Here is a 113,529-nt window from a genome sequence, read left to right as displayed (position 1 = left end):
CCGCCACGCGCCGTCAGAAAGAGCACAGGGACCTGTTTACCGGCATCTCGAAGGGCACGCACGATGCGCCAGCCATCGACATCCGGCAGCATGACATCCAAGACCACCAGATCGTATGTCTCGCCCATGGCCAGGTGGTGTCCGTCCAATCCGTTGCGCGCCAGGTCCACCACGAACCCTGCCTCCATGAGACCTTGGCGGACGTAATCCGCAGTCTTGTTCTCGTCTTCGACGACCAGCAACTTCATCGCATGCCCCATGAATCGCTGCGGCGTAAGGAATTTGTCCGCTCACGATGATTCATCCATTTGATTCTGGTCAGCAATTTACCGGCCGCCACCTTCCACGAACATGACGCGACCATTACATAAATGTAATTCAAGGGTCATTCGCTGGAAAGTGCCCAACCCATAGCATAACCTGCATTGCGTCGAACTGTGCCGCCCAGGACGGGGGCACTGAGAACGACTTTCAAGTCATCTTTGGAGGATTTCAGGCCATGCCGCCTCGTTCGCCCTTTCATATCGCCCACCCCCTGGGCCTGTCTCGCCGGCGTTTTGTTCAGGGGCTGGCCGCTGGCGGCGTCCTGGCCGGCCTGTCCACGCCAGCGCTCAGGGCATTCGCCCAGCAGGGCTCCGCTACGCGCGGTGCCGCTCCGGTGCTGAAGGGCACCGAGTTCGACTTGGTGATCGCCGAATCGCCCGTGAACTTCACGGGCAAGCCAGGCGTGGCTACGACCATCAACGGCTCGCTGCCGGCACCGACATTGCGTTGGCGCGAGGGCGACACCGTCACCATCCGCGTGACCAACAAGCTGCGTGAATCCACATCCATCCACTGGCACGGGATCATCCTGCCGTATCAGATGGATGGAGTGCCGGGCATCAGCTTCAATGGCATCGCTCCCGGCGAGACCTTCACGTACCGCTTCAAGGTTCAGCAAAGCGGCTCCTACTGGTACCACTCGCACTCCGGCTTCCAGGAACTCACGGGCATGTACGGGGCGATCATCATCGACCCCGCTGGCGCCGAGACCATCCGCGCCGACCGTGACCACGTGCTGCTGTTCTCGGATTGGACCGACGAAGACCCGATGCGGGTGTTCACCAAGCTCAAGTCCCAAAGCGACTACTACAACTACAACCAACCTACCGTCTTCGACTTCTTCCGGGACGCCTCGCGCGACGGCATGGCCGCTGCGATCGACAAGCGCAAGATGTGGAACGAGATGCGGATGAACCCGACGGATCTCGCCGATCTGTCTGCCGCCACGCTGACCTATCTGGCAAACGGCGTCACCCCCGCCGGGAATTGGACGGCGCTGTTCCGACCGGGTGAGCGCGTGCGGCTGCGCATGGTCAACGGTGCGGGCAACACCTTCTACGACGTACGCATTCCCGGACTGAAACTCACGGTGGTGCACGTCGATGGTGTTGACGTGGAGCCGGTGACCGTCGATGAGTTCCGATTCGGTCCGGGCGAAACCGTCGACGTGATCGTCCAGCCACGGGATGACGCTTACACGATCTTCGCTCAGGCGATGGACCGGACAGGCTACGCGCGGGCCACGCTGGCCGTGCGTGAAGGTCTTCAAGCTCCCGTGCCTGCCCTCGATCCGGTCGAATGGCTGACCATGAACGACATGATGGGCGGCATGATGGGGGGCATGGACCATGGCGGGTCCGGCCAGGCCATGGAGATGACCGGGATGACGGGCATGACGGGGATGACGGGGATGACTGGGATGGGCTCGGGTTCGATGTCCGGGATGGATCATGGGGCGATGGCTGGCATGAACCACGGCGCCATGAACCACGGTGGCATGGCGATGGATCACAGCCAACACGCCGCGGCTGCGGGGGGACTGGCCGTGCCCAGCACTACTGCTCGCCACGCTCGCACCGAGTATGGCGCCAGCACGGACATGCGCGTTGACATGGCGCGCACCAACCTCGATGACCCCGGCATTGGACTGCGCAACAACGGTCGGCGCGTGTTGACCCTCGCGGATCTGCATACCCCGTCGGGGCCGCTGGACAAGAGAGGCCCTGGCCGGGAGGTCGAATTGCACCTTACGGGCAACATGGAACGCTACGCATGGTCCCTGGACGGGCTGGAGTTCGGAAAGTCCACGCCGGTGCACTTCAAACACGGCGAGCGGCTGCGGGTCATTTTGCACAACGACACGATGATGACCCATCCCATGCACCTGCACGGCATGTGGAGCGAGCTGGAAAGCCCCGACGGTCGCTTCCTTGCGCGCCGCCACACCCTGCCGGTACAACCGGCACAACGCATCAGCTTCCTTGTGACAGCCGACGCGCTCGGCCGCTGGGCTTGGCACTGCCACCTGATGTTCCACATGGATGCCGGCATGTTCCGCGAAGTCGTGGTGTCTTGAACCCAGCGCACAAGGAAGACCAAGAATGTCCAAAGCACTCCCCACTCGCGCACTGGCCACGACGCTCCTGGCGCTGGTAAGCGTCGCCGCCCAGGCACAAGCACAGAACGACCATGCAGCGCACGGCCAGGCCGACACCCAGACAGCCGTGCCATCCACTCGGTCCGCACCTCCTGCCGCCGCCGACCCGCACGCGGGTCACACGGCGCCGGCGAGCGACACGGCTGCGGCCCCGGCCATGGATCACGGCAACATGCAGATGCAGGGCGGGTCGGCGCCTCCTGACGCCCGCGATCCGCATGGCTACTCCAATGGCCTGACATTGGGATCGGGCGACTACGCCGTACCCGGTGTGCCGCGGCTGATGCTGGCCGACGAACACAGGTTCTTCTCGTTGCGCGGCGAAACCCTGGAACGCCGCTTCACGCGCAAAGGGGACGATTCCACGGCCTACGACCTCCAGGCTTGGTATGGGACGACCTACAACAAGGCCGTCGTGAAGGCCGAAGGCGATATCGCCAAAGGAAAGCTCGAAGAATCGCGTACCGAGCTTCTCTGGGGGCACGCCGTCGCACCGTACTGGGACACCCAGCTCGGCGTTCGGGTGGATAACGGAGAAGGCCCGAGCCGTCAATGGTTGGCTTTCGGCATCCAGGGCCTCGCCCCCTACTGGTTCGAGCTGGAGGCGACGGGCTACGTGGGAAGTGGCGGACGTACGGCGCTGCGTGTCGAAGGCAGCTACGAGCTGCTGCTGACCCAGCGACTGATTCTGGAGCCTCGTGCCGAATTGCAGTTCTATGGCAAGGACGACCCGGAACGCGGTATCGGCAAGGGCTTGGCCGAAGCGTCTGCTGGCTTGCGCCTGCGCTATGAATTCAGTCGCCAGTTCGCTCCCTACATCGGCGTGGAACGGGCGGGCAGCTTCGGACGCACAGCGGACTATGTGCGTGCCGAAGGTGGCCGCGCGCAGCAGACGCGCTGGGTGGCTGGCGTGCGATTCTGGTTCTAGAACCTTGTGGGTTTGATCATCTGATGAGAGGCAATCTATGAACATGCACTACGACAGAAGCCAGGGCAAAGTGCCGAGACGCCAAGCATTGATCGCTGGCTTGTTGGTGATGGCACTCGCAGGACCGAGCCTGGCGCAGAGCCGACCGATCGCCAAGGTGTGGAAGGACCCGAGATGCGGTTGCTGCAAGGACTGGGTCTCACACCTGCAAGGCGCAGGCTTCGATGTGCAGGTTCTTGACACCGGGAACACGGCAGCGCGCACGCGGCTGGGCATCCCGCAGAAGTACGGTTCGTGCCACACGGCGCAGATCGGCGGCTATGCCATCGAGGGTCATGTGCCTGCCTCGGACATTCAACGCTTGCTGCGCGAAGCCCCGCAGGCCATCGGCCTCGCGGCGCCAGGCATGCCGGTCGGTTCGCCCGGCATGGATGGTCCGGCCTATGTTGGACGCAAGGACGCCTACGACGTGCTGCTGATCGGGAAAAACGGTAGTAGCACGGTCTATCAGTCGCATCTCTGACCATCCATCAACTCTTTTCCGTGGAGATATGCCATGCAGCATCAGCACACACAGACCCCCAGCGATCGTCCCCGGTTCTGGCGATCGCGCTACGGCGTGGCGTTCCTCATCATCGCCGCTGTCGCCGCGTATTTCCTGCTCAAGGAGCACACGGCACATGTTGCCGGCTATCTCCCCTTCCTGCTGCTGGCGGCTTGTCCGCTGATGCACCTGTTCATGCACCGTGGTCACGGCCACGGAGGACACGATCATGCCGCGCGTCAGGGTGAGGAAGGTGCCGCAGCCTCCAAGGAGCAGAAGCAATGAGTCGAGGCACTCGCACCGTGCGAGCACGCGACGCCGCGCTTGTCTCCTTGCGCGCCTGCGGCCTGCTGCGATCACCAGACACCAACAGTTAACGGCGGAGGGCACTTGTCACTATGAATTCACCCAGCAAGTCTTCAGGACATGAGCACGCAGGCATGGCGGCGGGTGCCACAACGTCCGGCCCGCATACCCACCACCATCACGCCAGCCATGCTGGAAGTGACGACGCGGGCGGGTCCTCAAGCCACACGCAGCCCGATGCCGCGACGCGAGATCCGGTGTGTGGCATGGCGGTCACGGCGGCGTCGGAGCACCGCTCCACGCACTTGGGGAACACGTACTTGTTTTGCAGCACCGGATGCAAGGCCAAATTCGACGCCGATCCGGCGCGATATGCCAGCGGTGACGCGGGCATAGGCACAGGCAGCGGCCATGCACCGCATCACCATGCCAGCACCGCAGTTTCACCGGCCCCGGCGGCATCGCCAACCGCGCCCGGAACCATCTACACCTGCCCGATGCACCCGGAGATCCGCCAGGATCATCCGGGAACCTGCCCCAAGTGCGGGATGACGCTTGAGCCTCTGCTGCCCGACCTCGATGACGACAACCCGGAGTTGCGTGACTTCTCGCGTCGCTTCTGGTGGACCTTGCCGCTGACGCTCGTGGTCCTGGCGCTGGCGATGCTGGGCGAGCGGCTGCACCTGATGGACATGGCTACACAGAGCTGGGTCGAGTTGGTGCTGTCGTTGCCGATCGTGCTGTGGGCCGGCTGGCCCTTCTTCTCCCGCGGCTGGCTGTCCGTGGTCAACCGCAGCCCGAACATGTGGACACTGATCGGCCTGGGAACGGGTGCGGCATTCATCTACAGCGTTGTGGCAACCGTTGCGCCGGAAGTGTTTCCAGCTTCCTTCATGTCCATGGGACGGGTCGGCGTGTATTTCGAGGCCGCCGCCGTCATCATCTCGCTGACACTGCTCGGCCAGGTGCTGGAACTCAAAGCCCGCTCCCAGACTTCGGCGGCCATCAAGTCGCTGCTGGGGCTGGCGCCCAAGACCGCACGGCGCATCAATGCGGACGGCAGCGAGGAAGACGTGCCGCTCAGCCATGTGCACGTCGGCGACCTGCTGCGCATCCGACCCGGCGAGAAGGTGCCGGTGGATGGCATCGTGCACGAGGGCAGCAGCTCGATTGACGAATCCATGCTGACCGGCGAACCGCTGCCCGTCAGCAAGCGCGCGGGCGACAAGGTCATCGGGGCCACACTCAACACCAGCGGCGCGCTGGTCATGCGTTCGGAGCGGATCGGCTCGGACACCGTTCTGTCGCAAATCGTCCAGATGGTCGCCCAGGCGCAGCGTTCCAAGGCGCCGATGCAACGCATGGCCGATGTCGTGGCCGGCTACTTCGTGATGGCCGTCGTCGCCATTGCGGTCACGACGCTCGTTGTATGGGGATTCTTCGGGCCGCAGCCCACCTGGGTCTATGGACTGATTAATGCGGTGGCCGTCCTGATCATCGCCTGCCCGTGCGCGCTGGGTCTGGCCACGCCGATGTCGATCATGGTCGCAACGGGCCGTGGCGCCACACAGGGGGTGCTTTTCCGCGATGCCGCGGCGATCGAGAATCTTCGCAAGGTCGATACCCTCGTCATCGACAAGACAGGAACCCTGACCGAGGGCCGACCTGCTTTCGATCAGGTCGTCGCAGCACCCGGCTTTACGAACGATGAGGTGCTGCGTCTTGCGGCCAGCCTGGACCAGGGTAGTGAACACCCCCTGGCCGACGCCATCGTGCAGGCCGCGCGTGCCCAGGGCCTCCAACTCGTGAAGCCTCAGACCTTTGAATCGGGAACCGGCATCGGCGTGCGCGGGAAGGTTGAGCACCGGCAACTGGCGTTGGGCAACACAGTGCTGATGGAACAGTCTGGCGTGTCGGTGGAACCGCTCGTACCCCAGGCCGAAGCTCTGCGCGGCGAAGGGGCCAGCGTCATGTACTTGGCTGTGGACGGGCAGCTCGCGGGCTTGCTCGCCGTATCCGATCCGGTCAAGGGCAGCACCCCCGAGGCCCTGGCCGCGTTGAAGGCTGCGGGCCTGCGGGTCATCATGGCCACCGGGGACGGGCAGACCACCGCCAAATCCGTCGGTGCGCGCCTAGGCATCGACGAGGTGCATGGTGAGGTCAAGCCGGCGGACAAGCTCATGTTGATCGAGCGGCTGCAGAAAGAAGGCCGCATCGTCGCCATGGCCGGAGACGGCATCAACGACGCGCCGGCCTTGGCGAAGGCAGACGTGGGTATTGCCATGGGAACCGGAACCGACGTGGCGATGAACAGCGCCCAAGTCACGCTGGTCAAGGGCGACCTGCGTGGCATCGCTGTCGCTCGCACGCTCTCGGTGAGTACCGTGGGCAACATGAAGCAGAACCTCATGTTCGCCTTCCTCTACAACGCGCTGGGCATCCCCATCGCCGCCGGGGTTCTCTATCCCCTCACGGGCTGGCTGCTGTCGCCGCTGATCGCAGCATTGGCGATGAGCCTGAGTTCGGCGTCGGTCGTTGGCAACGCCTTGCGCCTGAGAGCGAGCCGACTGTGACCGGATCTTCTTTCTGAACCTACAGGAGCCTGCTATCGCCCAGCGAACCGCATTTTTCGTTCCACGCCGTTACGAAGGTGCAAGCCTTATCTCGGCATTTCGTTCTTAAACCACCCTCACACATCAAGGTAGGAATCTCTATGACCCGTTCACATTTCATCGCCAAGCTCGTCGCGCCGATCGCTGCTGGCCTGTTCGCCACCGCCGCATTCGCGCATCCTTCGCTGGTGTCTTCAACGCCGGCCGACAAGTCGCAGGTTTCCGCGCCAGCCACCATCGAGCTGAAGTTCTCCGAAACGCTGGTGCCGCAGTTCTCCGCCGCGAGCCTTGTCATGACGGGCATGCCGGGAATGGCGAGCCATGGCCCGATGAAGATCAACGCCAGCGTCGCGGGTGCCGGCGACGGCAAGACCATGGTCATCACACCGGCACAAGCGCTCCAGCCGGGCGACTATCGCGTCGAATGGCGTGCCGTCTCCTCGGACACGCATCCGATCACGGGTAACGTCACCTTCAAGGTGAAGTAAGCCCATGGCCGGGGATTGGTTGACCATCGTCCTGCGCCTGGCGCTTTATCTTGATCTGGCGGCGGCGTTTGGCGTCGCCATGTTCGGTCTCTATGCTTTGGGCAACGACGAGCGATCCTCGACGATCTCGCGCCGCTATCGCGTACTCATTGGCGCATCCGCTGCCATCGGCATTGCCCTGTCGATGTGGGGCATGACGGTCATGGCCAAGGCCATGTCCGGCGCCCAAAGCTACGCGGAGTTGTCAACGCACGTTTTCGACATGCTCATTACGGGCACGCATATGGGCATCGCCTGGTGCATTCGCATCCTGGCGCTGTTGGTGTGTGTGCTCGTCGCAATGTTGAAATTGAACGCTACCTTGCGATTTGCAGTGATGGCGCTCTCCACCGGCGTGGCGCTGGCGACCCTTGCGTGGGCAGGCCACGGTGCGATGGACGACGGCGTTCGCGGCTACATCCATCTTGCGTCGGATATCACGCACCTCTGGGCAGCGGGCGCTTGGGTGGGCGCATTGGTGGCGTTCTTGATGCTGGCATCCCACAAGCGGGATGTCGCGCAAGACCCGGTAGCGGTCCTCAGTCGGACGTCGAATGGCTTTGCTCGCATAGGTACAGCGATCGTGGCCGCACTCGTCGTGAGTGGAATTCTCAATTACCTGTTGATCGCCGGACCATCGTTTGATCCGCTCATCTCGACGCTGTATGGCCGGCTGCTGATGGTAAAGCTCTTGCTTTTCGCAGGCATGCTGGCGTTGGCTGCTGCCAATCGGTATCGGTTGAGTCCGAGCCTGGAGGCAGCTTTGAAGGCAGGCAATCGCGCGCAGGCAGTCATCAAGCTTCGGCAGAGTCTGTTCACGGAGGCGACCTTGGCCGTCTTGGTTCTGGCGAGCGTTGCGTGGCTCGGCATCTTGTCTCCCACTAGGACCTAGTCCTTCATGGGCGTCAGATGGGGTCGCAGCCACGCTTCTCGATAAGAGGAGATGAAATGGTTTTGGACGACTTGAGCCAGGAGGCGGCCTATGGAACTGCGACATCTTCGTTGCTTCGTAGTCCTCGCTGAGGAACTGCATTTCACGCGGGCCGCCGAGCGCTTGCATATCGAGCAACCCCCGCTATCTCGGGCCATCAAAGAGCTTGAAGACGAGCTTGGGGTGGTCCTTTTCGACCGGAACCGCCGAGGAACAGAACTGACGGCCGCAGGTGCCACATTCTTGCAAGACGTTCGCAGGCTGTTCACCGTGCTGGAACAGGCACGGGAGAATGCCAAGGCCGTCGGGGCGGGCTTGCGAGGAAGCATTCGCATCGCGGTATCTGACGGAGCGATCGATCCTCGACTAGCGGCGTTTCTCGCCCGTTGCCGTGCAGAGGAACCGGAGATCGAAATCCGCCTCTGCGAACTTCCTTTGGCCGAGCAGTTGCGCGGCCTGCGATCGGGCGACTTCACAATCGGGTTCGCGCACACGGCCGATGTCGGTGAGGGCATCGTTGCCGAACCGCTCTGGCAAGACCCGCTGGTGATTGCTGTGCCGGCCCGACATGCACTGCTCGCCCACAAAGAGGTTCCACTTCACGAACTCGGCGGGCATCCGCTTGTCTTGTGCGACCCACACGCATGCGAGGGCTATTGCCGCGAACTTGGGCGCCTTCTGCAGGTGGTGGAGCACAAGCTGAACGTCGTGGAAGAAGTGTCCTCGCTGGACATGATGCTCACCTTGGTTGGTGCCGGCTACGGCGTCGGCTTCATGACGGCGACCAAGATTCCGGTTTCTCAGCGGCCGGATGTAGTCATCCGTCCCTTGGCAATGGATTCCGCCGTCATCACCACCTACCTCCTTCGGCCGGACAACAGCAATATGTCGGCTTCGCTGGAGCGGTTTATCGTTCGCCTACGTGACTCCGCGGGCGGCTGACAAAGCCTCGCTGGCGGATATCCTCTCAAGGATCGGTTTCGGCACGCAGATTGCGTTCGGTCGCCGCCATCAGCTCAGCCGCACCTATCCCGAGCGCCGTAGCAATTTTCAGTATGAGGGGAAGCGTGGGCACGTGCTCACCACGCTCGATCTTGCCCATGTGCGAGCGCGAAATGCTTGCCCGAGATGCGAACTCGTCTTGCGCGATTCCTTGTGCAACGCGCGCAGCGCGCACGGCCTGTCCGAAAGCTGTTGCCGCCGCGGATTCATACGTTGTTGTGCCAGAAGGACGGCCTGGCTGAATGGTTGATTTCTGCATTAGCAGAAGCGTCAAACAATCCGCCAAAATTAACCACGTTAAAGATAACGGCGTTAAACTTCACTCTTGACTACGACGCAGGTTCGCCTTCTTGGCCAGAACCCTTTTTGGGGGCTCTCATGCATGATGCCACCAGCCAGTCTTCTCATCTCAAGCTCGCCATAGCACCTGGCGTGCCGTCCTCATGCTTCTCCACGTTGCTCGCCCTGCAGCGCGCGGAAGAGCCGAACATCACCATCGCGTTTTTTGAGACATCAAGTGACGACCTGGTGACGGGCCTTGATGATGGCCGCTACGACGCCGGGATGTCGCTTCGGAACGTGAGTGCTTCATCCCTGAAAAGCCAACCGCTGTGGATCGAGAATATCGCTGTTGCCATGCCATTGCGGTCCCCCTTGCTTGCCCAGACGAAGCTCACGATCGCCGAGCTTCTGGACTACCCCGTGTTTCGCTGGCCAGCAGAAAGCTGCTCACTGCTGGATCAGCGGCTTTCATCCCTCCCGCCGTTGAGCCAGCAGAGCATCCAGCACGTGACCTCTTTCGAGATGTTGGCGCTATGGGTCGGCGCTGGCTATGGTGTCGGGCTCACTGCGCAATCGCGCATCGAGCGCGCTGATGCGTGGGGGATCACCGCGCGGCCGCTGGCCGAGGGGCCCTATGAGGTCGTGACATACCTGCAGCGGCCCAACGGACGATCCAATGCTGTTTACGAGCGGTTCGAGCGCAGAGCGATGCAGGTTGCCCGAAGTGGCGCATGACAAGGGCGGGCGAGGCAAATCCCATCAGCACACCGTCCTGAACCGGCTGCGGTATTCGGCCGGTGTGGTATCCAGCTTCCTGCGGAACGCACGATTGAGCGTATCGGTAGTGTTGAAGCCGCAGGCCGCGGCGATGCGCTCCAGCGGGTCGTCCGTGGTTTCCAGCCGGTTGCGTGCCATCTCCACGCGCACCGATTCGATGTAAGCGGCCGGTGTCATGTTCAGTTCCGTCTTGAAGATGCGGGTCAGTTGCCGGTCGCTGACGTGCGCCTGCTCGGCTAGTTGCGCGATGGTGACGGGCTCGCCGATGTGGCGCATGACGTAGTGGCGTAGCGCATCCATGCGCCGAGTTGTCGAGGTCGGCTCCAGCGAGGCGCTGAACTGGCTTTGTCCACTGGGGCGTTTGAGGAACATGACGAGCTGGCGCGCCACGCGCAGCGCCAGCCGCTCGCCGAAGTCGTCGGCGACCAAGGCGAGCGCCAGGTCCAGGCACGCTGTCAGCCCGGCGCCGGTCCAGACGTTGCGGTCGCGGATGAAGATCGGGTCGGCGTCCACCTTGACCGCCGGGTGCTCCTCGGCGAGCTGCTGCGCGGTGGACCAATGGGTGGTGGCTCGCCTGCCGTCAAGCAGGCCGGCCGCGGCCAGCACGTGCGCACCCACGCAGACGGACGCAATGCGGAGGGTGTGGATCGCGAGGGCCTTCACCCGCGCGGCGATCGATGGCGCCACGACGGCGCGCACGCGGCGCTGTGCATCGACCTCGACCGCGCCGGGGACCACGAGGGTGTCGATCCTGCGGCGGGTTAAGTCGTCGAACGTCGCATCGGGCAACACGCGCACGCCAGCCGAGGTGGTGACCGGCGCGAGCGTCTCGGCCGCCAGCACCACCTGGTAGCCCGTGGGCTCGTCCATCTCGCGCTGAAGCAGCGAGAACACCTCCGCCGGGCCGGTTACGTCCAGCAGATCGACGTGCTCGAACAACACGATGACGATGAGGCGCTTGATGGTGGCCATGCGGGGTTCCCTTGGAAATAGCGGAGGGCAATGTCGGAATTTGCATGTTAGACGACATTGCGGACATTCCGTGGCGTTCCTAGTATGTGAAGACGGTCATTCCAATGGCCCGGAATGGTCAATTCACATTTCAAGGAAGCACAGTCATGAATCCCTCGACCACTCTGCGCCAGCTCAACGGACTGGACGCCAAGCCCGCTACGCTGGCTCATTCCACCCTGATTCTGGTGGACTACCAGAACACCTACACGCGCGGCGTCATGGAACTGGCCGGCTGGCTGGCAGCACTGGCAACAGCGTCCGACCTGCTCGTCCGGGCGCGCGCAGCCGGTGCCAAGATCATTCACGTCGTCCACGATGGCGGCAAGGGCTCACCCTACGACCTCGCCACCGAGATCGGGCAGATCCATCCCGCCGTCGCACCGTTGGCGGATGAGCCCGTTGTCGTTAAGACGGCGCCCAATGCCTTCGTCAACACCGACTTGGGCGAACGCCTGGATGCGGCCGGAAACAAGCAGGTCATCGTCATCGGGTTCATGACCCACATGTGCGTCACCTTCACCGCCGAGGGTGCATTCCTGCGCGGCAATGAGCCGACCGTCGTGGCCGATGCTTGCGCGACGCGGCCGATCCGCACGGACGCAGTGGATGTGACAGCCGAAACGCTGCACGAGGCCGCGCTGGCAACAATTGCCGACCTCTATGCGATCGTGGTGCGCTCGGGCGCGTCGTTGCAGTAAGGCGAATGCAGCGGCCAGCGACAGGGAGCATGCCGCTGGCCGCCGCACCGTCGAACCTCGGATTACACCGTCTCAAACACCGCAGCGCTGTCCACCAGCCGACGAACGCTCTGCTGCACCTCCTCGGGGATGGGCCTCGGCGGCAGGCCAGCCTCCGGCACACCTGTCTGCTGGCGGGCCCCTGCGATAACGCGGACGACCATGCCCAGATTGCCCGGGGTCACGATGTCGATGGCGGCGCGATCCCCCAGGTCCGGGTGTGGCTGGGTCAGCATGCGATACAGCTCCCACGAATCTGCCTGCGGACGTTGGTTCATGAGCACCTGGGCCAGCTTGTGCTTGAGCGGCACCAGTTGCCAGTCGGGGACACGCTGCCCCCGGTTACCCAGACTGATGGAGAGCAGCTTGCCGGCCTTCAATTCGCGGTTGATCTGGTCCTTGGACTTTCCGGCCAGCTTGCCGAACAGGGGCACCGGCAGGCTGCTCGGCGACTCGTAGATGGCCAGCATTTCCTCGCGCTCGCGCTGGATGGCGGACACTTCGGGCTCCGGCGCGTGCGTCGGAGGTGGCGGCACCTGCGACAACCGTTGGAAGGTGATGCCCCCGTCGTTCGGCGTCACGACGATGGGGGTAGCCACCACCGGCGGAACGGGTGTCGTAGAGGAAGCTGCAACGATGGCGTCAGACTTGTCCTCCTCCGCCATCGCCGGCACGCCTCCGATGTGGATAGTGAGGTGTGCGCTGGCCGCTTCGACTTGGCCCTGTTCGAGCAGGTCGAGACGGTCGGCCCAGTCCTGCATCATTCGGCGGCGCGGCTCCACGTACTTGGCGTGGTTGTAGGCCGAACTCACCTTGTTCGGATCGGAGTGCGAAAGCTGGGCGTCCACCCAAATCTTCGGGTAGCCGATCTCGTTTAGCGCCGTCGAGATGGTTCCGCGAATACCGTGGCCGGTCAGTTGGTCCTCGTAGCCTATCCGTTTCAAGGCGGCGTTGAGGGTGTTCTCGCTGATGCGCTTCTTGAGTTCGCTGCGGTGCGTCAGCAGGTGGCACTGGGCGGGCCGCATCACCCCTAGCAGGTAGCGCACGATCTCGATGGCCTGAAGGGACAGCGGCACGATGTAGGGTGGTACGTCCTGCGGGCGCTTGCCGGCCTTACGCATTTCGTCCTGAAGCTGCTTGACGATCTGCGGAGGAATGATCCACAGGCCGCGGTCGAGGTCGAACTGATCCGGGGTCGCCAGCCGCAGTTCGCCGGTGCGCACGCCGGTCAAGAACAGCAGGCGGATACCGAGCTGGGTTTGCCAGCCGCGCGGGTTGTAGAGCCTGAGCTTTTGGAGGAACTCGGGAAGCTCAGGCAGATGCAGGTAGGGGTTATGGGTCACCGCGGGCTTGGGCTCGGCCACCACGTCCAGGTCTGTGGCCGGATTGGCCTCCATTCCCTCGACGATAACCAGCGCGTAGCGGAACAACTGCCCCAGCCAGGTACGGACCTTTTCGGCGGTGGTGAAGGCTTCGCGCTTTTCAATCCTCGCCAGGACGCCGAGGAGCTGCGGCCTGCGAATGTCGTAGATCGACATCTGCTTGAGGCTGGGCAGCACGTCTTTGCCGAAGATCCGCTTGATCTGCGACAGCGTGCTGTTCCTGCCTTCCTTGAGTTCCTTGGCGCGGTGCTCGACCCAGGCATCGAAGACGGCCTTGAACGTGTAGTCCGAAGCCAGCTTGACCGCGTGTCGCTTCTGCTTGCGATCGGTGTGAGGGTTGATGCCTTGGGCCAGAAGTGCCCGAGCTTCGTCGCGCAGGGTACGGGCTTCGCGCAGGCCGATCTCGGGGTAGTTGCCCAAGGAGATGCGTTTTTGCTTGCCGAGCCAGTAGTAGCGCAGGTGCCACGACTTGCCGCCGGTCGGGGCGACCACCAGGCCGAGGCCATCGGTGTCGGGGATGCTGTAGGTTTTCTTGGCGGCCTTGGCTTGCCGCACGGTCAGATCAGAGAGTGCCATCATCAAACTCCTAAGTCGTGAGACTTAGGCTCAATGCTGCTGGTCATCCCGATCCAACCCCAGCAACAACCCGGAACCGGCACCACCCGCATTCTTTGGCCTTGTTTTTGGCCTCAAAAACGCTGGCTGTCGGTGGATTTCCGTGGCTTTTGCTGGAATGAAAAAAGGAGCCGAAGCTCCTCTTTTCAACGACTTACAGACGCCAGTGGAAGTCTGTAGATCATAAATTGGAGCGGGAAACGAGACTCGAACTCGCGACCCCGACCTTGGCAAGGTCGTGCTCTACCAACTGAGCTATTCCCGCAAATGGCGTCCCCTAGGGGACTCGAACCCCTGTTACCGCCGTGAAAGGGCGGTGTCCTAGGCCACTAGACGAAGGGGACACGCTACTGAAACACATGGTGTGTATTTCAGTGCCCAGAGGCCTCATCCGAAGACTTGGTCCTGGTTTCACTCAGTGCCGCCCGAGAGCAACACTGCTTAAAAATTGGAGCGGGAAACGAGACTCGAACTCGCGACCCCGACCTTGGCAAGGTCGTGCTCTACCAACTGAGCTATTCCCGCATTGGCGTCCCCTAGGGGACTCGAACCCCTGTTACCGCCGTGAAAGGGCGGTGTCCTAGGCCACTAGACGAAGGGGACACACGTACAACATTCACTCCCTACCGCGTTTCGCTGTGTGCTTTACGCTGTAAGTGGCGCGCATTCTATGGATGGATTGAAAGGTCGTCAACCCCCAAGGATAAATTTATTTAAATCAATGACTTCGCCCCCGTTTTGCGGCCTGCGAGGGCACTTTGCCCGCCCGCACCTTGACGCCTATATTCTGGCGCATGACAAGACGCTATAGTCCACCCTGACGAGTGATGGCAATATGAAAGCCACCCAGTCAGCGCTCACCTATATAGATAGCAAGGGAGCCTGAGAAGAAAGAACTACGCGGCATCTGGTCGATCAGACCTATCCGCCTGATGGTCCAGTCACTACACTCTCCTGTAAACCCTTTAAAGAGGTCACACCGGTGACACCACTCATGATCACCCTGCTGGTAATAGCCGGGATCGCAATACTGATCGCCATTGGCTACATGAACCATGTGGTGGAAAACAACAAGCTGGAAAAACAGCGCACCGAGATCGAACTCAACGATCGCCTGCGCCGTTGCGGTGAAATCACCGAGACGTTTCCTGGCCAGCTCATGACCCCGGCACTCAAGTTGCTGATGACCCGCCTTGAACTGAACGTCAATCAGCGCCTGTTGAACCTCAATAAGACCAACGCCGCGCTCAAGGCCCGTATTACTGAGCTGAATGCGCTGGTTGGCCAGGGCGAATCGATACCGGTTAACAACCCGCCCGCACCGATCCAGACCGAAGCCAAGGCCAAGGATGTACGCTTCCTCCTCGAAGCCCTGCATGGCCAGGTTACCCGCGCCGCCCAGGATGGTTTCCTGCCAGCCAACGAAGCCAAGCACTGGATCAGGGAAATTCGCCACATCCTGGTGTTGCTGCACATCGAGTTTTTCAACAATCTCGGCCAGCATGCGCTGCAACAAGGCCAGCCGGGCCAGGCACGCCTGGCTTTCGAGCGTGGCGTGCAGTACCTGCGTAAGCAGCCGGAGCCGGTACTCTACAGCGCCCAACTGCAAATGCTCGAATCCCAGCTGGCCCGCGCCAACTCCACCGTGCTGACCAACAGCAAGCCGGCCGAAGACGAGGTCAATGAATTGACCGAAGGCTTGAAAGTGGTGGACGCCGACGCCGAGTGGAAAAAGAAAGTCATTTACGACTGATCCCCTCCTCCGTCTCTGGCGAACCCGGGTTCGCCAGATGCCATCACTTTGCATCTATCCCCCCGCCTACGACTAGCGTAAAGAAGTGCCCCTCACTCCGTGAAGAAAGGGGCCTGCTATGCCTGTCGCCGTGATTGATGGACAACCGCTGCATTACATCGACCAGGGCTGCGGCCCGGCTGTCCTGCTGGGCTCGAGTTACCTGTGGGATCGCACTATGTGGGCGCCGCAGGTCGAGGCGCTGTCGCAAAAGTACCGCGTGATCGTGCCTGAGCTGTGGGGCCATGGCGAATCGGGCCAACTGCCCCCGCGCACCCAATCTCTTGAGGACCTGGCGCGTCAGTCCCTGGCCCTGCTGGACCAGTTGGATACCCCCAGCGTAAACCTGGTGGGTCTGTCGGTCGGCGGCATGTGGGGCGCGCGCCTGGCGTTGCTCGCGCCTGAGCGCGTAAACAGCCTGGTGCTGATGGATACGTACCTGGGCGCCGAGCCCGAGGCCACGCGTCAGTACTATTTCTCACTGTTCAAGATGATTGAAGAAGCCGGCGCTATCCCTGAGCCGCTGCTGGATGTGATCGCACCGATTTTCTTCCGCGCCGAAATTGACCGCGAGTCGGCGTTGTATCAGAACTTTCGCCAGTCCCTGCGAGACTTCCCCCGGGAACGCCTGCTGGACAGCATTGTGCCTCTGGGCCGGCTGATCTTCAGTCGCAAGGATGTGCTCGCGCAGCTGCCGCGCCTGGACCGCGACACCACCTTGGTAATGTGCGGCCAGCAGGACAAGCCCCGGCCACCGACAGAATCGGCAGAAATGGCCGAGCTGATCGGTTGCAGCCTGATCCTGATTCCGGACGCGGGGCATATCTCTTCGCGGGAAAACCCGGACTTCGTCAATGAAGCCCTGCTGACGTTTCTGGCCAACCACGCTTAATTGCCCGCGCCTTTGGTCGCCGTCAGCGCGGCGATCAGAGGCGGAAGTGCCCCACCATACCCTTGAGTTCGGCGCCCAACTGCGCCAGCTCGATACTCGACGCGGCGTTCTCCTGCATGCTCAACGCCGACTGATCGGCGCTGGCTCGGATACTGGTGACACTGCGGTTGATCTCTTCGGCCACCGAGCTTTGCTCCTCAGCGGCGGCGGCAATCTGCTGATTCATCTGCTGGATCAGCGACACCGCTGACGCAATGCTGCCCAGAGCACTTTCGGTTTCCAGCGCATCGCTGACCGCCAGCTTCACCAGTTCACCACTCTGTTGAATCTGCTGCACCGACGTTTGTGCGGCGCTGCGCAAGGTGCCGACCAGCCGTTCGATCTCTTCAGTCGATTGTTGCGTACGCTTGGCCAGCGCTCGCACTTCATCGGCCACGACGGCAAAACCGCGGCCCTGTTCGCCGGCTCGTGCGGCTTCAATGGCGGCGTTCAGCGCCAGCAGGTTGGTCTGCTCGGCAACACTTTTGATCACGCTCAACACCGTACCGATATGCTGGATTTCCGCACTCAGGCTTTCGATGCTGGCACTGGCGCCTGTGCTGGACGTGGCCAACAGCTCGATGCGCTGCAAACTCTGACGCACCACCTGCTGGCCGCTGTCGACTTTCTCGTCGGCGGTCTGTGCGGCCTGCGCCGCTTCTTCGGCGTTGCGAGCCACATCGTGCACAGTGGCAGTCATCTGGTTCATGGCGGTGGCGACCTGCTCGGTCTCTTCCTTCTGGCTGCTCACCTCGACATTGGTCTGCTCGGTCACGCTGGACAGCGAATGCGCGGAGCTGGCCAATTGCTCGATACCGGCCTGCAACCCGCTGACCATATGGCTTAAACCATTACCCATCTGCTGCATGGCCTGCATCAACTGGCCGATTTCATCGCGCCGGTTGACCTCCATCCGACCGCTTAAATCGCCATCGGCAATCCGCTGAGCCACGGAGATCACACTGCGCAGGGGCGCAACGATCAAGCGGGTAATCAGCCAAGATGCAATCAAGCCCACCAGCAGGGCCAGTGCCGACGAGCCGATTATCAGCAACGCGCTTTTCTTCAATTGCGCCTGCATCGACTGATCTTCGGCGTTATAGGCCTGGTTGACCCGACTGACCACCTGCTGCGCTCGATCATGCAATTGTGTGTAAACCAGTTTTTCCTGAGCCAGCAGGTCCGTGTATTCGCCGAGTTTTTCGCCGAAGGCGGCAATATGTCCCGACACCTCGCCAAGTACGGTCTGGTAGCCCGCATCCTTGACTGAGGTTTTCAACTGCTCTACCTGCGACAGGGCCTGCTCGGCCTGCTCGATCTTGCCTTGCTCGGTATTGTCTTCGTCAACCTTACGGCTCTGATTCAGACGCACATGGGCTTCGTTCATGGCTTGCAGCATCAAGCGCGACACCTGGCTAACCTGACCGGCCTGCTCGATAAATTCGGCGCCCTCCTTGCCCTGGCTTTCCTTGAGCCCATAGGCACCGTCGTCCGCCAGACCGGCCTGCAACACATCAAGGTTGTTGGCCACACTGGACACGGACCAACTGGCCATTTCCAGGGCCAGGTCCTTGGTCTGGGTCAGTTCGACAAACTCATCGAAAGCCTTGCGATAGGCGGCAAGGGTCTGCTCGACATCGGTCATGGCTGGCACATTGGCAGCGGATTGGGTTTTGAGGCTGGCCGCCTCAGCGGCCAGGGCATCGACGGCCTCATGCAGCGCGTCGACCGCCTTGGGGTCGGCGTGCAAAGCGTAGTCCTGTTCGATCAAGCGCACCTTGAGCAAGCCGCTGTTGAGCGAGGACATGGCCTTGAGCCCTTCGAACCGGTGCCCGACGGTTTGCAGGGACCATACGCCGATGGCCGCCACTACCGCCGTCAACAGCAGCACCAAGGTGAAACCCAAGCCCAGTTTTTTCGCCATACCCAGGTTGGCGAAACGTCGTTGCACGGCCGAAATCATTGCACTTGATCCTCTTGCAATGGCAGATGCCATCAAGCCCGGTAGACAAGCAGCAGATTGGCAACGACAGGGGCCTCAACACAAGACACTGACGCCGGAATAATGGCAAAAAGCTACACGCCCGTCGTTTTCAGAATGGTCGAGGTCGATCTAGCGGGCCCCACGGCACGCATCAGCGCCAAAGCCCGTTGATCTGAAGCATAGGCCACATTGATGCGCAGCCACTCACTGTATTCGCCGGTTGGGTTGAAAAGTGAGCCCGGCGAGAGCAAAACACCGAGCCGGCGGGCAAATGCCTGTACCCGCGAGAAGGCATTCGCCCCCGGTCGCGCCCATAGGAACATGCCGCCGGCGGGCACGGTGAACACCTCCCACTCTTCGTCTTCCAGCACCTGTAAGGTAGCGGCCATCTCGGTGCTCAGCCGCTTGCGCAAGCGCTGCACCCATTTGCGATAGGTGCCGTTGGCCAGCAGCGTGCTGACCACCGCCTCGGCAAACCGCGAGGTGCCGAAACCGGTGGATGTCTTGAGGGTGGCCAGCCGAGCGATAAGACTTGCCTCCGCGCTGAGGTAGCCAACGCGCAAAGCACTGCTCAAGGTCTTGGAAAAACTGGCGACGTAAATCACCCGACCTTCATGGGGCAACGCCGCGAGCCGGGTGCAGGTGGCGTGCTGCAGGTCGCCGTAGACATCCTCCTCAATGATCAGGAAGTCATCGCGACGGGCCAGCTCCAGTAGCCGCTCGGCCACGACACGGCACAGGCTGGAGCCAGTCGGGTTGTGATACAGGCTGTGAGTGAACAAGCATTTTGGACGATGGCGCTGCAGCAGCGCTTCTAGCGCCGGGATGTCCGGCCCGCTAGGTGTGCGCGGCACTTCCAGTAGGTGCACACCATGGAACGCCAGCTGCCGGTAAAGATTGCCGTATCCCGGGGTTTCCACCACCACGCAGTCACCGGCGCGCAGTAACACACGGATCAGCAAATCCACGGCATGACTGGCGCCACCAGTGGTGAGAATGCAATCAAGACGAGTGTCGATATGGAGGTGCGTCAGGCGCTTGAGCAGTTGTTCACGCAACACGGGCAAGCCCAATGGCGTGCTGTAATTGAACAGCCCGGCGGTGTCGGTGCGGCTGACTTCGCGAATCGCGTAACTGATGTCATCGCTTTCATGCCAGGCCTCCGGCAGCCAGCCGCAGCCTAGCTTCAACTCGCCCAAGGGGCTATCGGCAAAATCGCCCCAGTCGCGCTCGGCGCCTTCATACCATTGGCACTCATGGGCCACAGGCGGCTCAGCCACCATAAAGCCGGCGCCGTGCCTGTGGGCCAGCAATCCTTGGGCGACCATGCGCTCTAAAGCTTCGATCACGCTGGACTGACTAAGCAGGTTATCGAGGGCCAACCGCCGCACGGACGGCAAGCGAGTGCCGGGGCTCACCTCGTTCTTGCGAATCCATTGCGTCACTGCACTGACGATTTGCTGCACTACCGGTACAAGGGCTTGTCGATCGATCCCTAAATCCATGCGCCACTCACTTCAACTGTTTGTTTTCAACCCAACGAGTTAAGCACAGAAGCGCGTGATGACCGGTCGCCAAGATTTATTAAAGTATTGATTTTATTGAGTTATTTACCTTGTGATACATATTCGATCGCGGCGTTTGGCCAGCTCCGGAAACGCCCCACATCCCTCCCAGACCTTTTCGAATGGGGCGTCACACCGCGTCCTAAATCGCCGTTGCCCCCCCGTCCACCGCCAATGCCTGGCCGGTGGTGAACGCTGCGCCATCGCTGCACAGGTACAGCACCGCGCTGGCGATTTCCTCGACCTTGCCGATACGCCCCACCGGGTGCATGGCGGCGGCGAAATCGGCCTTGCGCGGGTCGGCTTCATAGGCGCGCCGAAACATATCGGTGTCGATCACCGCCGGGCATACGGCATTGACGCGGATTTTCTTTTTCGCATATTCGATGGCCGCCGACTTGGTGAGGCCGATCACCGCATGCTTGGACGCGGCATATATGCTCATCTTCGGCGCCGCCCCCAGGCCCGCCACCGAAGCGGTGTTGACGATGGCACCGCCGCCCTTGGCCAGCAGCAGCGGCAACTGGTGCTTCATGCACAGCCACACGCCTTTGACGTTGACGCCCATGATGGCATCGAACTCGTCCAGGCTGCCGTCGGCAAGTTTGCCCTTTTCGATCTCGATACCGGCGTTATTGAAGGCGTAGTCCAGACGCCCATACGCCGCCAGGGTCTGCGCCATCAATTGCTGCACCTCGGCTTCCTGAGTCACGTCGCAGCGCACGAACAACGCCTCGCCACCGGCCTGACGGATCAGCGTCACCGTCCCTTCGCCGCCGGCCACATCCAGGTCGGCCACCACCACTTTCAAACCTTCGGCGGCGAACGCCAGGGCAGTAGCGCGGCCGATACCCGCAGCGGCGCCGGTGACCAGGGCGACCTGGCCGGAAAACGTCATGCTCATGGAGGGATGTCCTATGGAGGAAATATACGTGGCGGGAGTCTAGCCAAGGTCATGATGCACACGTCAGCACTATCAAAAGGCCGGTTGGCGCTGCATGAGCGGCAGTGATAAGGCGACTGGGCCTACCATCAGCGCGGCCTATCGACGAGCATTCGCACCTCTCGCCGACCTTGCTCCCAGGCCCGCCAGGGTCTATCACTGAGCATTCATTTCTAACGAGTCCCTGCCATGACCGCCCAGACCAATCGCCAATTCCTGCTCGCCAAACGCCCGGTCGGCGCCGCTACGCGGGATACTTTCACGTACCAGGAAGTCCCAGTGGGCACCCCCAAGGACGGTGAAGTACTGGTGCGTAACGAATACCTGTCCCTCGACCCGGCCATGCGCGGCTGGATGAATGAGGGCAAGTCCTACATCCCACCGGTCGGCATCGGCGAAGTAATGCGCGCGCTGGGCGTGGGCAAAGTGATTGCGTCCAACAACCCCAAGTTTGCAGTCGGCGATTACGTGAACGGCGCCCTGGGGGTGCAGGATTATTTCCTCGGCGAGCCGCGGGGTTTCTATAAGGTCGACCCAACGTTGGCGCCATTGCCGCGTTACCTGTCCGCCCTGGGCATGACCGGCATGACCGCCTACTTCGCCTTGCTGGAGACTGGCGCGCCAAAGGCCGGTGAGACGGTGGTGATCTCCGGTGCCGCCGGCGCCGTGGGCAGCATTGCCGGTCAGATCGCCAAACTCAAAGGCTGCCGCGTGGTGGGCATTGCCGGCGGTGCCGACAAATGTGCATTCCTAGTGGATGAGCTGGGCTTCGATGCGGCCATCGATTACAAGAACGAAGACGTACCCGCCGCCCTCAAGCGCGAATGCCCCAAAGGTGTGGATGTATATTTCGATAACGTTGGCGGCGATATTCTCGACGCGGTGCTCAGCCGCCTGGCCCTCAAGGCTCGGGTCGTGATTTGCGGCGCAATCAGCCAGTACAACAACAAGGAAGCGGTCAAAGGCCCGGCCAATTATCTGTCACTGTTGGTCAATCGCGCGCGGATGGAAGGCTTCGTGGTCATGGATCATGCCGCGAACTTCGCCGCCGCTGGGCAGGAAATGGCCGGCTGGATGGCGCAAGGCAAGCTCAAAAGCAAGGAAGATATCGTCGAGGGGCTGGAGACGTTCCCGGAAACCCTGATGAAACTGTTCAACGGTGAGAACTTTGGCAAGTTGGTGTTGAAGGTCTAAGCGCCAAAAAAAACGCCTGCATCCGTCGGTTCAGGGTGCAGGCGTTCTCGTCAGTGGCTCGCGCTCGACGTGATCAGGCGATCTCGGCAACTACTGCCGCCAGCGCCTTGGCCGGATCCGCCGCTTGGCTGATCGGACGGCCGATCACCAGGTAGTCGGAGCCGGCGTCCAGTGCCTGGCGCGGGGTCAGGATGCGGCGCTGGTCGTCCTGAGCACTGCCCGCCGGGCGAATGCCGGGGGTAACCAGTTGCAGCGACGGGTGCGCGGCCTTCAGCGCCTGGGCTTCCAGCGCCGAGCACACCAGACCGTCGAGGCCGGCTTTCTGCGCCAGGGCCGCCAGGCGCAGTACCTGCTCCTGAGGCTCGATATCCAGGCCGATCGCGGCCAGGTCTTCGCGCTCCATGCTGGTCAGCACGGTCACACCGATCAACAGCGGCTTGGGGCCGCTGCGCTGTTCCAGTACTTCGCGGCAAGCGCTCATCATGCGCAGGCCGCCGGAGCAATGCACGTTGACCATCCACACGCCCATTTCCGCAGCCGCCTTGACGGCCATGGCGGTGGTGTTGGGGATATCGTGGAATTTCAGGTCGAGGAACACCTCGAAGCCTTTGTCACGCAGGGTGCCGACGATGTCCGCGGCGCAGCTGGTGAACAGTTCCTTGCCGACCTTGACCCGGCAGAGCCTTGGGTCCAACTGGTCAGCCAGCTTCAGTGCGGCGTCACGGGTGGGGTAATCCAGGGCGACGATGATAGGAGTCTGGCAGGCGGACATTGGAATGGGCTCTCAGGCAAGTCGAAATCGGCGCGGATTGTAGCGCAAGCGACGCCGTTGCGGGATCCGATGATCGGTAAATACTGACCAAGCGCGCGCAGGCGGGCATTTCGCGCATATATTTCAAAGCCGATACATTCACGACACGCCCCCTACACGCCCCGCCGCTAGCCTCGCTCGCACGACCCACCGACCAGCACTACCAGCCATGGGGCTGGGCGCCTATGCTGACCGCAATCACCTGGCAGATGACCGCACTATGCAAACTCCTTGCGCCCCTGTGAACGACGAGCAAAAAGGCCCGGCCAGCGCCGACGACAAGCGCTGGACGACCCGCGCACTGGTGGTCGACGACGATGTGCCGATCCGCGAACTGCTGATCGACTACCTGGCTCGCTTCAGTATTCTGGCCACCGGAGTCAACGATGGCGCCGAGATGCGCCAGGCCATGCACGCCGAGACTTTCGACGTGGTGGTGCTCGATCTAATGTTGCCGGGCGAGGATGGCCTGTCGCTGTGCCGCTGGCTGCGGGCCGAGTCGGATATTCCGATCCTGATGCTCACCGCGCGCTGCGAACCCACCGACCGCATCATCGGCCTGGAACTGGGGGCCGATGACTACATGTCCAAACCCTTCGAGCCCCGCGAGCTGGTGGCGCGCATCCAGACCATCCTGCGCCGCGTGCGCGACGATCGCAGCGAGCAGCGCGCCAATATCCGCTTCGACACCTGGCGCCTGAACAGCGTGCTGCGCCAGCTGGTGGCCGACAACGGCCTGGTAGTGCCGCTGTCCAATGCCGAATTTCGCCTGCTCTGGGTATTTATCGAACGCCCGCGCCGGGTGCTGAGCCGCGAGCAATTGCTGGATGCCGCGCGCGGGCGTTCCATCGAAGCATTCGATCGCAGCATCGACCTGCTGGTCTCGCGCCTGCGGCAAAAACTCGGGGATGACCCCAAGGCACCGCAGTTGATCAAGACCGTGCGCGGCGAAGGCTACCTGTTCGACGCACGGGACATCGGCTGATGCGCGGCACCTTCAACACGCTGTTTGGGCGGCTGTTCGGCGTGTTGCTGGTGGCCATTGTGCTGGCCCATGGGCTGGCGTTTTTCTGGTTTCACCACTACGGCCCGCCCCCGCCGCCGCCCGAGGAGACCTTTATCGAGCAGTCGGACGGTACGATGAAACCCTTGCCCAAGCATCAACGACCCTGGTTCGGCGGCCCGGTGGTGCCCCTGACGTTTCAATTTATCTCGCTGATCATTGCTGCCTGGTATGGCGCCAAGCTGCTCAGCCGGCCGATACAGCGCCTGAGCGAAGCCGCCGAACGCTTGAGCCTGGACCTCGATAGCCCGCCGCTCAACGAATCCGGCCCGCTAGAAGCGCAACAGGCCGCATCGACCTTCAACCTGATGCAACGGCGCATTCGCGAGCAGGTCAGCCAACGCGCACGCATGCTCGGCGCGGTGTCCCATGACCTGCGCACGCCGTTGTCGCGCCTCAAGTTGCGCCTGGAGCAGATCGAAGACACCCGCCTCCAGGGCCAGATGCGCCAGGACCTGGACGACATGATCGGCATGCTGGACGCGACGTTGAGTTACCTGCACGAACAACGCACCAGCGAAACCCGACACTGGCTGGACGTGCAGGCGCTGGTGGAATCCCTGAGCGAAAACGCCCAGGACCAAGGCTGCGACGTGCAGTTTGCCGGCACCTGCGCACCGCTGCAGGTGCAACCCATGGCCTTGCGTTCGTGCCTGAACAATCTGATCGACAACGCCCTGCGGTACGCCGGCACGGCGCGTATCGAACTGACCGACAACCGTGAAGCGCTGGTGATCCGGGTAATCGACCACGGCCCCGGGATTGCGGCGGACAAGCGCGAGGCGGTGTTCGAGCCGTTTTTTCGACTGGAGGGCTCGCGCAACCGCAACTCCGGCGGCGTCGGCCTGGGCATGACGATTGCCAAGGAAGCCGTTGAACGCCTCGGCGGCCGCCTGTGCCTGGAAGAAACCCCAGGCGGCGGCTTGACCGCGGTGATGCGCTTGCCCAGGGCTTAAAGAGCCTGGTCGTCCCGACGGCCCTGGGCGTGAGTTGCGCTCCAATCCATCAACAGGCTGTAGGCCACTGCGAGCAAGGTCGGGCCGATAAACAAGCCGATAAAGCCAAAGGCAATCAAGCCGCCGAACACCCCTAGCAGCACGATCACCAGCGGCAGGTTGCCGCCACGGCTGATCAGGTAGGGTTTGAGCACGTTGTCCACGCCACTGATGATGAAGGTGCCCCACACGCCAAGGAATATCGCGTAGGTGTAATCGCCCTTCCAGGCCAGCCACGCCGTGGCCGGGATCCACACCAGCGGCGGGCCCATGGGAATCAGGCTGAGCATAAAGGTGACGATGCCCAGCACCAGCGCCCCTGGCACACCGGCAATAATGAACCCCACCAACGCCAACACGGCCTGGGCCGCAGCCGTGCCGATCACGCCGTTGACCACCCGTTGCACGGTTCCGGCCACCAGTTCGATGTAGTAACCGGCGCGGTCGCCGATCAAGCGTTCCAGCAAACGATGGACGAACATCGCCAAACGCGGCCCGTCGCGGTAGAAAAAGAACACGAAGACCAGGCTCAGGGTGAGTTCCAGAATGCCCCCGCCGATCTGCGCGCTACGCGCCAGCAGCCAGTTGCCCACCTGCCCCAGGTACGGTTTGAGGCTGACCATCAACGCAGCGCCCTGCTGATCGATGCTGTCCCACATCGCCGCCAATCGCTCGCCTACTAATGGGATCGCGCCCAGCCACGTCGGCGCCTCGGGCAGGCCATCGACCTGAATATCCTTGATCAACGCCACGGCATCACGCACATGGTCGGCCAGGTTAAACCCCAGCCATACCAGCGGCACCGCCACCAACAGCATCCAACCCAAGGTCAGGATCGCGGCGGCCAGGGACTCGCGCCCACCCAGCCAGCGCGTGAGCAACACCATCAGCGGCCAACTGGCAAATGCCAGCACCGCGCCCCAGAACAGCGCCGACCAGAACGGCGCCAACACCCAGAAACTGGCACCGAACAGCACCAGCAGCAGGATTTGCACCAGCAGGCGATCGTTATTGAGCATGGGGAATCTCTGAAAAAAGGAGGCTTTAGGAAGAAAGATTAGGCGAACGGCGCAGGCCCGTTCGCCAGGTGGCGATCAGCGTATCAGATGCAGGTGCAGACCTTGGGTTTCACCGTTGCCGCTCTCCATACGCGCCGCGCGCACGCCCTGCTCGATCAGCGCCTGACGCCAGGCTTCGGCATTCGGGCCGCTGAGGCTGACGCGCAGGGTGGTATCCAGGTTCAGGCCACGGGAAATGAGGGTCAGCCACGTGGCGTCCGGCTCACCGCTCAATGCGGGGAAGTCCAGCTCGCCGGTGCTTTTGAGCTCACGCAACAGTGTGGCCGAGGTGGGTAACAGGTCGCCCAGCGGCGTCGCGGCGTCCAATTGCTCGACGTGCAAGTAGGCGCGACGATTACCGCGGGTGATGCCGTACAGGGCGACCAGCGAATTGGCCTGGGGCTCGGCCAGACGCACTAGCAGGTATTCCTGCTGACTATCGGCGCCCACCAGCTTGGCGTTGCCGAAAATCTCGTTGGCCCACAGGCTGCTTTCACCACAGTCCCGAGCCTTGCACCAGAACAGCAGTTGCGCGCCCTGGGCCTGCAACGCCTCGCGCGTGGCGGTGAACGCCGCACTGGAGCTGTGGTCGGCGGGCAGTTCATAGGTAATGGCGGTGGTCTGGCCCCGCGCGAGGGCCTGGCCTTCGTAACGCAGTTGGCCGCTGATCTTGCGGATCGCGCCCAGGGGGTAGATGCGTTCTTTTTCTTCGGCGGGGCGATAATCGACAATCTGCGCGTCGACCTGACGGGCCACGGCGGGCAGGTCCTGGCTGCCCGGCACGTCGGCGGCGAACACCAACGGGCTGAATACGCATAACCCCAGAGCACGAATAGATCGGTTGCGCACGCTCATCGGATTGGTGAGCCCGGACCGAGGGTAAGCGTCGCGGTACTAAGATCGGTGTTGAATATGTGCATGGTTGACTCCCGTTCAATCCGCCCAGCCTCGGCAGTTGACCGCGCCAAGTCAAGGCGCGGAGAAGAACCGATTGAAACAGTCTGCAACAAGGACCGCGCCAGGCTCATCATTCAGGTGTAAATGATGGCCACCAGGCAGCGTGGTTACCGTAAAGGGTAGCTGGGAAAGCAATTCGGGATGTTTCGATAGCATGCCGTCGGCAGCGACCACCAATTGCGTAGGGCAGTCAACTCGCCGTATGAAGGCCATCGCCTGCTCATCGGTCAGGCGCATTGGCGAAGCCAGGGTCAAGCGACTGTCCGTGCGCCAGGTGTAACCGCCAGGCACCGGCATCAAACCGCGCTGGGCCAGCAGTTCAGCGGCCTCGCGGCTGACGGCCACCAAGCCTTTCATGCGCGCCTCGACCGCGCGCTCCAGCGTGCCGTACACCGGTTTACGTTTGCCCTGCAGGTTCAATTGCGCCTGCAATGCCATGCCCAGCCGCTCGGCCGCATTTTCGCCCGGCGCAGTGGGTGGAATCACACCGTCAATCAACCCCAGATGGGTCACACGCGCGGGTAAGGCCCCGGCCAGCACCATGGACACAATGGCGCCGAGGGAATGTCCCAGCAGTGCAAAACGTTTCCACCCCAGTTGCTCGGCCACTTGCAGCACGTCGAACACGTAATCCCACAAGGCATAGCCGGCGCCCACCGGGCGGTGCGCCGAGTGCCCGTGACCGGCCATGTCCAGGGCCACAATGCGCAGCCCGGTCAACTTCGGCGCCAGGCGCGCGAAGCTGTTGGCATTGTCCAGCCAGCCATGCAAGGCGATCACTGGCAAACCGTCCTCGGGCCCAAACAAATGGGCGGCCAACTCGATATGGGGCAAGCTCAGGCGCACTTCTTCGACTGATGGGCTCATGCGCAGCTGCGCTCACGGGCGTCCCAACGGGCGAACAGGTTCTTGATCAAGGTCGCGGTGTCCTGCGGGCGTTCGAGGGGGAACATATGGCCGCCAGGCATGGTGAGCATTTCGCCCATGGGCAAACGCCCGACGCCGCTGGCGTGGTGACGCATTACCACGCGGCTCTGCCGACCGCGCACCACCGCCAGCGGCACCTTCATCTGGCGCACTTGGCCGGGGCTGGTGTGGGGCACGCCGCGGTAGATACTGATTTCGGTAGCCGGGTCGAAGCGCAGCCGCAGACGATCGCCCACCGTTTGCAGGCCATGTTGCAGGTAGGCGTCGAAGCAATCCGGATCGAAGCCACGAAACAGGGTCTTGCCGGCGAAGTAGCTGCGCGCGGCATCCAGGTCGGCGAACTCCTCGCGCCGGCCGAGGGTGCGCCCGGCCGGGGTCAGCCGGTCGATAAACCCAAAACGCTTGGCGGCACGGATCACCCAGCGGTCGGCGCGGGTCAGTACCGGGGAATCGAGCATCACCACGCCGCGATACAGCTGCGGGCATCGCAGGGCGGCGTGCAAGTGCAAAACGCCGCCCAGGGAATGGCCCACGCCCCACACCGGTTGCGGCTGCTGCTCCAGATGATGGATCAGTTCATCCACCAGGTTCTGCCAGTTATCATCCACCGGAAACCGTGGGTCGTGACCGTGCTGCGGCAGGTGGGCCACCGTATATTCCGGGGCCAGGGCCGCAAAGAGCTTGCCGTAGGTGGCCGATGGGAACCCATTGGCGTGGGCGAAAAACACGTGCTGCGACATACCGGATCCATCTGCAATAACCGAACTCGATTGTCAGCATGCCCGGCAGGCACGGCAATGACTGTAACTGCCAGGAATGATGACACTCACGCCATGCCTATCGGGCCGGCGGGTTCTCGCCCAACGGCACCACGGCCATGGTCAGGCGCGAGATGCAGGTGGGCTTGCCTTCTTCGTTGCTCAGGCGGATATCCCATACCTGCGTGCTGCGGCCGATATGCACGGCCCTGGCCACCGCCGTTACCCGCCCGCTACGCACACCGCGCAGGTGGTTGGCGTTTACTTCAAGGCCCACGCAGTAGTACTTGCTGGTGTCCACGCACAGGTACGCGGCCATCGAGCCGATGCTCTCGGCCAGCACCACCGACGCGCCGCCATGCAGCAGGCCAAATGGCTGGTGCGTGCGCGCATCGACCACCATGCTCGCGGTCAGGGACTCGTCGTCGAAGCTTTCGAAGCGGATATCCAGCAATTCACCGATGGTGTTTTTCTGGCTGGCATTGAGGTGTTCGATATTCGGTTGGGTGCGCCACAGGCTCATGCAGGTGTCCTTTGGTGTTTTTATGATGACCCTAATCCTGCCACACAATCGCTTCGGTGCGCTCGCTCCAAGCGTGCAAATGTGCGCCGTAAGTCGCTTCGATCACGTTGCGCTTGATTTTGAGGGTGGGCGTGAGAAAGCCGTTTTCCACGCCCCATACGCCGTTGACCACCACCAATCGGCTCAAGCGCTCATGTTTATCCAGCGTGGCGTTGGTCTGTTGCAACCAACGCTCAAGGCTGCCTTGCAAGGCCGCGCGCGCTTCGCTCGGGGCCGCTTGCGACAACACGCACAGGCCCATCGGCGCCGCCAGGCCATCGCCGACCACGCACACCTGTTCGATCCGTGCATGCTCGGCCAGGCGGTTTTCGATGGGCGCCGGCGCGACGTATTTGCCCTTACTGGTCTTGAAGATTTCCTTGAGCCGTCCGGTCAGGCGCAGGCGCCCGTCGGCATCCTGCTCGCCCTTGTCACCGGTACGCAGGAAGCCGTCGGCGGTGAGGGTTTCGCGGGTTTTATCCGGGTCTTTGAAGTAACCGAGCATGGTGGCCTCGCTGCGCACTTGCACTTCACCGTCGGGGTCGATGCGCACCTCGACGTCGGGGCATGGGGTGCCGATCCAGCCGATGGTCTGCTGGCCGGGGCGGCATACGTGGGAATAGCCGCAACTTTCGGTCATCCCGTACACCTCCAGCACATCCAGTCCGAGGCGCCGATACCAGTGCAGCAGAGCTTCGGGCACTGGCGCCGCCCCGGACAGCGCAATGCGCAGCGCGTCCAGCCCCAGGCCGGCAAGTACTTTGCGGCCAATACGCGGCCCGATAAACGGCAGGCGCAATAGCCTATCCAGGCGGCGCGGCGGCACCTTGGCGTAGACACCCAGTTGGAATTTGCTCCAGATCCGCGGTACGCCGAACAAAGCGGTGGGCCGCGCCCGGCGCAGGTCGGTTAAAAATGTGTCGAGGCTCTCGGCGAAAAATACCGTTTGCCCGGTGTAGATCGCCGCCAATTCCACGAACATCCGCTCTGCCACATGGCACAGCGGCAGGTACGACAGCAACCGATCGCCCTCCCCCAGGCCGAACAGTTGCGTGCCACGGGTGGCGGCAAACCCCAAGGCGCCGAAGCTGTGCATCACGCCTTTAGGCAGGCCGGTGGTGCCGGAGGTGTAGATGATGGTTGCAAGCGCCGTGGCATCGGGCGTCGGATCGTCCTCAATCGATGCGCAGGCTTGTAGATCGGCCCAACTGAAATCGAACACGCCAGACGGACACAGCGGCAGACTGATGGTCGGCACGCCGTGGGGCACGCCAGGCGCCATGGCGGGCCAGTCGTCGAGTTTGCCGACCAGCACCAGCGCCGCCTCGGAATGGGTCAGCACATGGGCGACGGAATCAGCGGTGAGATTGGGGTACAGCGGCACCGAAACGTGCCCGGCCATCCAGATCGCCAGATCGGCGATGATCCAGTGGGCGCAGTTTTTCGAAATCAGGGCAATGTGCGAGCCGGGGGGCAACGCCCGCTCACGCAGCCATTGGGCGGCGCGGCGGGCCTGCTGGCCCGCGTCCGCCCAGGTAAGGCGCTGCACCTCGCCGCCGCCCAAGGGCTGCACCAGAAACGTCTTGTGGGGGTGACGGGTTTCTCGCTCGAAGAACACCGGTAGCGGCAAACGAACAGCGACAGGCATGGAACGCGCTCCTTTGTGGTCCGACTATAACCAACCAAGCACTTGCTCGGCTGACTATAGAGCACCCACAAAGAAGATCCATCCCCTAAGGATTTTTTACGCTCACCAGGCTCATCAGCCCCGCCAAAGCAAATTCGCCCTCCAGCTGCGCCAGGCTGGCGGTGTACATCGGCTGCGGCTGGCGCGAATGGCCGTGTTGCAGAAAGCTGATGAGATTGCCCACCAACGGTTGATGGCTGACCAGCAGTACGTTGTCCTCAGCCACCAGATGCGCCAGCACTTGCTCTGGGCTGCCCTCGGGCGTCAGCCACGGCACCGTGCGAATGTCCGGCACAAAACCCAACGCCTCGCGCACCAGTCGGGCGGTCTGCTGTGCCCGCACGTAGGGGCTGGCGATGATCGCGCCAAGGGGCTGACCGATCAGGTGCGCGGCGCTGCGCAATACTTCAGCGCGGCCACGCTCGGTAAGGTTGCGTTCAGCGTCGGTGCGCGCATGGGCCTCGGCCTCGCCGTGGCGCAGAATCCACAGCTTCACAGTTTCGGCTCTTCATCGCGGACCGGGTGCGGCGCCGGTGGCACGCTATGAGCCGCTTCGCCTTCGGGTGCGCGCGGTGCCGGCCAATCAGCGAACGGCCAAGGCTTCTGCTCGGTATGGAAACTGCCGAAACGACCGATCTGCGCCAGGAACTGGCTGAGGCTGTCGCCTACATTCATCAAACCGAGGTTCGGCGCGCCGTAGATCAGGCGATAAATCAGTTGCACCACCACCAGCACACCGAGGAGGAACTGCGCCACTTGCCAGACCAGGGCAAACACCAGCATCCACAGGATGCGCAGGCCGATGGCTTCATACTTGGGGGCTGCTTTCGGATCGTTCATGGTGCGTTCCTCAGTTGAAACCACTGGTGGAAATAAAGTCGACGTCGGTTTTGGGCTCGGCCCGCATCAGTAGTTCGATGACCTGATTCAAGGTGCGCCCTTCGAACAGGATCGCGTGCAACCCGGCGACCAGCGGCATATACACACCCGCCTCCTGGGCCTTGGCCTTGAGCACTTTGAGCGTGTTGACCCCTTCGGCTACTTCGCCCAGGCGCGTGACGGCCTCATCCAGGCTCAAACCCTGGCCGAGGGCGAAGCCCACTTGGTAGTTGCGGCTTTTGGGCGACGAACAGGTGACGATCAAATCGCCCACGCCGGCCAGCCCGAGGAAGGTCATCGGATTGGCCCCCTGATTCACCGCGAAGCGGGTCATCTCCGCCAGGGCGCGGGTGATCAGCATGCTCTTGGTGTTTTCGCCCATGCCCAGCGCCACCGCCATGCCGGCGATGATCGCGTAGACGTTTTTCAACGCGCCGCCCAGCTCCACGCCAAAACGGTCGCTGCTGGCGTAGACCCGGAACGTGCGGCCATGCAACACCGCCTGGACGCGCTCGCACAACGCCTCGTCGTCACTGGCCACCACGGTGGCGGTCAAGGCGTGCTCGGCCACTTCCCGCGCCAGGTTCGGCCCAGATAGCACGCCGATGCGGGCCTGGGGCGCGATTTCTTCGAGGATTTGGCTCATCAGCTTGAAAGTCTGCGCCTCGATGCCCTTGGTCAGGCTGACCAGCATCTTGCCCGCCAGGCGTTCGGCATGGGGCGATAGCACCGCGCGCAAGGCGCTGGAGGGCAGCGCGACGAAACACAGCTCGCAGTCTGTAAGAGTGGCCAGCAGATCGGTGACCGGCTCGACTGCCGGGTGGATCTTGATGCCTTTAAGGTAGCGCGGGTTTTCCCGGTGTACACGGATGGCCTCGGCCTGCTCGGGATCACGCATCCACTGGCGCACCGGGTGGCCGTTCTCCGCCAGCAGGTTAGCCACGGCGGTACCGAAACTTCCGCCTCCCAGGACCGCAATAGGGCGCTGTTCAGTCATATGCAATCCGTTAATCCATACCAGTGGCGATGGCGGCATTATACGGAGCGACCCGCTTGCGGCCAGCCCCCGTGTCAATTCGCGCGTTTGTCGGAAAATGCCATAGCGGCATGACGTAATTACGGGCGCGGCGAATGGCAAATGGCCGCGCCTCAGTTAACATGGGCGGCTATCCGTCATTATCAAGGCCGCACCGTGTATCTGGGCCCTCCTCCGCGCTCCTCTCTCTTGCTGATGCTGTTGTGCAGCAACGCCGTGCTGGCCGACGATCTGTTCCTCGACAGCCAGCCGCTGCCGCAGGTATTGACCGCCACGCGCCTCAAGCAATCGGCCGCCGCCGTACCCGGCAGCATGACGGTGATCGACAGCGAGTTGATCAAGGCCAGCGGCGCGCGGGACATCAGCGAACTGCTGCGTCTGGTACCGGGCATGATGGTCGGCTACACCACCGGCAATCAGGCGGCGGTCAACTACCACGGCACCAGCGCCAGCGACGCGCGGCGCATGCAGGTGTTGATCGACGGCCGTTCGGTGTATCGCGCGGGTCTGGCCACCGTGGACTGGAGCGACATCCCGGTGGCCATGGAGGATATCGAGCGCATCGAGGTGTTCCGCGGCCCCAACACCGTCAGCTATGGCGCCAATGCACTGATGGCGGTGGTCAATATCCTCACGCGCTCCCCGGCCAACAGCCACGGTTCGCGGGTCAAGGTGATTCGCGGCGAGCGCGGCATCAACGACTTCTATGCCAGCCAGGGCGTGGGTTGGGAGACCGGCGATCTGCGCCTGTCTTTGTCCGGGCAACAGGACGACGGCTTCGACAGCGACGCCGCCGGCGCCGACCGCCGTGACGGCCGACGCCTCAACCGCTTCAGCCTGGCGGTCAGCCAGACGCTGAATGCGCAGCAGAGCATCGACTGGCAATTGGATGCCAAGGAAGGCACCAATCAGCGTCCATATACCTACAGCCCGGTGTTCGCCGGCATCACCGAAGGCGGTAATAATTCTGACGTTACCGCCAAGGACTACGCCGCTTCCCTGCGCTGGAACGTCGACTTCAACCCCGAACACAGCCTGTACATCCAGGGGTCGGCCCAGCAATGGGATCGTCGGCAAATCTGGAAAGCCTGCGACGCCAAGGTCTCGTTCAGCCCGGAGCTGACCCAGCTGTGGCAATTGAACCCCAACTACGCGGAAAAATTGGCCCGGCATATGGACGTCTATAGCCAGGGCAGCGCACCACCGGGCAGCGCCGCCGAACAAGCGCTGGCCAATCAGGTGTTGGATCAATGGCGCAACGGCGCCAACCAGAGCGTCTGCGGCGATATCGACCAAAGCACCCGCGAAAGCCGCTACGACCTGGAGCTGCAGGACACGCTGAGCCTGTCCGACAGCCTGCGACTGGTCAGCGGCATGAACTACCGCTACGACCGCGCCGACTCCGACACCTACTTCAACGGCACCCTGGACGACACCACCTGGCGCCTGTTCGGCCAATTGGAATGGCGCGCCAGCGAACATTGGCTGCTGCAGGGCGGCGCCATGTATGAAGACACCCACCTGAGCGGCAATTCACTGACACCGCGGGTGGCGCTCAACTATCTGATCAACCCGCGCCATGGCCTGCGCGCCGTGTACTCCGAGGCGATCCGCTCGCCGGACATGTTCGAGAACAACGTCAACTGGAGCTACCGCGTCACCAACCTGAGTTCCCCGGCGTTTGGCCAGACCTCCGCGCAATACTTCGTCAAGACCCGGGGGCCGGGTAACCTCGACAAAGAGCGGATGCGCTCGCGGGAACTGGGCTATAACGGCTTCTTCGCCGACCTCGGGTTGAACATGGACGTAAAACTGTTCTATGACGAAATCACCGACATGATCAGTTCGCCATTGCGCAATAACCAATACATCGCCAGCAACGCCAACAGCTCGCGCTTTACCGGCGCCGAATCTCAGTTCGACTGGCGCGTGAGTAACGCCGACCGCCTGCGGCTGACGTATGCGTATGTCGATGCCAGCGCCAGCAACCGGTTGGACAAAGCGCAAACCGCGCGTAACAGTGGCTCGGCCGGCTGGCTGCGTGAATGGGGACATGGCTGGTCCAGCGCGCTGTTCTACTACGGCGACGATGCGCTCAACCAATACCGCTTCGAGCGGGTCGACCTGCGGGTGGCCAAGCGCATCGCGTTGGGCAAAGCCAATGTGGAACTGGCTGGCATGCTGCAACAACGCCTCGACGACCAGCCGACCACCTGGGCCGATAACACCTACGACCAGCGCCATGTGCTGTATTTCAGCGCAGAGTTAGAGTTCTAGCATGGCCGGCCCGTCACGGATGACTTCCCTTTCTATCCATAAGCTCTGGCGCCATTGTGCGCTGCTGGCGTGCCTGCTGCTGGCGTCGCCGACGTGGGCGGCCGAGATCCTGCTGACCGCCGCCGAAGACAGTGACGGTGTGCATGCTTTCACCCAGGCCCTGGCCCAGCAACGTCCCGAAGACCACGTAACCTTCACCCCGCTCAAAGACTTACCCGCCCCCGGTCGCGTGCCTGCCAGCACGCGCCTGATCCTGCTGGACTTGGCCAGCCTCGATTGGCGCCTGCAAGACAACATGGGCCCACCGACACTGGTGCTGCGTATCAGCCGGTTGCAAGCTCACGAACGTCCTGGCGCCGCCCAGCATCCGCGCGTGAGCCTGCTGTGGAGCGATCCGCCTCTGGAACGGCAATTGCGCCTGATCGCCAGTATCCTGCCGCGAGCCCGCCGCATCGGTGTGCTTTACGGTACCGAGAGTGAGTTCCTGCTGCCGGAACTGCGCCAGCATGCGGAGCCCCTGGACATGACCATCGTGCCCCAGCGCTGGGACACCATCAGTGACAGTCGCCCGCTGCAAAACCTGTTCAGGAATAGCGACGTACTGCTCGGCCTGGATGACCCGCAGCTGTACAACCCGAAAACCGCGAAAAACCTGTTACTGAGCAGTTATGCCCAACAGTTGCCGTTGGTGGGCCCAAATGCAGGATTCGTGCGCGCCGGCAGCTTGGCCAGTACCTACAGCGACCAGGCCGATTGGCTGGCGGTGCTGGACCGCCTACTCGACCGAGCCCCGGCGAACTGGCCGCGCTCGCTGTATCCGGACCACTTCAAAGTCGTGGGCAACCCGCAAGTGGCGCGCTCACTGGGCATCGAACAGTTCGACGAAGCCAACGTCGCCGCCCGCCTGGCCGAAGGAGAAAAACGCCCATGAGCCTGCGCCGTCGTTGGGGCATCAACACCCGCACCCAGCTCATTACCCTGGGGCCGGCGTTGTTACTGACGTTGCTGTTGATCAGCTTCTTTACCTTCGTACGTATCCAGGACTTGCGCCAGGAGCTGGATCACACCGGCCAATTGATCGCCAACCAACTGGCCCCGGCCACCGAATACGGGGTGATTTCCGGCAACAACGATGTGCTCGAAAGCCTGCTGCGCGCCACCCTGGCAACGCCCCATGTGCGTTTTCTGGAAATCCAGGACAGCGCCGAAAACATCTTGGTATATGTCGAACAGCCCTCGGAAAAACATGACCGCTCGCTGTCGGTAAAAGTGTTCCAGGCGCCGATCCGTCTGCAGCACATTCAGCTGGGCAATGACTTTTTCCAGGACAACCTCACCGAGCCGAAGGCCCCGCGCGCGGATTATCTGGGCCGGGTCATTGTCGGCATGTCCAACGATGCGTTCAGCCAACGCCAGCAGGAAATCCTGTTCAAGGCCGGGATTCTCGCGCTGTTCACGCTGCTGTTTACCTTCTTGCTCGCCCGACGCCTGGCCGCCAGCCTGTCCCAGCCGATCAGCGCGATGGGCAACGCTGTAAAGGCCATCCAGCAAGGCCAGTACAAGACGGCGCTGCCGATTGTGGACGACTCGGAACTGGGTGACCTGTCGCGGCATATCAACAACCTGGCCGAAGGTCTCAACCAGGCCAGCCGCGAACAGCAGCAGGCCATGGCCCAGTTGATCCAGACCCGCGAAGAGGCCGAGCGCGCCAACAATGCCAAGTCGGATTTCCTGGCGATGATGAGCCACGAATTGCGCACGCCGATGAACGGTGTACTGGGCATGCTGCAATTGCTGGAAACCACCGAGATGACTGAGGAGCAGACCGAATACGCGGCGCTGGCCTCCGAATCCACCGAGCATCTGCTCAAGGTGATCAACGATATTCTCGATTTTTCGCGCATCGAGCGCGCAGCTCTGGAACTTGAACATATTCCGTTCAACCTCGCCGACCTGATCAACAGTTGCGCCCAGGCCTTCCAACATAGCGCCCAGCAACGAGGGCTAGCGCTGCGCTTGCCGATCCCGCCGGGTATGGACGCACTGCGGGTGCGGGGCGACCCTACGCGTATCCGCCAGATTCTAGTGAACCTGATCGGCAATGCGCTGAAGTTCACCGAACACGGCAGCGTCAGTGTCGAGCCGCACTGGCAGCCCCTCGACCATGAACTGGTGTGGTTCACCTGCACGGTGCGCGACAGCGGCATCGGGATTTCCGCCGAACGCCTGGAATTGATGTTCGACGCGTTCCAGCAAGCCGACAGTTCCATTTCAAGACGTTACGGCGGCACCGGCCTCGGCCTGCCCATCGCCCGCACACTGGCCGAACGCATGGGCGGCACCCTGCGCGCCCAGAGCGAAGAAGGTCGCGGCTCGGTGTTTACCCTGGAAATCCCTCTGGCGATTGATCAGCAGAGCCTGCCGTCCATCGCCCCGGATGCCGAACGTAAAAATAGCGCTGGCGAAGGGCGCCATGTGCTGTTGGTGGAGGACAACCCGGTCAACCGCACGGTGGTCGAGGCCATGCTGCGCAGTCTGGGATTTGAGGTGAGCCTGGCCACTGACGGCGCCGAGGCGATACGCAGCGCCGAGAGCCTGATTTTCACCGCGATCCTGATGGACTGCCGACTGCCGCTGATCGACGGCTACGAAGCCACCCGACAGATTCGCCAGTTACCCGGCTGCGCCGATTTGCCGATCATTGCGCTCACCGCCAATGCCTTGCAGGGCGACCGTGAAGCCTGTCTGGCGGCCGGAATGAACGATTACCTGGCCAAGCCGTTCAAACGTACGGATTTGCAGCATGTCCTGCAGCGTTGGGTGCAGTAATACGGCCTTATCAGCCAACTGCGACTGGCGTGAAAGACGAAAGTGCGGCAGTCTTAGGCACCCAAACGGGCCCTTGAACGGGCCCGGTTTAAAATTTCAGTGAACAAGTGTACATTCAGTACCTTGACGCTGTGACTTTCACTACAACGCAATAGTCTATGTGTAGGCTGCCGGTCTGAGGCATGAACGCTTCAGTCGGTTCGGGAAGATTTGCCCTACCCTGCCGCATGGGATTATTGAGGAGCTCGCATGACCAAACAAAACGCCTTTACCCGGGAAGACCTGCTGCGCTGCAGTCGCGGTGAGCTGTTCGGCCCAGGTAACGCGCAACTGCCCGCCCCTAACATGCTGATGGTGGATCGCATCACCCATATCAGCGAAGAGGGTGGCAAGTACGGCAAAGGTGAATTGGTCGCCGAGCTGGATATCACCCCGGACCTGTGGTTCTTCGCGTGCCATTTCGAAGGCGACCCTGTCATGCCGGGCTGCCTGGGCCTTGACGCCATGTGGCAGTTGGTCGGTTTCTTCCTCGGCTGGCAAGGCCTGCCGGGCCGCGGCCGCGCCCTGGGTTCGGGCGAAGTGAAGTTCTTCGGCCAGGTCCTGCCGACCGCCAAGAAAGTCACCTATAACATTCAAATCAAGCGCGTCCTCAAGGGCAAGCTGAACCTGGCCATCGCCGATGGTTCGGTGAGCGTCGACGGTCGCGAGATCTATACTGCCGAAGGCCTTCGGGTCGGCGTATTCACTTCCACTGACAACTTTTAAGGGTTATCCGCATGCGCCGCGTCGTTATCACTGGTCTGGGCATCGTTTCTTGCCTGGGCAATGACAAAGAGACCGTCACCGCTAACCTGCGTGCAAGTCGCCCTGGCATCCGCTTCAACCCGGAATATGCCGAAATGGGTCTGCGTAGCCAGGTTTCCGGCTCCATCGACCTACCCCTCGAAGAACTGATCGATCGCAAGATCTACCGCTTCGTCGGCCACGCCGCCGCCTACGCCTACCTGGCCATGAAAGACGCCATCGCCGACTCCGGCCTGAGCGACGACCAGGTTTCGAACGTGCGCACCGGCCTGATCGCCGGCTCGGGCGGTGCATCCACCCTGAACCAGATGGAAGCGCTGGATATCCTGCGCGAAAAAGGCGTCAAGCGCGTCGGCCCGTACCGTGTCACCCGCACCATGGGCAGCACCGTTTCGGCCTGCCTGGCCACGCCGTTCCAGATCAAGGGCGTGAACTACTCGATCTCCTCCGCCTGCGCCACCAGTGCTCACTGCATCGGTACCGCGGTCGAGCAGATCCAGCTGGGCAAGCAGGACATTGTCTTCGCCGGCGGCGGTGAAGAAGAACATTGGAGCCAGTCGTTCCTGTTCGACGCCATGGGCGCGCTGTCCACCCAGTACAACGAAACTCCGGAAAAAGCCTCCCGTGCCTACGACGCCAAGCGTGACGGTTTCGTCATCGCCGGCGGTGGCGGCATGGTGGTGGTCGAGGAGCTGGAACACGCTCTGGCCCGTGGCGCCAAGATCTACGCGGAAATCGTCGGCTACGGCGCCACTTCCGACGGCTACGACATGGTTGCGCCAAGCGGCGAAGGCGCCATCCGCTGCATGCAGATGGCCATGTCCACCGTGGATACCCCTATCGACTACCTGAACACCCACGGCACTTCGACCCCGGTCGGCGATGCCAAGGAAATGGAAGGCGTGCGTGCGGTATTCGGCGACAAGGCTCCGAAAATCAGCTCCACCAAGAGCCTATCCGGTCACTCCCTGGGCGCCGCTGGCGTTCACGAGGCGATCTACTGCCTGCTGATGATGGAAGGCAACTTCATGGCCGGCTCGGCCAACATCGAAGAGATCGACCCGGTCGTCGCCGATATGCCGATCCTGACCAAGACTGTCGAGAACGCCAAGATCGACACCGTGATGAGCAACAGCTTCGGCTTCGGTGGCACCAACGCCACCCTGGTGCTGAAGCGCTGGCAGGGCAAGTAAGCCCTGTAGGTTGTTCCCATAAAAAAGCCCCGACTGGTTCGGGGCTTTTTATGGGCTACGGAAAATCCTGGTGCAGGTACGGGCTCAAGGAGCACCGTCATCTTGATGGCTCTTAGGCAGCACGGCCAGGAAGTTATCGCGCGCCACTTTACGGGCCACCGCTTCAGGCAGCGCGTCAAGAAAGGGATCGAAGCGGTGCATTTCCTTACCCAGCTTGTTGAAGCGTCCGACGACGTCAGAGCCCAGCATAAAGCGCTCCGGGAAGCGCTCCACCAGGGCCACCCACTCAGGCCGTGGTTTGCCCGCCTCGTCCAGCAGATAAGGCGTGAGCATGCTCCAAGACAAATCCACATACAGGTTGGGGTAAGACTCCAGCAGACGGTTCAAGGTGGGCAGTAGAAAGTCCATCTGCACCTGATGCCGGTGAATCTCTTTGCTGGTACCGGCATGCGCCCAGATAAACCGGGTGTGCGGGTGGTTGCGCAGCGGTTCTTCCACTTCGGCCAGGTACAGCGGGTTGCGCTCGCGCTTGGAGGTGATGTTGGAATGCAGCATCACCGGCAGGTCGTTTTCGGCGGCCAGGTGATAAATGCGGGTCATGGCCTCGTTGTTCGCGCGCGGGGTGTCGCCGGACGTCAGGGCCGTCAGATCATCGTGACGGGTGAACACCTCGCCGATGCCCTGCCACAGCCCCGGATTGAGGTCGAGCATGCGCTGGATATGCGCGTCGGAGTTTTTGTCATTGGGGTTGAAGCCAGACAGAAACGGGTGAAAGTGCCGGCGCTGGGCCGGGGTCAGCTTGTTCACAGCGGCCGCCACGATCACATCGGTGGCGCTGTACCAGTAGGCATCAGCATCATCGCCAGCGTAGTAGCGTGGGCGCTTGGGTTCGTCTTCATGCCATTTCTTGGCCACGGGTATGCCAGAAATCATTACATGCTCGATGCGATTTTCCGTCATGGCCTTGAGCAGTTTGTCCATGCCCGCGCTTTCTTGAAAGAAATCCACGTAATGCAGGTGCGCATCGCTGTAGGCATAGTCGCGCGCCTCCAAGGCGGTGCTGCTGCAGGCGACCAACAGGGCAAGACTCAAGCGGGTCCAGGGCACGGTAAGCTCTCGATAGGCGTGGGATACAGGTAGACCCTGCCCTCCCTTGGCGGGTTCATCCCAAAAAAAGCAGGAACACCTAAGTGCCAGCATGCTCTATAACTGCATGACCTTCATCCTGCCATCCCTGTGAGGTTTGCCATGTCTGTTATCGTCAACACGCTGAACACCGAAAACTATCGCCACAGCGTCAATATCAATCACCACGAGCTGTTTACCGACCTTCCCAAAGACCTGGGTGGCGACGACTCTGCGCCCTCCCCCCACGATTACTTCGACGCCGCGCTGGCCTCGTGCAAGGCCTTGACGGTCAGGCTCTACGCGCAAAAAAAGGATATTCCGCTGACCGGTGTCACCGTTGAAGTGACCCACGACGCCGCCCAAGAGCAAAAAGGCCGCTACGCGCTCAACGTCAAGCTGACCCTCAAGGGCGTGCTCAGCGATGCTCAGCGTGATGAGCTGCACCACGTGGCCGATCGCTGCCCGGTCCACAAACTGATGACCACCGCCGACATCAACATCGAGACCACCCTCTCCGAAGGCGCCTTCAGCCAATAGCGGCAAGCTCCTGTCGAGCGGGTTATGCTCAGCGCATTCCAACCCGCTCAGACAGGGATGCACCATGACCACCCTCACCGTGATTCGCCCGCGCCAGGAAGATGTCGAGGGCCAACCGATTCTGCGCCCGCTACCGTCGCGAGACTGCCGCAACGTCGGGCCATTCGTCTTCTTCGATCATATGCTGCCGACCCGCTATGCCCCCGGCACCGGCATGGATATCCGCCAGCATCCGCACATCGGGCTTTCGACCCTTACCTACCTGTTCGAGGGCGAATTGCAGCACAAAGACAGCCTGGGCTCCGATCAAGTGGTGCAGCCGGGCGATGTCAGTTGGATGACCGCCGGCAGCGCAATTGCCCACGTCGAGCGCACACCCGAGGCGCTCAAGGCCAGCGGTTTTGCGCTGCATGGCCTGCAAGTGTGGCTGGCGTCCCCCAGGGACCACGAAACCGGGCCAGGCCATTACAGCCATCACCCGGCGGCGAGTTTGCCAGTCAGCGACGCACTGGGCGTGCAGATCCGCTTGATTGCCGGCACTGGCTTCTGCCTTAAGTCACCGGTGCCCGTACTTTCGCCCACGTTGTATGCCGATGTGCACATGCAAACGGCCACCACGCTACTGATCCCCGATGAGTATGAGGAACGCGCCGTGTATATGCTGGCAGGTGACGCGCAGCTCGACGGCGAACCGTTGCAGGTGCATAGCCTAGTGGTATTGCCGAAGGGAGAGACGATGACGTTGTTTGCCGAATCCGACTGTCATCTGGTGGTGTTGGGCGGCGCACCGCTGGATGGACCGAGGCGGATCAATTGGAATTTTGTCGCGAGTGATCCTGCGGTGATCGAGCAGGCCAGGCAGCGTTGGGCGGCTGGGGATTGGCCAACGGTTCCGGGGGAATCGGAAAGGATTGAGTTGCCTGGGAGATAGCCATCGAGGGCAAACCCCCTCCCACATTTTGACGATCTGAATCCAATCATGTGTGGGAGGGGGCTTGCCCCCGATAACGCCGGTACAGGCGCTGAAAACTCAGCCCTTGAACACCTCATCCAGCAAATTATGCATCGACTGGAAGGCCCGCGCGGCAGTTCTCGCGTCGTACATCATCTTGCCCGGCACATTGGCGTGCGGGTCGGTAAAGGAATGCACCGCACCGCCATAGCTGAGCAACTGCCAATCCACACCGGCGGCGTTCATTTCATCCTCGAACGCCGGCAACTGCTCCTTGGGCACCAAGGGGTCCGAGGCGCCATGCAGCACCAGGACTGAACCTTGGATGTTCTTGGCATCCGCCGGGTTCGGTGTGTCGAGGGTGCCGTGGAACGATACCGCAGCCTTCAACGGCGCGCCGGTACGGGCCAGCTCAAGGGTGCAGCAACCGCCGAAACAGAAGCCGAACGAAGCGAGCTGGGAGGTATCCACTGCCGTCTCGGTCTGGGCCTGCAGTTGGTCGAGAGCAGCCTGCATACGCTTGTTGAGCAACGGGCGATCATTTTTCAACGGCATCATCGCCGCACCGGCCTCATCGGCATTGGACGGGCGCACGGTTTGCCCATACAGGTCGGCGATTAGCACCACATAGCCCTTGCCGGCAACGGCCTTGGCAATTTCTTCGGCGCCGGCACTGACGCCCATCCAGTTGGGCGCCATCAACAGACCCGGCAGCGGGCCTTTTTGGCTGGCGTCGAACGCCAGGCGGCTTTCATACGGCTGGCCATCGATCTGATAGACCACGGAACGCACGGTGACTTGGCTCATCATTGACTCCGATTAAGGTGCACTGGAACGAAAAAACCCGCCGAAGCGGGTTTTTCCTACAACGTTGTTAAACCGACAGTTCAACCAACAGCTTGTTCAGTCGGCGCACATAGGCGGCCGGGTCTTTCAAGCTGTCGCCGGCGGCCAGGGCTGCCTGGTCGAACAGGATGTGCGACAGGTCGCCAAAACGCTCTTCGTTCTGCTCGCCGTCGAGCTTCTCGATCAACGGATGCGCAGGGTTGAATTCGAAGATCGGCTTGGAGTCTGGCACTTTCTGCCCGCTCGCCTCAAGGATCTGACGCATTTGCATGCCCAGGTCCTGCTCGCCGATGGCCAGGATCGCCGGGGAATCGGTCAGACGGTGGGAAACCCGTACTTCGCTGACAGCTTCGCCCAGGGCGGTCTTGATGCGTTCAACCAGGCCTTCTTTGGACTTGGCCACTTCTTCAGCGGCTTTTTTGTCCTCTTCCGAATCCAGGTTACCCAGGTCCAGGTCGCCACGGGCCACGTCGACGAACGACTTACCGTCGAACTCGCTGAGGTAGCTCATCAGCCACTCGTCGATACGATCGGTCAGCAGCAGCACTTCGATGCCTTTTTTACGGAAGACTTCCAGGTGCGGGCTGTTTTTGACCTGAGCGTAGGTTTCGCCGGTCAGGTAATAGATCTTGTCCTGACCTTCCTTGGCGCGTGCCAGGTACTCGGCCAGGGACACCACTTGCTCGCCGTCTTCGCCCTGAGTCGAAGCGAAACGCAGCAGGCCAGCGATTTTTTCCTTGTTGGCAAAATCTTCCGCCGGGCCTTCTTTCATGACCTGGCCGAAGTTTTTCCAGAAGCCTTTGTATTGCTCAGGCTCGTTCTTCGCCAGTTTTTCCAGCATGTCGAGTACGCGCTTGGTCAGCGCCGACTTCATGGAGTCGATGATCGGGTCTTTCTGCAGGATTTCCCGCGACACGTTCAGCGACAAGTCGTTGGAGTCGACCACGCCTTTGATAAAGCGCAGGTACAACGGCAGGAAGGATTCCGCCTGATCCATCACGAATACGCGCTGTACATAGAGTTTCAGGCCTTTCGGCGCCTCACGCTGGTACAGGTCAAACGGCGCGCGGGCCGGTACGTAGAGCAGCGAGCTGTATTCCAGCTTGCCTTCAACCTTGTTGTGGCTCCAGCTCAGCGGGTTTTCGTAATCGTGAGCGATGTGCTTGTAGAACTCTTGGTACTCCTCGTCCTTGATCTCGGTGCGAGGACGGGTCCACAGGGCGCTGGCGCGGTTGACCACTTCCCATTCCTGGGCCGGGGCTTCTTCGCCTTCGGCGGCAGCCTGTTCTTTAGGCAGCTCGATCGGCAGTGCGATGTGGTCGGAGTACTTTTTGATGATATTGCGCAGGCGCCAGCCGTCGGCGAATTCTTCTTCACCGGACTTGAGGTGCAACACGATGCGAGTACCGCGGTCTGGCTTATCGATGGTGGCGATTTCAAATTCGCCCTCGCCTTTCGACGCCCAGTGCACGCCTTCGCTGGCGTCGAGGCCGGCGCGACGGCTAAACACTTCAACCTTATCGGCGACAATAAAGGCCGAGTAGAAGCCCACGCCAAACTGGCCGATCAGATGCGAATCCTTCTTTTGGTCGCCCGACAGGTTCTTCATAAAATCGGCAGTGCCAGATTTGGCGATGGTCCCCAGGTGGGTGACCGCATCGTCACGGCTCATGCCGATACCGTTGTCTTCGAGGGTGACGGTTTTGGCGTCCTTGTCGAAGCTCACGCGGATTTTCAGTTCGGCGCCACCTTCCAGCAACTCGGGCTTGGACAGGGCTTCGAAACGTAATTTGTCGACAGCGTCAGAGGCGTTCGAGATCAATTCGCGAAGGAAGATTTCCTTGTTGGAATACAGCGAATGGATCATGAGGTGCAGCAGTTGCTTCACCTCGGTCTGGAAGCCCAGGGTTTCCTTTTGAGTTTCCACACTCATGGTCATCAAACTCCAATTGGATGGCAGTGGCCCCGACCTTTAGGGTCGGCGGCGGGTTGTCATCAAAGTTGGGGGCTAAGACCAGGATTTCAAGGGCGACTCGCCTCCTCAATCTTGAAATGCGCACGGGCCGTGGCAATCGGCTCTGCCGCCGTGCTTTGCCACGCGGTGATCGCCACATTCGCCACACGCCGCCCCTGGCGCCACACCTGACAGGTGGCGTAGGTGTCGCGGAACTGACCGGCACGCAGGTAATCCAGGGAAAAGTCGATGATTTTCGGCAGCCCTGGCGCCCCGGTAAACACCAGCAAGTGCAACGCTGCCGCCAACTCCATGAACCCGGCGATCACACCGCCGTGCAAGGCCGGCAAAATGGGGTTACCAATGTTGTCTTTGTTGGCCGGCAGGCGAAACAGCAATTCATCGCCCAACCGCGTGCATTCAATGCCGATCAATTGGGCATACGGAATCCCGTCCAGCAGCGCCGTATAGTCACCGCGGGCATGGGCTTGTTCGAGGCGTGTTTTGAATCGATGGGTCATGCCTGCGCTCCCTTGATCGTATCGCCCAGCCCCTGCGTGCCCTTGAGACGCTTGCCCATGCGCATAAACGTGCCCACCACATGGGCGATGGGCTGCTGCGGGTCATCCTGATAGGCGAAGCCACGGGTGAAGATCACGTCGGTCGTGACTCGGTAGCACTGGGCGAAGCCATACACCGGCTTGTGAGGTGCGGCCGGATGCATGTAATCGATGCGTAGATCGAGGGTCGGGCACACCTCGAATTCCTCCAGCGCACATAGAGTCGCCATGCCGCAGGCCGTGTCCATCAAGGAGGTCAGCGCGCCGCCGTGGATCACGCCGGACTGGGGGTCACCAACAATCGCCGGGCTGTAAGGCAAGACGAGGGTCATGCCGTCCCGATTAGCCTCATGCACGGTAATGCCCAGCACGTGGCAATGGCGCAATGCCGAAACGAAGCGCCGGGCACGTTCTAATAGTGGGTTTTCGGTCATTCGGTCTAGACTCTTATTCGTGTTAATCCGCGGAGTATGTGGTGCGGGCCAAAGTTCCTTGCAGGGTGCGGTTTATATATCTGCGTAATTAAAGGAACTAATGCTGAACCCTCAGGCTCGAAAGGCCAGTAGATATCTTCAATAAGGAGAAACACCCCATGCGCAAGACTTTAGCTATTTCCATGATGCTGGCCGCTGCCCTCGGTCTGGCTGCCTGCGACAAGAAATCCGAAGACAAAGCCCAAGACGCCGCTGCACATTCTGAGCAAGCTCAGAAAGATATGGCGAAGGCTCAGGATAAAGTGAACGACGCTGCGAAAGAAAACGCCGATGCTGCCAAAGCTCAGGCTGAATCCAACGAAGCCGCCGCGAAAGAAGCAGCACCTGCCACCGGTTCTTGAGACCTGGCTTGAATTAGCAGTGCTGCAAAAAGAAAGCCCGCTTATATAGCGGGCTTTACTTTGTCCGGCATTTAACTAGATGGCTAAGACACCGCCTCCTTCGCCGGCTCCGGCAATGGCGTGTCGGTTGGCGTATACACCATCACTTCCAATACGTCGGAATGAAACTCTCGGCGATACAGCACGAACACTACGCCGGCGCTCATCAACATGAACAACCATGGGCTGACAAACCACGCCAGCATGGTCATGCCGAAGTAATAAGAACGCAGGCCGAAGTTGAACTGGTTGGCCGCCATGGAGATCACCCGCGCCGCCCTCAGTGCGAAGGCTTTACGCTCCTGTTCGGACACATGTCGCTCGCCGATCATCGGCGCCGACCCCACCAGCACCGCCGCAAAATTGTATTGGCGCATGCACCAACTAAACGTGAAAAACGCGTAGACAAACACCAGCGCCAGGCACAGCAATTTGATTTCCGACATGCCCTGGGACGCCTGTTGTACCCAGGGGATATCCGCCAGCAACGACACGGCGCGTTCGGAGGCGCCGAGCACAGTGAGAATACCGGCGAGGATGATCAAGGTACTGGAGGCGAAGAAGGAGGCATTGCGCTCCAGATTGCCGATCACGCTGGCGTCGGCGATACGGTTGTCCCGCAGCAGCATGCGCCGCATCCAGTCTTCGCGATACAAGTGCAACACACTGGCCAGGCACGCGGTGTCTCGCGCCTTCCAAGTGGCATAACGGGTATAGCCGCCCCAACACAGCACGAACCACAGGGCGGCAAGCAAGTGGATCTGATTGGCTTCGACGAATGACATGAGGGTCCTGTTAGAAGGTGAATGGTGGCGCGATGCGCTCCAACGTTGGGAGGGAGCCGGCCCCTCCCACATTGATCCAGTTGCAACTTTAGAAGCTGCACTCTCATAAAGCATAAAAAATGCCCCGTATCGATTGATACGGGGCATTTCAATAATCCTCGAAGCGGGCGCTTTATGCGATGGCTTCGCTGCGCTTGCCGAGCAGACGGTCAATCACCACCGCCACGACCAGGATCATCACCGACGGCACCAGCCAGGCCAGGCCCTGCTCGCTCAGCGGCAGGTTAGCCAACTGCGCCGGCAGCCAATCCGCCAAGCCCGCGCCCTTGAGGGCATCGATGCAGCCGAAGATAAACGACACCAGCATCACCGGCCCAACGATACGTCCTTGCTCCTGCCAGAAGCCTTTGCAGAAGCTCAGGGCCACCAACACGATGCAGGGCGGATAGATCGCGGTGAGTACCGGGATCGAGAAAGCGATCAGCTTGGTCAGGCCCAGGTTCGACACAAACAAGGAGAACAGCGCCAGGATCACCACCAGAGTCTTGTAGGACAGCGGCAGGATGCGGCTGAAGTACTCGGCGCAGGCGCAGGTCAGGCCCACCGCCGTCACCAGGCACGCCAGGGAGATCAGCACGGCCAGGAAACCGCTGCCCAGAGAGCCGAAGGTATGCTGCACGTAAGCATGCAGTACCGCAGCGCCGTTGCTGGCCCCAGCGGCTACCGCATGGCTGCCCGAACCGAGGCGGAACAGGCTCACATACACCAGCGCCAAGCCCACACCCGCGATCAGGCCGGCAATGATGGCGTAACGGGTGATCAGCTTCGGCGATTCAACACCACGGGAGCGAATCGCATTGACGATGACGATGCCGAACACCAGCGCTCCCAGGGTATCCATGGTCAGGTAACCATTGATAAAACCCTGGGAAAACGGCGCAGCGACATATTCCGGGGTGGCGACACCGACCTCACCGGCCGGCAGCGCAAATGCGGCGATCCCCAGCACGGCCAGCGCTATGATCTTCAGCGGCGCGAGGAAACGCCCCACCGTATCCAGCAGGCGCCCTGGGTACAGGGACACAAAGAACACCACCAGAAAGTACACGGAGCTGTAGAGAAACAGCGCCAGAGGGCTTTCGCCAGTCAAGGGCGCAAGGCCCACTTCAAAGGACACGGTCGCCGTACGCGGCGTGGCGAACAGCGGGCCTACCGCCAGATACGCCGCTGCCGCCAGCAGGCCACCGGCGATTTTGCCGATTGGGCTGCTCAACGCGTCCATGCCGCCACCGACTTTGGCCAGCGCGATTACAGTGACCACCGGCAGGCCGACCGCAGTGATCAGAAAACCCAGTGCCGCCATCCAGACGTCAGGTCCGGACTGCAAGCCAACGATAGGCGGGAAGATGATGTTGCCGGCGCCCACGAACAGGGCAAAGGTCATGAAGCCCAACGCCAGGATATCCTGGCCTTTCAACACTTTCATTTAAGGAAATACCACACTGCTGAATCGGAATTTAGAGAGGGATTCCCTGTGGATGAGGGAAATACCGGCGGCCCTTTTGGGGACCGACCGTTCCAGCGCGAAGCGTCCTTTTGGGATGCGGGCGCATAAAGAGGCGGCCAGAGTACAGAATTAGGGCGACAAACGCACTGTTGCGGGGCGTACTGTCCGATAAGCGACATCACGATGTCGCATTTTCGTACTTAACTTGGCAATACGAACACGGGTGGGAGGGGTCTTGCCCCCGACGGCGGTGTGTCAGCCAATGATTGCGTGGCTGAATCACTGCCATCGGGGGCAAGCCCCCTCCCACACTGATCGAAGGCATTCAAGAAGCACAAAGGCCACCCGAAGGTGGCCTTTGTGGGGTAAAGCGTCAGTTAAGCGCGAGGCTTATTTGACAGCCCAACCGGTCAGCTCGGCCAGGGCCTTGCCGATGTCTGCCAGCGAACGCACGGTTTTCACGCCTGCGTCTTGCAGCGCAGCGAATTTCTCGTCTGCAGTGCCTTTGCCGCCGGAGATGATTGCGCCCGCATGGCCCATGCGCTTGCCAGCAGGGGCAGTCACACCAGCGATGTAGGAAACAACCGGCTTGGTCACGTGTGCCTTGATGTAGGCAGCCGCTTCTTCTTCAGCCGAACCGCCGATCTCACCGATCATCACGATCGCTTCGGTCTTCGGGTCTTCCTGGAACAGCTTCAGGATGTCGATGAAGTTGGAGCCTGGGATCGGGTCACCGCCGATGCCGACGCAAGTCGACTGACCGAAACCGGCGTCAGTGGTCTGCTTCACAGCTTCGTAGGTCAGGGTGCCGGAACGGGAAACGATACCGACTTTACCTGGCAAGTGAATGTGACCTGGCATGATGCCGATCTTGCATTCGCCTGGGGTGATCACGCCTGGGCAGTTAGGGCCGATCAGGACTACGCCCAGTTCGTCACACTTAACTTTAGCGTCCAGCATGTCCAGGGTAGGAATGCCTTCGGTGATGCAAACGATCAGCTTGATGCCGCCGAATGCCGCTTCCAGGATCGAGTCCTTGCAGAAAGGAGCCGGAACGTAGATCACGCTGGCGGTTGCGCCAGTGGCAGCTACAGCGTCTTTCACGGTGTTGAACACCGGCAGGCCCAGGTGCTCGGTGCCGCCTTTGCCTGGCGTTACGCCGCCAACCATCTGGGTGCCGTATTCGATGGCTTGCTGGGTGTGGAAGCTACCTTGCGAACCGGTAATACCCTGGCAGATAACTTTGGTGTCTTTATTGATCAGGACGCTCATTATTTGCCCTCCGCAGCTTTGACAACTTGTTGAGCAGCGTCGGTCAGGCTGGTAGCCGCGATGATGTTCAAACCGCTTTCTGCCAGTACTTTAGCGCCCAGTTCAGCGTTGTTACCTTCAAGGCGAACAACAACCGGGATTTTAACGCCGACTTCTTTCACTGCACCGATGATGCCTTCGGCAATCATGTCGCAACGAACGATGCCGCCGAAGATGTTGACCAGTACTGCAGCGACGTTGGCGTCGGACAGGATGATCTTGAAGGCTTCGGTCACGCGTTCTTTGGTAGCACCACCGCCCACGTCGAGGAAGTTGGCTGGTTTGCCGCCATGCAGGTTGACGATGTCCATGGTACCCATGGCCAGGCCGGCACCGTTGACCATGCAACCGATGTTGCCTTCCAGGGCCACGTAGTTCAGTTCGAACTTGGCAGCGTGCGCTTCGCGCGGATCGTCTTGCGACGGATCGTGGAAAGTCTTCAGCTTAGGCTGACGGTACATGGCGTTGGCGTCGATGTTGATCTTGGCATCGAGGCAGTGCAGATCGCCGTCAGCTTTGATCACCAGCGGGTTCACTTCCAGCAGAGCCAGATCGTGATCCTGGAACAGTTTGGCCAGACCTACGAAGATCTTGGCGAACTGAGCAACTTGCTTGCCTTCCAGGCCCAGCTGGAAAGCCAGCTCGCGACCCTGGAACGGCTGAGCGCCAACCAGTGGATCGATGGTGGCTTTCAGAATTTTTTCTGGGGTTTCGTGAGCGATCTTTTCGATGTCCACGCCACCTTCGGTGGAAGCCATGAACACGATGCGACGGCTCGAACGGTCAACGACAGCGCCCAGGTACAGCTCTTTAGCGATATCAGTGCACGATTCAACCAGGATCTTGGTGACTGGCTGGCCATTGGCATCAGTCTGGTAAGTCACCAGACGCTTGCCCAGCCACTGCTGTGCGAAGGCCTTGGCGTCTTCTTTATTGCGAACCAGCTTAACGCCGCCCGCTTTACCGCGACCACCAGCGTGGACCTGGGCTTTGACAACCCACTCGGTACCACCGATTTTGTCGCAAGCTTCTGCTGCTGCTTCCGGGGTGTCTACTGCGTAGCCCTTGGATACTGGCAGGCCGTATTCAGCGAACAGCTGCTTACCCTGATACTCGTGAAGATTCATGCTTTTTACCGTCTTCGTTAGGTACTGCGCATTCGGCGCTGCGCTCATTATGAGTGCCGCACCACCTGTGACTGCTGCTTGCGCAACTTGCGGGGCTTATGGCCCGTAAAGCTGCGCAAGGCTGCGTCCAGCGGATATTCCGCGGTGAGTCTTGCGCGCAAGGCTCACGACGGGCAACTCCGCCGTGGTTTCTTATTATCTCGCTTAGCGCTTCTTGCGGTTGGCGACGTGGATGGCGCCGCCATTCACTGCCAACGCGGCTTCGTGCAACGCTTCGGACAGGGTCGGATGGGAGAAGACCATCATGCCCAGGTCCTCGGCACTGGTGCCGAATTCCATACCGATCGCGCCCTGCTGAACCAGTTCTGCTGCACTTGGGCCAATCACGTGGACGCCCAATACACGGTCAGTCTTGGCATCAGCGATGACTTTGACAAAACCACCGGTGTCGTTGGCTGCCATGGCACGGCCAGAAGCGGCAAACGGGAAGGTGCCGACGTTAACTTCAACGCCTTCAGCTTTCAACTGCTGTTCGTTCTTGCCGACCCATGCAATTTCCGGGTGGGTGTAGATAACCGATGGAATCAGGTCGTAGTTCATCTGGGTTTTGTGGCCCTTGATGCGCTCGACAACCATGATGCCTTCTTCGGAAGCCTTGTGCGCCAGCATCATGCCGCGCACCACGTCACCGATGGCGTACACGCCTGGAACGGTGGTAGCGCAGTGATCGTCAACGTGGATAAAGCCACGCTCGTCGATGTTCACGCCGCTGTCGGCCGCCAGCAGGTCGGTCGTCACTGGACGACGGCCTACGGCCACGATCAGCTTGTCGAAGGTGATGGTTTGTTCGCCATCTTTGTCGGTGTAGGTCACGACCACTTCTTCGCCATTGACCTTCGAGCCGGTCACGCGAGCGCCCAGCTTGATGTCCAGGCCCTGTTTGGTCAGGGTCTTGAACGCTTCCTTGGAGACTGCGGTATCGGCAGCCAGCAGGAACGTGTCCAGAGCTTCCAGAACAGTCACTTCAGCACCCAGACGGGACCACACCGAACCCAGCTCCAGGCCGATCACACCAGCACCGATCACACCCAGGCGCTTAGGCACAGCTTGGAATTCCAGGGCGCCGGTCGAATCAACGATCACGTTGTTGTCGACTGGAGCAGGCGGAATGTCGATTGGGCGCGAACCTGGGGCCAGGATCACGTTTTCAGCTTCGATCACTTCAACCGAACCGTCAGGCTTGGTGATTTCGACTTTCTTGCCGGCCAGCAATTTGCCGTGGCCCTGCAGGGAAGTCACGCCGTTGGCCTTGAACAAGGTGGCAACGCCGGAAGTCAGGCCTTTAACGATGTTGGCTTTACGGCCGACCATTGCTGGTACGTCCATGGTCACGCCAGCATGGTTGATGCCGTGGATCGCGAAGCCATCTTGGGCTTCGTGGAATTTCCAGGAGCTGTCCAGCAGCGCCTTGGAAGGAATGCAGCCAACGTTCAGGCAAGTACCGCCCAGCGCCAGTTTGCCTTCCTTGTCAGTGTATTTTTCGATGCAAGCAGTCGAGAGGCCCAGTTGAGCGGCCTTGATGGCGGCAACATAGCCGCCAGGGCCCGCGCCAATCACTACAACGTCAAATTTCTGTGTCATAAAAGGTTCCCTTTTAGCAACAAGCTACAAGCCGCAAGCTACAAGTTTGAAACCCACCCGCTCTCGAGCCTGGGGCTTGTCGCTTGCAGCTTGCCGCTGCTTTTTAGATATCCAGAAGAAGACGAGCCGGGTCTTCCAGCAGGTTCTTGATGGTCACCAGGAAAGTCACGGCTTCTTTACCATCGATCAGGCGGTGATCGTAGGACAGTGCCAGGTACATCATCGGGCGGATCACGACTTGGCCGTTGATGGCCATCGGACGCTGGATGATGTTGTGCATGCCCAAGATCGCGGCTTGTGGCGGGTTGACGATCGGCGTCGACATCATCGAACCGAAGGTACCACCGTTGGTGATGGTGAAGGTACCACCGGTCATCTCGTCGATGGTCAGCTTGCCGTCACGGGCTTTCTTGCCGAAGGTGGCGATGCCGCCTTCGATTTCAGCCAGGCTCATCAGTTCGGCGTTACGCAGGACCGGAACCACCAGGCCACGGTCGCTGGACACGGCAACGCCGATGTCTGCATAGCCATGGTAGACGATGTCGTTGCCATCGATGGAAGCGTTGACTGCTGGGAAGCGTTTCAGCGCTTCGGTGGCCGCTTTCACGAAGAACGACATGAAGCCCAGGCGCACGCCGTTGTGGGACTTCTCGAACAGGTCCTTGTACTTCGAACGCAGGGCCATGACTTCGGTCATGTCGACTTCGTTGAAGGTGGTCAGCATTGCCATGTTCGACTGGGCTTCAACCAGACGCTTGGCCACGGTGGCACGCACGCGGGTCATCGGTACGCGCTTCTCGGTGCGGTCGCCGGCAGCGAACACAGGAGCAGCGGCAGCCGGGGCAGCAGGCTTGGCAGGTGCGGCAGCTGGAGCGTTTTTCTTGGCTTCAACCGCAGCAACCACGTCTTCCTTGGTCACGCGGCCGTCTTTGCCGGTGCCTTTGATGGAAGCCAGGTTGATACCGTTTTCTTCAGCCAACTGGCGCGCAGCCGGTGCAGCGATCGGGTCTTCAGCACCAGCGGCCGGAGCGGCAGCTGGCGCCGAAGCAGCAGGTGCAGCAGCCGGAGCGGGTGCAGGTGCAGCAGCGCCGCCCTCTTCGATCGAGCCCAACACCTGGTTGGACAGGACGGTAGCGCCCTCCTCGGCAACGATTGCGCCCAGTACACCGTCAGCTTCGGCCAGCACTTCCAGCACGACTTTGTCGGTCTCGATGTCGACGATCAGGTCGTCGCGCTTGACAGCTTCACCTGGTTTTTTGTGCCAGGTGGCAACGGTGCCATCGGCAACCGATTCCGGGAATGACGGGGCTTTGATTTCGATAGCCATTATCTGTGGGTCCTTAAAATTCGGTTTCAGTCAGCGCGAAGGCGTTAAACAGTGAAAGCATCTTGCAGCAGTTTTTCCTGCTGTTCGGCGTGCATCGACGCATAACCACACGCAGGTGCGGCGGAAGCATCACGGCCGGCGTATTCCAGGCCCAGGGCCTTGTTATGGTTGCCAATGCTGCGACGCAGGTGATGCTGGCTGCTGTACCACGCGCCCTGGTTCATCGGTTCTTCCTGGCACCAGACCACATTCGTGAGGTTGGTGTAAGGCGCGATGACCTCCATCAGGTCGTCTTCCGGGAACGGGTAAAGCTGCTCGATACGCACGATGGCGATATCTTCGCGGCCTTCGGCACGGCGTTTTTCCAGCAGGTCATAGTAGACCTTGCCGCTGCACAGGATCAGGCGAGTGACCTTGGCCGCGTCCAGCGTGTCGATTTCTGGAATCACGGTCTGGAACGAACCGTCCGCCAGATCTTCCAGGGTCGAGACGGCCAATTTATGACGCAGCAGCGACTTCGGAGTCAGCACAACCAGCGGCTTGCGCAGAGGACGAATCACCTGGCGACGCAGCAAGTGGTAGATCTGAGCCGGGGTGGTCGGTACGCAGACCTGGATGTTGTGCTCGGCGCACAGCTGCAGGTAACGCTCCAGACGGGCCGAGGAGTGCTCCGGACCCTGACCTTCATAACCGTGCGGCAGCAGCATGGTCAGACCGCACAGACGGCCCCACTTATGCTCGCCGCTGGTGATGAACTGGTCGATCACCACCTGGGCGCCGTTGGCGAAGTCGCCGAACTGGGCTTCCCAGATCACCAGCGCATTCGGCGTGGTGGTCGAGTAACCGTATTCAAAGGCCAGTACAGCCTCTTCGGACAGGAACGAATCGTACAGGTCGAAACGTGGCTGGCCTTCGTACAGGTTCTGCAACGGCACGTAGGTGCTGGCGTCTTTTTGGTTGTGCAGTACCGCGTGACGGTGCGAGAACGTACCGCGGCCGATGTCCTGGCCGGTCATGCGGATCGGGTGACCTTCGAACGCCAGGGTCGCGTACGCCATGGTTTCGGCGTAACCCCAGTTGATCGGCAGGCCGCCGGCTTGCATCTTCTGACGGTCTTCGTAGATCTTCGAGACCTGACGCTGAACCACGAAGCCTTCCGGAATTTCCAGCAGCTTGGCGGACAGTTCCTGCAGGGTCTTGAGGTCGAACGAGGTATCGTGACGCGCGGTCCAGGTGTGGCCCAGGTACGGACGCCAGTCTACGAACAGCTCTTTGTTCGGCTCTTTGACCAGGCTTTTCACTACATGCAGACCGTTGTCCAGAGCGTTGCGGTATTCATCGACTTTCGCCTGAACACGCGCTTCGTCCACCACGCCGGCCTTGGTCAGGCTTTCGGCGTACAGCTCACGGGTGGTGCGCTGCTTGGTGATCTGCTGGTACATCAACGGTTGGGTGCCGCTTGGCTCGTCCGCTTCGTTGTGACCGCGACGGCGGTAGCAAACCAGGTCGATCACCACGTCACGCTTGAACTGCATGCGGTAGTCAACGGCCAGTTGGGTCACGAACAATACGGCTTCCGGATCATCACCATTCACATGGAGGATCGGCGCCTGGATCATCTTGGCAACGTCGGTGGCGTACTCGGTGGAACGCGAGTCCAACGGGTTGCTGATGGTGAAGCCCACCTGGTTGTTGATGACGATGTGAACGGTACCGCCAGTCTTGAAGCCGCGAGTCTGCGACATCTGGAAGGTTTCCAGAACCACGCCCTGACCGGCGAATGCCGCGTCACCGTGGATGGAAATCGGCAGAACCTTTTCACCAGTGGTGTCGTTACGACGGTCCTGGCGAGCACGCACCGACCCCTCGACCACTGGCGAAACGATTTCCAGGTGGGATGGGTTGAATGCCATGGCCAGGTGAACTTCACCGCCGGTGGTCATCACGTTGGACGAGAAGCCCTGGTGGTATTTAACGTCACCGGAACCCAGCTCGACCTTCTTCTTGCCTTCGAACTCGTCGAACAGCTCACGCGGGTTCTTGCCGAAAGTGTTGACCAACACGTTCAAGCGACCACGGTGGGCCATGCCGATCACGACTTCCTTGGTGCCGTAGGAACCGGAACGCTGGATCAGCTCGTCGAGCATCGGGATCAGGCTTTCGCCGCCTTCCAGACCGAAACGCTTGGTGCCCGGGTATTTGGTGCCCAGGTATTTTTCCAGGCCTTCGGCCGCGGTCACGCGCTCAAGCAGGTGGCTGCGAACGTCGGCGGACAGCGCCGGACGGCCGCGCACACCTTCCAGGCGATGCTGGAACCACTGGCGCTGCTCGGAATCGGTGATGTGCGTGAACTCGGCGCCGATGGTGCGGCAATATGTCTGCTGCAACGCCTCGTGAATTTCGCGTAGGCTCGCTTCCTCTTTGCCGATGAACAGGTCGCCGGCACGGAAGGTCGTATCAAGATCGGCATTGGTCAAGCCGTAATGATTGATCGACAGGTCAGCCGGTGCAGGACGCTGCCAGAGCCCCAGCGGGTCAAGCTGGGCAGCCTGGTGGCCACGCATCCGGTAGGCCTGGATCAGTCGCAGTACTTCAACTTGCTTCTTCTCATGCTCACTGCTCACGCTGCCGGCGGAAACCGGTTGGGCGCGGCGCTGGTTCTTTGCCAGCAGCACAAACTGATCGCGAATTGTTGCATGCGATACATCGGTGGCAGCGTTGCCGTCTGAAGACAACGTCTGAAATTTGGTGCGCCATTCTTCTGGCACAGCGTTAGGGTCGTGCAGGTAGAGCTCATAAAGCTCTTCCACATAGGCAGCGTTACCACCTGAAAGATAGCCGCTGTTCCACATGCGCTGCATCACGCTTTCTTGCATGCTTGGTCACCCTCGATTTGGGGACACCACCGGCGAAAACACCGAGTTTGCTTGCAAAAGGCCAAGTGCAGCGACCAAAACAAGCCACTTAGGATCACGCTGATAGTTCGGGTACCAACCCGAATGCCCCTGCTTGTCTCATTTCTTCAAAATAAGAGCCGCGGCTTTGTAAGTCGCTGCTCAAGTTAAAACTACGGCGCCGGTTGAAGCCTGCGCCGCAGCATTTACGGGCACAACGGTCCTGCTTTGTTACAACGTCAGTTACACGCCGCTTTGCAGCAGCATGTTACGGATGTGACCAATGGCCTTAGTCGGGTTCAGGCCTTTGGGACATACGTTGACGCAGTTCATGATCCCGCGGCAGCGGAATACGCTGAACGGGTCATCCAGCGAAGCCAGACGCTCGGACGTCTTGGTGTCACGGCTGTCTGCCAGGAAGCGGTACGCTTGCAGCAGGGCAGCTGGACCCAGGAACTTGTCCGGGTTCCACCAGAAGGACGGGCAGGAGGTCGAGCAGCAGGCGCACAGAATGCACTCGTACAGACCGTCGAGCTTGTCGCGCTCTTCCGGGGACTGCAGACGCTCGATGGCCGGGGCCGGCGTGTCGTTCTGCAGGAACGGCTTAACTTTCTCGTATTGCTTGTAGAAGATGCTCATATCGACGACCAGGTCACGGATAACCGGCAAACCTGGCAGTGGACGAACGATCAGCTTGTTGCCTTTCACCACGGCGGACAGCGGCGTGATGCACGCCAGGCCGTTTTTGCCGTTGATGTTCATGCCGTCGGAGCCGCAGACACCTTCACGGCAAGAGCGACGATAGGAGAAACCTTCGTCCTGCTCTTTGATCAGGGCCAGCACGTCCAGCACCATCAGGTCTTTACCACCGGTATCGACCTGGAATTCCTGCATGAACGGCGCAGCGTCCTGATCAGGGTTGTAGCGATAAACACTGACTTTCAACATGGCAGCCACCCTTAGTAAGTCCGAATCTTCGGTTCAAACGTCGGAACCGTTTTCGGCGAGAAGTTCACGGCACGCTTGGCAACGCGCTTTTCACCCGGGAAGTACAGGGTGTGGCACAGCCAGTTCTCGTCGTCGCGGTCTTCATAGTCTTCACGAGCGTGAGCACCACGGGATTCTTTACGAACCTCGGCGGCAATCGCGGTCGCTTCGGCCACTTCTAGCAGGTTTTGCAGCTCAAGGGCTTCGATACGAGCGGTGTTGAACGCCTGGCTCTTATCGTTGATCTTGACGTTGGCGATGCGCTTGCGCAGGTCGGCCAGCTGGGCAATACCCTTCTGCATGTATTCGCCAGTACGGAATACACCGAAGTAGTTCTGCATGCAGCTTTGCAGCTCGCGACGCAGGGTTGCCACGTCTTCGCCATCGGTACGCTCGTTCAGAGCGGACAGGCGCGCCAGGGCGGCCTCGATGTTGGCGTCGGTGGCGTCATCGTACTCGATGCCATCGCTCAGGGCTTTTTCCAAGTGCAGGCCAGCGGCGCGACCGAATACCACCAGGTCGAGCAACGAGTTACCGCCCAGGCGGTTGGCACCGTGAACCGATACACACGCCACCTCACCCACTGCAAACAGACCAGGGATGATCGCATCGACGCCATCGGCGTCCTGAGTGATCGCTTGACCATGAATGTTGGTCGGCACGCCGCCCATCATATAGTGGCAAGTCGGAACAACCGGGACCGGAGCAACAACCGGGTCAACGTGCGCAAAAGTCTTGGACAGTTCGCAGATGCCTGGCAGACGGCTGTGCAACACTTCTTCGCCCAGGTGATCGAGCTTAAGCATTACGTGGTCGCCATTCGGACCGCAACCGTTGCCAGCAATGATCTCTTTAACCATCGAACGGGCAACAACGTCACGACCGGCAAGGTCCTTGGCGTTCGGCGCATAGCGCTCCATGAAACGCTCGCCGTGCTTGTTGATCAGGTAACCACCTTCACCACGGCAACCTTCGGTCACCAGAACGCCGGCGCCGGCAATACCGGTCGGGTGGAACTGCCACATTTCAATATCTTGCACCGGCACGCCGGCACGCAGGGCCATGCCCACGCCGTCGCCGGTGTTGATCAGGGCGTTGGTGGTCGACGCGTAGATACGGCCTGCACCGCCCGTTGCCAGCACGGTAGCCTTGGCGCGGATGTAGGTGGTTTCACCGGTTTCGATGCAGATAGCGATCACACCGACGAACTCGCCTTGGGCGTTCTTGACCAGGTCGACAGCGTAGTACTCGTTCAGGAACGTGGTACCGGCTTTCAGGTTGCCCTGATAAAGCGTGTGCAGCAGCGCGTGACCGGTACGGTCGGAAGCGGCGCAAGTACGGGCGGCCTGCCCGCCTTTACCGTAATCCTTCGACTGGCCGCCGAACGGACGCTGGTAGATACGGCCTTGCTCGGTACGGGAGAACGGCAGCCCCATGTGGTCCAGTTCGAACACCGCTGCCGGGCCTTCCTGACACATGTATTCGATAGCGTCCTGGTCACCGATGTAGTCGGAACCCTTGACGGTATCGTACATGTGCCAGCGCCAGTCATCGTTCGGGTCGGCCGAAGCGATGGCGCAGGTGATGCCACCCTGGGCGGACACGGTGTGGGAACGTGTCGGGAATACCTTGGTGATCACGGCAGTCTTGTGACCGCCCTGGGCCAGCTGCAGCGCAGCGCGCATGCCGGCACCGCCGCCACCAATAATGATGGCGTCGAAGGAAATAGTTGGAATGTTAGCCATGACTCAGATACCCCAAAGAATCTGCACACCCCAGACGAAGTAAGCGAACATCGCGACGCCGCATACTGCCTGGAAGAGGAAACGTACTGCAGTCGCGGACTTGCCCAGCGCCATCGGCGTGAGGTAGTCGGTCGCGATGGTCCACATGCCGACCCAGGCGTGAGCGCCCAGGGCTACAAGGGCCAGCAGACTGAAGATTCGCATCGCATTGTGGGAAAACAGGCCATGCCATTGCTCATAGCCGATGCCCGGATTTGCGACGAGGTATCCGATCAGGAAAATGAAATAAGCCGCGAGAACAACCGCAGACACACGCTGCGCCATCCAATCATAGAGGCCCGAACGCGATAGGTTCGTAACGCTGGTTACCATATCCAAACTCCTGCGAGAACAATCAGCACCACGGAAATGGCGACGATGATTTTCGAGCCCAGGCGGCCGCCTTCCAGCGTCTCACCGATGCCCATGTCCATGATCAAGTGGCGCACACCGGCTACCAGGTGATACAGCAGAGCGGACAGGAGGCCCCATGCTACGAACTTGGCCAGCGGGCTGGTCAAGCATGCCTTCACCTCGGCGTAACCTTCCTCGGAGCCCAGGGATTTGCTCAATGCATAAAGCATGATGCCCAAGCCCAGGAACAGGATGATGCCGGAAACACGGTGCAGGAACGACGTAACGCCGGTGATGGGGAGTTTGATGGTCCTTAGGTCTAGGTTTACAGGTCGTTGGCTATTCTTCACGGCTTTTTTTCACACTGAAGAGCCCCTAACAATCAGGGCAAAGTTGTAGGGGAGTGCACTGGTCAGGTAAGCACCACCCAGGGAGTGCGACCCCCAATGAAAGCAAGCCCAAAAGCCCTTGGCGGTCGGTGGCCGAGTATAGACAGTTAGGTTACTAATGACAACGCGCGCTCCTCACCCTAATAGCGGATTGCGCTGGCGGGATAAAAGGCGTAAATGGCAGGCAATTTCGACGAAAAAGTCCGGTTAAAGCCTTCTGGAGCAAGACTTTAGGCAAATTGACATCTGAATTTATCTCACTATAGTGGTGCGGGCCCTGCGTGGGGGGTCTGTCTGATGATTTGAAGCATAAATAGGAGGCCACATGGCTGACAAAAAAGCGCAGTTGATCATCGAGGGCGCAGCCCCCGTCGAGCTGCCCATTTTAACCGGCACCGTTGGTCCCGATGTTATCGACGTACGGGGCCTGACGGCCACGGGCCGTTTCACTTTCGACCCAGGCTTCATGTCGACCGCCTCTTGCGAGTCGAAGATCACCTATATCGACGGCGACAATGGCATCTTGCTGCACCGGGGCTACCCGATCGAGCAATTGGCAGAAAAGTCGGACTACCTGGAAACCTGCTACCTGCTGCTCAATGGCGAATTGCCAACAGCCGAGCAGAAAGCCCAGTTTGTCAGCACAGTCAAGAACCACACCATGGTTCACGAGCAGTTGAAGACCTTCTTCAACGGCTTCCGTCGCGACGCCCACCCGATGGCTGTCATGTGCGGCGTGGTCGGCGCCCTGTCGGCCTTCTATCACGACTCCCTCGACATCAATAACCCGCAGCATCGCGAAATCTCCGCGATCCGCCTGGTTGCCAAGATGCCGACCCTGGCCGCAATGGTTTACAAGTACTCCATGGGTCAACCCATGATGTACCCGCGCAACGACCTGACGTACGCGGAAAACTTCCTGCACATGATGTTCAACACCCCGTGCGAGATCAAACCGATCAGCCCGGTGCTCGCCAAGGCCATGGACCGGATCTTCATCCTCCACGCCGACCACGAGCAGAACGCCTCCACCTCCACCGTGCGCCTGGCGGGCTCCTCGGGTGCCAACCCGTTCGCCTGTATCGCCGCCGGCATCGCCGCACTGTGGGGCCCTGCCCACGGCGGTGCGAACGAAGCCGTGTTGACCATGCTCGATGAAATCGGCGATGTCTCGAACATCGACACCTTCATCGCCAAGGCCAAGGACAAGAACGATCCGTTCAAGCTGATGGGCTTCGGTCACCGGGTCTATAAGAACCGCGACCCACGCGCTACCGTGATGAAGCAGACCTGCGACGAAGTATTGAAGGAACTGGGCATCAAGAACGATCCGCAACTCGAACTGGCCATGCGCCTGGAAGAGATCGCCCTGACCGACCCGTACTTCATCGAACGCTCCCTGTACCCGAACGTCGACTTCTACTCGGGGATCATCCTCAAGGCGATCGGCATTCCAACCAGCATGTTTACCGTGATCTTCGCCCTGGCGCGGACCGTGGGCTGGATCTCCCACTGGAAAGAAATGCTCTCCAGCCCTTACAAGATTGGCCGCCCGCGCCAGCTGTACACCGGCTACGAGTCGCGTGATATCACCAAGCTGGAAGATCGGCACTAAATCCCAGCCAGAAAAAACGGCCTCCTGATGAGGCCGTTTTTTTTGGCTGGAATTTAGTGAGCTGCAAGCTTCCAGCTATAAGCCGCAAGCAAAAAAATACCCCTGTATCTCCACAGGGGTATCTCTCTACACAGCACCGCTTCTAACTTACAGCTTGAGGCTTGCCACTTGCGGCTACATCAATGATTCACTGCCCCACTCGCCCCCAGACCAGTCTGCGAACGCACAAACTGCGGGAAGTACAGCGCACGCTCTTTCTCTGCCGCCGCCGACTTGTCGGTGATGGAGAAGAACCAGATACCGATGAACGCGATGATCATCGAGAACAGTGCTGGGTACTCGTACGGGAAGATGGCTTTTTCATGGTGCAGGATCGAGACCCAGATGGTCGGCCCCAGGATCATCAGGCCCACGGCACTGACCAGACCCAGCCAACCGCCGATCATGGCGCCACGGGTGGTGAGGTTTTTCCAGTACATGGAAAGCAGCAGCACCGGGAAGTTGCAGCTGGCGGCGATGGAGAATGCCAGGCCGACCATGAACGCGATGTTCTGGCTTTCGAACAGGATACCCAGGCCGATTGCCAATACACCCAGGGCCACGGTGGTGATCTTCGACACGCGAATCTCATCCTTCTCGTTGGCCTTGCCTTTCTTGATCACGCTGGCATACAGGTCGTGAGACACCGCCGATGCACCCGCCAGGGTCAAACCGGCCACCACGGCCAGGATGGTGGCAAACGCCACGGCCGAGATAAAGCCCAGGAAGATGCTGCCACCCACCGCATTGGCCAGGTGTACCGCCGCCATGTTGTTACCGCCCAGCAAGGCGCCTGCCGCATCCTTGAACGCCGGATTGGTGCTGACCAGCAGGATCGCGCCGAAACCGATAATAAAGGTCAGGATATAGAAGTAACCAATAAAGCCCGTGGCATACAGCACGCTCTTACGCGCTTCCTTGGCATCGCTCACCGTGAAGAAACGCATCAGGATGTGCGGCAAACCGGCGGTGCCGAACATCAGCGCCAAGCCCAGGGAGAATGCAGAGATAGGGTCTTTCACCAGGCCGCCTGGGCTCATGATCGCCTCACCTTTAGGGTGAACCTTGATCGCCTCTGAGAACAGCGTGTTGAAATCGAAGTTGACGTGCTTCATCACCATCAGCGCCATGAACGACGCACCCGACAGCAACAGCACCGCCTTGATGATCTGCACCCATGTGGTCGCCAGCATGCCGCCGAACAGCACGTACAGGCACATCAGGATGCCCACCAGAATCACCGCCACATGGTAGTCCAGGCCGAACAGCAACTGGATCAGCTTGCCCGCCCCCACCATCTGCGCGATCAGGTAGAACGCCACCACCACCAGCGAACCGCAAGCCGACAGGCTGCGAATCTGGGTCTGGCCCAGGCGGTAGGACGCCACGTCAGCAAAGGTGTATTTACCCAGGTTACGCAGGCGCTCGGCGATCAGGAACAGAATGATCGGCCAGCCCACCAGAAAGCCGATCGAGTAGATCAGCCCGTCGTAGCCGGACGTAAACACCAGTGCGGAAATCCCCAGGAACGAGGCCGCCGACATATAGTCGCCAGCAATTGCCAGACCGTTCTGGAAACCGGTGATCTTGCCGCCGGCCGCGTAGTAGTCGGCCGCCGATTTATTGCGCTTGGAGGCCCAGTAAGTAATGCAAAGGGTTGCACCGACGAAGACGACAAACATCACGATGGCCGAGACGTTCAGCGGTTGCTTGTGCACTTCACCGGTCAATGCGTCGGCCGCCCACAGGGCGGGAGCAAAAAGCGAAGCGCCGAATACTGCTAGTAGACGACGGATCATTGCGCAGCCTCCTTGAGAATCGCATTGTTCAAATCGTCAAATTCGCCATTGGCCCGACGCACATAAATGCCGGTCAAGACGAACGCGGAGACGATCAACCCGACGCCCAGGGGGATGCCCCAGGTAATCGACGAACCAGGGCTGAGCTTGGCCCCCAGCACTTGTGGCCCGTAGGCGATCAAAAGGATGAAACCGGAGTAGAGCCCTAGCATGATGGCCGAGAGAATCCAGGCAAACCGCTCCCTTTTTCTCACCAGCTCCTTGAAGCGCGGGCTGTTTTGAATCGATAGGTAAATGCTGTCGTTCATTGTTTTTATCCTCGCAGCACAGCTTTTTTATTATTGGAACGTAGCCACTGTATGCGGCTGTGGCACAGGTTCCAGACGACCTTAGTAGTAGATCGAGTGTAGCGAGGGATTGACGACGCGAATGAAGATTTGCAGGAAACAGAAATTAATGTGGGAGGGGGCTTGCTCCCGATGGCGGTGAGTCAGTCAGATCATTGACAACTGACACTCCGCTATCGCGGGCAAGCCCCCTCCCACGGGGGTTGTAACAGGATCTCGGGGGTTATTTACCGGTCCACTCGGCTACGCGCTCAGGGTGTTTGGCAACCCAATCCTTGGCTGCGGCGTCAGGCTTGGCGCCCTCTTGGATAGCAAGCATGACTTCGCCGATTTCGTCCTTGGAGGCCCACTGGAATTTTTTTAGGAAGGCCGCAACTTCCGGCGCCTTGGCTTCCAGGCCTTTGCTACCGATGCTGTTGACGGTCTCAGCAGCGCCATAGACGCCTTTTGGATCTTCGAGGAAGCGCAGTTTCCACTTGGCGAACATCCAGTGCGGCACCCAACCGGTGACGGCGATGGATTCCTGTTTGTCTTCGGCACGGGTCAGTTCGGCAATCATCGCCGCACCCGAGCTGGCTTGCAGCTTGTAATCGAGGCCGTACTGCTTGATGGCTTCGTCGGTCTTGAGCATTACGCCCGATCCGGCGTCGATACCGACGATTTTGTTCTTGAAGGTGGTGTCGGTCTTGAGGTCTTCGATGGACTTGGCCTTGACGTACTCCGGCACGATCAAGCCGATCTTGGCATCCTTGAAGTTAGGACCGTAGTCGACAACCTTGTCTTTGTTCTTGGCCCAGTATTCACCGTGAGTCACGGGCAACCACGCCGAGAGCATGGCATCGAGCTTGCCGGTGGCTACGCCCTGCCACATGATCCCGGTGGCAACCGCCTGCAGTTTCACGTCATACCCGAGCTTTTCCTTGATCACCTCGGCCGCCACATGGGTGGTGGCTACGCTGTCGGACCAACCGTCCACGTAACCGATGCTCAGGGTTTTGCTGTCGGCGCTGGCCAGTGTAGAGCTCATCGCAACTACCAAAGTGGCAGCTGCGCCCAAGAGTCGTCGCATCTTCATCGTACTTCCCCGAAAGTGCTGCGCTCGGCGGATGCCGAGCGACGTCAACCTGTTGTTGTGTAGTGCACCGCGCCCCTTTCACGCGCATCGATCCAGCGGCTGCGACATCAGTGGAGTGCTGACCCTTGGATCATCGGCCTGCGCCGGCCTTCGACCTGCTCTGTCAGCGACCTCTTACAAGCAGGAAACGACATCACATAGCCAGTAGGGCGCTTTGCTGAACGAGCGTTCAAAAACCCGCCCGAACTTTGCATGTCAAAATCGTGCGGTCCTCCTTGAGACGCACAATTGCAGGTAAGATGCGCGCCTTTGCTTTCCAGATAAGCCGACCATGACCGCGACTGCCCGCTTCCCTGCCCTGCCCTATGTATTCGCCCTGATCCTTGGCCTGCTGGCCCTTGTCGGCTACTGGTACGGCCTTGGCCGGCCGGTGGTGCTGCCGGACGTCGCCAGCGCCAGCCACAAGCTGCAATGTGCGTCCTACACGCCGTTCGACAAAGACCAATCCCCCTTTGACCAGCCGTTCACATTGCGCCCGGCGCGCATGGACGCCGACCTGGCCTTGCTGGCTACCCGCTTCGAATGCATCCGCACCTACTCCATGACCGGACTGGAAGGCTTGCCGGCCCTGGCGCGCAAGCACGGTTTGAAGCTGATGATCGGCGCGTGGGTCAGCGCCGACCCGGTAGCCACCGAAAAGGAAGTTGATCTGTTGATCGCCGCGGCCAACGCCAACCCGGATGTGGTCAGCGCTGTGATCGTCGGCAACGAGGCGCTGCTGCGCAAGGAAGTCACCGCCGGGCAACTGGTGAAGCTGATCCAGAAAGTCAAAAGCCAGATCCAGCAACCGGTCACCTACGCCGACGTCTGGGAATTCTGGCTGCAACACCCGGAAATCGCCCCAGCGGTGGATTTTCTGACCATTCACCTGCTGCCCTACTGGGAAGACGATCCGTCCGGCATCGACCAGGCGCTCAAACATGTGGGCGATGTACGACAGACCTTCGGCAACAAGTTCGCGCCCAAAGACGTGCTGATCGGCGAAACCGGCTGGCCCAGCGAAGGCCGCCAGCGCGAGACGGCGGTGCCGAGCCGGGTCAACGAAGCCAAGTTCATGCGCGGCTTCGTCGCCATGGCCGAGGCCAACGGCTGGCACTACAACCTGATTGAAGCCTTTGACCAGCCGTGGAAGCGCGCCAGCGAAGGCGCCGTGGGTGGTTACTGGGGCCTGTTTGATGCCGATCGTCAGGACAAAGGCATCCTCGCCGGCCCAGTGAGCAATGTGCCGTACTGGCCGTTGTGGCTGGGCGTCGGCGGCGTGATCCTGCTGGGCACGTTTGTGCTTGGCGGTCGCGTTCGCAGCCCCCGTGCCGCGCTGGCCCTGCCTTTACTGGGCGCTATCGCGGCATGCTCGATCGGCACCTGGGCCGAGCTGACTCGCCTGACTGCGCGCTTCAACGATGAGTGGGTGTGGGCTGGGCTGCTGCTGGCGCTGAACCTGCTGGTGTTGGCCCATGCCGCGCTGGCCCTGAGCGCTCGCGAGGGGTGGCGCGAGCGCGTGTTCAATTGGTTGGAACAACGCGCGGGCTGGCTGGTGGCATTCGCCGGCTTCGCGGGCGCGGTCATGATGCTGGCGCTGGTGTTCGATCCGCGCTATCGCAGTTTTCCTAGCGCCGCACTGGTATTGCCGGCGCTGGTGTACCTGGCACGCCCGGTAACCGGCCCACGGCGGGAGATTGCGCTGCTGACCTTCATTATCGGCGCCGGCATTGCGCCGCAGCTATTCCGTGAAGGCTTGCTGAACCAGCAGGCGTGGGGTTGGGCGGTGGTCAGCGGATTGATGGTGGTCGCATTGTGGCGGTGCTTGCGGGTGCGCAGGGCTTAAGACTGCGATCGGGGGCAAGCCCCCTCCCACACTTGATTGGGTTTACACATTTACAATTGTGAATACCGGCGAATGTGGGAGGGGGCTTGCCCCTGATTGACCCGATCAAACGCCCCGAGGCTGCCTGACCAACCGCAACCCCGCAATCACCACCGCAAACACCGCAAAGGTTGTGTTGTACAACGCCAGCGCCGGCAGCCCGAACACCAGCCCCGCTACCGCCAGGCCCCACCCAGTGCGGCCCGCTACGAAAAATGCGAGCACCGAGGTCACCAGCGCCGCCCAGCCCAGCACTTTGAAATGGATCATCAAGCCCAGGTTCGAGCGCAACTGGCATTCCCAGCGACTGGCCTCGTCGACGCAAATGCCGACCCACCGGCCGTCCTCCATAAAGCCATAACGCGCGGCATAGCTGGCAGCCAGCCAAAGTGGCAAGGCAATAAGCAGCAGAATCAATGGCAAACGACGGGACATGGAGCACTCCGAAAGGCAAAAACGGCGCTCAGCTTAATGCGCCAACGGCCGTTAGCAAGGTGCATACACACAATTAGTGTTCAGCAGGGGCTGGCAAAGTGTATCGTCTGGCTACTATTACCCCGACTCCGACGGTTTTTTCCGACTTTTCGCACCGAGTGCTGGCACTTCGGTGGTACGGCGGTGGTCATAGCCTGCGAACTTCATTCAGCACGTTTCCTCTTAGGGATTAAGTCATGCTCCGTTCCTTGCGCTGTGCTGCCTTACTGGGCAGCCTTTTTTTGAGTGCGTCAGCACTGGCCGTCGATATCGACCAAGCCAGCTATGGCTACCCTTTGACCAACCCGTTCGAAGCGACCATCGCCACGACCCCGCCAGACCTTCGGCCTAAGCTGCCGACCGACGACGAAATCAACCAGTCCGACTACACCCTGAATATGCGCCCGGAGCGCGAGTTCAGCCTGCCGGACAATTTCTGGGCGGTGAAGAAACTCACGTACCGCATCGCCAAGCAAGACCGCGCCGCGCCGTTGATCTTCCTGATCGCCGGCACCGGCGCGCGCTATGACAGCAGCCTCAACGAGTACCTGAAAAAGCTGTACTACCAGGCCGGCTACCATGTGGTGCAACTGTCGTCGCCCACCAGCTTCGACTTCATCGCCTCGGCATCGCGCTTCGCTACCCCCGGCATCAGCCAGGAAGACGCCGAGGACATGTACCGCGTAATGCAAGCCGTGCGCGCCCAGAACGCCTCGTTGCCGGTCACCGACTTTTACCTCACCGGCTACAGCCTCGGCGCTCTGGATGCGGCGTTCGTGAGCAAACTGGACGAGACCCGTCGCAGCTTCAATTTCAAGAAAGTGCTGCTGCTCAACCCGCCGGTGAACCTCTACACCTCGATCACCAACCTCGACAAATTGGTCCAGACCGAGGTCAAGGGCATCAACAACACCACCACCTTCTATGAACTGGTGTTGAACAAGTTGACCCGCTACTTCCAGCAAAAGGGCTACATCGACCTCAATGACGCCCTGCTCTACGACTTCCAGCAGTCCAAGCAGCACCTGACCAACGAACAGATGGCCATGCTGATCGGCACCTCGTTCCGCTTCTCGGCGGCCGATATCGCCTTCACTTCGGACCTGATCAACCGTCGCGGCCTGATCATCCCGCCGAAATACCCGATCACCGAAGGCACCAGCCTGACGCCGTTCCTCAAGCGCGCGCTGCAATGCGACTTCGATTGCTACCTCACCGAACAAGTGATTCCAATGTGGCGCGCCCGCTCCGACGGCGGCAGCCTGTTGCAACTGGTCGACCAGGTCAGCCTGTACGCGCTCAAGGACTACCTGCACGCCAGCCCAAAAATCGCCGTCATGCACAACGCCGACGACGTGATCCTGGGCCCGGGCGACCTGGGCTTCCTGCGTAAAACCTTCGGCGATCGCTTGACCGTCTACCCCCTGGGCGGCCACTGCGGCAACCTCAATTACCGCGTCAACGCCGACGCCATGCTGGAGTTCTTCCGTGGCTAAATATCTTCTGCTGCTCGCTGCCCTGATGTGCGCGGGCGTGGCCAATGCCGATAACAGCAAGGCTCACGAGCCGACGCTGCTGGGTGATGACGGTTTCAAGCAACCGCTGACCAAGCTTAAATTCAACCCCGGCCTGGACCAGCGCGAGTTCGAGCGCTCCTCGCTCACCGCCCTCAATGTGTATGACCCGCTGGAGTCCTGGAACCGTCGCGTCTACCACTTCAACTACCGTTTCGACCAATGGGTGTTCCTGCCCGTGGTCAACGGTTACACCTACGTGACCCCCAGTTTCCTGCGCACCGGCGTGAGTAACTTCTTCAACAATTTGGGCGATGTGCCCAACCTGTTGAACAGCCTGCTGCAACTCAAGGGCCACCGTTCCCTGGAAACCACCGGGCGTCTGCTGCTCAACACCACCGTCGGCATCGCTGGCCTGTGGGACCCAGCCACCGCCATGGGCCTGCCGCGCCAGAGCGAAGACTTCGGCCAGACCCTGGGTTTCTATGGCGTGCCTGGCGGTGCATACGTGGTACTGCCGATCTTCGGCCCGTCGAACCTGCGCGACACCGCTGGTTTGCTGGTGGATTACACCGCCGAGTCGCAGATCAACTTCCTCAACGTCTCCGAAGTCAGCTCCAACCACCCGGAAATCTGGGCCCTGCGCGCGGTGGACAAGCGCTACCAGACCAGCTTCCGCTACGGTCAGATGAATTCGCCGTTTGAGTATGAAAAGGTGCGCTACATCTACACTGAATCGCGCAAGTTGCAGATTGCCGAGTAAGTGACGCGCACAAAAAGGCCATTCGCTTGAATGGCCTTTTTTGTGTCCGGTCATGGCTGCAATGACATGGGTTGGAACCTTTCTTACCGATTCGCCACGCAAAGTTCGGTATCACGACCAGACTGGCCTGACAAATATCCGGCCAGGGCTCTGTTACCAACCTTGAACTTTGCAGTGGACCTTCCCTATGACGCTATCCGTTAACGCCCTCAACACCTTCGCGCCAACCCCTTCCTTCGCACCGGCAACCGCCCCTGAGGCATCAGCCCACGTTGACGTGAGCACCCCACGCGGGGCTTATGGCCGGCCTGCCGGCGATAACCGCAGCGCGCAAGAGATTTTCAAAGACAACCCGATTCTGAAAGATGTGCTCAAACAAGACGGGGCTTTCTCAAGCGATTTTCTCAACCAGCTCAAGCAACAGACCGGCGATTGGAGCGCCGCCAACACCAATCCCGAATCACGCGCGAACGCCGCCTATAACCTGGCAGAAGTAGCTAACTACGTAGATGCACGCGAAGGACTCAAACGGCAGGACGCTTCGCAACTGCACGATCAACACCTGCAGGGGTTTGGTCAATTCGGCAGTGTTTCGGCAGGTTCCGAAGCGCAGCTACTCAAGGCGTTCAGCGTAAAGGGTTACGCAGCGTTGCAATAACCTGACTCTGCAGCAAGCGCGTGGGGGCGCTGAACTCATGCCTTCACGACTCGCCACAGCTTGCTTGCGGTCGACACCAGCGCCAGCACAATCGCCCCGGCAATAATTCCCGCCACCGCGTTAAGCAGCGTCGGCATCAACCACGCCACGGCGCCCGTGCTCTGGCTGACCGTCTCGATCCAGTGATGCACCACCGGCACGCCATGGGTCAGGATGCCGCCGCCCACCATGAACATCGCCGCCGTGCCGATCACCGACAGGCTCTTCATCATGTACGGCGCCGCGCGCAGGATGGCGCCACCGACGCTGCGGGCCATCTGGCCGGGTTTCTGGCTTAGCCACAGGCCCAGGTCGTCCAGCTTGACGATGCCCGCCACCAGCCCATAGACGCCGATGGTCATGACAATCGCAATGCCCGACAGCACAACCACCTGCTGCATCAACGGCGCAGCGGCCACAGTGCCGAGGGTGATCGCGATGATCTCGGCCGAAAGAATGAAGTCGGTACGCACCGCGCCTTTGATCTTGTCCTTTTCAAAGGCCACCAGGTCGGTGGCCGGGTCTGCTACGGCCTTGGTCAACTGCTCATGCTCGGCCTGGTCTTCGGCCTTGCTGTGCAGAAATTTATGGGCCAGTTTCTCGAAGCCCTCGAAACACAGAAAAGCACCGCCCAGCATCAACAAAGGGGTGACCGCCCAGGGGACGAAGGCGCTGATCAACAGCGCGGTGGGCACCAGGATCAATTTGTTGATAAACGAGCCCTTAGCCACCGCCCACACCACCGGTATTTCCCGCTCGGCGCGCACACCGGACACCTGCTGGGCATTGAGCGCCAAGTCGTCGCCGAGCACGCCGGCGGTTTTCTTCGCGGCCATCTTTGTCATCAGAGCGACATCGTCGAGTACCGTGGCGATATCGTCGATCAACACCAACAAACTGCTTCCTGCCATGAAACGCACTTCCGTAAGAGAAAAGATGACGCGAGCATAGCGCGGCGCAAGGCGTTGCGGACACATTGTTGAGGCTCGCGGATAGCCGGTGCTACCATGCCCGACCGCCTGCACTGGCAAGGAAAACCCTGGTTTATGAGCACCATTCGCGAGCGCAACAAAGAAAAAATCCTGCGGGCGGCCAGCGAGGAGTTTGCCGACAAGGGCTTCGCCGCGACCAAAACCAGCGACATCGCCGCCAAGGCCGGGCTGCCCAAGCCCAACGTCTACTACTACTTCAAATCCAAGGACAACCTCTACCGCGAGGTGCTCGAAAGCATTATCGAGCCGATCCTGGCTGCGTCCACGCCGTTCAACCCCGAGGGTGAGCCGGCGGTGGTGCTGAGCAATTACATCCGCTCGAAAATCCGCATCTCCCGCGACCTGCCCTTCGCCTCCAAGGTGTTCGCCAGTGAAATCATGCACGGCGCCCCGCACCTGAGCGCCGAACAGGTCGAGCAGCTCAACGCCCAGGCCAAGCACAATATCGACTGCATCCAGAGCTGGGTGGATCGCGGATTGATCGCGCCAATCGACCCCAACCACCTGATGTTCAGCATCTGGGCCGCGACGCAGACCTATGCCGATTTCGACTGGCAGATTTCCGCGGTGACCGGCAAGGCCAAGCTGGATGAAGCCGATTATGAAGCGGCGGCGCAGACCATTATCCGGTTGGTGCTCAAGGGCTGTGAGCCGGACTGATACACCGCAGAGCCGGTGCCCATCGTGGGCAAGCCCGCTCTCACAATCAACATTGTGGGAGGGGGCTTGCCCACGATGGGGCCCTGAAAGTCACACACTGTTCAAGCCGACACCCCCGCATCCGCCATTAACCCCACCCCCTCGATCGCCGTGATCGCACACTGCTCGTCAATATCCGACGTATCCCCACTGATCCCGATCGCTCCCAGCACCCCACCGTCCTGATCGCGAATCAACACGCCACCCGGCGCCGGCACCACGCTGCCCTGCCCCAGGCTGTTCAGCGCTGCGATAAACGCTGGGCGTTGTTGCGCGTCCAGCGCCAGCAGGCGCGAACCCTTGCCCAGCGCAATCGCGCCCCAAGCCTTGCCGATGGCGATCTGCGGGCGCAGCAGGCTGGCGCCGTCTTCGCGTTGCAGGGTGATCAAATGGCCGCCGCTGTCGAGCACTGCGATGGTCAGGGGCGCGGCGCCAATCATACGGCCCGCTGTAAGGGCCTGACTGGCGAGTTGAGTGGCGGTTTTCAAGGTTAAAGCGCTCATGGTGCCGTCCTTCTTTTGTTATTGGGAAAGCGATGGAGGTCTGATTGATCAGATGCTCGATCGCACAAATAGAACACAATGAGTTACTATTTTGTATACAATATTTTCGCACAAACCCACCACACGTCGAAAAAATGCGTTCTGGCGAGCACAATCGGTCACGAATAAAATGCGTTGACCTGCACTGCTCGCCGTGAATACACTTTGGACAGATACCACTTGTATACAATTACAAAACGCAAGAGGCACCAAAATCATGAGCAAAATGAGAGCAATCGAAGCCGCCGTCCTGGTGATGCGCCGTGAAGGTGTGGACACTGCCTTCGGTATCCCCGGCGCCGCAATCAACCCGCTGTATTCGGCTTTGCAGAAAGTGGGTGGCATCGATCACGTCCTTGCTCGCCACGTTGAAGGCGCCTCGCACATGGCCGAGGGTTACACCCGCACCAAAGCTGGCAATATCGGTGTGTGCATCGGCACGTCGGGCCCGGCGGGCACCGACATGGTCACCGGCCTCTACAGCGCCTCGGCCGACTCGATCCCGATCCTGTGCATCACCGGCCAAGCGCCCCGTGCCCGCATGCACAAGGAAGATTTCCAGGCCGTGGACATCACCAGCATCGTCAAGCCGGTGACTAAATGGGCAACCACTGTGCTCGAACCCGGTCAGGTGCCCTACGCGTTCCAGAAAGCCTTTTATGAAATGCGCTCCGGCCGCCCCGGCCCGGTGTTGATCGACCTGCCGTTCGACGTGCAAATGGCTGAGATCGAGTTCGACATTGACGCTTATCAGCCACTGCCCCTGGCCAAGCCTCTGGCCACTCGCGTACAGGTGGAGAAAGCCCTGGCCCTGCTCGACCAGGCGGAACGCCCGCTGTTGGTCAGCGGCGGCGGCGTGATCAACGCCGACGCCAGCGAGCTGCTGGTGGAGTTCGCCGAACTGACCGGCATCCCGGTGATCCCGACTCTGATGGGTTGGGGCACGATCCCCGACGATCACCCGCTGATGGTGGGCATGGTCGGTCTGCAAACCTCGCACCGTTACGGCAACGCGACCATGCTCAAGTCCGACGTGGTGCTGGGCATCGGTAACCGCTGGGCTAACCGCCACACCGGTTCGGTCGAGGTGTACACCGAAGGCCGTAAATTCATCCACGTGGACATCGAGCCGACACAGATCGGCCGCGTTTTCACACCGGACTTGGGCATCGTGTCCGACGCCGGCTCTGCCCTGACGATGTTCATTGAAGTGGCCCGCGAATGGAAAGCCGCCGGCAAGCTCAAGGACCGCAGCGCCTGGCTGCATGATTGCCAGCAACGCAAGGCCACCTTGCAGCGCAAGACTCACTTCGATGCGGTGCCGGTCAAGCCGCAACGGGTGTACGAAGAGATGAACCAGGTGTTCGGCAAAGACACCTGCTACGTCAGCACCATCGGCCTGTCGCAGATCGCCGGCGCGCAGTTCCTGCACGTCTACAAGCCGCGCCATTGGATCAATTGCGGCCAGGCCGGCCCGCTGGGCTGGACGATTCCGGCGGCGCTGGGGGTGGTCAAGGCCGACCCGAGCCGCAAAGTAGTGGCGTTGTCCGGCGACTACGACTTCCAGTTCATGATCGAAGAGCTGGCGGTGGGCGCGCAGTTCAAACTGCCGTACATCCATGTGGTGGTGAACAATTCCTACCTGGGTCTGATCCGCCAGGCCCAGCGTGGCTTTGAAATGGACTACTGCGTGCAGCTGTCTTTCGACAACCTCAACGCCCCGGAACTCAATGGCTATGGCGTGGACCACGTGGCCGTCGCCGAAGGCCTGGGTTGCAAGGCCCTGCGCGTGTTCGAACCCAGCCAGATCGCGCCGGCCTTACGCCAGGCCGAGGCCATGATCGAAGAATTCAAGGTGCCGGTGATCGTTGAGATTATTCTGGAGCGGGTGACCAATATTTCCATGGGCACCGAGATCAACGCCGTCAACGAATTCGAAGACCTGGCCCTGGTCGGCAACGATGCGCCGACTGCCATTTCCCTGCTCGATTAAGGAGAACCCTATGCCGCGCTTTGCCGCCAACCTGTCCATGCTGTTCACCGAACAGGACTTTCTCGCTCGCTTCAAAGCGGCCGCCGATGCCGGTTTTCAGGGGGTGGAGTACCTGTTCCCTTACGAGTTCAGCTCTGCCGAGATCAAGGCGCAACTGGACGCCCATGGCCTGACTCAAGTGTTGTTCAACCTGCCGGCGGGTGACTGGGCCAACGGCGAGCGCGGCCTGGCGTGCCATCCGGACCGGGTCGAGGAATTCCGCGCCGGGGTCACGTTGGCCATCGCCTATGCCCAGGTGCTGGGCAATACGCAAATCAACTGCCTGGCCGGTATTCGCCCCGCCGGTGTCGACGACCAACAGTTGGAAGACACCTTCGTCGCCAACCTCAAGTACGCCGCCGACAAACTGAAAGCGGCGGGCATCAAACTGGTGATGGAAGCGATCAACATCCGCGACATCCCGGGCTTCTACCTGAACAACACCGCTCAGGCCCTGGCGATCCGCGAGCGGGTGGGCAGTGACAATCTGTTCCTGCAATACGACATCTACCACATGCAAATCATGGAAGGTGACCTGGCCCGCACCATGGCCGCGCACCTGGGTGAGATCAATCACATCCAGCTGGCGGACAACCCGGGGCGCAACGAGCCGGGGACCGGGGAGATCAACTATCGCTTCCTGTTCGAGCATCTGGACCGGATTGGTTACACGGGTTGGGTCGGCTGTGAATACAAGCCGTTGACCACCACCGAAGCGGGTCTTGGCTGGCTCAAAACCCTGTGGGAGGAGGCTTGCACCCGATAGCGGCAGCTCAGTCAACACTGTTTTGCCTGGCACACCGTCATCGGGGGCAAGCCCCCCTTCCACATAACAAGAGGATTTCATCATGGCTAAAATCGGCTTTATCGGCACCGGCATCATGGGCCAACCCATGGCCGCCAACCTGCAAAAAGCAGGTCATCAACTGTTCCTCTCCGAGCACCACGGCAAGGCCCCGCAAGCACTGATCGACGCCGGCGCCGTGGCGCTGGCCAGCCCGCAACAAGTGGCTCAGGAAGCCGAGTTCATCATCGTCATGGTGCCGGACACCCCACAGGTCGAGGACGTGTTGTTCCGTACCGACGGCGTGGCCGCCGGGCTGTCGCCGAACAAGGTGGTGATCGACATGAGTTCGATCTCGCCCACCGCCACCAAGTCCTTTGCCGCCAAGATCAACGAGCACGGCGCGCAGTACCTCGATGCGCCGGTGTCCGGCGGTGAAGTCGGCGCCAAGGCCGGTACTTTGAGCATCATGATCGGTGGCGAGCCACAGACCTTTGAGCGCGCCCTGCCGCTGTTCCAAGCCATGGGCAAGAACATCACGTTGGTGGGCGGTAATGGCGATGGCCAGACCGCCAAGGTCGCCAATCAGATCATTGTGGCGCTGAACATCCAGGCGGTGGCCGAAGCGTTGCTGTTCGCCGCCAAAAACGGGGCCGACCCAGCCAAGGTGCGCGAAGCGCTGATGGGCGGTTTTGCTTCGTCGAAAATCCTTGAAGTACACGGCGAACGCATGATCAAGGGCACCTTCGATCCGGGCTTCCGCATCAACCTGCACCAGAAGGATTTGAACCTGGCCCTGGCCGGAGCCAAAGAACTGGGGATCAACCTGCCGAACACTGCCGGTACTCAGCAGGTGTTCAGCACCTGTAATGCGCTGGGGGGCGGGAATTGGGACCATTCGGCGCTGATCAAGGGCTTGGAGCATATGGCGAATTTCTCGATTCGCGATCAGTAATGCCTTGATCAAATGTGAGAGGGGCTTGCTCCCGAGAGCATGTCTTCTGTAGCGGATAGACCGCTATCGGGGGCAAGCCCCCTCCCACAGGTGGCTCCATTTCAAAGTAGGGCCTATTCCTAGGCCAAGGCTGAAATAGCTGCACGTCTAATAACAAAAATATCCGGGAGCCCGCTTATGTCGGTCGATCCGCAACACCTGCTTCGCGAGCTGTTTGCCACAGCCATCGACGCCGCCCACCCCCGGCAAGTCCTTGAACCCTATCTGCCCGCCGACCGTAGCGGCCGTGTGATCGTGATCGGTGCCGGCAAGGCGGCCGCCGCCATGGCGCTCGTGGTCGAAAATTGCTGGCAAGGCGAAGTCACCGGCCTGGTGGTTACCCGCTACGGCCACGGGGCTCCTTGCAAGAAAATCGAAGTGGTCGAAGCCGCGCACCCGGTGCCCGATGCCGCCGGCCTGGCGGTAGCCCAGCGCGTGCTGGCGTTGATCAGCAACCTGGGCGAAGACGATCGTGTGATCTTCCTGCTCTCCGGCGGCGGCTCAGCCTTGCTGGCTCTGCCCGCCGAAGGCATCAGCCTGGCCGACAAACAGGCCATCAACAAAGCCCTGCTCAAGTCCGGCGCGTCCATCGGCGAGATGAACTGCGTGCGCAAGCACCTCTCGGCGATCAAGGGCGGGCGTCTGGCCAGGGCCGCGTGGCCGGCCACGGTGTACACCTACGCGATTTCCGATGTGCCGGGCGACCAGGCCACGGTGATCGCCTCCGGCCCCACCGTCGGCGACCCGAGCACGTCGCAACAGGCGCTGGCGATCCTCAAGCGCTACCGCATCGACGCGCCCGCCTCGGTGCGCAGCTGGTTGCAGAACCCGGCGTCGGAAACCGTCAAGCCCGGCGACCCGGTGCTTGCCCGCAGCCATTTCCAATTGATCGCCCGCCCGCAGCAATCCCTTGAAGCGGTGGCGGTGAAAGTGCGCCAGGCCGGTTTCAGCCCGCTGATCCTCGGCGATCTGGAAGGTGAAGCGCGGGACGTGGCCAAGGTGCATGCCGGTATCGCCCGGCAGATCGTGCAGCATGGCCAGCCGCTGGCGGCGCCGTGCGTGATCCTGTCCGGCGGCGAAACTACCGTGACCGTACGCGGCGACGGCCGTGGCGGGCGCAACGCAGAGTTCCTGCTGAGCCTCACCGATAGCCTCAAGGGACTGCCCGGCGTGTACGCACTGGCCGGTGACACCGACGGCATCGACGGCTCCGAAGACAACGCCGGCGCGATCATGACCCCGTGCAGTTACGCGCGCGCCGAAGCCCTCGGCCTGTCGGCCAGCGACGAGTTGGATAACAACAACGGCTACGGCTATTTCGCCGCCCTCGACGGGTTGATCGTCACCGAGCCCACGCGCACCAACGTCAACGACTTCCGCGCCATCCTGATCCTTGAGACTGCCCACCATGACGCCTGACAAAAAGGTCAAAATCCTCGCCACCCTGGGCCCGGCCATCGACGGTATCGATGACATCCGCGAGCTGGTGGAGGCCGGAGTGAATATCTTCCGCCTCAACTTCAGCCACGGCGAGCACGCCGATCACGCCCAGCGCTACCAGTGGATCCGTCAGGTGGAGCGCCAGCTCAACTATCCGTTGGGCATCCTCATGGACCTGCAAGGGCCGAAGCTGCGGGTCGGGCGTTTTGCCGACGGCTGCGTGCAACTGGTGCGCGGCCAGGCGCTGCGCCTGGACTTGGACGAAACCCCGGGGAATGAGCGCCGGGTCAACCTGCCCCACCCGGAAATCATCGCGGCCCTGGAACCGGGCATGGACCTGTTGCTCGACGACGGCAAACTGCGCCTGCGGGTGGTCAGCAAACACAAGGATGCCATCGACACCACGGTGCTGAACGGCGGCGAATTGTCCGACCGCAAAGGTGTGAACGTCCCACAAGCGCTGTTGGAACTGAGCCCCCTCACCGCCAAGGATCGTCGCGACCTGAGCTTCGGCCTGGAACTGGGTGTGGACTGGGTGGCGCTGTCGTTCGTGCAGCGCCCGGAAGATATCCGCGAGGCCCGCGAGCTGATCGGTGATCGGGCGTTCTTGATGGCCAAGATCGAGAAGCCCTCGGCCGTGCAGCACCTGCGTGAAATCGCCCACCTGAGCGATGCGATCATGGTGGCCCGGGGTGACTTGGGGGTGGAGGTGCCGGCCGAGAGCGTGCCGCAGATCCAGAAAACCATCATTCGCACCTGCCGCGAGTTGGGCAAACCGGTGGTGGTGGCCACGCAGATGCTCGAATCCATGCGTTTCTCCCCGGCGCCGACCCGCGCCGAAGTCACCGATGTGGCCAACGCCGTGGCCGAAGGCGCGGATGCGGTGATGCTGTCGGCGGAAACCGCGTCGGGCGACTACCCGTTAGAAGCCGTGCAGATGATGAGCAAGATCATCCGCCAAGTGGAAAACGGCCCGGACTACCAGACGCAACTGGAGGTCAACCGGCCCAAAGCGGAAGCCACAGTATCGGACGCCATCAGCTGCGCGATCCGCCGCATCAGCAACATCCTGCCGGTGGCGGTGCTGGTGAACTACAGCGAGTCCGGCAGCTCCACCCTGCGCGCGGCGCGGGAACGACCGGTGGCGCCGATCCTCAACCTGACGCCGAACCTGTCCACCGCGCGGCGCTTGAGCGTAGCGTGGGGCGTGCATTCGGTGGTCAACGATCGGCTGCGTCAGGTCGATGAGGTGTGTTCGACGGCGCTGGAGATTGCCCAGGCCCAGGGTATGGCAGAGCGTGGGGATACGTTGGTGATTACTGCCGGGGTGCCGTTCGGGCAGCCGGGGTCGACCAACTCGCTGCGCATAGAGGTGTTGATCTAGCGTCTGTAGCGGCCCCATCGGGGGCAAGCCCCCTCCCACATTGGACTGCATTCACAGCTATGACTTTGTGAACCCAATCAAGTGTGGGAGGGGGCTTGCCCCCGATGGGTTTCACCCCAGTCCAACTGAATACCCACCATGCACAACCCAACCTGCCCCGACTGGGCCGAAGCGTTGCTCAACGGCTTCAGCCAGATTTTCCTGCAACGCCATCCTCTGTGCGGCCTGCTGTGCCTGCTGGCGATCCTGATCAGTGCCCCGGCGTTGTTCGGCGGTGCGTTACTCGGTGGCGTCGCCGGTTTGCTCACGGCCCAGCGCCGCGGCTATCCCAAAGCCGAGCGCCAGGCCGGTTTGTATAGCTACAACGGCGTGCTGCTGGGGTTGCTGATCAGCCAGCACTTGCCGTGGACGGCGTTGCTGCCGCCATTGATCCTGGCGGGCGGCGGCGTCAGCGCTATGCTCACGCGGCAATGGTTGAAACACGCCAGCCAGACCGATGACTTGCCGGCCTACACCGCGCCTTTTGTCGGTCTAGGTTGGCTGCTGCTGGGCCGCGCGACGCCCGGCGAGGCGGCCACGCTCAGCGCCGACGCCTTCGGCCTGTTCAGCGCGCCTTTCACCGGCCTGGCCCAGGTCATGTTGCTGGATCAGCCACTGGCCGGCGGCCTGATTGCATTGGGCCTGTGGCTGGCCAATCGGCGCGCCGTGTTGTGGGCGTTCATCGGTGCCGGCAGCGGCGCATTGTTCGCCCTGGGGTTGGGTGAAACCACACAAGCCCTGCTCGGCCTGCACAGCTACAACCCAGCGCTGGCAGCCCTGGCGTTGAGCCAGATCAGTCGTCGGGCCTGGCTGCCCCTGGCCGGTATCCTGCTGGCGATCCTGCTGACGCCGGGCTTCGCCGCCCTGCACCTGCCGGTACTGACCGCGCCGTTTATCCTCGCGTGCTGGCTGGTGCTCGCCAGCCGCAGGATGCTTCGGAAACCGCGCATGGACAGCCCCTTCGAATCCCCCTAGGCTTGCTCGAAAATCGACTCGGGCAGGATTTATGGACAGCAACAACGATTGGCGTCAGCGTCTCTACGTCATGGTTTTCCAAAGCGACACCGTGGCCGGGCGGCGGTTTGACGGGATCTTGCTGCTGATCATTCTGGCCAGCCTGGTGATCGTGATGCTCGACAGCATCGACCAAGTGCACCAGAACTACGCCGACGTGCTGGCCTATATCGAATGGGGCTTCACCCTGATCTTCGCCATCGAGTACGGCCTGCGCCTGTACTGCTCGCCCAAGCCGTTGCGCTATGCGTTCAGCTTTTATGGGTTGGTGGATTTGCTGGCCATCGTGCCTGGCATCCTTGCCCTGTATTACAGCGACGCGCAGTACCTGCTGATTATCCGCATCATCCGTATGTTGCGGATCTTCCGCGTGCTCAAGCTCAGCCCCTACCTCAAGCAAGCCAATTACCTGATGTCGGCGCTGCGCGGCAGCAAGCAGAAAATCGTGGTGTTCCTGGTCAGCGTGTGCACCCTGGTGACCGTGTTCGGCACCCTGATGTATGTGATCGAAGGCCCGGAACACGGGTTTACCAGCATTCCCAAGGGCATCTACTGGGCCATCGTGACCCTGACCACTGTCGGCTTTGGCGATATCGTGCCCAAGACCCCACTGGGTCAGGTGATTTCGTCGCTGGTGATGATCACCGGTTACTCAATCATCGCCGTGCCCACCGGGATTTTCACCGCCGAACTGGCCAGTGCCATGCGCGGCGAACAGCTGCAGACCGACTGCCCGGTGTGCCAGAAAAACACCCACGAACCCAATGCGGCATTCTGTTCGCGCTGTGGCAGCAATCTGTTTAAGAAAGTGGAATAAGCAAAGTTCTTTTTAATCTTTAAGCGACTATGCGGCCCCGGCTATAGTCGCTGGCATTGTGCCTGTCCCCTCTTCTCGAACAACAAGGAATGAGCAGTGAAAAAACGCCTTAGCGCCTCCCTCCTGGCCGCCGGAATTGCCCTGGCGAGTGCCGTGCAAGCCGCCCCCGTCACGCTGCTGAACGTGTCCTACGATGTGATGCGCGATTTCTACAAGGACTACAACGCGGCTTTCCAGAAACACTGGGACGCCGAGCACCCAGACGACAAGCTGACCTTGCAGATGTCCTTTGGAGGTTCAAGCAAACAGGCACGCTCGGTGATCGACGGCCTACCGGCTGACGTGATCACCATGAACATGGCCACCGACATCAATGCCCTGGCGGACAACGGCAAACTGGTGCCGGACAACTGGGTCACGCGCTTGCCGAACAACAGCGCTCCGTTCACCTCAGCCACGGTGTTTATCGTGCGCAAAGGCAACCCCAAAGCCCTGAAAGATTGGCCCGACCTGCTCAAGGACGGCGTGCAGGTGATCGTGCCCAACCCGAAAACCTCGGGCAACGGCCGCTACACCTACCTGTCGGCCTGGGGCTATGTACTCAAGAACGGCGGGGACGAAGAGAAAGCCAAGAGCTTTGTGGGCAAGCTGTTCAAACAAGCTCCCGTGCTGGACACCGGTGGCCGCGCCGCCACCACCACGTTCATGACCAACCAGATCGGCGACGTGCTGGTGACCTTTGAAAACGAAGCGGAAATGATCGCCCGTGAATTCGGCCGCGATCAGTTCGAGGTGATCTACCCAAGCGTATCCGCCGAAGCCGAGCCGCCGGTGTCGGTGGTGGACAAAGTGGTCGAGAAAAAAGGCACCCGCGCCGCCGCCGAGGACTATCTGAAGTACCTGTGGTCGCCGCAAGGCCAGGAAATCGCCGCGAACAACTACCTGCGCCCACGTGACCCGGCGGTGCTGGCCAAGTACACCGACCGCTTCCCCAAAGTCGATTTCCTGTCGGTGGAAAAAACCTTCGGTGACTGGCGCACGGTACAGAAAACCCACTTCAATGATGGTGGTGTGTTTGACCAGATCTACTCCGGTCAATAACTGAACAAACGCAGTAAAACTGTGGGAGGGGGCTTGTTGTGGTGAGCGGGCTTGCCCCGCGCTGGGCTGCGAAGCAGCCCCAAACCCAGGCACCTCGGTGTGTCAGCTAAAACCACATCGCCGGGAATGGGGCCGCTTCGCAGCCCAACGCGGGCGGTGCGACGATTCGACAAGCCCGATCACCACAGCAAGCCCCCACCCGCAGAGTTATTTCAGCCTTTGAGACTTGTGTAGCCCCCTCCCACATTGGTTTTGCCCGGGGGGCTGGGTAGATGTTTCAGAATGTATCATCAGCCGACATAAGTACTATCATTCCAAGCGGCCTACTCGTCGCTGAGCCTTGCATTTACCCTCGCAGGCCATCTTCCTTCGCTTTTATGAGAACACCATGAACGCTACCCCACACCCAACGAGCACCATGACCCGAGGCATGGTGATGCTGTTTGCGTTTTGCTGCGGCGCCATCGTCGCCAATATCTACTATGCGCAGCCGATCATCGAACTGATCGCGCCGGATATTGGCCTCACCCCCGCCATGGCCAGCCTGATTGTGTCCCTTACGCAAATAGGCTACGCCTTGGGCCTGTTCTTTTTGGTGCCCCTGGGAGACTTGCTGGAAAACCGCAAATTGATGATCGCCACCACGGTGGTGGCCATTGCCAGCCTGCTGGGCGCGGCGGTTACCGAGCAACCGAACCTGTTCTTGCTGGTGTCGCTGTTGATCGGCTTCAGCTCGGTGTCGGTGCAGATCCTGATTCCCCTGGCCGCGCACCTGGCGCCCGCTGAATCCCGTGGTCGGGTGGTCGGCAGCATCATGGGCGGGCTGCTGTTGGGCATTTTGTTGGCGCGTCCGGTGTCCAGCGTGGTCGCCGATCACTTCGGCTGGCGCGCGATGTTTATGGCTGCGGCGGCGTTGATGGTGTTTATCAGCGTGGTGCTGATGCTGACCATCCCCAAACGCCAACCCGATCACAGCGCCAGCTATGGCCCACTGCTGCGCTCGCTGGGCACCTTGTTGCGTGAACAACCGCTGTTGCGCCAACGCGCCTTTTACCAGGGTTGCCTGTTCGCCACCTTCAGTTTGTTCTGGACCGCGGCCCCGCTGGAGTTGGTGCGCAACCATGGCTTGAGCCAGACCCAGATCGCGATTTTCGCGCTGGTCGGTGCCATCGGCGCCATCGCCGCGCCCATCGCCGGGCGCCTAGCCGATGCCGGTCACACCCATCGCGCATCGTTGCTGGCAATGCTGTTCGCAGCGCTGAGCTTCCTGCCGGCCTTGGTGCATCCGCTGTACAGCGTGATCGGCCTGGCGGTCACCGGTGTGGTTTTGGACTTCTGCGTGCAGATGAACATGGTCCTCGGCCAGCGGGCCATTTACGCGCTGGACGCCAACAGCCGCAGCCGCCTGAACGCGCTGTATATGACCAGCATCTTTATCGGCGGCGCCTTCGGCTCGGCGATTGCCAGCAGCGTGTACGAACACGGCGGCTGGCTGGCGGTGATGCTGGTGGGCAGCGCGTTTCCATTGGTGGCGCTGCTTCGGTTCCTCAGTGCGTCACGTCAGGCCCCGGCGCGGGCTGCGGCCTGACGCGCAGCGGCTGACCCAGATTCAGGTGCGCTGGCCACGGGCGCCCGATGACTGAAGAAAGCTTTGCATCCATTGCATCAACAGGGTCAACGCCTTGACCAGCACGTCTCTGAACGTTGCGTTGCTGTCTGGGTTCACGTTTGGTGGTGGCGTGGGTGTCGGTTGCGGCACCACCCTGGGGAGGGGTTTGACTTCCGGCTGTTGCCCATTCCACAGCACATCCCCTGGGGTGATCCTGCCGATGCTGTTGACCTGGAAACCGCCACTGCCGGTGCCCTTCAGGTCGATCTGCAGGCTTGACCGGCCGGTGGCCGCATCGTGCTTGAGCACAGCCTCGCCTGCACGCCCGGTGAAACGTTCAGTGAATACCAGGGCGCTCAACCCGGCCTCCTTGAGCACGCCGGATACGTCGAGCTTGTCGGTGCCACTGGTGAAATCCTCGATCAGATCCGGTTGTTGAGGCGTGGAATCGCTGGCCTTGTCGTAGGAAAAAATATCCGCGCCGCCACCACCGCGCAGGGTGTCCGCACCGGCCCCGCCCTTGAGCCGATTGCTGGCTTCGTTGCCAATCAACACATCGCGCCCGGCACCGCCGATGGCGTTCTCGACCGTGCAGCCCTTGGCGATGGACACATTGCCCTTCAAGCCACCCACGTCGGAAAACGATTCGGCGTTCAGATTGATCTTCTGGTTCTGGGAAAATCCGGAAAAGTCCAAGGTGTCTTCGCCCCCGCCATCCCACACGCAGAAGATGGGCTTGTCGGAGGCGCTGTTGAGGGTCATGGCTTCGCGCTCGCAGTTGGCATTGAAGCCATAGGTGGTGTCGGTATTGCGGGTTTGGTGATTAGCGCCGTACAGCCGTTGGGCCGCAGCGATGTCATCCATCATCGGCGCGCTGGGGTTGAGCATGTTGAAGTCATGACCCGCCTGGTTCCTCTCCGACCAGTAACTCATCACACTGCGCGCCTTGGTGTCTCCGGCATACACCGCGCCCCGCTGGTAATCACCACCGCCGTTGTAGTTGCCTGGGTGCTGCAGACCGATGGCATGACCGATCTCATGCACGGCAGTCAGCGAAAAATGACTGCCCAATGCCGGGGAAGTGCTTTCCCTTAGCGTGCCGATGCGTGCCGTGGTACTGGCGGTGAAACGCGTGGGTGAAGTGGCGACGCCACGGTCGCTACGCGGGTCTCTTTTGATGTGGACCGTGCCGTCGGCCGCCGTTGCTCGCTCCTTGAACGTGATATTGGCCACGTCCTCCCAGGACTGTACGGCCTGGCGCACCCGGCGTTGCTGCGCGGCGCTGAATTGCGGGTCCACGGTGTAGGAAAGTTCAAGCCTCTTGTCGTTGTTGCGGTCGTGAAAGCGCAGATTATCGCGGGTGATTTGCTTACCGGCCTGGTCCGTGGTGTAGGTCGGTTTGTTGTTGGCGCCCACACCGAACGGGCCTGGGTCGGAAATAGGCAAAGTTTCAAGGGAGGGTTTAGCGACCACTCGATCAGCATGAATCATGGGGCAGTGCACTCACTCAGGTTAATAAACAAGCCGAACCCATCGGCATCGATTTATTAACGTCCCATGCCGACAAACCTTCGGAAAGTGCCGATTTGCTACGCACTGCAACAGCGAGCTGTCGGGGTAACGCGCGCTAAATAAAGGAAGAGCCCCATTACACTTCTCACAATCGGACACAGACCGACCGTGCTGAAAAGCGCTTGAATCCACAGAAATAAAACAAACGGCTACACACCAACAGCCCTTGAACTACGCCCGTTGCCCATTAGCCGGGATACATCCGCTCAAACTACCGATGCCTTGCCGGCGTTCATGCACAGGCTGAATGCCCTTGCTCCAGGCAACACAGCAAACGCTCCACGGTATGTTCCAGCGGGCCGGAGTTATCCAGCAGCAAAAGCCCCGCGCCGTCACCGGCCAGCATCTGCGCCGTGAACCGGGCATTACGCGCCAGGCGCTTTTCAATATCCGCCAGTAGTTCCCGCCCCCGCGCCACCAGACGTTCGCGTAACACCGCCTGATCCACGGTCAGCAATAACACCAGCAACGTTGGATAGCGCTCGCGGGTCAGCGCCAGGTGCGCGCGCGAACCATTGACCAGCACGTCCTCCCCCGCCGCCAGCCAGTCGTCGATCACCTTTGGAATGCCATAACACAACCCATTGGCCTGCCAGCTAAGCGCAAACGCCCCTTGCGCCTCCATTACGGCGAACTGTTCGGGGCTCACACCTTGCGCCGCCTCGCCTACCGCTTCCGCCGAGCGGGTAATCACGCGCCGCACAATGCGGCAACCGCGCTCGGCCAGACGCGCACGCGCGGCCTCCAACAGGCTGTCCTTGCCCGAACCCGATGGGCCGATGAGATAGATCAACCTGCCTGCCATTGAAACAGCCTCTGCGTATATCTCCAGCCGTATTGAGCGGCTGGCAGCACCTGGGAAATTGTCGCGGGACAGTATAGAGGGTGCACAGAGACTCAAAGCAACGTATCAGTGTGAGGTGAGGTAGATACCTTGGGCCTCAAGCAATCGGATCCGCTGATAATCCGCAGCGATCACTGCTGGATCAGCATGTACCAGGTACACCGTACCTGGCTGGCTGAATACATCTTGCGTCGCGCTCAGGGGTTGTCCCTCCTCAACGTAGAACACCGCCTCAAAGAATGACGCCAGCTTGAGCAGTTCCTCCACAAACCGCGCCTTGTGGAAGTAGCCTTCAGTGCGATTGATCAGGCACACATTGTAAGTACGCTGCAGGCGCTGATAATCGAAGTCCCTGGCCAGCAACTGCGCGAATGCCTCGGGTTCGGTGATGGACAACACCACCGCCTCGATCTGCCCCAGCCCGGTGGTCTGACGGGATACGCCAGGACGAAGAATGCCATCGGTACGCGCGGCGATTTCCACCAGTTTGGGCCCTTCGTCGGTGAACATGACTTCCGCGTGGCTAGGGCCGTTGCGGATGCCAAGGCACTGCACCACGGCGCGGGTGTATTCCAACAACGGCAAATAGAGTGGCGAGTCTGGCCCGATCAGTTCATCGATGTCATAAAGAATGCCGCCTCTCGGGGCGCGCTGTTTTTGATAGCGCACCACCTCGGTGACCAGTTGCTGGCCATCGACGGAAACCATGTTCACCACATACTCCAGGCCGGCCAGATACTCCTGAATCAACACCTGCGTATTGCGGCCGTTCAACCGGTTCACCGTGCCCAGCAGCGTTTGCACCGCCGCCTCGCAGGCCGGCAAATCCTCGCAGATAAACACCCCATCTGCCCCCGCGCTGTCGAGCGGCTTGACCACCACAGGAAAACGCCCGTGGGCGTTGATCCAAGCATGTGCAAGGGCCCAACTGTCGGCAACGCACTGTCGTGCTACGGGCAATTGCGCATGGGCGACCGTTTCGATCATGGCGAACTTGTTTCGACGGGCATGGGTGTTATCGAAGTCATTCCGATACGGTAACTGAAGGCGCTCGTTCAACTGATCGGCGAGCAGCACACCGGTTTCGGCACCGGCGATGATGAACTGGGGCGCGAAATGCTCAACGCTGGCGAGCGTCGTGACGACGTCGGTGTGCACAATCATGCGGTCATACAGCGAGTGATCGAAGCCCCTATAGTAGTAGTCATCGAGATTGGCTGACGACGCCACATGCATCAATCTGCAGCCTCTCTCGAACAAGCCTTTTGCTACGCATTTCCCGGATGAAAAACCATCCACGACGACCACCGTGATCATGCTGCCTCCCTCCTCATTGCATATAAGGCCCGGCCCGACAGCAACAACACGATGACGCAGACGGACGCGACACTGGCCAGCGAAAAAATCACGCGATCGTCCAGGTACTGGAGTAACAGCACGAACACTGGAAGGCTCAGCAACACCAGGGACACGTGGATCGGCGAGAGGCAATAGATGGTTTTCTGGATCAGGTAGATCGGCAGCAAATGCCCAGCGACTACCAGAACCACCATGGGCGCGATCAACCCGGACTCGAGGTAAAAACCTGTGCCAGTCAGAGGAAGCGCCAGCAGGCACACCACGATCATCGCAATATTTCTGACAGCCAGGATTTCATGAACCGACCACTGCAGAGCAAACATCCGCTTTGAAAACACCGTGTACATCACCGTACCCAGCGCGCACATCAATACACTGGAGACCCCGAGCAAACGCTCCCCGATCGTGGCGGTTTCCACACCGCTCACACCCGCCAGGGAGTTGGATAGCATGATCCCCACTGAGGCGAGCACCAGGCACGCTATCAGCGCATCCGCAAAAGCAACTTTCGCGCTGCTTTTATCGAACCAGGAAATAACCAACGTAAGCGCCGGACCGCAGGCCACCGAAGCGACACCAACAACGGCTGGCTCCAGATAACGCAGGGCGTAAAACAGGCCGCCCCAGTTGAGCAAAACTGCGACGTTCACTACCAGTACGCGGTCCCAATCGGCTTTGACTCTGGAACAAAAAGAAGCCGGGTCATGAAAGAGCGCGACTGCCAGGAACAGCGCAGAAGACGCTATAAAGCAATAGAAAATGACCAGCAACGTGTTAAGCGTTTGCGTGACGAAGCCCACGTATACGTCGAACGCGGCACTTAGCAGGCAGAACAGCAATCCGAGAAAAACGCCGTGCTTTTGCATCGCACTTCACCTGGGAGGCAACAAGTGCTTCAACTTAACAAAACAGCAGTCGGGTCAGTACTGACCAAACGGATAGGTAAACCGGCGGTACATGAGCGCACCTTGCCTGGATATCTAGAGGGATCCACTTAGGGAGGGGGCTTGCCCCGATAGCGGTGCGTCAGTGGTAGATAGGCTGACTGATACATTGCTATCGGGGGCAAGCCCCCTCCCACAGTGGATTTCAGGTGCTTGGAGGAATGGATTTCAAGATAAAAAGGCGACCCTTGAGGTAATGCCAACCAGTTAAAGCTCAATTAGTTACTTTCTGCACAGGGCTGTCTTGAAGAGCTCCGGAATCATTGGCACTGATTTTTTTGTCAGTGCCCATCTAGCCTTAACTGAGTGGCATTGACCCGAAGGTCGCCTTTGTCACTGCGCGTACTCCTTACTCAACCCCAGAGGCACGCCTTGCAAGTAGGCTTTTGATATCGAAAAAAATGACCAGAAGAGCTTTTTCATATATCACGTTACAAGCAGAGAACGCCCTTGCCATACCGCAAAACCAATGAGTAGCACGCCACTGATACGATTGATCATGTTGAAATCGGAATGATCAATCAACTTGGTCCTAATGATGCTGCCACCTGCCACATACACCATCTGACCTACAAATGAGCCCACCAGAAACCCAGCCAGGCTCAGATAAAATTCGATGCCTTCAAATAGCGCCCCTCTGGCGAGCGCATAAGACGAGATGGTTACGATGGTGAGGGGATTGGTCAAGGTCAACAAGAACACCGGAATAAATCCCGCTGACTTATTGAGTCGGGTCAACGATATACGCTTTCCAAAGATAATAGCGCCTAGAAAAAATAGATAGGCGACTCCTATCCAGCTCAGTATCTGCTCATGGGCAATCCAAAACATTTTAATTGTCTGTAATCCGGAAAATGCGACAGCTGCAAAGATAGTATCTGCAACTGCCGCACCTAAGGCCCCAGGCAATGCGCTGACAAATCCGCGCGCAATAGTTTGCCTAATTATCATTAGCGCTATTGGGCCAAAGCTTATAGAGAGCACCACAGCGAATGCGGTGGAGCTCACAAAGTCCCCCATCTAACCCCGAACCTCAATAAACACTTTTTTCGTTGCCTGACAGTGCGGGCAACGAAACTCATCCCCTATCTCATCCCAGGCCGTACCTGGCACTATATTCATTAAGGGTTCACCAGTGCTCTCCGAATATAGATAGTGACAAATCTGACACTCATAGGATTTATCCATATTAGCAACCCTCGCTTCATAATTTCAGGCAAGCCGACGATTTAACGCGGCAAACATTTGCTCAAAACCGTCCATAAACGCCAGCGCTCCGCGCATGGCTTGTGGAGCAATATTTGGATGCTTTTCCAAGTATGAGATCATTATTTCCCGACCGGTTGCGACGTGCATAGGTTCTACCTCGCAATGAATGGCGAAGAATGCTAAGACGGGATCATCCTCATCGACTAACCCGTACTCTTCGGCGTACTTTTGGAATCCTTTCAGAAAAATCTGAAACTCTCGCGAGGAGGTCATTTCAGAAGCCAAATGAAACCCCAACGCCTCACCTAAATACTCTGATCGATACATTCGATGGGTGTTGTTTCCCATTGCGGTACCTTCAGGCAGAATGTACTGCGGATTAAACAGTTCGGTGTCTGAGAGTCCTAGATGAGTGGTAAGCTGCTTGAACATCTGATGATGGGTTGGCAGCATATGTTTGCTGTGTTGATGCAGACCGTATTCATCCACAGAGGCGTAAAGGATATGGGCTGCTTTAGCAGTACCATTCCACATATCTTCTTTGATCCACTCATCTGTAACACGCGCAGCCAATGCGACAATCCCCGCTGGAACGTCCTTGAAAAAAGCCCATATAGTTGCGAAGAACAACGCCATTTCTGGACGTGACAACGGTCTAGAAAAAATAATTCCGCCAAACTTCTCAAGTTCACTCATAGCAGGGTGATGCACTATTTTATTAGCAACTTCATTATAGCCAGCCTCGCAAACCCTATATATTTCATCGCGACCTAATCCTGCACTTAATCCGAGACCTTTAGTACTTTCAACATTCATGACTTTATCCCTATTTTTATGAAATGGATTTCAGTCTGCTTGCAAAAGCATTACGCACAAATTATTTACCGACTTTCAATTTTGTCAACTCATAAAAACAATCCAGCTCAAAAAAAGTCAAAACCCCCAAACTAGAGCCTTCGTCGCTTAGCACCAACTAATAAACATAGTTTAATTAAAACTATTCACTTACATCCAACAACGAAGGATACTGAAAGAATTTTCTCGTTATTGAGAGTGATTTTTCCTACATCATATAAAACTTAAGAAAGATTCCATCTAACGCTCCCTGCTTCGGCACCGAAACGACCTGAACAGTGGCAGCGCGCTTCTGGAATCGGCGATTGCGTATCACTGGGTCGAATACTTGCACGGCAAAGCTGCAGGCAGGTGTCAAGTAACGCAGCGAAAGTGGCTCCTAACGTGATGGATAAGGAAATAGTGTGGATGGGGCAGTGTGTTTGGAAGAACAAATTTCGCAGACAAGAAAAAGGCGACCCCAAAGGTCGCCTTTTGTCACTGCGCGTATTGCTTACTCAACCCCGGCGGCACGCCGTGCACGTCCGTCTCCTCCCATGGCCCGTTGGGGCTGATGGAGCGGCTCCAGCCGTTGCTCCAGCGGTAGTAGGTGCGCTGGCGGTAGAAGGTGTCGGGTTGTTCGTCCAGCACATACACCTGCATCTTGCCGTCCCAGTGGCTGGCGGCGCCCGGTGGTGGGGCGAAGGTCGGGGACTTGCTTGGCAGCGGCTTTGGCGGCGGGGTTACCGGGCCGGACGGTTTGGTGCTGGGCTGGGTCGATGGGCCCGACGGCGGGATGGTCGGGCCGGTCGGCGCAGGCGGTGGCCGGTGGACCGCACAAGCGCTCAGGCCCAATACCAGGCTGAGCAAGGTGATACGTGCGAATGCGGTCATGGCGTTTCCTCGAATTACTTGTCCGGACTGTCGATGGTCAGCTGCTGCAACGCAGTGGTGGAGCTGGCCAGGGGTTGGCTGCGGCCGATCCACTCGCCGGCGGTCGGTTGACCAGCCCGGGATATGCGCGCAACCAGTTGGACTTCGGGGAAGTTGGACAGTTTCAACTGCGGCATCATCGCGTCGGCATCGCCCAGTTCGACGGTGATCGGCAACTCGGCCACGGTGACGCGCTTGGCCGCCAACGGCGCCGGCGGGCCACTCACGGCACGGGCGAAGATAAACACACTGTCGCCTGGCAGGGCCTTGGCCTTTACGTCAGCGGACACATCCACGCGCACTTTCAAGGTTGCCGCCTTAGGCGCCTGGGCGACGGTGCCGCCACTTTCCTTGAGTTTTTGCGTGGCGCGGTCGATGCCGCCTTGCAGCGCGACGCGGGAATTGTCTTCCGGCGGCAGTTGCGCGAGTAGACGCCCCCAGTAGTCGATAGCGTCCTGATAGCGCTCGCCTTCAAACGCGGCGATGCCGAGCAAGCCGAGGCTGGTGACTTCTTTCGGGTCGAGCTTCAACGCCTCGTCCGTCAATGCCTGGATCTTCGGCGACCATTGTTTGTTGTCGGCAAAATACTGGGCCTGGGCCCACTGGCCGAGCAGTTCCGGCTGGCGACCGGCCAGGGCCACGGCGCGCTCGAAGACCTTGGCCGCATCGGCGGAGCGATCCTGGGCCATGTAGGCGCGACCGAGGAAGTACAGGCCTTCGGCCGAATCCGGCTGGGCGGCGGCGGCGCGCTCCAAACGCTGGGTCATGTCTTGCAGCGACACCGGCGGCTGGGAGAATTCGCGGGTCAGTTCCACCTTGTCGCTGGCACCAAAGTGCAGGTACAAGCCCAGGCCCAGAATCGGCACCAGAAACGCGGCCAGCAACGGCAGCGGTTTACCCAGACGCGATTCGCGGGGGGCTTCCACGCCTTCGGTGTCGGCCAGCAATTCGCGAGCGGCTTCGGCGCGGCCGGTGTCGAGTTGCGCGGCGTCGAGCACGCCTTCGGCCTGCTGGGTTTGCAGTTCGGCCACGCGCTCTTGGTAGAGCGCCACATTCAGTGCGGTGCGATCCTCCTCGCGCTGGGCACGGCGGCCGCGTAACACAGGGATCAACAGAAAACTCAGGGCAACCAGAAGCAGCAAGCCTGCTGCGAGCCAGAAATCAATCATCAGAGGTTTTGTCCAGCAAGTGGTCGAGACGTTGGCGCTCTTGAGGGGATAGCGCGTCGGAGCCATCGGTGGGCGCGGCGCGGCGACGGCGGACGATCACAGCCATTACCACCACACCGGTCAGCAACAGCGCGGCGGGGCCAAACCAGAGCAGCGCGGTCTTGCCGGTCAGCGCCGGTTTGTAACGCACAAAGTCACCGTAGCGGTCGACCATGAAGTCGATGATCTGCTGGTTGTCCTTGCCCTCCCCCAACATGCGGAAGATCTCTTTGCGCAGGTCAGCGGCGATGGGCGCGTTGGAGTCGGCAATGTCCTGGTTCTGGCATTTAGGGCAGCGCAGTTCTTTGGTCAGGTCGCGAAAACGCTCACGCTCGGCGTCATTGGCGAACTCATAGGTGTCGATGGCGGCGTGGGCCACGCCGGCCAAGCCCAGTGCCAGTACGGCAGCGGCTAACAGGCGCTTCATGGCTTGGCCTCATCAACCAGCGCCTGGTACTTGGCGGCCAATTGCTCGCGCCATACCACTTCGTCGATCACCCCGACGTACTTGTCGCGGATCACGCCCTTGGCATCGATGAAGAAGGTTTCCGGGGCGCCGTAGACGCCCAGGTTCAGGCCGAGATTGCCGTCTTCGTCGCGGATGTCCAATTGGTACGGGTTGTGGAACTCGGCCAGCCATTTAAGCGCCGCCGCGTTGTCATCCTTATAATTGATGCCGTAGATGACCACGCCGCGCTCGGCCAGTTTGTTCAGCACCGGATGTTCCACGCGGCATGAGATGCACCAGGTGCCCCACACGTTGACCAGCGCTGGCTTACCCAGCAGGTCGGCACGGGTAAGGGTTTTATCGCCCTGCACGGTAGGCAGGGAAAATTCCGGGAACGGCTTGCCGATCATCGCCGAGGGCAGTTCGGCCGGGTCCAGGTACAAGCCGCGATACAGGAAGACCGCCACCACCAGAAACGCCGCCAGCGGCAACACCATTAACCAACGCTTCATACCGCCGCTCCTTGCAGGCCGAGCGCTTCACGCACGCGGCTTTTGACCTTGACTCGATAACGCCGGTCCAGTGCTGCCAGCAAACCACCGAAACCGGTGAGCAGGCCGCCGAACCAGATCCAGCGCACGAACGGCTTGACGTGCACGCGCACCGCCCACGCTCCCTCGCCCAGCGGTTCACCCAGGGCCACGTAGAGGTCGCGAGTGAAACCGGCGTCGATACCGGCCTCGGTCATCATCGAACTCTGCACGGTGTAGAGGCGTTTTTCCGGGTGCAGCACGGCGATTTCCTTGCCGTTTCGGACGACGCGCACGGTGCCTTTGTCTGACGTGAAGTTCGGCCCTTCGAAGTGCTTGGCGCCTTCGAAAATAAAGTGGTATCCGGCCAGGTCCATGGATTCGCCCGGTGCCAGGCGCAAGTCGCGCTCGGCGCTGTTCTGGCTGGAAAGCACTACGCCGAGGGCGCACACGGCAATGCCCAGGTGCGCGATCTGCATGCCCCAGTAGCTGCGGGTCAACGTCGGCAACCCTTTGATCAGGCCTTTGTGGCGGGTTTTGTCGACGATGTCGCGCACGCCGGCCAGCAGCACCCAGGCTGCCAGCAGGAACGTGGCCAGCACCGCCCAGTTGAAGTCGCCGTAGGCGATACCCGCGATCACGGCGAGGGCCACGCTGCCCAGCAACACCGGCATCAACATGCCGAGTAACCATTTCACCGGGGTGTCTTTCCAGCGCACCAATACGCCGACCGCCATCACCACCATTAACAAGCCCATCAACGGGATAAACAAGGCGTTGAAATACGGTGGACCCACGGACAGCTTGGCGCCGCTCAACGCATCCAGCACCAGCGGGTACAACGTGCCGAGCAGGATCATCGACGCGGCCACCACCAGCACCAGGTTATTGCCCAGCAGCAGGGTTTCCCGCGACCACAGGTTGAAGCCCACCTGGCTCTTGACCACCGGCGCGCGCAGGGCGAACAGGGTCAGCGAACCACCGACCACGAACAGCAGGAATATCAGGATGAAGATGCCGCGCGCCGGGTCGGACGCAAACGCGTGCACCGAAGTCAGTACGCCTGAACGCACAAGGAAGGTGCCCAGCAGGCTGAGGGAAAAGGCCGCAATGGCCAGCAGCACGGTCCAGCTCTTGAACACACCGCGTTTTTCGGTGACCGCCAGGGAGTGAATCAGCGCAGTGCCTACCAGCCATGGCATGAACGAGGCGTTTTCCACCGGGTCCCAGAACCACCAGCCGCCCCAGCCAAGTTCGTAGTAGGCCCACCACGAACCAAGGGTGATGCCAATGCCGAGGAAAGCCCAGGCGACGATGGTCCACGGCCGCGACCAGCGTGCCCACGCCGCATCCAGCCGCCCGCCAAGCAAGGCGGCGATGGCAAAGGCGAAGGCCACGGAGAACCCCACGTAGCCCATATAAAGCATCGGTGGGTGTACGATCAGGCCGATGTCCTGCAACAACGGGTTGAGGTCATGACCGTCCGCCGGAACCTGCGGCAGGATACGGCTGAACGGGTTGGAGGTGATGATCAGGAACAGCAGGAAGCCGATGCTGATCATGCCCATCACGGCCAGCACGCGGGCCAGCATGATTTGCGGTAACTGCCGGGAAAACACCGACACCGCGAAGGTCCAGCCGCCGAGGATCAGCGCCCACAGCAGCAATGAACCTTCGTGGGCGCCCCACACGGCGCTGAACTTGTAGTACCAAGGCAGTGCGCTGTTGGAGTTATTGGCGACATAGGCGACGGAAAAATCGTCGGTCATAAAGGCGTACGTCAGGCAACCGAAGGCGAACAGCAGGAACGCAAACTGCCCCCAGGCAGCCGGCTGCGCCAGGCTCATCCACAGACGATCGCCGCGCCAGGCACCGAGCAACGGCACCACGGCCTGAACGATCGCCAGGCACAGCGCGAGGATCATCGCCAACTGGCCCAGCTCGGGAATAAACAGTGCGGACGTCATGGCTTAGCCCTCCTTCGCGGGTGCAGGGGCGGACTGGCCGCTGTCTTTCAAGGCTTTGGTGACTTCCGGCGGCATGTACTTTTCATCGTGCTTGGCCAGCACTTCATCGGCCACCACCACGCCGTCGGCGTTGAGTTTGCCCAGGGCGACGATGCCCTGGCCTTCGCGGAACAGGTCCGGGAGGATGCCGCGGTAGGTGATGGTCACGGCCTTGTTGAAGTCGGTGACCACGAAGGTGACGTCCAGGGAATCGCCGGAACGCTTCAGCGAGCCTTTCTCCACCATTCCGCCGGCACGGATGCGTGTGTCCAGCGGCGCTTCGCCATTGGCGATCTGGGTCGGCGTGTAAAACAGGTTGATGTTCTGCTGCAAGGCGCTCAAGGCCAGGCCCACGGCAATGCCGACGCCCACCAGGATGGCAAGGATGATCAACAGACGCCTTCTACGCAGCGGATTCACTTATCGGTCTCCCGGCGCAGACGACGCGCCTCTTGTTGCAGGTAACGCTTGCGCGCCAGGATCGGCGCGACGACGTTGAGGGCCAGCACCGCCAGGCAGATGCCATAGGCCGTCCAGACATACAGGCCGTGATGGCCCATGGCGAGAAAATCGCCGAAAGAACTGAAACTCATCCCCGCGCCCCCAGGCAGCTTTGCACTTCGGCCTTGACCCAACTGGCGCGGGCCTCGCGCTTGAGCACTTCAAGGCGCATGCGCATCAGCAGCACCGCGCCGAAGAAACAATAGAACCCCAGCACCATCAACAGCAGCGGCGCCCACATTTCCACGGGCATCGCCGGTTTTTCCGTGAGGGTGAAGGTGGCGCCCTGGTGCAGGGTGTTCCACCACTCCACCGAGTACTTGATGATCGGAATATTGATCACACCGACGATGGCCAGTACCGCGCAGGCCTTGGCGGCGCTGTCACGATTGCTGATCGCATTGCCCAGCGCAATCAGACCGAAGTACAGAAACAGCAGGATCAACATAGACGTCAGTCGTGCATCCCACACCCACCACGAGCCCCAGGTGGGTTTGCCCCAGATGGCGCCGGTAACCAGCGCCACGGCGGTCATCCACGCGCCGATGGGCGCGGCGCATTGCAGGGCCACGTCGGCCAGTTTCATCTTCCATACCAGCCCGACAATGCCGCACACCGCCAGCATCACGTAGCAGGACTGGGCCAGCAGCGCGGTGGGCACGTGGATATAGATGATGCGAAAGCTATTGCCTTGCTGGTAGTCCGGCGGCGCGAAGGCCAGGCCCCAGACCAGGCCGATGCCGATCAGCACTGCGGCGAAGAGGCTCAACCACGGCAGCAATTTACCGCTGATGCCATAAAACCATTTAGGCGAGCCGAGCTTGTGAAACCAGGTCCAGTTCATTGCTGTTTCCGTCACGGTTACCGCTTGTAGTGGCAAGCAGCTTAGGGTCTTTACTGGCGAAGGCATAACGCCCGGCCAGACCTCATTATTCGCCGACGCTGATCTTCAGGCCGGCGGCTATCGCAAAAGGTGTCAGGGTTACCGCCAGGGCGGTCAGGCTGCCAAGCCACAGCAGGTAACCGGTTGCCGGCATGCCCATGAGCGCGGCTTGCAAGGCACCGCTGCCGAGGATCAATACCGGGATGTACAACGGTAGGATCAATAGCGCCAGCAACAGCCCGCCGCGCTTCAAACCTACTGTCAGCGCCGCGCCCACCGCCCCCAGCAGGCTGAGGACCGGCGTACCGAGCAACAGGCTCAGCAGCAGGATCGGCAGGCATTCGACGGGCAAACCCAGCATCATCGCCAGCAGCGGCGAGAGCAAGACTAGCGCCAAGCCGGAAAAAGCCCAGTGTGCCAGTACCTTGGCCAACACCAGAAGTGGCAGGGGGTGCGACGAAAGGACCCACTGTTCCAGAGAACCGTCTTCGAAATCACTGCGAAACAGCCCGTCCAGCGAGAGCAGGACGGACAAAAGCGCCGCTACCCACACCAGTCCCGGCGACAAGGTTTGCAACAGTTTAGTCTCGGGACCGACCGCCAGCGGGAACAGCGCAATCACGATGGCAAAGAACACCAGCGGGTTGGCCAATTCAGCCGGGCGGCGGCACAGCAAGCGCGCTTCGCGGGCGACCAGCAAGGCGAACACACTCATAGCGACCACCGCCCCAGGTCCAACTCACGGTAACCGGCGGGCACCCGCGTCAAACTGTGGTGCGTGGTGAGCAGCACCAGACCGCCCTGCTCGCAATGCCGGGCCAGGTGTTCTTCCAATTGGGCCACGCCTTGCTTATCCAGGGCAGTGAAGGGCTCATCGAGAACCCACAGCGGCGCGCCCGGCAAATACAGGCGCGCCAAAGCGACACGGCGCTGCTGGCCGGCGGACAAGGTGTGGCAAGGCACGTCTTCAAAGCCTTTAAGGCCGACAGCGGCCAGCGCCTGCCAGATCGCCTCGCGGGACGCGGGGTGATGCAGGGCGGTGAGCCAGCTGAGGTTTTCTTCGGGGGTCAGCACATCTTTGATACCGGCGGCATGGCCGATCCAGATCAGATTGCGCGCCAATTCGCCGCGCTGCTCGTTAAGAGGCTTGCCGTTGAGCCGCACTTCACCGGCCGTGGGTTGCATCAACCCGGCCAGCAGGCGCAGCAGGCTGGTCTTGCCACTGCCGTTGGGGCCACTGACCTGCACCATGTCGCCGGCCGCCAGCCGCAGTTCGAGGTGCTCGAACAGCAGGCGCAGGTCGCGTTCACAGGCAAGCGCTACGGCTTCAAGAAGAGGGCTGGTCAAAAGATCGCGGGCCTTTACGGTTCAAGTCGGCGGTGCAGCGGCCGTTAAAGAGAAATGCACAATAACGGCTTTGGCGACCGATTTTAGAGAGCTGGATCAAATAGTTGTGAGGTTTTTACCACTCTCTTTGCAGACGGGCGGCATTATACATGTGATGCCCTACTCTAAAGAGGGCAATTTCCCCAGAGACGGCGCACGCAATGACCGGTGAGATCAACCTTCCTACGTTACCTGCCAGCCCGGCGAGCGGCGTTCCATCGCTGCCGGCGGCCGGCGCACTGCTTAAACTGCTGGAGCCGCAGACGGGGCTGATCGACCCGGGGAAAACCGCCAATGCGGAAGTCATCGCCCTCAAACAAGGCGGCGAGGCTTTCCAGTTGCTGCTCAAGCTGACCCTCGATGGCGGTCGCCAGACCCTGGTGCAAGCCAGCAGCCCACAGCCGTTGCCCCTGGGCAGCAATGTGGCGGTCAGTCAGACGGCTGCAGGCAACCTGACCTTGAGCCTGCAGCAAGCGTTGAGCGCCAACGTCGCCGCCCTGACGCGCATCGATACCAGCAAAATCCCCGAAGGCACGCTGCTGCAGGCCAAGGTGCTGACCACCCAGGTGTTGCCCCAGGGCACCACACAGCCGGCGATCTACCGCTCGCTGGTCACAGTGCTCAACAGTGCCATGGCCGGCGCGACGCTGACCGTGGAGAGCCCGCAGCCGTTGCGCGTCGGCAGCCTGCTCAGCGCGGTGGTGCAGAATGCGCAAACTTTGAATTTCGTGCCGTTGAGCGGGCTCAAGGATCAGTTGGCCGTCACGCAACAGCTGGCGACCCAGCAAAGCCGCCAAGGTTCGCTGGATGCCGTGTTCACCGCGTTGCAGAACTTACCGCGTGAGGGCAGTACCTCGGCGGACCTACGCGCCGCCGCCGACCGTCTGCTGGCCGCCCTGCCGGACCTGGCCCAGGTGAGCAACCCGAAAGTGCTGGCCCAGGTGATTCAGAACAGCGGCGCGTTTTTGGAGGCCAAACTGCTGGCCGGGCAGAACCCGCAGGTGCCGCCCCTGGATATGAAAGGTGCGCTGCTGCGGTTGGTCGCCGACCTGGTCCCCGCCCTGCCCGCCAGCACCAACCTGAATGCCATCCTGGCAGCCAACACCCTGGCCCAGATGCTGCCGAACTTTGTGCGCAGCCCGCTGAATACCTTGGGGCAAGTCAGCGCACGGCAGGCACCGGTGAGCTTCCCGCTGCCCGAACGCCTGATGGGCAAGCTGGAGGGCGAAGGCGATCTGGAAAACCTGCTGCGCCTGGCCGCCGGAGCGATCTCGCGCTTGCAGAGCCATCAGTTGTCGAGCCTGGAACAAACCGGCACTACGGCCGATGGCCGCCTGCAAACCACTTGGCAGTTGGAAATCCCCATGCGCACCCTGCAGGACATCGTGCCGTTGCAGGTCAAGTTCCAGCGTGAAGAACCGGCGCCGGACAAGGATCAGCCCGAACGCAAAGCCAATAAGGACGCCAAGCAGATGCTCTGGCGCGTCGAGCTGGCCTTCGACATGGAACCCCTGGGCCCATTGCAGGTGCAGGCGCAGTTGAGCCAGGGCAAGTTGTCGAGCCAACTGTGGGCGACCCGACCGTTTACCGCGAGCCTGATTGAAAGCCATTTGGGCAGCTTGCGCGAGCGCCTGGTGACCTCGGGCATCAACGTCGGCGACCTCGACTGCCACCTTGGCACGCCGCCACGGGGCCCCAAGACAGGCCTGGAACAACGCTGGGTGGACGAAACCGCATGAAGACCACCGAATCATCTCGCCAGGCGATTGCCCTCAAGTACGACGGCCAGCAGGCGCCGACGCTCACCGCCAAAGGCGATGATGCCCTGGCCGAAGCCATCCTCAAGCTCGCGCGGGAAAATGAAGTACCGATCTATGAAAACGCCGAGCTGGTAAAACTGCTGGCCCGCATGGAATTGGGCGACAGCATTCCCGAGGAGTTGTATCGCACCATTGCCGAGATCATTGCGTTTGCTTGGACATTGAAAGGCAAGTTCCCGGTGGGATTTGACCCGCATGCGGGCCCGGTGGAGCGGGATGTGACCGAGCGTGGCGATGACTATTGACTCAGCCGGGGACGACACCCGTCAGCACTCTCGATGCGATTGATGTGACAACCGGCTTGCGTTGGCTATGCTGCTCCAAGGCTTGTTTGAATGTCATCCCCATATAGGCACTGAGCACCGAGCGAAACGCGTTTGCAGGCTCGTCGGCGAGCGGTGCTGTAAAGGTATCAATGAAGTGCGTGTCGATGACGGTATCGCGGACGCGGTCTATCTCCGCCTTAATCGCGTCTTTATCCCGAGCGGTGAGGCTGTCGAATATCGCCTGATCCTTGACCACTATCGCTTTGCTATAGGGTTCCAACTGCGCGACGAGCACATTTTTCGTACCGTCCCATGCTGACAGTGAATACTCCTTGAGCAGCGACTGATTGTCTTTGACCAATGCCATAGTCTGGTTCCGGTGCTCCAGCCCCGCACTGAAAAACCGACTCAACACATCGAAGTTCATCACCGCCTCATCGGTACCCCGCTTGAGAATCGGGCAGCACAATGTGGTGAGATCGACCTGTATGTCGTGAAAATTCAGGTTGGGCCCAGTCGATACTTTCGTCACGCCGGTGATTTTTTGCTTGACGTCATTTGGCCACAAATACAACGCATCCCGCGTCAGAGGCTGTGCAAGGCGCTTCTCCATGGACGCGGAAAACTGCTGAACCAACGCCACGGCTTGATCGTGCACTTGCATCATTCCTGTGCCCGGCATGCGGTCCTGAATCATGTTTTTAACCGCATCGGTGTTGAGCGAGAACTGGTCTTTGAGAAAGGTGGTTTTGCCCGCTGAGGGCGCGCCGCGCACGATTGATACATCTTGCGCCTTCGCAGGCGCCGGGTCCTGAAGGATGGACTGGAACTGCGCCAGGTATTTTTCTGCAACCTGGGTCGTCAGGTTTTTCAGAATGTTGACATTGAAGTTTTCCACCTCGGGCAGCCAGACGCCTTTTTTGGTCAACGCTTGCGCCAGCGTCGGCAGGCTTTTGTCGGCTGCCGCCGGACTTGACCAGGCTTTGCGCTCATTGTCCTGAAGTTTTTGCAGCCCCTCGGGGTCACGGGTCAGTGCCTGCCAGGAGGTAATAGTCGGGTCAGCGCGCATACACGCAAGCCGCTCAGAGAAAGTGTTCTCGGACAGCGGCCTACGAATCAGCTCATTCAAGAGCCCACGCGCATTGCGTGCGTCAATCGGCAAGGCAGAGGATGAACCAAGCCCCAGCGGCACAGCCGTCGATGAAGAATTAGCGGGTGTCCCAGGTTGAACCAGCATTTTCAGTCCTCCAGTTAACAAGAGCCTGGAAAAGTAACGTGCATGCTCGGGTTAGCTGATAGGACTTTTCCTCTTTGTACACTCGGCGCCGGTGGGCGGCGGGTCAGCCTAGTACCTCACTCAGGGGAATGAAATTGACTCGATCCCCCCTTGCCAACGTGGTCTCTTCCAGCACCTCCACAAATCCTTCGGCCCACGCCGCGCTGCGCAGCACGCCGGAACTCTGGTTGCGATAGATGACCGCTCGACCCTGCTCGATACGCCCGCGCAGGTACTCGCGGCGGTTGCCCGGCTTGGGCCATTCGAAACCCACCGGAACCTCGAAGCGCAACGGTGTCACGTCGAGTACGCCTAGACGCCGCAGGATGTACGGGCGCGCCAAGAGCGCAAACGTCACCAGGGTAGACGCCGGGTTACCAGGCAGACCGATCACCGGCACACCGCGAAAATGGCCGACCGTCAGCGGTTTGCCTGGCTTGATCGCCAGTTTCCATAACGCCAGCTCGCCCTCTTCACGCAGGGCGACGCCGAGGAAGTCCGCCTCCCCCACCGATACGCCGCCGGTGGACAGGATCAGGTCTACGCTGCCCAACCCGGCCAGACGCCCACGGGTCTGTTCCAGGTCGTCAGGCAGAATCCCGGCATCGATCACGTCACAGCCCATCCGCGCCAGCCAGCTGCACAGCACACGGCGGTTGCTGTTGTAGATCTGCCCCGGGCCGAGGGGCAAGCCCGGTTCGATCAGCTCGTCGCCGGTGGACAGCACCGCCACCCGCGGGCGACGCACCACGGCCAGGCCATCGCAGCCCAAGGACGCGGCCAAGCCCAGCTCGATGGGCCCCAGCCGCGTGCCCGCGTCGAGCACGGTTTCGCCGACGGTGGTTTCCTGGCCCTGGGGGCGGATGTTCTGGCCCGTGCGCAGGGGTTCGCTGAAACTCACCCGTTCATCGGCGTGGACCACGGCGTTTTCTTGCATCTCCACGCAATCGGCGCCGGCGGGGACCGGCGCACCGGTGAAAATCCGCGCGCAGGTTCCAGCTGCAAGGGGCTGCGGCGCCTGACCGGCGAAGATACGTTGGCTAACCACCAGCGGCTCGCCGGTCCAGTCAGAGAGGCGCACGGCGTAGCCATCCATGGCACTGTTGGGCCAGGGCGGCAGGTCGAGGGTGGAGATCAGCGCATGCGCGAGTACGCGACCGTCGCAGCCGGCCAGGGGCAACGTCTCCTGCTCGCGAATCGGCGTGGCGTCGGCCAGGTCCAGCAGCTGTTGCAGCGCCTGCTCTACCGGCATGAGGGCGCCGGCCTTGCCGGGCTTACCCACGGGATTCACAAGGTTCAGCCAGTTTGAGGTGTGGGACGAAGTTGCACGGGCGATGACGGTTGTCCAATTGCTCGCCGAGGATGCCGTCCCAACCGGTGCGCACCGCATTGGTGGAGCCCGGCAGGCAGCACACCAGGGTGCCGTTGGCCAGACCGGCCAGCGCGCGGGATTGCACGGTGGAGGTGCCGATATCGGCCACGGAGATCTGGCGGAACAGCTCACCGAAGCCGTCGACCTGCTTGTCCAGCAGACAGCTCACCGCTTCGGGGGTGCTGTCGCGGCCGGTAAAGCCAGTGCCGCCGGTGATCAACACCACTTGCACCACGTCTTCGGCGATCCAGTGGGCAACCTGGGCGCGGATCTTGTAGAGATCGTCCTTGAGCAGCACGCGCTCGGCCAGGCGATGGCCGGCGGCGGTCAGACGGTCGACGAAGACTTGGCCCGAGGTGTCGGTATCCAGGGTGCGGGTGTCACTGACGGTCAATACAGCGATATTCAGGGGTACAAAAGGCGCATCAACCTTGGCTTTCATGGCACGGTCCGGTTGTCGAAGGAACAGCCCGGTGTTATATCACAGGCCCTCCTTTGCTTGCCGCTGCGGAACCACCATGTCCTTTGATTCGTGCCCTTTGCCCTGTTCGATTCTATTGCTGTCCGGTGGCCGCGGCCAACGCATGGGCGGCGAGGACAAAGGCTTGCTAACCTGGCGCGGCCAGCCGCTGATTGCGCACTTGCAGGGCTTGGTGCGCGGGCTGACCGACGACTTGATCATCTCCTGCAACCGCAACCAAGACCGTTACGCGGCATACGCCGATCACCTGGTAAACGACGACAGTGCGGACTTCCCCGGGCCGCTCGCCGGTATCCGCGCCGGCCTCGCCGCCGCGCGCCATGAGCATTTGCTGGTGTTGCCCTGCGATGTGCCGCACATCGACGCGCGCCTGCTGGCCGACCTGCGTGACACGGCCCGACGCACCCCGCAGCTGCCGGTGATGGTGCGCCATGGGGAATTCTGGGAACCCTTGATCTGCATCATCCCAACGCACCTCAGGAACGCGGTAGAACAAGCCTGGCACGCTGGCGAGCGCAGCCCGCGCAAGATCCTCCTGCAACTGGGTGGCGTGGGCCTGGAATGCCCGGCGAATGATCCACGCCTGGCCAACTTGAACACACCCGAACTGTTGCACCAGAAGTCTGACGTGTCAGAATGAACTTTCGTACAAGGAACTTTGGCGACGCCTTACGCGTCACAAGGTCAGCAATTTCAAAGAATTCTCTTGGAGACACACCCATGACTCAACGGACCATCGCCGCTTTCATGCTCGCCCTGGGCCTCGCTACCCTCGCCGGTTGCGCCTCGCCTACCGTGATCACCCTGAATGACGGTCGTGAAATCCAGGCCGTCGACACCCCGAAATACGATGAAGATTCGGGCTTCTACGAATTCGAACAGCTGGACGGCAAGCACACCCGTATCAATAAAGACCAGGTTCGCACCGTTAAAGACCTGTAAGTCTTAAACGTTTGCCCACAAGGCCCGCCTCGCGCGGGCCTTGTCGTTTCCGGCGCTTACCAATCGAGGGTGATGCGGCTGCGAAAGTCGCGCGTCTGGCCGGTAACCGGGTCGACAAAACGCACACCCTGGGCCAGCAGTTTAAGTGGGTTGGCGTAGTCGTCCACGGCGTCCTTGAGCACGTCGGGGTAGAACGGGTCATTGCAGATACTCGCCCCCAGCGCGGTCATGTGCACGCGCAACTGGTGCTTCTTGCCGGTGACCGGGAACAGGCCGTAGCGCCATAGCTCGCCATGTTTTTCGCGAACCTCCACCGCCGTTTCGGTGTTGCTGACACCGGGACATTCCTGCATGCGAAAGAAGGGTTCACCGTCCACCAGACGACTTTTGTGCACCAAGGGAAAGGTGAGATCCGGCAGCGCGGGGGCAATGGCTTCGTAAAATTTATCGATCTTGCGCGTAGGAAACAGCTGCTGATACGCCGCGCGGCTGTGGGGGTTGGCCGAGAACAGCACCAGCCCCGCGGTGTGCCGGTCGATACGATGCAGGGGCACCAGCGACGGGTTGTCCAGGCGACGAATCAGGCGGCGCAACAGCGTCTGTTCGACGTATTCGCCGGCCGGGGTCACGGGTAGGAAGTGCGGTTTATCGGCCACCACCAAGTGTTCGTCGGCATACAGAATAGTTTCCTGCACCGGGATGACCTTTTCGTTGGGCACCTCGCGAAAATAGTAGATGCACAGGCCTTCCCTGTAGGCCAGGTCTTGCTGGATGGGGTCACCGTTGATGTCCAGCACGCGACCGCGAGCGATGCGGTCCAACCAGTGTTCGCGGCTGATCGCGGGGAAGTGCGTGCACAGACAGTCCAGCACCGTAGCCCAAGGGCCCGGTGGCAGATACAAGGTGCTGGCCTGGTGCTGGGACGCGGAAAAACCGGAAGTGGACATGAAGACGCTCGAAGCCTGGGAAAACCGGCGGGCATTATCCCGCATGGAGCGGGATCGAGCCTAGGGCGGATCTCAGGCCTTGGCTAATTCAGCGCGCAGGATCGGCGAGGCACTGGCCGCTTCGGTGAATTCCTTGAGCCAACGCAAGACGTCCACCGCCTCCCAACGCCCCGGATCGTAGAGGGCGTACAGCAAGCCTTGGTAACCCACCACGTCCAACTGCTTGTGATAGCCGGCACGCTGAAACAGCGCTTCGATCTCGGCAAAGCAGGTATTGAAATGCACTTTGTTGAACGGCGTCTTACCTTCCGTGACCAGACCGTCCAGGCGCAGCTCGTTCACCGCATCGCGCACAATGTCGGCGGACATGCGATTGACGCTGCTTTTAAGTTGTTCAACATTCACCACGGGCGTTCCCTCTATTCCATCGCTGTACAAACATACAGTAGCGTAATATTTGGAAACCCGCCATCGCCATAACGTCAGAGAACGAAGGCGACCACCTGGTCGGTGTCGAAGGGCCAGTCCAGTTCCGCGCCCGTGTCTGCCCGTCGAAGCACCGGAATCCGTAGGCCGTAGACCTCGGTCAAGTCCTCGGGATCGGTGATATCCACCAACTCAACCTGCAACCCATGTTCGACGAGCGGCATCATTACGGCTTCGGCAATCTCACACAGGTGGCAACCCAGGGTGCCGAACAGCTGGCATTCAGGAAGCATGACGAATGGGCCTGATCAGAATAAGGTGGGTCATTCTAAGCCTGCTTACCGAGGGTGGCGAGTTGTGCATGCCCCCCAAAAAGACCTGACCCAAGTCACCATGGCCTATAACTGATTCAGCCATTCTCGCGGCTTTTTGTCCGCTGACCCTGTAACGGAGAGGTTTGTGTTCGCCAACCTGCTGATCATTCTGGCGTCATCCCTGGTGGTGATCGCCCTGTTTCGCCGGCTGCAATTGCCACCCGTGCTGGGCTATCTGTGCGTGGGCCTGGCCGTGGGGCCCACCGCGCTGGATTGGGTGAACGATAGCGAAGAGCTGCCCGATCTCGCCGAGCTGGGGGTAGTGTTTCTGCTGTTTTCCCTGGGCCTGGAATTTTCCCTGAACAAGATGCTCGCCCTGCGCCATGTGGTGTTTGGCCTGGGCAGCTTGCAGGTATTGGGGTGCGGCGCGCTGCTGGGGGCCACATTGATGCTACTGGGGGTGGCGCCCGGAATTGCGCTGTTGCTCGGCGCAGGGTTGGCGCTGTCGTCCACGGCCATCGTCAGCAAGGAGTTGGGCAGCCTTGGCGAGATTTTCAGCAGCCATGGCCAGAATGCGATTGGCGTGTTGCTGTTTCAGGACGTGGTCGCAGTGTTACTGCTGACGCTGGTGCCGGTGTTCGCCGGCAGCAGCGATCAGGCCTGGTACCTGGCGCTGCCGTTGACCTTGGGCAAGACCGTGGTGCTGTTTATCGGCCTGCTGCTTGCCAGCCGCTGGCTGTTGCCGCGCCTGTTCCGTGAGGTCGCCGCGTCCCACTCGGCGGAGCTGTTTGTGTTGCTGGCCTTGGTGATTGTGCTGCTGACCGCTTGGCTCACCCATTTGCTCGGCCTGTCCCCTGCCCTGGGCGCGTTCCTGGCCGGGATGTTGCTGGGTGAAAGCCATTACCGCCATCAGATCGAAGCAGATATCCGACCGTTTCGCGACATCCTGCTGGGCTTGTTTTTCGTCAGCATCGGCATGCTGATCGACCTGCAACTGTTCCTAAGCCACAGCCTGCTGATTCTCGGCATGACCCTCACGCTGATGCTGATCAAGGGCTGCGTGGTCGCGCTGCTGGTCAAACTGCGCGGCAGCGACATGGAAACCGCCTGGCGCAGCGGCCTGGCCCTGGCTCAGGGCGGCGAGTTCTGCTTCGCCTTGATGGCACAGATGCAGCAGAGCCGGCTGATCCCCGACCAATTCAACGGTCTGCTGCTCGCCGCAACGTTTTGCTCGATGCTGCTCACCCCCCTGCTATTGCGCGCCGCGCCGGCCATCGCCCTGCGCCTGCATCGCAAACCCAATCAGCAGGTGCAACTGGAGACCATCACCGCGCTCAATGCGCAGCTGCGCAACCATGCGGTGATCTGCGGTTACGGCCGCGTCGGCCAGTCCATCGGGCGCTTTCTGCGTCGCGAGCAACAAGCATTCATCGCTCTGGATGATGACCCGGAACGGGTTCAGGAAGCGGCGACCGAAGACAGCAGCGTGCATTACGGCGACTGCCGGCGCGGCGCCCTGCTCAGCGCAGTGGGCATAGAGCGCGCGCGATTGGTGGTGATTGCCGTAGATAACAGCGATGTCGCGCTGGTGGTGCTTAAAGAGGCGCGCCGTATCAACGCCCAGGTGCCGATCCTGGTGCGCACCCGCGATGATAGCCAGTGGGCCGAATTGAAAGCGGCGGGCGCCACTGAAGTGGTGCCCGAGTTATTGGAGTCGAGCCTGATGCTGGCCTCCCACGCCTTGCTCCTGCTGGGCCTGCCGGATCAACAGGTGCAGGCGCGCGTTGATGAAGTGCGGCAAAACCGCTATCGCCTGCTGCACGGCTTTCACGCACCGCCCAGCGACAACGAGGAGGCGCCGATCAATCCTGACTGACCGCACCGATCTTGTGGATCGACAGATCCGCGCCGTAGTACTCCTGCTCCTGGCTCAGACGCAGCCCGTGCACGCGCTTGATCACGCCGTACACCAACAGGCCGCCGCCGAACGCCACCGCCACACCAAGGACGGTGCCGATCAACTGGCTGGCCAGGCTCACGCCGCCCAGCCCGCCAAGGGCCGTCTGGCCAAAGACGCCGCAGGCAATCCCACCCCACACGCCGCACAGGCCATGCAACGGCCAAACACCCAGCACGTCGTCGATCTTCCAGCGATCCTGGGCCGCGATAAAACACCACACGAACAAACCGCCGGCCACCACACCGGTGACCAATGCGCCCACCGGGTGCATCAGGTCGGAACCAGCACAGATCGCCACCAATCCGGCCAACGGCCCGTTATGCAGAAAACCAGGGTCGTTGCGACCGATCACCAGGGCAGCCACGGTGCCGCCGACCATCGCCATCAGCGAGTTGACCGCCACCAGGCCGCTGACGCCGTTAAGGGTCTGCGCGCTCATCACGTTAAAACCGAACCAGCCGACGATGAGGATCCACGAACCCAGCGCCAGGAACGGAATGCTCGACGGCGCGAACGCCACCAGCCGCCCCTCGCGATAGCGACCGTTGCGCGCGCCCAGCAGCAACACCGCCGCCAGCGCCAGCCAACCGCCCATGGCATGCACCACCACCGAGCCGGCAAAGTCATGGAAACCGGCACCGAAAGTGCTCAGCAACCAGGCCTGCAGGCCGAAATTACCGTTCCACACCAACCCCTCGAAAAATGGGTAAATAAACGCCACGATCAACGCGGTGGCACACAACTGCGGCGCGAATTTCGCACGCTCGGCAATGCCCCCGGAGATGATCGCCGGAATTGCCGCGGCGAACGTCAGCAGGAAGAAGAACTTCACCAGACCGTAGCCATGATCGGCACTGATCACCGCCGCCGGCTGCATAAAGCTCACGCCGTAGGAGATCCAATAGCCTATAAAGAAGTAAGCCAGGGTCGAGATCGCGAAATCGCTGAGGATCTTCGACAGCGCGTTGACCTGGTTTTTCTGACGCACCGTACCGACTTCCAGAAACGCGAAGCCGGCGTGCATGGCCAGGACCATGACCGCGCCGATCAGAATAAACAGGGTGTTGGAGCTATGGACGAGGGTGTCCACCGCACTTTGTAGAGTGTCCATGGAAGCTGGCAGGCCTGTAGTCAGGGCAAAAAGCACCAAAGCGGTTCAAGCCAGAAATCCGCGCACTAAATTGGAACCGGCGGAACCACCCCTCTGTTGGGGGCATGAACCGCTTTAGCGCAGCGAACATCACGATAGGCCGTTGCCGACAGGGTTTTTCCGCGGGTTTGAGTGTTTTAGGGTAAGGTTTTTCAAGGCATTGGCCTTGACCGCCCGGATTCAGCGCAGGCCCTCGGGCCCGCGCACCAAGCCAAAGCAAAAGCTGTACCAGTCAATCGCAATGAACCTTCACCGACGCCGGTGACTCGAAACCACACGCACCGATCAGCCAATCACGGAGATACCCATGGCCAGAACCACTGCAAAGACTGCTCAAGAAATACTGATGGCGGATTTTCAAACCCTGGTCAGCGACACCGAAAAGTTGCTGGACGACACCGCTATCCTCGCCGGCGACCAGGCCGATGAACTGCGCAGCAAGATTCACGAGAGCCTGCTCAAGGCCCGTGAAACCCTGCAGTTGACCGAAGACTCCCTGCGCGAACGCGGCCAGGCGGCGGTCACCGCAACGGAAGATTACGTGCAGGCCAACCCTTGGCAGTCCATCGGTATTGCCGCCGGCGTAGGCTTTCTGATCGGTCTGCTGGCTACAAGGCGCTAAATTATGTCTATCGGCGAAAGCGGCTCGTCTACGGGCGCAAGTTCTACCTCACGACGCCTGGGCGCGGCCGTTCTAGGCTTGCTGCACAGCCACGTCGAACTGTTCGGCATCGAGTTGCAGGAACAGAAAGCCCGCACCGTCAGCCTGCTGCTGTTCGCAGGCCTGGCCCTGGTGTTCGCTTTGCTGTTGCTGGTGGGGTTGTCGACCCTGGTGATGATCCTGGTGTGGGACACCGGCTACCGCCTGACAGGGATTATCTGCCTCTGCGTGTTTTATAGCCTGGCCGCCGCGTTCTGCGGGGTACGCTTGAAAGCCGCGGTGTTCGATGAATCCACACCGTTCCATGCCACCCTTGAAGAGTTGGCCAATGACCGGGAGCGCCTGCTGCCATGAGCCTGACTGAAGTTCCGCAATCCACCACCCGGCGAGAAATGCGCAAGGCCTTGATCCGCCTGCGCATGGAAATGCACCGCCAGGAAATCCGCCACGAATCCCAGCAGTTGCTCACGCCCCTGCATAAGATGCGCGACATGCGGCATAACTGGCAGGAGAACCTGGGCATCAAGCACGCGCCGCTGTGGGGCGTGGCGGCGGTGACGCTGATGGGCTTCCTCACTGGCAAGGGCGCCAAGGGCGGCAGTATCAGCAGCGTGACGCGCCTGGTGCGCCTGGGTGCGGGTTTGATCCCGTTGATCAAACTGGCCATGCAAGGCCGTTCGCGCAAAGACTGAGCTGCGCCGGCCCTCGCTGGCTGCATTCTTGCTAACAGAATCGGCCCGGCCCTTGTTCTCGAGGGTCGGGCCTTTTTTTCGCCACCTCTCTTAAGGAGGCCTTGTGATCGACGGGCAACCGCTCGCCTGCTTCCAGCCTTTCATCGATACCGCCACCGGCCGCATTGCCGGCGTGGAAGCCTTGGGTCGCCTGCGCCTGGCTGACGGTCGCCTGCAGTCCGTGGGCCCGCTGTTCGCCGACCCGCGTACCTCCGGCGTAGCTCTGCGACGACTGGACCGGCAGCTGCGCGATAACGCCCTGAGCCGGCTGCATGAGGCGCCTGAAGACTGGTTCCTGAGCCTGAACATCTCACCGCGCTGGATCAACCGCTTGCGTCCGGGCCAGCCGTTGCCGAGCCTGAAACAGATCCACAGCCACGGCGTGGATCCGCAGCGCATCGTGTTCGAGATCACCGAACTGGGGGGCGACATCAGGCGCCTGGCAGAGGTGGTGGCGCGCTACCGTGAGGCGGGCGCGCGGATTGCCATCGATGACTTCGGCGCCGGCTATTCCCAATTGGACCGAGTGCTCGCGTTGCAACCGGACATTCTCAAACTAGACATGCGTCTGTTTCAGGAGGCCGCGCGCGGCGGGCCGAGCAGCGAGGTGGTGCGCGCGTTGGCACAAATGGCGGAGAAGACCGGTTGCTGGATCATCGCCGAAGGCGTGGAAACCGAAGCGCAACTGAGCTTCGCCCTGGAGTGCGGCGCCCGCTACGTACAAGGTTACTTGTTTGCCCAAGCCCAGTTGGACTGGTTCGCCACCGACGCCTTCGTGCCACGCTTTGCTCAACTGCGCACCGCTTACGTCCAGCAGAAGTTGGCGGAACGCGGGCGCATCATGCAGTTGCGCCAGCAAATGGCCGAGCTGATGAGCATCCTGCAAAGCTGGGCCCAGGCCGAGGCACCGTTGAGCCAGTTACCGCAATTGCCCGCATTCCCCTGGCTGCTGCGCTTTTATCAGTGCGACCGCCACGGCACCCAACTGACGCCCAATTTCGAGTGGCGCCAGGACGCCTGGCAGAGTGACAGCCGCTACCTTGGCCACAACTGGTCGTGGCGGCCGTACTTTTATCATCTGCTCGCCGAAGGGTGGGAGGAGCGCCGCTTGACGCTGTCTTCGACCTACCGCGATGCCACCACCAACCAGTACTGCCTCACCGCCGGACAATTCTTCGATAACGGTCAGCGCTTACTGTTAATCGATATCGACGCCGCCGGCCTGTAGATTTTCGCTTGCCCCGCCGCGGCGGAACCGGGAAGCTGGGCGGGTCATTCACCGCACGGAGATTACCCGCCTTGGATTGGCCCACCCTGCTGACCCGCGAACGTCTAGGAAAACCACTGCACAGCCCGGAAGAATTGGGCCGCAGCCCGTTCCACAAAGACCACGACCGCATTATTTTCTCCGGCGCGTTTCGTCGCCTGGGTCGCAAGACACAAGTGCATCCCGTGTCGAGCAACGACCATATCCACACCCGTTTGACCCAC

General features: G+C 60.8%; 111 protein-coding genes, 4 tRNA genes and 1 pseudogene (2 of these 116 cut by a window edge). 48 read left to right on the top strand and 68 right to left on the bottom strand.

Going from position 1 to position 113,529, the window contains the following annotated elements; all coding sequences use genetic code 11:
- A protein-coding gene (locus FIV35_RS13105) for a heavy metal response regulator transcription factor (RefSeq protein WP_034137596.1) crosses the window boundary here: on the bottom strand, positions 1-248 show its 5' end (the start). The gene continues 445 nt to the left of window position 1, outside the view; only the first 248 of its 693 coding nucleotides appear in the window; it begins with the start codon at positions 246-248; the stop codon falls past the left edge of the window.
- Positions 249-499: 251 nt separating this feature from the next.
- Between FIV35_RS13105 and FIV35_RS13100 the strand changes: the two genes are divergently transcribed.
- From FIV35_RS13100 to FIV35_RS13065, 8 genes are all read left to right on the top strand, one after another.
- Positions 500-2,401, top strand: coding sequence for a copper resistance system multicopper oxidase (locus FIV35_RS13100; RefSeq protein ID WP_080761413.1), 1,902 nt, complete (start codon positions 500-502; stop codon positions 2,399-2,401).
- A 25-nt stretch (positions 2,402-2,426) separates the two neighbouring features.
- A complete protein-coding gene (locus tag FIV35_RS13095; protein WP_173668942.1) occupies positions 2,427-3,410 on the top strand; it encodes a copper resistance protein B in 984 nt (327 codons plus the stop codon).
- A gap of 37 nt (positions 3,411-3,447) precedes the next feature.
- On the top strand, positions 3,448-3,933 hold the full coding sequence (locus FIV35_RS13090; protein WP_034137595.1) for a DUF411 domain-containing protein: 486 nt from the start codon (positions 3,448-3,450) through the stop codon (positions 3,931-3,933).
- Positions 3,934-3,966: 33 nt separating this feature from the next.
- The gene (locus tag FIV35_RS13085; RefSeq protein WP_006226242.1) at positions 3,967-4,239 is read left to right on the top strand and encodes a DUF2933 domain-containing protein; all 273 of its coding nucleotides are present in this window, start codon (positions 3,967-3,969) and stop codon (positions 4,237-4,239) included.
- Between the two features lie 155 nt (positions 4,240-4,394).
- Positions 4,395-6,833: a heavy metal translocating P-type ATPase gene (locus tag FIV35_RS13080; protein ID WP_209166811.1), complete on the top strand. Its 2,439-nt coding sequence runs from the start codon at positions 4,395-4,397 to the stop codon at positions 6,831-6,833.
- A 140-nt stretch (positions 6,834-6,973) separates the two neighbouring features.
- Complete coding sequence (gene copC / locus FIV35_RS13075) at positions 6,974-7,360, top strand: copper homeostasis periplasmic binding protein CopC (protein WP_008063308.1); 387 nt, start codon at positions 6,974-6,976, stop codon at positions 7,358-7,360.
- 4 nt (positions 7,361-7,364) lie between these two features.
- Positions 7,365-8,291, top strand: a complete 927-nt coding sequence (gene copD / locus FIV35_RS13070) for a copper homeostasis membrane protein CopD (protein WP_034137593.1) — start codon at positions 7,365-7,367, stop codon at positions 8,289-8,291.
- Between the two features lie 90 nt (positions 8,292-8,381).
- Positions 8,382-9,272 (top strand): LysR family transcriptional regulator, encoded by an 891-nt coding sequence (locus FIV35_RS13065; RefSeq protein ID WP_034137592.1) that lies wholly within the window; start codon positions 8,382-8,384, stop codon positions 9,270-9,272.
- A gap of 25 nt (positions 9,273-9,297) precedes the next feature.
- On the opposite strand, the gene FIV35_RS13060 is transcribed toward FIV35_RS13065, so the two are convergent.
- Complete coding sequence (locus tag FIV35_RS13060; RefSeq protein WP_462687296.1) at positions 9,298-9,606, bottom strand: helix-turn-helix domain-containing protein; 309 nt, start codon at positions 9,604-9,606, stop codon at positions 9,298-9,300.
- Between the two features lie 104 nt (positions 9,607-9,710).
- On the opposite strand from FIV35_RS13060, the gene FIV35_RS13055 reads away from it, so the two are divergent.
- The gene (locus FIV35_RS13055; RefSeq protein ID WP_034137590.1) at positions 9,711-10,349 is read left to right on the top strand and encodes a substrate-binding domain-containing protein; all 639 of its coding nucleotides are present in this window, start codon (positions 9,711-9,713) and stop codon (positions 10,347-10,349) included.
- A gap of 24 nt (positions 10,350-10,373) precedes the next feature.
- Here FIV35_RS13055 and FIV35_RS13050 read toward each other — a convergent pair whose 3' ends face one another.
- On the bottom strand, positions 10,374-11,363 hold the full coding sequence (locus tag FIV35_RS13050) for a GlxA family transcriptional regulator (protein ID WP_034137589.1): 990 nt from the start codon (positions 11,361-11,363) through the stop codon (positions 10,374-10,376).
- A gap of 146 nt (positions 11,364-11,509) precedes the next feature.
- Here FIV35_RS13050 and FIV35_RS13045 point away from each other — a divergent pair, with 146 nt between their 5' ends.
- Positions 11,510-12,103, top strand: coding sequence for a cysteine hydrolase family protein (locus FIV35_RS13045; RefSeq protein WP_034137588.1), 594 nt, complete (start codon positions 11,510-11,512; stop codon positions 12,101-12,103).
- A gap of 62 nt (positions 12,104-12,165) precedes the next feature.
- Here FIV35_RS13045 and FIV35_RS13040 read toward each other — a convergent pair whose 3' ends face one another.
- The 5 genes from FIV35_RS13040 to FIV35_RS13020 all read right to left on the bottom strand — a co-directional run bounded on the left by FIV35_RS13040 (position 12,166) and on the right by FIV35_RS13020 (position 14,742).
- Positions 12,166-14,100, bottom strand: a complete 1,935-nt coding sequence (locus tag FIV35_RS13040; protein ID WP_197676677.1) for a tyrosine-type recombinase/integrase — start codon at positions 14,098-14,100, stop codon at positions 12,166-12,168.
- A 228-nt stretch (positions 14,101-14,328) separates the two neighbouring features.
- Positions 14,329-14,404: transfer RNA gene (locus tag FIV35_RS13035), tRNA-Gly, on the bottom strand.
- A 3-nt stretch (positions 14,405-14,407) separates the two neighbouring features.
- A tRNA-Glu gene (locus tag FIV35_RS13030) sits at positions 14,408-14,483 on the bottom strand.
- Between the two features lie 105 nt (positions 14,484-14,588).
- Positions 14,589-14,664: transfer RNA gene (locus FIV35_RS13025), tRNA-Gly, on the bottom strand.
- A gap of 2 nt (positions 14,665-14,666) precedes the next feature.
- Positions 14,667-14,742 (bottom strand) — tRNA-Glu (locus tag FIV35_RS13020).
- A 379-nt stretch (positions 14,743-15,121) separates the two neighbouring features.
- Between FIV35_RS13020 and FIV35_RS13015 the strand changes: the two genes are divergently transcribed.
- Entirely contained in the window at positions 15,122-15,892 is a 771-nt protein-coding gene (locus FIV35_RS13015; protein ID WP_080761411.1) for a hypothetical protein, read from the top strand.
- A 118-nt stretch (positions 15,893-16,010) separates the two neighbouring features.
- Positions 16,011-16,823: an alpha/beta fold hydrolase gene (locus FIV35_RS13010; protein ID WP_034137585.1), complete on the top strand. Its 813-nt coding sequence runs from the start codon at positions 16,011-16,013 to the stop codon at positions 16,821-16,823.
- A gap of 34 nt (positions 16,824-16,857) precedes the next feature.
- Here the strand turns inward: FIV35_RS13010 and FIV35_RS30290 are convergent, their stop codons facing one another.
- From FIV35_RS30290 to FIV35_RS12995, 4 genes and pseudogenes are all read right to left on the bottom strand, one after another.
- Complete coding sequence (locus tag FIV35_RS30290; protein ID WP_371918513.1) at positions 16,858-17,562, bottom strand: methyl-accepting chemotaxis protein; 705 nt, start codon at positions 17,560-17,562, stop codon at positions 16,858-16,860.
- A 204-nt stretch (positions 17,563-17,766) separates the two neighbouring features.
- A pseudogene (locus FIV35_RS30285) lies at positions 17,767-17,943 on the bottom strand (HAMP domain-containing protein); the annotation flags it as partial.
- Between the two features lie 995 nt (positions 17,944-18,938).
- Complete coding sequence (locus FIV35_RS13000; protein WP_034137583.1) at positions 18,939-20,351, bottom strand: aminotransferase-like domain-containing protein; 1,413 nt, start codon at positions 20,349-20,351, stop codon at positions 18,939-18,941.
- Between the two features lie 202 nt (positions 20,352-20,553).
- Complete coding sequence (locus FIV35_RS12995) at positions 20,554-21,315, bottom strand: SDR family oxidoreductase (RefSeq protein ID WP_034137582.1); 762 nt, start codon at positions 21,313-21,315, stop codon at positions 20,554-20,556.
- A gap of 228 nt (positions 21,316-21,543) precedes the next feature.
- Between FIV35_RS12995 and FIV35_RS12990 the strand changes: the two genes are divergently transcribed.
- A complete protein-coding gene (locus FIV35_RS12990) occupies positions 21,544-22,548 on the top strand; it encodes an NADP-dependent oxidoreductase (protein WP_034096692.1) in 1,005 nt (334 codons plus the stop codon).
- 73 nt (positions 22,549-22,621) lie between these two features.
- Here FIV35_RS12990 and pyrF read toward each other — a convergent pair whose 3' ends face one another.
- Entirely contained in the window at positions 22,622-23,320 is a 699-nt protein-coding gene (gene pyrF, locus FIV35_RS12985) for an orotidine-5'-phosphate decarboxylase (RefSeq protein ID WP_034137581.1), read from the bottom strand.
- Between the two features lie 259 nt (positions 23,321-23,579).
- On the opposite strand from pyrF, the gene FIV35_RS12980 reads away from it, so the two are divergent.
- On the top strand, positions 23,580-24,344 hold the full coding sequence (locus FIV35_RS12980) for a response regulator (protein ID WP_034137658.1): 765 nt from the start codon (positions 23,580-23,582) through the stop codon (positions 24,342-24,344).
- Complete coding sequence (locus tag FIV35_RS12975) at positions 24,344-25,378, top strand: sensor histidine kinase (protein ID WP_034137580.1); 1,035 nt, start codon at positions 24,344-24,346, stop codon at positions 25,376-25,378. Before FIV35_RS12980 ends, FIV35_RS12975 begins: the two co-directional genes overlap by 1 nt.
- Here the strand turns inward: FIV35_RS12975 and FIV35_RS12970 are convergent.
- The 9 genes from FIV35_RS12970 to FIV35_RS12930 all read right to left on the bottom strand — a co-directional run bounded on the left by FIV35_RS12970 (position 25,375) and on the right by FIV35_RS12930 (position 33,242).
- Positions 25,375-26,436, bottom strand: a complete 1,062-nt coding sequence (locus FIV35_RS12970; protein WP_034096689.1) for an AI-2E family transporter — start codon at positions 26,434-26,436, stop codon at positions 25,375-25,377. The two genes, FIV35_RS12975 and FIV35_RS12970, sit on opposite strands and share 4 nt — an antisense overlap.
- Positions 26,437-26,511: 75 nt before the next feature.
- Complete coding sequence (locus tag FIV35_RS12965) at positions 26,512-27,330, bottom strand: DUF4892 domain-containing protein (protein ID WP_083377891.1); 819 nt, start codon at positions 27,328-27,330, stop codon at positions 26,512-26,514.
- A gap of 114 nt (positions 27,331-27,444) precedes the next feature.
- Positions 27,445-28,299, bottom strand: coding sequence for an alpha/beta hydrolase (locus tag FIV35_RS12960; RefSeq protein WP_034137578.1), 855 nt, complete (start codon positions 28,297-28,299; stop codon positions 27,445-27,447).
- On the bottom strand, positions 28,296-29,099 hold the full coding sequence (locus tag FIV35_RS12955; protein WP_034096686.1) for an alpha/beta fold hydrolase: 804 nt from the start codon (positions 29,097-29,099) through the stop codon (positions 28,296-28,298). The genes FIV35_RS12960 and FIV35_RS12955 overlap by 4 nt, the downstream gene beginning before the upstream one ends.
- A 97-nt stretch (positions 29,100-29,196) precedes the next feature.
- A complete protein-coding gene (locus FIV35_RS12950; protein ID WP_034112721.1) occupies positions 29,197-29,640 on the bottom strand; it encodes a hotdog fold thioesterase in 444 nt (147 codons plus the stop codon).
- A 31-nt stretch (positions 29,641-29,671) separates the two neighbouring features.
- Positions 29,672-31,327: an AMP-binding protein gene (locus FIV35_RS12945; protein ID WP_034137577.1), complete on the bottom strand. Its 1,656-nt coding sequence runs from the start codon at positions 31,325-31,327 to the stop codon at positions 29,672-29,674.
- 85 nt (positions 31,328-31,412) lie between these two features.
- Entirely contained in the window at positions 31,413-31,862 is a 450-nt protein-coding gene (gene sixA / locus FIV35_RS12940) for a phosphohistidine phosphatase SixA (RefSeq protein WP_034137576.1), read from the bottom strand.
- Positions 31,859-32,206 (bottom strand): DUF4389 domain-containing protein, encoded by a 348-nt coding sequence (locus FIV35_RS12935; RefSeq protein WP_034137575.1) that lies wholly within the window; start codon positions 32,204-32,206, stop codon positions 31,859-31,861. The genes sixA and FIV35_RS12935 overlap by 4 nt, the downstream gene beginning before the upstream one ends.
- A 10-nt stretch (positions 32,207-32,216) precedes the next feature.
- Positions 32,217-33,242: an NAD(P)H-dependent glycerol-3-phosphate dehydrogenase gene (locus tag FIV35_RS12930; RefSeq protein WP_034137574.1), complete on the bottom strand. Its 1,026-nt coding sequence runs from the start codon at positions 33,240-33,242 to the stop codon at positions 32,217-32,219.
- Positions 33,243-33,437: 195 nt separating this feature from the next.
- Between FIV35_RS12930 and FIV35_RS12925 the strand changes: the two genes are divergently transcribed.
- From FIV35_RS12925 to fabB, 5 genes are all read left to right on the top strand, one after another.
- Positions 33,438-35,558, top strand: a complete 2,121-nt coding sequence (locus FIV35_RS12925) for a TonB-dependent receptor plug domain-containing protein (protein WP_331716846.1) — start codon at positions 33,438-33,440, stop codon at positions 35,556-35,558.
- A 1-nt stretch (position 35,559) separates the two neighbouring features.
- Entirely contained in the window at positions 35,560-36,489 is a 930-nt protein-coding gene (locus FIV35_RS12920; RefSeq protein WP_034137572.1) for an ABC transporter substrate-binding protein, read from the top strand.
- Positions 36,486-38,387, top strand: coding sequence for an ATP-binding protein (locus tag FIV35_RS12915; RefSeq protein WP_034137571.1), 1,902 nt, complete (start codon positions 36,486-36,488; stop codon positions 38,385-38,387). Before FIV35_RS12920 ends, FIV35_RS12915 begins: the two co-directional genes overlap by 4 nt.
- A 249-nt stretch (positions 38,388-38,636) precedes the next feature.
- Entirely contained in the window at positions 38,637-39,152 is a 516-nt protein-coding gene (gene fabA / locus FIV35_RS12910) for a 3-hydroxyacyl-[acyl-carrier-protein] dehydratase FabA (protein ID WP_010211704.1), read from the top strand.
- An 11-nt stretch (positions 39,153-39,163) separates the two neighbouring features.
- Complete coding sequence (gene fabB / locus FIV35_RS12905) at positions 39,164-40,384, top strand: beta-ketoacyl-ACP synthase I (RefSeq protein WP_034096678.1); 1,221 nt, start codon at positions 39,164-39,166, stop codon at positions 40,382-40,384.
- 84 nt (positions 40,385-40,468) lie between these two features.
- Here the strand turns inward: fabB and FIV35_RS12900 are convergent, their stop codons facing one another.
- Positions 40,469-41,491: an amidohydrolase family protein gene (locus tag FIV35_RS12900; RefSeq protein ID WP_034137570.1), complete on the bottom strand. Its 1,023-nt coding sequence runs from the start codon at positions 41,489-41,491 to the stop codon at positions 40,469-40,471.
- Positions 41,492-41,632: 141 nt separating this feature from the next.
- Here FIV35_RS12900 and FIV35_RS12895 point away from each other — a divergent pair, with 141 nt between their 5' ends.
- Together FIV35_RS12895 and FIV35_RS12890 are read left to right on the top strand one after the other, a co-directional pair.
- Positions 41,633-42,049 carry an OsmC family protein gene (locus FIV35_RS12895; protein WP_034096676.1) on the top strand — a complete coding sequence of 139 codons (417 nt, stop codon included), beginning with the start codon at positions 41,633-41,635 and terminating at the stop codon, positions 42,047-42,049.
- 64 nt (positions 42,050-42,113) lie between these two features.
- Positions 42,114-42,980 (top strand): pirin family protein, encoded by an 867-nt coding sequence (locus FIV35_RS12890; protein WP_034137569.1) that lies wholly within the window; start codon positions 42,114-42,116, stop codon positions 42,978-42,980.
- Between the two features lie 99 nt (positions 42,981-43,079).
- Here FIV35_RS12890 and FIV35_RS12885 read toward each other — a convergent pair whose 3' ends face one another.
- The 4 genes from FIV35_RS12885 to FIV35_RS12870 all read right to left on the bottom strand — a co-directional run bounded on the left by FIV35_RS12885 (position 43,080) and on the right by FIV35_RS12870 (position 46,795).
- The gene (locus FIV35_RS12885; RefSeq protein ID WP_083377893.1) at positions 43,080-43,808 is read right to left on the bottom strand and encodes a dienelactone hydrolase family protein; all 729 of its coding nucleotides are present in this window, start codon (positions 43,806-43,808) and stop codon (positions 43,080-43,082) included.
- A 67-nt stretch (positions 43,809-43,875) separates the two neighbouring features.
- Positions 43,876-45,780 (bottom strand): molecular chaperone HtpG, encoded by a 1,905-nt coding sequence (gene htpG / locus FIV35_RS12880; protein ID WP_034096793.1) that lies wholly within the window; start codon positions 45,778-45,780, stop codon positions 43,876-43,878.
- 89 nt (positions 45,781-45,869) lie between these two features.
- Positions 45,870-46,322, bottom strand: a complete 453-nt coding sequence (locus tag FIV35_RS12875) for a PaaI family thioesterase (RefSeq protein ID WP_034137567.1) — start codon at positions 46,320-46,322, stop codon at positions 45,870-45,872.
- Positions 46,319-46,795: a PaaI family thioesterase gene (locus FIV35_RS12870; RefSeq protein ID WP_034137566.1), complete on the bottom strand. Its 477-nt coding sequence runs from the start codon at positions 46,793-46,795 to the stop codon at positions 46,319-46,321. The genes FIV35_RS12875 and FIV35_RS12870 overlap by 4 nt, the downstream gene beginning before the upstream one ends.
- A gap of 158 nt (positions 46,796-46,953) precedes the next feature.
- Here FIV35_RS12870 and FIV35_RS12865 point away from each other — a divergent pair, with 158 nt between their 5' ends.
- On the top strand, positions 46,954-47,196 hold the full coding sequence (locus tag FIV35_RS12865) for a hypothetical protein (RefSeq protein WP_017477534.1): 243 nt from the start codon (positions 46,954-46,956) through the stop codon (positions 47,194-47,196).
- An 83-nt stretch (positions 47,197-47,279) separates the two neighbouring features.
- Here the strand turns inward: FIV35_RS12865 and FIV35_RS12860 are convergent, their stop codons facing one another.
- From FIV35_RS12860 to sdhC, 11 genes are all read right to left on the bottom strand, one after another.
- Positions 47,280-48,020, bottom strand: a complete 741-nt coding sequence (locus FIV35_RS12860; protein ID WP_034137565.1) for a DUF599 domain-containing protein — start codon at positions 48,018-48,020, stop codon at positions 47,280-47,282.
- A 172-nt stretch (positions 48,021-48,192) separates the two neighbouring features.
- Positions 48,193-49,506, bottom strand: coding sequence for a branched-chain amino acid transport system II carrier protein (gene brnQ / locus FIV35_RS12855; RefSeq protein WP_034137564.1), 1,314 nt, complete (start codon positions 49,504-49,506; stop codon positions 48,193-48,195).
- Positions 49,507-49,917: 411 nt separating this feature from the next.
- Positions 49,918-50,799 (bottom strand): succinate--CoA ligase subunit alpha, encoded by an 882-nt coding sequence (gene sucD / locus FIV35_RS12850; RefSeq protein ID WP_034096669.1) that lies wholly within the window; start codon positions 50,797-50,799, stop codon positions 49,918-49,920.
- Entirely contained in the window at positions 50,799-51,965 is a 1,167-nt protein-coding gene (gene sucC, locus FIV35_RS12845; RefSeq protein ID WP_034096668.1) for an ADP-forming succinate--CoA ligase subunit beta, read from the bottom strand. Before sucC ends, sucD begins: the two co-directional genes overlap by 1 nt.
- 204 nt (positions 51,966-52,169) lie before the next feature.
- Entirely contained in the window at positions 52,170-53,606 is a 1,437-nt protein-coding gene (gene lpdA / locus FIV35_RS12840; RefSeq protein ID WP_034137563.1) for a dihydrolipoyl dehydrogenase, read from the bottom strand.
- Between the two features lie 103 nt (positions 53,607-53,709).
- A complete protein-coding gene (gene odhB / locus FIV35_RS12835) occupies positions 53,710-54,933 on the bottom strand; it encodes a 2-oxoglutarate dehydrogenase complex dihydrolipoyllysine-residue succinyltransferase (protein WP_034096666.1) in 1,224 nt (407 codons plus the stop codon).
- 44 nt (positions 54,934-54,977) lie between these two features.
- On the bottom strand, positions 54,978-57,809 hold the full coding sequence (locus FIV35_RS12830; protein WP_034137562.1) for a 2-oxoglutarate dehydrogenase E1 component: 2,832 nt from the start codon (positions 57,807-57,809) through the stop codon (positions 54,978-54,980).
- A 261-nt stretch (positions 57,810-58,070) separates the two neighbouring features.
- Positions 58,071-58,775 carry a succinate dehydrogenase iron-sulfur subunit gene (locus tag FIV35_RS12825; RefSeq protein ID WP_034096664.1) on the bottom strand — a complete coding sequence of 235 codons (705 nt, stop codon included), beginning with the start codon at positions 58,773-58,775 and terminating at the stop codon, positions 58,071-58,073.
- 11 nt (positions 58,776-58,786) lie between these two features.
- Positions 58,787-60,559: a succinate dehydrogenase flavoprotein subunit gene (sdhA, locus tag FIV35_RS12820; protein ID WP_034096663.1), complete on the bottom strand. Its 1,773-nt coding sequence runs from the start codon at positions 60,557-60,559 to the stop codon at positions 58,787-58,789.
- Positions 60,560-60,562: 3 nt separating this feature from the next.
- Positions 60,563-60,931 carry a succinate dehydrogenase, hydrophobic membrane anchor protein gene (gene sdhD / locus FIV35_RS12815; RefSeq protein WP_003172805.1) on the bottom strand — a complete coding sequence of 123 codons (369 nt, stop codon included), beginning with the start codon at positions 60,929-60,931 and terminating at the stop codon, positions 60,563-60,565.
- Complete coding sequence (gene sdhC / locus FIV35_RS12810) at positions 60,925-61,302, bottom strand: succinate dehydrogenase, cytochrome b556 subunit (RefSeq protein WP_034137561.1); 378 nt, start codon at positions 61,300-61,302, stop codon at positions 60,925-60,927. Before sdhC ends, sdhD begins: the two co-directional genes overlap by 7 nt.
- A gap of 364 nt (positions 61,303-61,666) precedes the next feature.
- Here sdhC and gltA point away from each other — a divergent pair, with 364 nt between their 5' ends.
- Positions 61,667-62,956, top strand: coding sequence for a citrate synthase (gltA, locus tag FIV35_RS12805; protein WP_034137560.1), 1,290 nt, complete (start codon positions 61,667-61,669; stop codon positions 62,954-62,956).
- 179 nt (positions 62,957-63,135) lie between these two features.
- Here the strand turns inward: gltA and FIV35_RS12800 are convergent, their stop codons facing one another.
- From FIV35_RS12800 to FIV35_RS12790, 3 genes are all read right to left on the bottom strand, one after another.
- Positions 63,136-64,794 carry a cation acetate symporter gene (locus tag FIV35_RS12800; RefSeq protein WP_034137559.1) on the bottom strand — a complete coding sequence of 553 codons (1,659 nt, stop codon included), beginning with the start codon at positions 64,792-64,794 and terminating at the stop codon, positions 63,136-63,138.
- Positions 64,791-65,102 (bottom strand): DUF485 domain-containing protein, encoded by a 312-nt coding sequence (locus FIV35_RS12795; RefSeq protein WP_034096660.1) that lies wholly within the window; start codon positions 65,100-65,102, stop codon positions 64,791-64,793. Before FIV35_RS12795 ends, FIV35_RS12800 begins: the two co-directional genes overlap by 4 nt.
- Before the next feature lie 262 nt (positions 65,103-65,364).
- Positions 65,365-66,216 carry a glycine betaine ABC transporter substrate-binding protein gene (locus tag FIV35_RS12790; RefSeq protein WP_034096659.1) on the bottom strand — a complete coding sequence of 284 codons (852 nt, stop codon included), beginning with the start codon at positions 66,214-66,216 and terminating at the stop codon, positions 65,365-65,367.
- Between the two features lie 331 nt (positions 66,217-66,547).
- Here FIV35_RS12790 and FIV35_RS12785 point away from each other — a divergent pair, with 331 nt between their 5' ends.
- On the top strand, positions 66,548-68,101 hold the full coding sequence (locus FIV35_RS12785; protein WP_083377894.1) for a glycoside hydrolase family 17 protein: 1,554 nt from the start codon (positions 66,548-66,550) through the stop codon (positions 68,099-68,101).
- 105 nt (positions 68,102-68,206) lie between these two features.
- On the opposite strand, the gene FIV35_RS12780 is transcribed toward FIV35_RS12785, so the two are convergent.
- Complete coding sequence (locus tag FIV35_RS12780) at positions 68,207-68,575, bottom strand: hypothetical protein (protein ID WP_034096657.1); 369 nt, start codon at positions 68,573-68,575, stop codon at positions 68,207-68,209.
- A 236-nt stretch (positions 68,576-68,811) separates the two neighbouring features.
- Here FIV35_RS12780 and FIV35_RS12775 point away from each other — a divergent pair, with 236 nt between their 5' ends.
- The 3 genes from FIV35_RS12775 (at position 68,812) to FIV35_RS12765 (ending at position 71,549) form a co-directional block, all read left to right on the top strand.
- The gene (locus FIV35_RS12775) at positions 68,812-70,110 is read left to right on the top strand and encodes a serine/threonine protein kinase (RefSeq protein ID WP_034096656.1); all 1,299 of its coding nucleotides are present in this window, start codon (positions 68,812-68,814) and stop codon (positions 70,108-70,110) included.
- Positions 70,103-70,891, top strand: coding sequence for an MlaA family lipoprotein (locus FIV35_RS12770; protein ID WP_034137557.1), 789 nt, complete (start codon positions 70,103-70,105; stop codon positions 70,889-70,891). Before FIV35_RS12775 ends, FIV35_RS12770 begins: the two co-directional genes overlap by 8 nt.
- 187 nt (positions 70,892-71,078) lie before the next feature.
- Positions 71,079-71,549 carry a hypothetical protein gene (locus FIV35_RS12765; RefSeq protein WP_146374985.1) on the top strand — a complete coding sequence of 157 codons (471 nt, stop codon included), beginning with the start codon at positions 71,079-71,081 and terminating at the stop codon, positions 71,547-71,549.
- Between the two features lie 35 nt (positions 71,550-71,584).
- Here FIV35_RS12765 and FIV35_RS12760 read toward each other — a convergent pair whose 3' ends face one another.
- Positions 71,585-72,499 (bottom strand): DUF808 domain-containing protein, encoded by a 915-nt coding sequence (locus FIV35_RS12760; protein WP_034112708.1) that lies wholly within the window; start codon positions 72,497-72,499, stop codon positions 71,585-71,587.
- Between the two features lie 135 nt (positions 72,500-72,634).
- Here FIV35_RS12760 and FIV35_RS12755 point away from each other — a divergent pair, with 135 nt between their 5' ends.
- Positions 72,635-73,240: a TetR/AcrR family transcriptional regulator gene (locus FIV35_RS12755; protein WP_034096653.1), complete on the top strand. Its 606-nt coding sequence runs from the start codon at positions 72,635-72,637 to the stop codon at positions 73,238-73,240.
- A 101-nt stretch (positions 73,241-73,341) separates the two neighbouring features.
- Here the strand turns inward: FIV35_RS12755 and FIV35_RS12750 are convergent, their stop codons facing one another.
- Positions 73,342-73,782 (bottom strand): GlcG/HbpS family heme-binding protein, encoded by a 441-nt coding sequence (locus FIV35_RS12750; protein ID WP_034137555.1) that lies wholly within the window; start codon positions 73,780-73,782, stop codon positions 73,342-73,344.
- A gap of 256 nt (positions 73,783-74,038) precedes the next feature.
- Here FIV35_RS12750 and gcl point away from each other — a divergent pair, with 256 nt between their 5' ends.
- The 9 genes from gcl to FIV35_RS12705 all read left to right on the top strand — a co-directional run bounded on the left by gcl (position 74,039) and on the right by FIV35_RS12705 (position 85,014).
- Entirely contained in the window at positions 74,039-75,814 is a 1,776-nt protein-coding gene (gene gcl, locus FIV35_RS12745; protein WP_034096651.1) for a glyoxylate carboligase, read from the top strand.
- A 10-nt stretch (positions 75,815-75,824) separates the two neighbouring features.
- Entirely contained in the window at positions 75,825-76,619 is a 795-nt protein-coding gene (gene hyi / locus FIV35_RS12740; RefSeq protein WP_034137554.1) for a hydroxypyruvate isomerase, read from the top strand.
- 82 nt (positions 76,620-76,701) lie between these two features.
- Entirely contained in the window at positions 76,702-77,592 is an 891-nt protein-coding gene (locus FIV35_RS12735) for a 2-hydroxy-3-oxopropionate reductase (RefSeq protein WP_034096649.1), read from the top strand.
- Positions 77,593-77,769: 177 nt separating this feature from the next.
- Positions 77,770-79,050 carry a glycerate kinase type-2 family protein gene (locus FIV35_RS12730; RefSeq protein ID WP_034137553.1) on the top strand — a complete coding sequence of 427 codons (1,281 nt, stop codon included), beginning with the start codon at positions 77,770-77,772 and terminating at the stop codon, positions 79,048-79,050.
- Positions 79,040-80,455, top strand: a complete 1,416-nt coding sequence (gene pyk, locus FIV35_RS12725; RefSeq protein ID WP_034137552.1) for a pyruvate kinase — start codon at positions 79,040-79,042, stop codon at positions 80,453-80,455. The genes FIV35_RS12730 and pyk overlap by 11 nt, the downstream gene beginning before the upstream one ends.
- A gap of 138 nt (positions 80,456-80,593) precedes the next feature.
- Positions 80,594-81,469 carry an urea transporter gene (locus tag FIV35_RS12720; protein ID WP_034137551.1) on the top strand — a complete coding sequence of 292 codons (876 nt, stop codon included), beginning with the start codon at positions 80,594-80,596 and terminating at the stop codon, positions 81,467-81,469.
- Positions 81,470-81,500: 31 nt separating this feature from the next.
- Positions 81,501-82,325, top strand: a complete 825-nt coding sequence (locus FIV35_RS12715; RefSeq protein ID WP_034096645.1) for an ion transporter — start codon at positions 81,501-81,503, stop codon at positions 82,323-82,325.
- A 96-nt stretch (positions 82,326-82,421) separates the two neighbouring features.
- On the top strand, positions 82,422-83,426 hold the full coding sequence (locus tag FIV35_RS12710; protein WP_034137550.1) for a sulfate ABC transporter substrate-binding protein: 1,005 nt from the start codon (positions 82,422-82,424) through the stop codon (positions 83,424-83,426).
- 388 nt (positions 83,427-83,814) lie between these two features.
- The gene (locus tag FIV35_RS12705; RefSeq protein ID WP_034137549.1) at positions 83,815-85,014 is read left to right on the top strand and encodes an MFS transporter; all 1,200 of its coding nucleotides are present in this window, start codon (positions 83,815-83,817) and stop codon (positions 85,012-85,014) included.
- A gap of 21 nt (positions 85,015-85,035) precedes the next feature.
- Here FIV35_RS12705 and FIV35_RS12700 read toward each other — a convergent pair whose 3' ends face one another.
- The 17 genes from FIV35_RS12700 to ccmA form a co-directional block, all read right to left on the bottom strand.
- Positions 85,036-86,526, bottom strand: a complete 1,491-nt coding sequence (locus FIV35_RS12700) for a M10 family metallopeptidase C-terminal domain-containing protein (RefSeq protein ID WP_034137548.1) — start codon at positions 86,524-86,526, stop codon at positions 85,036-85,038.
- Between the two features lie 313 nt (positions 86,527-86,839).
- The gene (gene phnN, locus FIV35_RS12695; RefSeq protein ID WP_034137547.1) at positions 86,840-87,412 is read right to left on the bottom strand and encodes a phosphonate metabolism protein/1,5-bisphosphokinase (PRPP-forming) PhnN; all 573 of its coding nucleotides are present in this window, start codon (positions 87,410-87,412) and stop codon (positions 86,840-86,842) included.
- Between the two features lie 105 nt (positions 87,413-87,517).
- Positions 87,518-88,768, bottom strand: coding sequence for an ATP-grasp domain-containing protein (locus FIV35_RS12690; protein ID WP_034137546.1), 1,251 nt, complete (start codon positions 88,766-88,768; stop codon positions 87,518-87,520).
- A complete protein-coding gene (locus FIV35_RS12685; protein ID WP_034137545.1) occupies positions 88,765-89,676 on the bottom strand; it encodes an EamA family transporter in 912 nt (303 codons plus the stop codon). The genes FIV35_RS12690 and FIV35_RS12685 overlap by 4 nt, the downstream gene beginning before the upstream one ends.
- 504 nt (positions 89,677-90,180) lie before the next feature.
- Positions 90,181-90,762 (bottom strand): LysE family translocator, encoded by a 582-nt coding sequence (locus FIV35_RS12680; protein ID WP_231980863.1) that lies wholly within the window; start codon positions 90,760-90,762, stop codon positions 90,181-90,183.
- A 12-nt stretch (positions 90,763-90,774) separates the two neighbouring features.
- Positions 90,775-90,942, bottom strand: a complete 168-nt coding sequence (locus tag FIV35_RS30280; RefSeq protein WP_080761410.1) for a rubredoxin — start codon at positions 90,940-90,942, stop codon at positions 90,775-90,777.
- Between the two features lie 24 nt (positions 90,943-90,966).
- Positions 90,967-91,779: an iron-containing redox enzyme family protein gene (locus FIV35_RS12670; RefSeq protein WP_034137543.1), complete on the bottom strand. Its 813-nt coding sequence runs from the start codon at positions 91,777-91,779 to the stop codon at positions 90,967-90,969.
- Positions 91,780-92,295: 516 nt separating this feature from the next.
- Positions 92,296-92,691 (bottom strand): lipoprotein, encoded by a 396-nt coding sequence (locus tag FIV35_RS12665; RefSeq protein ID WP_034137542.1) that lies wholly within the window; start codon positions 92,689-92,691, stop codon positions 92,296-92,298.
- 14 nt (positions 92,692-92,705) lie between these two features.
- A complete protein-coding gene (ccmI, locus tag FIV35_RS12660) occupies positions 92,706-93,899 on the bottom strand; it encodes a c-type cytochrome biogenesis protein CcmI (RefSeq protein ID WP_034137541.1) in 1,194 nt (397 codons plus the stop codon).
- The gene (locus tag FIV35_RS12655) at positions 93,892-94,365 is read right to left on the bottom strand and encodes a cytochrome c-type biogenesis protein (RefSeq protein ID WP_034096635.1); all 474 of its coding nucleotides are present in this window, start codon (positions 94,363-94,365) and stop codon (positions 93,892-93,894) included. Before FIV35_RS12655 ends, ccmI begins: the two co-directional genes overlap by 8 nt.
- Positions 94,362-94,898 (bottom strand): DsbE family thiol:disulfide interchange protein, encoded by a 537-nt coding sequence (locus FIV35_RS12650; protein ID WP_034096634.1) that lies wholly within the window; start codon positions 94,896-94,898, stop codon positions 94,362-94,364. The genes FIV35_RS12655 and FIV35_RS12650 overlap by 4 nt, the downstream gene beginning before the upstream one ends.
- Positions 94,895-96,883 carry a heme lyase CcmF/NrfE family subunit gene (locus FIV35_RS12645; protein WP_034137540.1) on the bottom strand — a complete coding sequence of 663 codons (1,989 nt, stop codon included), beginning with the start codon at positions 96,881-96,883 and terminating at the stop codon, positions 94,895-94,897. Before FIV35_RS12645 ends, FIV35_RS12650 begins: the two co-directional genes overlap by 4 nt.
- 3 nt (positions 96,884-96,886) lie before the next feature.
- Positions 96,887-97,342, bottom strand: coding sequence for a cytochrome c maturation protein CcmE (gene ccmE / locus FIV35_RS12640; RefSeq protein WP_034137539.1), 456 nt, complete (start codon positions 97,340-97,342; stop codon positions 96,887-96,889).
- The gene (gene ccmD / locus FIV35_RS12635; RefSeq protein ID WP_034096631.1) at positions 97,339-97,515 is read right to left on the bottom strand and encodes a heme exporter protein CcmD; all 177 of its coding nucleotides are present in this window, start codon (positions 97,513-97,515) and stop codon (positions 97,339-97,341) included. Before ccmD ends, ccmE begins: the two co-directional genes overlap by 4 nt.
- Entirely contained in the window at positions 97,512-98,267 is a 756-nt protein-coding gene (locus FIV35_RS12630; protein WP_034137538.1) for a heme ABC transporter permease, read from the bottom strand. The genes ccmD and FIV35_RS12630 overlap by 4 nt, the downstream gene beginning before the upstream one ends.
- Positions 98,268-98,352: 85 nt before the next feature.
- The gene (gene ccmB, locus FIV35_RS12625) at positions 98,353-99,021 is read right to left on the bottom strand and encodes a heme exporter protein CcmB (RefSeq protein WP_034096629.1); all 669 of its coding nucleotides are present in this window, start codon (positions 99,019-99,021) and stop codon (positions 98,353-98,355) included.
- Positions 99,018-99,653 (bottom strand): cytochrome c biogenesis heme-transporting ATPase CcmA, encoded by a 636-nt coding sequence (gene ccmA / locus FIV35_RS12620; protein ID WP_034112678.1) that lies wholly within the window; start codon positions 99,651-99,653, stop codon positions 99,018-99,020. Before ccmA ends, ccmB begins: the two co-directional genes overlap by 4 nt.
- Before the next feature lie 200 nt (positions 99,654-99,853).
- On the opposite strand from ccmA, the gene fliK reads away from it, so the two are divergent.
- Positions 99,854-101,431 carry a flagellar hook-length control protein FliK gene (gene fliK / locus FIV35_RS12615; protein ID WP_034137537.1) on the top strand — a complete coding sequence of 526 codons (1,578 nt, stop codon included), beginning with the start codon at positions 99,854-99,856 and terminating at the stop codon, positions 101,429-101,431.
- Positions 101,428-101,757, top strand: a complete 330-nt coding sequence (locus FIV35_RS12610; RefSeq protein ID WP_034112674.1) for an EscU/YscU/HrcU family type III secretion system export apparatus switch protein — start codon at positions 101,428-101,430, stop codon at positions 101,755-101,757. Before fliK ends, FIV35_RS12610 begins: the two co-directional genes overlap by 4 nt.
- Before the next feature lies 1 nt (position 101,758).
- On the opposite strand, the gene FIV35_RS12605 is transcribed toward FIV35_RS12610, so the two are convergent.
- The 3 genes from FIV35_RS12605 to moaB all read right to left on the bottom strand — a co-directional run bounded on the left by FIV35_RS12605 (position 101,759) and on the right by moaB (position 104,868).
- On the bottom strand, positions 101,759-103,015 hold the full coding sequence (locus FIV35_RS12605; protein ID WP_034137536.1) for a hypothetical protein: 1,257 nt from the start codon (positions 103,013-103,015) through the stop codon (positions 101,759-101,761).
- 103 nt (positions 103,016-103,118) lie between these two features.
- On the bottom strand, positions 103,119-104,345 hold the full coding sequence (locus FIV35_RS12600; protein ID WP_052198940.1) for a molybdopterin molybdotransferase MoeA: 1,227 nt from the start codon (positions 104,343-104,345) through the stop codon (positions 103,119-103,121).
- Positions 104,329-104,868: a molybdenum cofactor biosynthesis protein B gene (moaB, locus tag FIV35_RS12595; RefSeq protein WP_034137534.1), complete on the bottom strand. Its 540-nt coding sequence runs from the start codon at positions 104,866-104,868 to the stop codon at positions 104,329-104,331. Before moaB ends, FIV35_RS12600 begins: the two co-directional genes overlap by 17 nt.
- 76 nt (positions 104,869-104,944) lie before the next feature.
- Here moaB and mobA point away from each other — a divergent pair, with 76 nt between their 5' ends.
- Complete coding sequence (gene mobA / locus FIV35_RS12590; RefSeq protein WP_034137533.1) at positions 104,945-105,547, top strand: molybdenum cofactor guanylyltransferase MobA; 603 nt, start codon at positions 104,945-104,947, stop codon at positions 105,545-105,547.
- Positions 105,548-105,627: 80 nt separating this feature from the next.
- Positions 105,628-105,849 (top strand): YgdI/YgdR family lipoprotein, encoded by a 222-nt coding sequence (locus FIV35_RS12585; protein WP_034096622.1) that lies wholly within the window; start codon positions 105,628-105,630, stop codon positions 105,847-105,849.
- Positions 105,850-105,905: 56 nt separating this feature from the next.
- Here FIV35_RS12585 and FIV35_RS12580 read toward each other — a convergent pair whose 3' ends face one another.
- The 3 genes from FIV35_RS12580 to FIV35_RS12570 form a co-directional block, all read right to left on the bottom strand.
- Positions 105,906-106,796 carry a pseudouridine synthase gene (locus FIV35_RS12580; protein WP_034137532.1) on the bottom strand — a complete coding sequence of 297 codons (891 nt, stop codon included), beginning with the start codon at positions 106,794-106,796 and terminating at the stop codon, positions 105,906-105,908.
- Positions 106,797-106,868: 72 nt separating this feature from the next.
- Positions 106,869-107,204, bottom strand: coding sequence for a hypothetical protein (locus FIV35_RS12575; RefSeq protein ID WP_034096620.1), 336 nt, complete (start codon positions 107,202-107,204; stop codon positions 106,869-106,871).
- A gap of 74 nt (positions 107,205-107,278) precedes the next feature.
- Positions 107,279-107,515 (bottom strand): glutaredoxin family protein, encoded by a 237-nt coding sequence (locus FIV35_RS12570; RefSeq protein ID WP_034137531.1) that lies wholly within the window; start codon positions 107,513-107,515, stop codon positions 107,279-107,281.
- Positions 107,516-107,681: 166 nt separating this feature from the next.
- Between FIV35_RS12570 and FIV35_RS12565 the strand changes: the two genes are divergently transcribed.
- Positions 107,682-109,412, top strand: a complete 1,731-nt coding sequence (locus FIV35_RS12565; RefSeq protein WP_034137530.1) for a cation:proton antiporter — start codon at positions 107,682-107,684, stop codon at positions 109,410-109,412.
- Here FIV35_RS12565 and FIV35_RS12560 read toward each other — a convergent pair.
- The gene (locus FIV35_RS12560) at positions 109,399-110,607 is read right to left on the bottom strand and encodes an ammonium transporter (protein WP_034137529.1); all 1,209 of its coding nucleotides are present in this window, start codon (positions 110,605-110,607) and stop codon (positions 109,399-109,401) included. The two genes, FIV35_RS12565 and FIV35_RS12560, sit on opposite strands and share 14 nt — an antisense overlap.
- A 346-nt stretch (positions 110,608-110,953) precedes the next feature.
- Between FIV35_RS12560 and FIV35_RS12555 the strand changes: the two genes are divergently transcribed.
- The 5 genes from FIV35_RS12555 to FIV35_RS12535 form a co-directional block, all read left to right on the top strand.
- Positions 110,954-111,268: an ElaB/YgaM/YqjD family protein gene (locus FIV35_RS12555; protein WP_034096616.1), complete on the top strand. Its 315-nt coding sequence runs from the start codon at positions 110,954-110,956 to the stop codon at positions 111,266-111,268.
- 3 nt (positions 111,269-111,271) lie between these two features.
- Complete coding sequence (locus FIV35_RS12550; RefSeq protein ID WP_034096615.1) at positions 111,272-111,661, top strand: phage holin family protein; 390 nt, start codon at positions 111,272-111,274, stop codon at positions 111,659-111,661.
- Positions 111,658-111,999 carry a hypothetical protein gene (locus FIV35_RS12545; protein WP_034096614.1) on the top strand — a complete coding sequence of 114 codons (342 nt, stop codon included), beginning with the start codon at positions 111,658-111,660 and terminating at the stop codon, positions 111,997-111,999. Before FIV35_RS12550 ends, FIV35_RS12545 begins: the two co-directional genes overlap by 4 nt.
- Positions 112,000-112,102: 103 nt before the next feature.
- On the top strand, positions 112,103-113,266 hold the full coding sequence (locus FIV35_RS12540) for an EAL domain-containing protein (RefSeq protein WP_034137528.1): 1,164 nt from the start codon (positions 112,103-112,105) through the stop codon (positions 113,264-113,266).
- Between the two features lie 71 nt (positions 113,267-113,337).
- On the top strand, positions 113,338-113,529 hold the start of the coding sequence (locus FIV35_RS12535; protein WP_034096612.1) for a deoxyguanosinetriphosphate triphosphohydrolase. The gene runs 1,140 nt beyond the window's last position; the window shows 192 of its 1,332 coding nt (coding positions 1-192); the start codon lies at positions 113,338-113,340; the stop codon falls past the right edge of the window.

Origin of the sequence: Pseudomonas rhodesiae, assembly GCF_007858255.1 — a bacterium.
GTDB lineage: Bacteria > Pseudomonadota > Gammaproteobacteria > Pseudomonadales > Pseudomonadaceae > Aquipseudomonas > Aquipseudomonas rhodesiae.
This window is presented reverse-complemented; position numbering and strand designations above follow the sequence as displayed.

Coding starts and splice junctions, on each gene's coding strand:
- FIV35_RS12800 (WP_034137559.1), bottom strand. CDS start 64,794: ATGATCCGTCGTCTACTAGCAGTATTCGGCGCTTCGCTTTTTGCTCCC.
- FIV35_RS12585 (WP_034096622.1), top strand. CDS start 105,628: ATGACTCAACGGACCATCGCCGCTTTCATGCTCGCCCTGGGCCTCGCT.
- FIV35_RS12965 (WP_083377891.1), bottom strand. CDS start 27,330: ATGAGCGTGCGCAACCGATCTATTCGTGCTCTGGGGTTATGCGTATTC.
- FIV35_RS12795 (WP_034096660.1), bottom strand. CDS start 65,102: ATGAACGACAGCATTTACCTATCGATTCAAAACAGCCCGCGCTTCAAG.
- sdhD (WP_003172805.1), bottom strand. CDS start 60,931: ATGGTAACCAGCGTTACGAACCTATCGCGTTCGGGCCTCTATGATTGG.
- gltA (WP_034137560.1), top strand. CDS start 61,667: ATGGCTGACAAAAAAGCGCAGTTGATCATCGAGGGCGCAGCCCCCGTC.
- FIV35_RS13055 (WP_034137590.1), top strand. CDS start 9,711: ATGCATGATGCCACCAGCCAGTCTTCTCATCTCAAGCTCGCCATAGCA.
- htpG (WP_034096793.1), bottom strand. CDS start 45,780: ATGAGTGTGGAAACTCAAAAGGAAACCCTGGGCTTCCAGACCGAGGTG.
- fabA (WP_010211704.1), top strand. CDS start 38,637: ATGACCAAACAAAACGCCTTTACCCGGGAAGACCTGCTGCGCTGCAGT.
- FIV35_RS12960 (WP_034137578.1), bottom strand. CDS start 28,299: ATGAGCCCATCAGTCGAAGAAGTGCGCCTGAGCTTGCCCCATATCGAG.
- pyk (WP_034137552.1), top strand. CDS start 79,040: ATGACGCCTGACAAAAAGGTCAAAATCCTCGCCACCCTGGGCCCGGCC.
- lpdA (WP_034137563.1), bottom strand. CDS start 53,606: ATGACACAGAAATTTGACGTTGTAGTGATTGGCGCGGGCCCTGGCGGC.
- sdhA (WP_034096663.1), bottom strand. CDS start 60,559: ATGGCTAACATTCCAACTATTTCCTTCGACGCCATCATTATTGGTGGC.
- FIV35_RS12570 (WP_034137531.1), bottom strand. CDS start 107,515: ATGCTTCCTGAATGCCAGCTGTTCGGCACCCTGGGTTGCCACCTGTGT.
- FIV35_RS13090 (WP_034137595.1), top strand. CDS start 3,448: ATGAACATGCACTACGACAGAAGCCAGGGCAAAGTGCCGAGACGCCAA.
- FIV35_RS12655 (WP_034096635.1), bottom strand. CDS start 94,365: ATGAAGCGCCTGTTAGCCGCTGCCGTACTGGCACTGGGCTTGGCCGGC.
- fabB (WP_034096678.1), top strand. CDS start 39,164: ATGCGCCGCGTCGTTATCACTGGTCTGGGCATCGTTTCTTGCCTGGGC.
- FIV35_RS30280 (WP_080761410.1), bottom strand. CDS start 90,942: ATGGATAAATCCTATGAGTGTCAGATTTGTCACTATCTATATTCGGAG.
- FIV35_RS13080 (WP_209166811.1), top strand. CDS start 4,395: ATGGCGGCGGGTGCCACAACGTCCGGCCCGCATACCCACCACCATCAC.
- hyi (WP_034137554.1), top strand. CDS start 75,825: ATGCCGCGCTTTGCCGCCAACCTGTCCATGCTGTTCACCGAACAGGAC.
- FIV35_RS13050 (WP_034137589.1), bottom strand. CDS start 11,363: ATGGCCACCATCAAGCGCCTCATCGTCATCGTGTTGTTCGAGCACGTC.
- FIV35_RS12895 (WP_034096676.1), top strand. CDS start 41,633: ATGTCTGTTATCGTCAACACGCTGAACACCGAAAACTATCGCCACAGC.
- mobA (WP_034137533.1), top strand. CDS start 104,945: ATGTCCTTTGATTCGTGCCCTTTGCCCTGTTCGATTCTATTGCTGTCC.
- FIV35_RS30290 (WP_371918513.1), bottom strand. CDS start 17,562: ATGACTGCCACTGTGCACGATGTGGCTCGCAACGCCGAAGAAGCGGCG.
- fliK (WP_034137537.1), top strand. CDS start 99,854: ATGACCGGTGAGATCAACCTTCCTACGTTACCTGCCAGCCCGGCGAGC.
- ccmI (WP_034137541.1), bottom strand. CDS start 93,899: ATGATTGATTTCTGGCTCGCAGCAGGCTTGCTGCTTCTGGTTGCCCTG.
- FIV35_RS12875 (WP_034137567.1), bottom strand. CDS start 46,322: ATGACCCATCGATTCAAAACACGCCTCGAACAAGCCCATGCCCGCGGT.
- FIV35_RS12555 (WP_034096616.1), top strand. CDS start 110,954: ATGGCCAGAACCACTGCAAAGACTGCTCAAGAAATACTGATGGCGGAT.
- FIV35_RS12970 (WP_034096689.1), bottom strand. CDS start 26,436: ATGCTCAATAACGATCGCCTGCTGGTGCAAATCCTGCTGCTGGTGCTG.
- FIV35_RS12720 (WP_034137551.1), top strand. CDS start 80,594: ATGCACAACCCAACCTGCCCCGACTGGGCCGAAGCGTTGCTCAACGGC.
- FIV35_RS12610 (WP_034112674.1), top strand. CDS start 101,428: ATGAAGACCACCGAATCATCTCGCCAGGCGATTGCCCTCAAGTACGAC.
- FIV35_RS12650 (WP_034096634.1), bottom strand. CDS start 94,898: ATGAAGCGTTGGTTAATGGTGTTGCCGCTGGCGGCGTTTCTGGTGGTG.
- FIV35_RS12645 (WP_034137540.1), bottom strand. CDS start 96,883: ATGACGTCCGCACTGTTTATTCCCGAGCTGGGCCAGTTGGCGATGATC.
- FIV35_RS13085 (WP_006226242.1), top strand. CDS start 3,967: ATGCAGCATCAGCACACACAGACCCCCAGCGATCGTCCCCGGTTCTGG.
- FIV35_RS13065 (WP_034137592.1), top strand. CDS start 8,382: ATGGAACTGCGACATCTTCGTTGCTTCGTAGTCCTCGCTGAGGAACTG.
- FIV35_RS12735 (WP_034096649.1), top strand. CDS start 76,702: ATGGCTAAAATCGGCTTTATCGGCACCGGCATCATGGGCCAACCCATG.
- FIV35_RS12990 (WP_034096692.1), top strand. CDS start 21,544: ATGACCGCCCAGACCAATCGCCAATTCCTGCTCGCCAAACGCCCGGTC.
- FIV35_RS12830 (WP_034137562.1), bottom strand. CDS start 57,809: ATGCAAGAAAGCGTGATGCAGCGCATGTGGAACAGCGGCTATCTTTCA.
- ccmD (WP_034096631.1), bottom strand. CDS start 97,515: ATGAGTTTCAGTTCTTTCGGCGATTTTCTCGCCATGGGCCATCACGGC.
- moaB (WP_034137534.1), bottom strand. CDS start 104,868: ATGAAAGCCAAGGTTGATGCGCCTTTTGTACCCCTGAATATCGCTGTA.
- FIV35_RS12935 (WP_034137575.1), bottom strand. CDS start 32,206: ATGAACGATCCGAAAGCAGCCCCCAAGTATGAAGCCATCGGCCTGCGC.
- copD (WP_034137593.1), top strand. CDS start 7,365: ATGGCCGGGGATTGGTTGACCATCGTCCTGCGCCTGGCGCTTTATCTT.
- FIV35_RS12750 (WP_034137555.1), bottom strand. CDS start 73,782: ATGAGCGCTTTAACCTTGAAAACCGCCACTCAACTCGCCAGTCAGGCC.
- FIV35_RS12915 (WP_034137571.1), top strand. CDS start 36,486: ATGAGCCTGCGCCGTCGTTGGGGCATCAACACCCGCACCCAGCTCATT.
- FIV35_RS13010 (WP_034137585.1), top strand. CDS start 16,011: ATGCCTGTCGCCGTGATTGATGGACAACCGCTGCATTACATCGACCAG.
- FIV35_RS13100 (WP_080761413.1), top strand. CDS start 500: ATGCCGCCTCGTTCGCCCTTTCATATCGCCCACCCCCTGGGCCTGTCT.
- FIV35_RS13000 (WP_034137583.1), bottom strand. CDS start 20,351: ATGGATTTAGGGATCGATCGACAAGCCCTTGTACCGGTAGTGCAGCAA.
- FIV35_RS12930 (WP_034137574.1), bottom strand. CDS start 33,242: ATGACTGAACAGCGCCCTATTGCGGTCCTGGGAGGCGGAAGTTTCGGT.
- FIV35_RS12995 (WP_034137582.1), bottom strand. CDS start 21,315: ATGAGCATGACGTTTTCCGGCCAGGTCGCCCTGGTCACCGGCGCCGCT.
- FIV35_RS12700 (WP_034137548.1), bottom strand. CDS start 86,526: ATGATTCATGCTGATCGAGTGGTCGCTAAACCCTCCCTTGAAACTTTG.
- copC (WP_008063308.1), top strand. CDS start 6,974: ATGACCCGTTCACATTTCATCGCCAAGCTCGTCGCGCCGATCGCTGCT.
- FIV35_RS12885 (WP_083377893.1), bottom strand. CDS start 43,808: ATGAGCCAAGTCACCGTGCGTTCCGTGGTCTATCAGATCGATGGCCAG.
- sucC (WP_034096668.1), bottom strand. CDS start 51,965: ATGAATCTTCACGAGTATCAGGGTAAGCAGCTGTTCGCTGAATACGGC.
- FIV35_RS13095 (WP_173668942.1), top strand. CDS start 2,427: ATGTCCAAAGCACTCCCCACTCGCGCACTGGCCACGACGCTCCTGGCG.
- odhB (WP_034096666.1), bottom strand. CDS start 54,933: ATGGCTATCGAAATCAAAGCCCCGTCATTCCCGGAATCGGTTGCCGAT.
- FIV35_RS12545 (WP_034096614.1), top strand. CDS start 111,658: ATGAGCCTGACTGAAGTTCCGCAATCCACCACCCGGCGAGAAATGCGC.
- gcl (WP_034096651.1), top strand. CDS start 74,039: ATGAGCAAAATGAGAGCAATCGAAGCCGCCGTCCTGGTGATGCGCCGT.
- FIV35_RS12690 (WP_034137546.1), bottom strand. CDS start 88,768: ATGATCACGGTGGTCGTCGTGGATGGTTTTTCATCCGGGAAATGCGTA.
- pyrF (WP_034137581.1), bottom strand. CDS start 23,320: ATGTCCGCCTGCCAGACTCCTATCATCGTCGCCCTGGATTACCCCACC.
- ccmB (WP_034096629.1), bottom strand. CDS start 99,021: ATGAGTGTGTTCGCCTTGCTGGTCGCCCGCGAAGCGCGCTTGCTGTGC.
- FIV35_RS13040 (WP_197676677.1), bottom strand. CDS start 14,100: ATGGCACTCTCTGATCTGACCGTGCGGCAAGCCAAGGCCGCCAAGAAA.
- brnQ (WP_034137564.1), bottom strand. CDS start 49,506: ATGAAAGTGTTGAAAGGCCAGGATATCCTGGCGTTGGGCTTCATGACC.
- FIV35_RS12975 (WP_034137580.1), top strand. CDS start 24,344: ATGCGCGGCACCTTCAACACGCTGTTTGGGCGGCTGTTCGGCGTGTTG.
- FIV35_RS12560 (WP_034137529.1), bottom strand. CDS start 110,607: ATGGACACTCTACAAAGTGCGGTGGACACCCTCGTCCATAGCTCCAAC.
- FIV35_RS12890 (WP_034137569.1), top strand. CDS start 42,114: ATGACCACCCTCACCGTGATTCGCCCGCGCCAGGAAGATGTCGAGGGC.
- FIV35_RS12670 (WP_034137543.1), bottom strand. CDS start 91,779: ATGAATGTTGAAAGTACTAAAGGTCTCGGATTAAGTGCAGGATTAGGT.
- FIV35_RS13045 (WP_034137588.1), top strand. CDS start 11,510: ATGAATCCCTCGACCACTCTGCGCCAGCTCAACGGACTGGACGCCAAG.
- FIV35_RS12715 (WP_034096645.1), top strand. CDS start 81,501: ATGGACAGCAACAACGATTGGCGTCAGCGTCTCTACGTCATGGTTTTC.
- FIV35_RS12790 (WP_034096659.1), bottom strand. CDS start 66,216: ATGAAGATGCGACGACTCTTGGGCGCAGCTGCCACTTTGGTAGTTGCG.
- FIV35_RS12755 (WP_034096653.1), top strand. CDS start 72,635: ATGAGCACCATTCGCGAGCGCAACAAAGAAAAAATCCTGCGGGCGGCC.
- FIV35_RS12630 (WP_034137538.1), bottom strand. CDS start 98,267: ATGAACTGGACCTGGTTTCACAAGCTCGGCTCGCCTAAATGGTTTTAT.
- FIV35_RS12605 (WP_034137536.1), bottom strand. CDS start 103,015: ATGCTGGTTCAACCTGGGACACCCGCTAATTCTTCATCGACGGCTGTG.
- FIV35_RS12705 (WP_034137549.1), top strand. CDS start 83,815: ATGAACGCTACCCCACACCCAACGAGCACCATGACCCGAGGCATGGTG.
- FIV35_RS12765 (WP_146374985.1), top strand. CDS start 71,079: ATGACGCTATCCGTTAACGCCCTCAACACCTTCGCGCCAACCCCTTCC.
- FIV35_RS12920 (WP_034137572.1), top strand. CDS start 35,560: ATGGCCGGCCCGTCACGGATGACTTCCCTTTCTATCCATAAGCTCTGG.
- FIV35_RS12950 (WP_034112721.1), bottom strand. CDS start 29,640: ATGAGCCTGTGGCGCACCCAACCGAATATCGAACACCTCAATGCCAGC.
- FIV35_RS12780 (WP_034096657.1), bottom strand. CDS start 68,575: ATGTCCCGTCGTTTGCCATTGATTCTGCTGCTTATTGCCTTGCCACTT.
- FIV35_RS12685 (WP_034137545.1), bottom strand. CDS start 89,676: ATGCAAAAGCACGGCGTTTTTCTCGGATTGCTGTTCTGCCTGCTAAGT.
- FIV35_RS12775 (WP_034096656.1), top strand. CDS start 68,812: ATGCTCCGTTCCTTGCGCTGTGCTGCCTTACTGGGCAGCCTTTTTTTG.
- FIV35_RS12760 (WP_034112708.1), bottom strand. CDS start 72,499: ATGGCAGGAAGCAGTTTGTTGGTGTTGATCGACGATATCGCCACGGTA.
- FIV35_RS12825 (WP_034096664.1), bottom strand. CDS start 58,775: ATGTTGAAAGTCAGTGTTTATCGCTACAACCCTGATCAGGACGCTGCG.
- phnN (WP_034137547.1), bottom strand. CDS start 87,412: ATGGCAGGCAGGTTGATCTATCTCATCGGCCCATCGGGTTCGGGCAAG.
- FIV35_RS12860 (WP_034137565.1), bottom strand. CDS start 48,020: ATGTCATTCGTCGAAGCCAATCAGATCCACTTGCTTGCCGCCCTGTGG.
- FIV35_RS12550 (WP_034096615.1), top strand. CDS start 111,272: ATGTCTATCGGCGAAAGCGGCTCGTCTACGGGCGCAAGTTCTACCTCA.
- FIV35_RS12865 (WP_017477534.1), top strand. CDS start 46,954: ATGCGCAAGACTTTAGCTATTTCCATGATGCTGGCCGCTGCCCTCGGT.
- FIV35_RS12580 (WP_034137532.1), bottom strand. CDS start 106,796: ATGTCCACTTCCGGTTTTTCCGCGTCCCAGCACCAGGCCAGCACCTTG.
- FIV35_RS12945 (WP_034137577.1), bottom strand. CDS start 31,327: ATGCCTGTCGCTGTTCGTTTGCCGCTACCGGTGTTCTTCGAGCGAGAA.
- FIV35_RS12870 (WP_034137566.1), bottom strand. CDS start 46,795: ATGACCGAAAACCCACTATTAGAACGTGCCCGGCGCTTCGTTTCGGCA.
- FIV35_RS12665 (WP_034137542.1), bottom strand. CDS start 92,691: ATGACCGCATTCGCACGTATCACCTTGCTCAGCCTGGTATTGGGCCTG.
- sucD (WP_034096669.1), bottom strand. CDS start 50,799: ATGAGCGTCCTGATCAATAAAGACACCAAAGTTATCTGCCAGGGTATT.
- FIV35_RS12980 (WP_034137658.1), top strand. CDS start 23,580: ATGCAAACTCCTTGCGCCCCTGTGAACGACGAGCAAAAAGGCCCGGCC.
- FIV35_RS12730 (WP_034137553.1), top strand. CDS start 77,770: ATGTCGGTCGATCCGCAACACCTGCTTCGCGAGCTGTTTGCCACAGCC.
- FIV35_RS12785 (WP_083377894.1), top strand. CDS start 66,548: ATGACCGCGACTGCCCGCTTCCCTGCCCTGCCCTATGTATTCGCCCTG.
- FIV35_RS12955 (WP_034096686.1), bottom strand. CDS start 29,099: ATGTCGCAGCACGTGTTTTTCGCCCACGCCAATGGGTTCCCATCGGCC.